Source organism: Chryseobacterium bernardetii, assembly GCF_003815975.1.
Classification (GTDB): Bacteria; Bacteroidota; Bacteroidia; order Flavobacteriales; family Weeksellaceae; genus Chryseobacterium; species Chryseobacterium bernardetii.
This window is the reverse complement of record NZ_CP033932.1, coordinates 1,672,475-1,772,500: the sequence shown is the minus strand read 5'-3', so window position 1 is coordinate 1,772,500 and position 100,026 is coordinate 1,672,475. Positions and strand designations below refer to the sequence as shown.

The following is a 100,026-nucleotide window of genomic DNA, read 5'->3' as shown; positions in this document are numbered from 1 at the left end:
TTTCGCTCGCCACTACTTACGGAATCTCTTCGATTTCTTTTCCTCCGGGTACTTAGATGTTTCAGTTCTCCGGGTTTGCTCCTCTTACGAGGTAATACATCTTCAATGTATTGGGTTGCCCCATTCGGACATCTGCGGATCTATTCGTGTGTGCCAATCCCCGCAGCTTTTCGCAGCTTACCACGTCCTTCGTCGCCTCTGAAAGCCTAGGCATCCGCCATACGCCCTTAACGATTTCTTTCCTATTTTTGGTTACTCAAGCGCTTTATGCGCTCGGTTTTCTCTTTGTGATGTCTTTACCGTTAATGTCAATGATCTTAAATCTATTTCTGATTTAATTCGCAAATATTGTTTTTGGCTCTATTTGCTTTTTTAAAACTAAACCATCTATGATGGTGGAGAATAAGGGAGTCGAACCCTTGACCTCCTGCGTGCAAGGCAGGCGCTCTAGCCAGCTGAGCTAATTCCCCCTCTAGTAGTGATGTACTTTGTATAATGTAAAATGTAGAATGTATCAGATTTAATCTCTTACATTGTACAAGCTACTTTGTACTTTTTACATCCCTTATAATTAGTAGTCTCGGGCAGGCTCGAACTGCCGACCTCTACATTATCAGTGTAGCGCTCTAACCAGCTGAGCTACGAGACTGTCTTTATGTTAGACCTTGAGAGCTAAGAATATAGAATAAAGACCTTTTCAACTTCTGTCTTTCATCTTTGTTCTTTTCTCTTGCCTCTTCCCTTTACTAATTTCTAGTGGGTGTTGTATTTTTATATATCAACCAAACAAAAAACTAAAGCTTTACTTTGAAGTAAGTACTTTGTATCTTACGATACTAATTTTTTTATCGTCTAACGACGCTCTAAAATGAGATGTTCCAGCCGCACCTTCCGGTACGGCTACCTTGTTACGACTTAGCCCTAGTTACCTGTTTTACCCTAGGCAGCTCCTGTTACGGTCACCGACTTCAGGTACCCCAGACTTCCATGGCTTGACGGGCGGTGTGTACAAGGCCCGGGAACGTATTCACCGCGCCATGGCTGATGCGCGATTACTAGCGATTCCAGCTTCATAGAGTCGAGTTGCAGACTCCAATCCGAACTGAGACCGGCTTTCGAGATTTGCATCACATCGCTGTGTAGCTGCCCTCTGTACCGGCCATTGTATTACGTGTGTGGCCCAAGGCGTAAGGGCCGTGATGATTTGACGTCATCCCCACCTTCCTCTCTACTTGCGTAGGCAGTCTCACTAGAGTCCCCAACTTAATGATGGCAACTAGTGACAGGGGTTGCGCTCGTTGCAGGACTTAACCTAACACCTCACGGCACGAGCTGACGACAACCATGCAGCACCTTGAAAAATGTCCGAAGAAAAGTCTATTTCTAAACCTGTCATTTCCCATTTAAGCCTTGGTAAGGTTCCTCGCGTATCATCGAATTAAACCACATAATCCACCGCTTGTGCGGGCCCCCGTCAATTCCTTTGAGTTTCAAACTTGCGTTCGTACTCCCCAGGTGGCTAACTTATCACTTTCGCTTAGTCTCTGAATCCGAAAACCCAAAAACGAGTTAGCATCGTTTACGGCGTGGACTACCAGGGTATCTAATCCTGTTCGCTCCCCACGCTTTCGTCCATCAGCGTCAGTTGTTGCTTAGTAACCTGCCTTCGCAATTGGTGTTCTAAGTAATATCTATGCATTTCACCGCTACACTACTTATTCCAGCTACTTCAACAACACTCAAGACTTGCAGTATCAATGGCAGTTTCACAGTTAAGCTGTGAGATTTCACCACTGACTTACACATCAGCCTACGGACCCTTTAAACCCAATAAATCCGGATAACGCTTGCACCCTCCGTATTACCGCGGCTGCTGGCACGGAGTTAGCCGGTGCTTATTCGTATAGTACCTTCAGCTAGATACACGTATCTAGGTTTATCCCTATACAAAAGAAGTTTACAACCCATAGGGCCGTCGTCCTTCACGCGGGATGGCTGGATCAGGCTCTCACCCATTGTCCAATATTCCTCACTGCTGCCTCCCGTAGGAGTCTGGTCCGTGTCTCAGTACCAGTGTGGGGGATCACCCTCTCAGGCCCCCTAAAGATCGTAGACTTGGTGAGCCGTTACCTCACCAACTATCTAATCTTGCGCGTGCCCATCTCTATCCACCGGAGTTTTCAATATCAAGTGATGCCACTCAATATATTATGGGGTATTAATCTTCCTTTCGAAAGGCTATCCCCCAGATAAAGGCAGGTTGCACACGTGTTCCGCACCCGTGCGCCGCTCTCAAGTCTCCGAAGAGACTCTACCGCTCGGCTTGCATGTGTTAGGCCTCCCGCTAGCGTTCATCCTGAGCCAGGATCAAACTCTCCATTGTATGTTTGTCTGACTCACTCAAAGTTTTTTAACGCTTTAGTTTTTCCTTACTTGGTTGTTATATTGTATGTCAATGATCTTTTTATCTTCCGCTTTTTAACGAAACAATCTTTCTGTCAGTGTCGCTCCGTATTTGCGAGTGCAAAAGTAAAACCTTATTTTGTAATGACCAAATGTTTTGAAAGAAAATTTTAAAGTTTTTTAAGTAACCTTAATCCTTCCCAAACCCTCAATCTATCTACTCCTGCGCTCCGAATTATTTCGGACTGCAAAGATACAAACTCTTTTTTAACTCGCAACTCTTTTTGCAAAAAGTTTGAAAGTTTTTTTTCGCCCGATATCTTAGTAGAATATAATGTTTATGCTTAGCTAAAAGCTCTTCTGCGCTTGTACTGATACTCTCGTTTTCAGTGGGGCAAAGATAACAACTTCTTACAACGCAAAACAAGTTTATTTAACATAAAATTCATACTGACTATTCATTTTACCCCTAATACGCTGATACCATGGATGAAAATTTTAAACATTTGTTTGGAGAATATGATTGGAGAATTAGAGAATGTTTTGTCGGAGGTAAATGGATGTTATTATATATGAGTAATGAGTAATGGAAGGTATACATTAAATATAATACATGATGAATTTTTCAAAATCGTATTTGAAGTAAGTTTGGGCTAAAGCTAGTGGAAATATCTTATTTAGGTAAAACGGGCTTCCTTCGACTAAGCTCAGGATTATAGCCCGTTTCTATTGATCGACTTCTATTTGTTGGAGAATAATGAGAGGAGTATATTGTAAGCAATGCATTGTTGAGATCCTTACAGGATGACAAAGATTACGCAAAGTAGAATATAATAATATAAATGTTTATTATAGAGGATTAGAGTATGGAAGGTAATTATTAAGATGCTTAAGCTTAAGGATAAGCTTTTTATTTTCTCGCAGGTGACACCGATTTTCGCAGATGATTGGGAATATTGCAACAATATAAACCATCCCGTCAAAAATTTTTTGAATTTTTGACACCCCTCCAGAGGAGGGGAATGATGGAAGCCATCCCTTATCCATAATAGTCAAAATCTTTAATTAATGACAATCTATTATTTATTATCATTTATAAAATGGTCCTCTACCCTAGCCCCGATAGAAACGGTTACCCCGAAGCAGGGAGTTGGAAAGCTGAAGGACTTGAGCGTGGGGATGTAGAGGCGCGAGGAGTATGAGTGGATAGCGGGAAATAGCTCCTGGAAAAATTGGAACGTTTGAGTGTTCAAGAGTGAAAGGGTTAGGTTCTGAAAATGAAAAGGAGAAGCTTGAGTAAGGCTGACTTATAAAAAGAATAAAAAAATTCCGTAAGAATCCTTTACAACAGGGCTCTTACGGAATAATGATAAAAACCGAAGCTTATATTTTTAGTTCAGAACATAAGAGGTTCCGTCTCTTCCGTCTTTTAATTCGATTCCTTCAGCAAGCAGTTTATCTCTGATCTGATCTGAAAGTTCGAAATTTTTAGATTTTCTGGCCTGATTTCTAAGTTCAATTAAAACTTTTAAGGTCTGATCCAGTTTTTCATTATTATTCTCCTCTACAGTCTGTAATCCCAGGACGTCAAAGATAAAGGCATTCAGTGCTGACTTTAAATCTTCAAGATCTGCTGTTGAAATTGTTTCTTTGCCATCATTTAAAGCAAAAATGTATTTTACGGCTTCAAATAAGTGAGCAATCAGTATTGGAGAGTTGAAATCATCTGTTAAGGCATCATAACATTTTTTCTTCCAATCTGTAAGACTGAATTCTGACTGCTTAGTATCATCCGGAGTAATGGAGTTCAATACTTTCACAGCTTCCATCAATCTGATAAATCCTTTTTCGCTGGCAATCATCGCATCATTGGAAATGTCTAGAACACTTCTGTAATGTGCCTGCAGGAAGCAGAAACGTACAATTGACGGGTGGAAAGGTTTTTCAAAGAAGTCATTTTCTCCTGTTACCAACTGCATCGGAAGGATATAGTTCCCTGTAGATTTACTCATACGCTGGGAATTCATCGTCAACATGTTCGCATGCATCCAGTAATGTACCGGTGCTGCTCCATTGCAAGCTTTTCCCTGAGCGATTTCACATTCGTGGTGAGGGAATTTCAAGTCCATTCCACCTCCGTGAATATCGAAAGTTTCACCCAGATATTTTGTACTCATTGCAGTACATTCAAGGTGCCATCCCGGAAAACCTTCTCCCCATGGAGAGTTCCATCTCATGATGTGAGCCGGAGATGCTTTTTTCCAAAGGGCAAAATCCTGTGGATTCTTCTTCTCCCCTTGTCCGTCAAGATCACGGGTATTGGCAAAAAGTTCTTCTATATTGCGTTTTGAAAGTTCACCGTAGTTCAGCCCTCTTTTATTGTACTCCAATACATCAAAATATACAGAACCATTGCTTTCATAGGCAAAGCCTGTATCTATTAATTTCTGAGTAAGCTCAATCTGTTCTACAATATGGCCAGTTGCAGTAGGTTCAATATTAGGCGGAAGCAAATTAAACATATCAAGAACTTTGTGGAAATCTACTGTATACTTCTGTACGATTTCCATTGGTTCCAGCTTCTCTAATCTGGTTTGCTTTACGAATCTGTCATTATTTACATCTCCGTCATCAGTAAGGTGGCCTGCATCTGTAATGTTTCTTACATATCTTACTTTATAGCCTAAATGCATCAGGGTACGGTAGATAAAATCAAAAGACAGGAAGGTTCTTACATTCCCCAAATGGACATTGCTGTAGACTGTGGGTCCGCAGACATACATTCCTACATTTCCTTCTAAGATGGGTTTGAATATTTCTTTTTCCGCTGTAAGCGAGTTATATATTTTTAGTTGCATTTATTTTTTATTAAAAGATTCAATAGTTTTAAGATTCAAAAATTAGTTAAAATAAAAATCTGTCACAACAAATAATTGTTGTGATAAAAATTTTATGTGAAACTTTTTTAAATTTTATCATTATTAAATCGCTTTTAAATGATGCTGCAAATGATCTATATAATCCTTAATGACAAACTCCAGGGTAAACCTTTGAAGTTCTGTTTTGGTAGTATCGCAAGTTCTTTGCAGTGCTTCATCTGGAATATTTTCTACAACATGAACAATCTGATAGTTCAATGCTTTCCAAAGATCAATTAATTCGGAAACCGGAACATTCTGATAGTTCTGAGCCTTTACCCAAATGTTCTGATCGTAAACAATATTCTCGTTCTCTTTATATTGGGTAACTACAAATCTACGGATATTTGTAAAAGCACTGTCACAAAGATGGCCAATTATTTCTTTTTTTGACCATTTTTCGGGTGTATTCTTGTAATTCCATTCGTCTTCAGAAATTGCCTGAAATCTCTGAATCTCTGAATCTATAATATTTTTAAGGATCTGGTAGTTCATATTAATCTAGTTTTGCATGGCTTCCTACATAATGCAGGAATTCCTGTCTTGTGATAGGATTCGTTCTGAAAATTCCGCTTAATTCTGCTGTAATGGTAGAGCTTGCTGTATCTTTAATTCCTCTGCAGTTTACACAAAGGTGTTTTGCATCTATGATACAAGCTACATCTTTTGTTCCCAGAGCTTCTTTGAGAGCGTCTACAATCTGCATTGTAAGTCTTTCCTGAACCTGTGGTCTTTTCGCGTAGTAATCTACAATTCTGTTAATCTTTGAAAGACCTATTACTTCTCCGTTTGAGATATAAGCAACATGAGCTCTTCCTATAATTGGCAAGAAGTGATGTTCACAAAAAGAATATACGGTAATATCTTTTTCTACCAGCATCTGGCGGTATTTATATTTATTGGAAAATGTAGAGATCCCAGGTTTGTTTTCAGGAAGAAGTCCCCCGAAAATTTCGTTCACATACATTTTGGCAACACGCTTTGGTGAGTCTTTCAGAGAATCATCAGTCATATCCAGACCTAATGTTTCCATAATCTCTCCAAAAAGCTCAGTAATTTTTTCAATTTTTTCCTGTGGCGATTTATCAAAAGCATCTTCCCTTATAGGCGTATGTTCTTTTCCAGTGAAAATATCATCGTCGTTATCAGTAAAATCAACCATTTTTATTTAATTTGCAGCAAAAATACGGATAATATTGTTTCATTTATTATCTTTTATAACCTACTCTGATTAAAACTATATGATTATTGTCGAAGAAGTACAGAACAAAGACCACAAAAGGGAATTCCTGGAATTCCCCGCACAACTTTATCAACACGACAAAAATTATATCCGCCCATTAGACAAACATATTGAGGAAATTTTTGATCCTGAAAAGAACAAGTTTTTCAAGAATGGAGAATGTAAAAGGTTTTTATTTAAAAAAGACAATAAAACGGTTGGAAAAGTTGCTGTTTTTATCAACAATTGCTATGAACAAAAGCAGCCTACCGGCGGTTTTGGTTTTTTCGACTGTATTAATCATCAGGAAACGGCTGATTTTATTTTTAACCATTGTAAAAAATGGCTCCAGGAAAGAGGAATGGAAGCTATGGACGGGCCTATTAATTTCGGAGAAAGGGATAAATTCTGGGGGCTTTTGATTGAGGGTTTCATTGAGCCTTTGTATGGAATGAATTATAACTTCCCCTATTACAAAGAACTTTTTGAAAACTATGGGTTCAAAATCTATTTTGAACAACTTTGTTTTACCAGACCGGTATTTGCAGAAGTTTCGCGCGTTTTCACCATTGCCCATGAGAAGAACAGAAGAAATCCAGCTATCTCTGCCCAACCCATGAAAAAGAATAACCTTCCTAAGTTTGCCAAAGACTTTACAGAGATTTATAATAAAGCATGGGCTGCCCACGGTGAAGGAAAACAACTGGAAGAGACCAAAGTTCTGAAAATGTTCAATACCATGAAGCCTATTATGAATGAACATATCTCATGGTTTGTGTATGAAAATGATAAGCCTATTGCGATGTGGATCAATCTTCCTGACCTCAACCAATGGTTTAAATACCTCAACGGAAAGTTTGGAGTTTGGGAAAAACTTAAGTTTTTATTCTTAAAAAGATTCAAGAAGAATGAAAAAATGGTAGGTCTGGTATTCGGTGTAGTTCCTGAATGGCAGAGGAAGGGGATTGATGGATATATGATCTGGGAAGGCACACAACATTTGAGAAAACATACTGATTTTACAATTACCGAACTTCAGTGGATTGGTGATTTTAATCCGAAAATGATTAAGATTGCGGAGACGCTTGATACTACTGTAACGAGGAAGCTGGCTACATACCGATATTTGTTTGACCGGAATAAGGAGTTTGAGAGACATGCTGTTCTTTAGTAAGAAGATAGGAGCTGGAAGATGGGAGATATTGAAGTGTGATGATTGACTAAAGTTTTAGTTTACTTTTTTGGGTGTTATAGATGATTTGACACAAAGTTCTTATTTCTTACTGCTCTATTTTTGAGGCGGCGAAGGTGGAATCAACTTTATTGATTCTTTCTAAGCGGATATGTAACCTACGGCTTTTTATCTGTCTATTTTATTTTCTTGTATTTCTGAAAAAAATAAAAACCCTGCCGTTTAAGACAGGGGTTCTTCATTTTTGGTACTTTTATTAGAATAGCTCACCGGCTACTTTTTTAATATTATCACTTTTTCCCATCGAGTAAAAGTGTAAAACAGGAACTCCGAAGTCCAGAAGTTCTCTGCATTGTGCTATTGCCCATTCTATTCCGATCTGCTTAACAGCTTCATTATTTTTGGCATTCTCCACTTCATTGATAAGCTCTTCCGGAAGGTCTATTTTAAATACCTGAGGTAGGATTTTCAGGTGTTTCTTGGTAGCAATTGGCTTAATTCCCGGAATGATTGGAACGGTAATTCCCATCTCTCTTGCTTTCTGAACGAATTCAATATACTTTTTATTGTCAAAAAACATTTGAGTCACAATATAATCTGCTCCGGCATCTACTTTTTGCTTCAGCCATTTCAGGTCATAATTCATAGAAGGAGCTTCCATATGCTTCTCCGGATAACCCGCTACTCCGATGCAGAATTTATTGAGTTCATCACAAACCTGCTCTTCATTGTGAAGATATTTTCCTCTTCCCAGGTCATTAATTTGATTAACAAGATCCATAGCGCTTGCATGACCACCCTGGGTGGGCTCGAAATACTGGTGCCCTTTCATTGCATCTCCTCTCAATGCCATTACGTTATCAATACCAAGGTACATACAGTCTACCAAAAGATATTCTGTTTCTTCTTTGGTAAAACCACCACATAATAAATGTGGAACGGTATCTACATTGTATTTATGCTGAATGGCTGCACAAATCCCAAGGGTTCCGGGACGCATTCTTGTAATACGGCGCTCCATCAGCCCATTTCCTTTATCGATATAGATATATTCTTCTCTTGAAGTGGTAACATCAATGAAGGGTGGTTTGAATTCCATTAACGGATCTATATTCGTGTACAAGTCTTCAATACCAATTCCTTTTTGTGGCGGAACAACTTCTAGAGAGAATAGAGTTTTTCCATTTGCGTTTTTAATGTGCTCTGTTATCTTCATATCAATTTTAATCTGCTAAATTTGGTGACAACCATTTTTGTGCTTCCTGGATGCTACAACTTCTTCTGTCAGCATAATCCCTAAGCTGGTCTTCTGTAATTTTTCCTAATCCGAAATACTTGGCATACGGGCTCCCGAAATAATATCCTGAAACAGATGCTGTAGGGAACATGGCTAAACTTTCGGTAAGGAAAACGCCTGTATTTTCTTCTACTTTTAAAAGGTCCCATATGGTTTTCTTTTCCAAGTGATCAGGGCAAGCCGGATATCCCGGAGCGGGACGGATGCCTTTATATTTTTCTGCAATCAGATCTTCGTTGCTTAATTCTTCCTGAACGGCATATCCCCAATATTCTGTTCTTACTTTTTTATGTAAAAATTCGGCATAAGCTTCTGCAAAGCGATCTGCAAGAGCTTTTACCATAATAGCATTGTAATCGTCATTGGCTTTCTCATATTCTTCCGCCAGTTCATCAGTTCCGAAGCCTGTGGTCACACAGAATACTCCCATGTAGTCTGTCTTTCCAGAACTTTGTGGTGCAATAAAATCGCTTAACGCCAGATAATCTTTTCCTTTTGATCTTTGAGCCTGCTGTCTTAGGGTTAAAAACTTAGCCAGCTCGTTGTTATTTTCATCAAAAATCAGGATATCATCGGTTTCATTAGAGTTTGCTTTGAAAATTCCAAAGATTGCTTTTGCTGTTAACAGCTTTTCGTCCAGAATTCTATTGAGAATAACCTGTGCATCTTTGAAGAGTTCTTTTGCCTGTACTCCTACCACCTCATCTTCTAAGATATTCGGATATTTCCCGTGAAGATCCCAGCTTCTGAAGAATGGCGACCAGTCTATAAATGGCAATAGCTCTCTCAAGTCCTGATTTTCAATGATGGTGATCCCTAAGTTATTCGGAGTGAAGATTTCTTCGTTTTCCCAATCTATTCTGAAGCGATTTTCTCTTGCTTCTTCAATAGAAACATAATCTTTATCAACCTGCCTGTTCAGGAACTTCTCTCTGAAATCTGAATAATCATTCTTCAGTTCGGAAACATATTCTTTATTTCTGTCCCCTAACAATGAGCTTACCACATTTACCGCTCTTGAGGCATCATTAACGTGAACCACTGCATTTTTATATTTTAAATCGATTTTCACTGCGGTATGTGCTTTTGAGGTAGTTGCACCACCAATCAGTAAAGGAAAATCTAAATTTTGTCTTTCCAGTTCTGATGCAATGTATACCATCTCATCCAAACTCGGAGTAATCAGCCCGCTTAATCCGATTACGTCTACTTTTTCTTCAATGGCAGTCTGGATAATCTTTTCTGCCGGAACCATTACACCAAGATCAACAATTTCGTAGTTGTTACAGCCCAGTACTACGCTCACAATATTTTTTCCAATGTCGTGAACATCACCTTTTACTGTTGCCATCAGAATTTTCCCGTTGGCAGGTTTTGAACCGTCTTTTTCTGCTTCAATGAAAGGTTGCAGATAGGCTACAGCTTTTTTCATTACCCTTGCTGACTTTACGACCTGTGGCAGGAACATTTTTCCGCTTCCAAATAAGTCACCTACTACCCCCATTCCTGTCATCAGATTAATTTCAATAACATGAAGTGGTCTTTCTGCCAATAGTCTTGCTTCTTCTACATCTTCTTCAATGAAACGGTCTATCCCTTTTACCAAAGCATGGGTAATCCTTTCCTGTAACGGATTGTTCCTCCATTCAAGGTCTTCAGTTTTTTCTTTTTTGACTGATTTGTGTTTCTCAGAATAATCCAGAAGTCTTTCTGTAGCATCTTCTCTCCTGTCAAGGATTACATCTTCTACAAGTTCTAATAATTCTTTGTTGATTTCATCATAAACTTCCAGCATCGCAGGATTTACAATACCGATATTCATTCCGGCCTGGATGGCATGGTAAAGGAAAACCGAGTGCATGGCTTCTCTTACGGTGTCATTTCCACGGAAGGAGAAGGAAACATTGCTTACTCCTCCACTTACAGATGCATAAGGCAGGTTTTGTCTTACCCAGCGTGTAGCTTCGATAAAATCTATCGCATTTCTTCTGTGCTCATCCATTCCTGTTGCTACCGGGAAGATATTTAAATCGAAAATGATATCTTCTGCAGGGAATCCGATCTGATTCACCAGGATATCATAGGATCTTTTTGAGATTTCAATTCTTCGTTCAAGATTGTCTGCCTGCCCAACCTCATCAAATGCCATTACAATGACTGCGGCACCATATCTTTTGATGGCTTTGGCATGTTTGATAAATTCTTCTTCGCCTTCTTTTAAGCTGATAGAGTTTACCACGCATTTCCCTTGTGCCACCTGGAGACCCGCTTCCAGAATTTCCCATTTGGAAGAGTCTACCATGATTGGAATTCTTGCAATATCCGGTTCTGATGCAATTAGGTTCAGAAATTTAATCATTGATGCTTTTCCATCAATCAAACCATCATCAAAGTTAACATCCAGAATCTGGGCACCTCCTTCTACCTGATGGCGAGCAATATCTAATGCTTCAGAGAATTTTTCCTCTTTAATTAGTCTTAAAAATTTTTTGGACCCGGCAACATTGGTTCTTTCACCAACGTTGATGAAATTACTTTCCGGCGTTATGATAAGAGGCTCGAGGCCTGATAATCTTAAATATTTCATTTTATTCTTCTAAAATATAGTAGGCATTATTGGCATTCTGCCTTAATAAATCCCTGTGCTTGCCTAAGGCAGTGAACAGTGGGAACCTTTTGTATGCCAAGCCATGTTCTTTAGCAAATTCTTCTATCTCTTCGGTGATTTCATTGTAATACATATAACTGTAATTAGGAAAAAGGTGATGAGCTACATGGAAATTAAAATTTCCTAACACATTTCTTACCAACCAGTTATTCTCTTTCAAATCGTTAGTTACTTCCAGCTGATGACGAAGCCAGCTAAATGGAAGCCCATTGTCTTTGTTCAATCTTGGAAAGGCATTATCAGGAAGCGGATGCAGGGGCAATAACACAAACAGTGCAAAAATGCTTGCTGCAATAACCTGTAAAAACCAAGCTCCTAAAGCCAAACCAACTGATACTTTAAAGAACACAACAGGGATCACAATCTGATAAAAAAAATAAAACAGCTTATAACTCACCATCTTTACTTTTTCAATAACGGGTATTTTTCCCTGGGTCTTCAAAATCACCCTTTCCTTGTCAAAGAAGTCCCTGAAGTCTCTTATGAACATCCAATTGAACAAATACAACGGATATACTAAAAAGAAAAACCTGTGCTGATACTTCTGTATTCCTTTTGCCTTAATCCAAGGCACTATTAACAGCAAACCACTCTGCTCAATATCGGTATCCCAGCCATCCACATTCGGATAGGCATGGTGACTTGCGATATGTCTTTTCTTCCAGATATAGGAATTGGCTCCTATGAAATCAAAAATATGCAATACCACACCATTCAGTCTTTTGCTTTTAAAGATGTTGTTGTGGGCTGCTTCATGGATCAGATTTAAATAAATTAAAACCAAAGAAATTCCCATTAAAATAAAACTCAGGATATAGATCCAATGTTTGTCTGCATTAAAGACTGCAAAGAAATATAAACCTAAATAGATCAATGGGAGAATTACCGCTTTGATCTGAATATAAACATCCCTGTTTTCAGAAATAGCTTCTACCCGCTGGTTTACTTTCTTTCTCAGTTCATTAAACAATCTGGCATCATCTGAATCTTTTAAGTAACTCGGCTTTTCCATTACATTAAATTTTGTGGTTTATTTAAAGATAATATTTATAACCCAGCCTTCATTCTTGATTTTAATTAAAAAAATCTATCTAATCAGACAAATTCCTTCAATTTTCTTGGTTCATATTTTTCTACCAGCTCTGCAATGGCTTTAATGTGTTCCGGTGTAGTACCGCAACAGCCACCGATAATATTAATCAATCCTTTTTCTGCATATTCTTTGATCTGTCTGGCCATATCTTCCGGCGTTTCATCATATTTTCCGAAAGCGTTCGGTAAACCGGCGTTCGGATAAGCTGAAACATAGAATTCTGAATTATGAGCCAGTGTTTCCAGATAAGGAGTTAACTGGTTTGCTCCTAAAGCGCAGTTAAAGCCAACACTTAATAAATTCAGATGGGAAACAGAGATCAAAAAGGCTTCTGCAGTCTGCCCGCTCAGTGTTCTTCCGGAAGCATCTGTAATGGTTCCTGAAACCATGATCGGGATTTTAATACCTCTTTCTTCCTGAAGTTCATCAATGGCAAACAGAGCTGCTTTCGCATTCAGTGTATCAAATATGGTTTCTACCAATAAGATATCTGAGCCTCCGTCTAATAAGGCTTCACATTGCTGCTTGTAAGCAACTCTCAGTTCTTCAAAAGTAATGGCTCTGTATCCAGGGTCATTTACATCAGGGCTTAAGCTTGCAGTTCTGTTGGTTGGGCCAATTGACCCTGCTACAAATCTAGGTTTATCCGCATTTTTTGCTGTGTATTCATCACAGGCTTTTCTGGCAATTCTTGCGGACTCATAGTTCAGCTCATACACCAGTTCTTCCATGTGATAATCTGCCATCGCAATGGTAGTTCCGGAGAATGTATTGGTTTCAATGATATCGGCCCCTGCTTCCAGGTATTTTTTATGTACTTCTTCAATTGCTTGGGGCTGTGTTAAAGAAAGCAAATCATTGTTTCCTTTTACCGGATATTCCCAGTCTTTGAAACGTTCGCCACGGTAATCTTCTTCTTCGAATTTATAACGCTGAAGCATGGTTCCCATAGCGCCATCCAGGACCAGGATGCGTTCTTTTAAGGCTTTGTTTAGTGATTCTATATTTGTCATCTCTTTTATAGTTGTTGAGTGAGACTGATATGGTTTGGGACTGATAGGAAGTTGATAATACTTCCTTCTATCTTGATTAAACCGCCTCGTTGGAGCTCTTCGTGATTAATCTAAGGCTTGTTTTAAGTCTGCAATAATGTCGTCTACGTTTTCCAAGCCTACTGAACAACGAACTAAACCTGCTGTAATTCCTACTTCGTTTCTTTCTTCGTCTGACAGTTTGGAATGCGTTGTAGATGCCGGATGGGTAACAATCGTTCTTGTATCCCCTAAGTTTGCCGAGAGTGAACACATTTTAATCTTATCCAAGAAACTTCTTCCGCCTTCTATTCCGCCTTTTATTTCAAAGGCAACGATATTTCCTCCAAGCTTCATCTGCTTTTTGGCTACCTCATAGTTCGGATGGGACTTCAGGAACGGATATTTTACCAGTTCCACATTAGGGTGGTTTTCTAAAAACTCTGCTACTTTCAGAGCATTCTCGCAGTGCTTTTCAACACGTATAGCCAATGTCTCCAGACTTTTCGATAATACCCATGCATTAAAAGGAGACAACGCCGGCCCTGTATTTCTTGCGAAAAGATAGATTTCTCTGATCAGGTCTTCTTTTCCTACTGCAATTCCGCCTAATACTCTTCCCTGCCCGTCAATCAACTTCGTTGCAGAATGTACAACAACATCCGCACCATATTTGATCGGTTGCTGAAGATAAGGTGTTGCAAAACAGTTATCTACAATAAAGATCAGGTTATGCTTTTTAGCAATCTGTCCGAAAAACTCCAGATCCAGAATTTCAATAGCCGGATTGGTAGGGGTTTCAAGATATAGGATCTTTGTATTCGGTTTTATATATTGCTCTACGTTCTCTGCATCTTCTGCTTTGAAATAGGTAGTTTCAATATTCCACTTTGGGAAATATTTTGTGAATAACGTGTGAGTAGATCCAAAAACCGACTGGCAGCTTACGATATGGTCTCCTGCACTTAGCAGAGCGGCAAATGTAGAATAAATGGCAGCCATTCCTGTTGCAAAGGCATATCCAGCTTCTGCACCTTCCATTTTTGCGATCTTCTCAGTAAACTCAGATACATTTGGGTTTGAGAAACGGCTGTACAGGTTTTTAGGTTTTTCTTCAGCAAAGCTTGCTCTCATATCTTCAGCATCCTGAAAAATAAAACTGGATGTAAGATATAACGGTGTGGAATGTTCATCAAACTGAGATCTCTCAGTCTGGGTTCTTATTGCTGATGTTTCGAAATTTTCCATATAGTTTTAATTTGTCAATTTACCAATGTATCAATCTAACAGTATAACAATGAGATTTCTCGCTTTGTTCAGAATAACAATTAAGAACATTAGCAAACTATTACATTGTTAGATTGTTACATTCATTTTATTTAGTTTCACTTAGTCTTAAAATATCACCGAATACTCCTCTTGCAGTTACCTGGGCTCCGGCTCCGGCCCCCATGATCACGATTGGGTTTTCACCGTAACTTTCTGTGTAGATCTCAAAGATAGAGTCTGAACCTTTCAACTGTCCTAAAGCCGAACTTCCCGGTACAGAAACCAGTTTTACATCAAGCTGTCCTTTTTCTTCCTGTAAATTTCCGTGGAGATCTCCTACGTAACGTAATACATGGCCAGGTTCCTGGCTTTCTTTGATCTTCTGGTATTCCTCATCAAGCTCATCTAATCTTGAAAGGAATTCTGATTTTGAAACTGATAATAAATTTTCCGGAACCAGATTCTGAATATTAATATCTTCAAATTCGTTGATTAGGTCTAATTCTCTTGCCAGAATCAATAGCTTTCTGGCTACATCATTTCCTGACAGATCTTCTCTCGGATCCGGTTCTGTATACCCTTTTTCCAGAGCTTCATTGATAATTGTGGAAAACTTATCGTCTCTTAAGGAAAAATTGTTGAAAACATAACTCAAGGTTCCGGAGAACACTCCTTTGATTCTTGTGATATTTTCTCCTGAAAGGTGCAATAATTTGATGGTATCAATTAACGGAAGACCGGCTCCAACATTGGTTTCATATAAATATCGTCTGTTATTTTTGCTCAACGTATATCTTAGTTTTCTATATTCTTCGATGGGAAGAGTGTTGAAAATTTTGTTAGAAGAAACCAGATCAAATCCGTTTTCTGCTAATGCATGATAGTTTTTCACAAAATCTTTGCTTGCCGTGTTATCTACAACAATGAGGTTTTCCAATTGATTTTCATTGGAGAAGTTGATTAACTCCTCAACATTGGATGGCTTATCTGCTGTTAAAACTTCATCTGTCCAATGATTATCAAACCCTTTTTTATTGAATGCTATTTTCTTTGAATTGGCTACAGCAACTACTTTAAGGTCTATTTTTTTACGTCTCTTAATTTCTTCTGAAGATTCAAGAACCTGCTCAATTAATGTTTTACCAACATTTCCATGACCGATAATGGCCAGATGAACGGTCTTCGGCTTTTTGAAGATCTCAGATTCTATGATGTTTTTTGTTTTTTCATCCTGCGAAGAAGTGACTACGATGTTTACCCTGTTCTCACCGGCCACCTGGTTTAAAAGCAATGGGAAAACATTGTTTCTCGCCAGCTCTGCAAAGATTTTATTGGAATCTTCTGCTACAAAACCAATCACAGAAACATTGTTAATACTGTATATTTGGGATACTTTTCCTGATTTTCTTTCTGCTTCAAATTCATCAATAAGACAAGCTACCGCTTTTTCAGCATCATTTTCGTGAACCAAGATAGAAATTCCGTTTTCTATAGCTTGCTGGGAGATTACCCCCACACTGATACGGGCTAAAGTAAGCGCTTTAAAAATTCGTCCGTCAATTCCGATTTCCCCTAAGAAATCTTCTCCTTCAAATTTGACAATTGATCTGTTCTTCAAAAATTTTATTTCGTTAGCATTTTTCATTTCTATATAAAATGTTTTTTATGATATTATTTAATTGTTGATATTCCATTAGGAAGGCATCATGCCCGTGTATAGATTGGATCTCGTGATAAGAGATATTCTCCTTTTTCTTTTTCAGCTTTTCAAAACACATCCGGATTTCAGAAGCCGGGAAGAATAAATCTGTATCTACGGAGATCATGTGCATTCGTGCTTCTATCCTCTCCAGATCTGTTTCATCGGCATTAATATTCATCAGCAGGTGATTCATCAGCCTGTACGCATTTAAACTAAATCTTTCGTTTAATGCATTGCCGTGATAAATCAGCCAGTCTTCAGATTTCAGGCGCTGTTTTTCCTGGCTGTACTTATTTTGAAATCTTTCATTGAGTGATTCCGGAGTTCTATAACACAGCATAGCGTGGATTCTTGCTTTTTGTAATGGTTCATCTTTATGATTCAACAAAAATTTCTGAACCAGGCATTGCGCGTGTAACCAATCATGGGTTCTGTAATCGCAGGCAATAGGAATAAAAATTTCTGCCAGTTTGGGTTGTTTTGCCAGCATTTCCCATCCAATTCCGCCCCCCAGAGAACCTCCAATAATGGCGTATAGATTTGTAATATGTAAAGCTTCCAATCCTTTCAGAAATATATTGGCAATATCTGAAGGGGTGAAGTCTTCATAGTCTTCAATTAAAAAATGATCATAACCGTTTCCGGGAATGTTGAAACATAGAACCGTATATTTATTGGTATCAACAATCTGATTTTCGCCTACCAATTGCTTCCACCAGCCTTTTTCTCCGGACACCGTTGAGTTTCCGGTAAGGGCGTGGTTGATCAGGATGACAGGAGCTGTAAACAGGTCTTTCCCGAAAAGCTCATAACTTAACGGGATATTGTATTCCTTTTGGGAATTTGTTTGATACGAAAGATTAATATAGTTTAGTTCTGCTTTCAATTCTATTATATTTTAATACAATTGAAAATGCCATAAGAAATGGCTGAAAAGAACTTCAGTAAGTTATCTGTCCAAAATAATTTTGGTAGAACGTAGCACCTTCTTTGCTTGCACAAAGGGTTGCTAAGGTTTCATAGGGTCTAATCCCTCAACCTTTCTTGATAACATTTTCAATATTTGAATGAACGAATGGTGCAAAGGTAGTTCTTTTCTTTTAAAATCAAAAAAAAATTAATTTAATATTTAAAAAAGCCCTTAAACACAAGTATTTCAAGACTATATTAATTATTCTTCAGATAAAAGGAATTGGAATTATTTTCCAAAAAAACTAACTTCGTATTGAAAAATGATGCTATATGATCGCCGAAAAAGAAAGATTACAAGATACCAAATGGAAAAACTGGGGACCTTATGTAAGCAACCGGCAATGGGGAAATGTACGGGAAGATTACAGCCCAAACGGAAATGCATGGAACTATACCAATCATAATAATGCGGAAAGCTATGCCTACCGTTGGGGAGAGGAAGGTATTGCAGGAATTTCGGATGTAAAGCAGCTCTTCTGCTTTGCTCTTTCGTTCTGGAATAAAAAGGACAAAATTGTTAAAGAGCGTTTCTTTGGGTTGAGCAATCCGCAGGGAAACCATGGTGAAGATATTAAAGAAATTTTCTATTATCTGGATAATACACCTACTCATAGTTATATGAAAATGGTGTACAAATATCCGATTAATGAATTCCCGTATGACGAGCTTGTTGCAGAAAATGGCAGACGGAGCAAACAGGAGCCTGAATATGAGATTTTTGATACCGGAATTTTTGATAATGATGCTTATTTTGATATTTTCATTGAATACTGTAAAGCAGATCACAATGATATCCTGGTAAGAGTAACTGTTTGTAACCGAAGCCAGCAGGAAGCTCCGATTGTGGTAGCCCCCACAGCATGGTTCCGAAACAACTGGAAATGGGGATACAATACCTATAAAGCGGATATGTATGCTTCCCATGACGGAAGTATTAATATTGAACACGACAGCATTTCTATCAAGAAGTTTTATTCAAGAAAAGATAACACACAAAGGGTATTCTGTGAAAATGAAACCAACACACCAAAGTTGTATGGAGCTCCCCAGGCGGAAGGCACCTATTTTAAAGATGGCATCAATAATTATATTATTTACGGCAGTAATACTGTAAATCCTGAAAAAAGAGGTACAAAAGCTTCTTTCTTGATTGATGAAGTAATTGGTGCCGGACAATCTGAGACGTTTGAATTCAGGCTTTGTCCAGAGGCAATTGCTGAACCTTTTCAGAGTTTTGATGAAATCTTTACTCTGAGAAAGGCCGAAGCAGAAGAGTTTTACAATGATGTTCAAAACGACACAACCAATGAAGATGAGAGGAATGTTCAAAGACAGGCTTTTGCAGGACTTCTTTGGAATAAGCAGTTTTATCATTATAATATAGGAAAATGGCTGAAAGGAGATCCGAACTTTGAAGCTCCGAGGAACTTTAATGATTATGTAAGAAATACGGAATGGAACCACCTTCACAATAAAGATATTATTTCCATGCCTGATAAGTGGGAATATCCCTGGTACGCCACCTGGGACCTTGCTTTTCACTGTGTACCTTTATCTATTATTGATGCTGAATTTGCCAAGGGACAGCTTTTACTTCTGACTAAAGAATGGTATATGCATCCTAACGGACAGCTACCGGCATATGAATGGAATATGAGTGATGTGAATCCTCCTGTGCATGCATGGTCTTGCTTCAGAGTTTTTAAAATTGATGAAAAGAGCAACGGCAAACCTGATTTATTATTCCTTGAAAAAGTCTTCCAAAAGCTGCTCCTTAATTTTACCTGGTGGGTAAACCGAAAGGATAAAAACGGAAAGAATATTTTCGGAGGAGGTTTTCTTGGTTTGGATAATATCGGAGCTTTTGACCGAAATATGGTTTTAGAAGATGGCCAGCACCTAGAGCAGGCAGACGGAACAAGCTGGATGGCTATGTATGCGCTGAACATGATGCGGATTGCTATGGAACTGGCCCAGTATTACCAGGTATATGAAGACATGGCCATTAAATTCTTTGAACACTATCTGTATATTGCGGAAGCCATGGAAAACCTGGGTGAAGGAACAAAAGGCCTATGGAATGAGGAAGATGGATTTTTCTATGATGTTCTTCAGCTTGGAAACGGAAACAGTGTTTCCTTACGCTTGAGAAGTATTGTTGGGCTAATTCCATTATTTGCCGTGGAAATTGTAGATCACCGCCTTCTGGAAAAAATGCCGAATTTCCAAACCAGAATGGACTGGATCTTAAAGAATAAACCTGAACTTACCAAGCTTGTTTCCCATTGGGATGAAGAAGGCCAGGGAAGGAAACACCTGATGAGTATTCTCCGTAAAAACAGACTGACTAAGGTTTTAACGAGAATGCTTGATGAAAAGGAATTTTTAAGCGCTTACGGCATCCGTGCGATGTCTAAAGTATATGAGGAAAATCCGTTTGTATTTTCTGTTCACGGTACTGAAAATGTTGTGTACTACACTCCTGCAGAAAGTGACAGCAGAATGTTTGGAGGAAACAGTAACTGGCGCGGCCCTATCTGGTTTCCTATCAATTTCCTGATCGTGGAAAGTTTACAGCGTTTCCATTATTATTACGGAAACAGCCTGAAGGTAGAACTTCCTACCGGAAGCGGTGAGAATAAAAACCTGGATGAAGTGGCCCAGAATATCAGCAAAAGGCTTTGCTCTATCTTCTTAAAGGATGAACATGGGCAACGGGCGTTCAATGGCGGGAATCCAAAGTTCAATTATGATGAACACTTCAGAGATTATATTACTTTCTTTGAATACTTCCACGGTGACAACGGACGTGGCGTAGGAGCTTCACATCAGACGGGATGGACAGCTACTGTGGCAAAACTGATAAAACCAAGACTTACCTTTTAATAAGCAATGAATATGGATCATGGGTAATAAAAAAAACCGGATGTTGCATCCGGTTTTTGTTGTATTTTAATATTTCTGCCATATAGGTATGGCTTTTAAGCCTTATCTATAGTTTTAAATTTTATCTCCGTTAACAAATACTTCATATCCTATTTCCACATTAGGTTCTAATGTTTTTGATACGGAACAGTATTTTTCAAAAGATAGTTCTGCTGCTTTCAAAGCTTTCTTAGGATCAATTTCTCCTTCTAAAAGGAATTTTACTTTGATAGATTTAAAAGGTTTTGCATCATCTACCTGAACTCTTTCTCCTTCCACTTCTGCCTGAAAGCTTTTTATTTCCTGACGCTGCTTCTTCAAAATAGAAACTACGTCTATCCCGCTGCATCCGGCTACTGCCATCAACACACTTTCCATTGGAGAAACTCCTTTAGCTCCCGGCTGTGAAGTATTGTCTAAAAGGATGGAATTACCCTGTCCGTTTGTACATTCAAATAAAAAATCGTCGTTGATTCTATTAAGTGTTATTTTCATTATTGCTTATTGCTTATTGCTTATTGCTTATTGCTTATTGCTTATTGCTTATTGCTTATTGCTTATTGCTTATTGCTTATTGCTTATTGCTTATTGCTTATTGCTTATTGCTTATTGCAAAATTATAAAATTCCTCTGGCTTTTATCTCCAGATATTTATTGATAACATCAATATTCAAATTCTCAGGAAGTGTATATACGGTATAAATTCCATATTTTCGGAGTTCCTGGATAATCAGTTTCTTTTCAAACTCAAATTTCTCAGCCACAATTTCATCATAGATTTCCTGCATATTTTCTGGATTTTTATGAATTAATGTCTGTAATTCTGAATTTTTGAAAAATACGACTACCAATAAATGATTCTTAGCTATTCCACGAAGATATTTCAGCTGCCGGTTAAGCCCATCCAGTGTTTCAAAATTGGTAAATAGCAGGATTAAACTTCTTTGGTTGATAGAATATTTTACGTCCTGGTACAATCGGTTGAAATCACTTTCAAAAAAGTCTGTTTTAATATTATAAAGGGCTTCTGATATTTTCTTAAGCTGCCCGGACTTGTTCTCAGCAGCAATTTTGTTTTCAGCCTTTTTGGAGAAGGTCATCATCCCCGCCCTATCTCCTTTTCTTAAGATAATATGAGACAATGCCATGGTTGCATTAATGGAATAATCCAAAAGGCTTAATCCTTGAAATGGCATCTTCATAGTTCGTCCTTTATCAATCAGCATAAAAATACGCTGTGATTTTTCATCCTGGAATTGGTTTACCATCAATCGATTAGCCTTAGAAGTTGCTTTCCAGTTAATCGTTCTGATATCGTCTCCTGGTACATATTCTTTAATCTGTTCAAATTCCATCGTATGCCCCAGCTTTCTTACCTTTTTGATTCCGCCTAACAAAAATTCACTCTGCAAAGCCATCAGCTCATATTTTCTGAGGTGAATAAAAGACGGATAAGACGGTAACGTGGCATCTTTCTGAAAACTGAATCTTTTTGCAATAAACCCTAAAGGTGATGAAGCATAAATATTCAGGCTTCCGAAATGATACTCCCCTCTTTCCTTAGGCTCTAAACTATACTGGAAGAAAGTATTGGTTCCTGCATTAATAGATTTTTGAATTAAAAAATCTCTTTTCTGAAACTGAAACGGTATCTCATCAATGATCTTCGTGGTGATCTTAAAGCTGTAGTTATTTTTAATATCAACCTTTATAAAGTTTTCATCACCATTAGATAATTTTTCTGGTAATATCCTTTGTGCCTGTACCGCATTTTTCTGATTAAAGATCAACAAATAATCCACCATCGCAGCAAGAAAACAAAGCAACAGGGCAATGTGGCCCATCCACATCAACACCGGAAAGAAAAATGCCAGCACATACAGTATCCCTACTCCAATGAGCGTAAAGAAGAAACGGGTATTGATGTATAAGTTTTTCATCGTTTAAGGTTGTAGGTTGCAGATTATAGGTTTTAGGTAAGCGCTCATTAGCTTATGTGATTCATTATTATTGTAGTGAGTTAATTAAGCCATTCAACATTTTACATATTTCTATAATCCTTTCATTTAGTTTTAAATAGTTCTCTTCGTTTAAAAATTTGAGATTTTTTGAAATAATTCATTGTGTTTCCACTTCTGCACAACTGCCTCTTGATATTTTTAAAAATTGTAGATAATCCGGTTTACTTCTTCTTGAGTTTCCTCAGCAATATTGGATGGTATAGCAACGGCGGCTCTTCTAATTTGTGATATTATCCGTAGATTTCATCCTTAGGAAACGTTTCTGTAGTTCTGTAAATTTCAATAACAAAATCAATAGACTTCTGCCAAACTAAAAGCTCTTTAAAATTTGCCATGTATAACTTCAATTAAACTTTATACTCTATCTACTGCCACCTTCTACCTATTATCTGCCACCTATCTCGGAATTTCTATTCCCTCCAAAATCTGACGGATAATTTCATCTGCTGTAAGACCTTCCATCTCTCTTTCCGGAGAAACGATCACTCTGTGTCTTAAAACAGCATAACTTGCATCTTTAATATCTTCAGGAGTTACAAAATCTCTTCCTCTTAATGCTGCAAAAGCCTTGGAAGCAGTAAGAAGTGCCAGTGAAGCTCTTGGTGAGGCTCCCAAATACAGGAATTGGTTTTCTCTCGTATTGATGATAATCTTAGCGATATATTCCATCAGCTGAGATTCCACGATAATTTCCTTTACCAATTGCTGATAGCCTTTCAGTTGGTCTGCCGTAATAACACGGCTCACCCCTTCTGTTTTATCTTCTTTTTTACTTTCGTGCTGATTTTTAATGATCGCGATTTCCTGCTCAAGATTTGGATACCCTACATTAATTTTGAACAGGAAACGGTCTAGCTGTGCCTCCGGAAGTCTATATGTACCTTCATGTTCTATCGGGTTTTGAGTAGCTACCACCAGGAATGGTTCTTCCATTATGTAACGGGTACCGTCCATTGTGATCTGCCTTTCCTCCATGACTTCAAATAATGCTGCCTGAGTTTTGGCTGGTGACCTGTTGATCTCATCAATCAAAATAAAGTTAGAAAAGACAGGTCCTTTTTTAAATTCAAATTCAGAGTTTTTCACACTGAAAACTGAAGTCCCCAGGATATCTGAAGGCATCAGGTCCGGTGTAAACTGAATTCTGCTGAAGCCTACATCAATAGTTTTAGCTAATAGCTTTGCTGTAATTGTCTTCGCAACTCCGGGAACACCTTCAATAAGAACGTGTCCGTTTGAAAGTAATGCTGCCAGAAGATGTTCTATCATATTCTCCTGGCCTACGATTACTTTTCCTATTTCTGCTTTCACCTTATCCAGACTTGCCCGAAGCTCTATCATGTCAATTCTGGACTGGAACTGATCTTCATTTTTATTTAGATTGATAGAAGGCTGGTTTTCTATGTTTGGGTTATCAAGATTTTCCATAATAAAATTTAATTTACCAATGTAATAATTCTCATGCATCAGGAGTAGTCTTTATTATCACTGGTATACTGTTATATTATTTAAGTATTTCGTCTAGTAATTTATTAATTTTTGCCAGATCTTCCTTCATTACACTGGCATAAGGATCCTGCGCTCTTTTGATAAGGCTGATCGCCTCATTAATCATTTCAATTGGTTTTCCTGTTTTCAGCTGTAACTTTTTGGCAAATTCCTCATCAATATTTTGGGTATCAATCAGAAGGTCTATTCTTACTCTATTCAGAAAATATTGGGCCTTCTTAGCCATCATATCATGAAAATCGCCTTCCTGAAGATAAAGATTTCCAATGCTTTTCACAAAATCCAAAGAGGTATTTCTCAAAGGCTCTATTATGGGGACAATTCTCTGCTTTCTTTTGGCATTAAAGAAGATAAAAAGAATGAGTCCGCCCAGGAATATCCACCACGCATATTTAAGTGCCGGATTTCCCAATATAAATCTCATGAAAAATCGTGAGGCTTTGGTATTATTCTCCACAAACCAAACGGTTTCACGGTCCGGAAGATAAGAAAATATATCCTGTGCATATTTTACATTACCAGGCTTCAGCAAATAATAGTTGGTAAGGAAAAGTGGTTCACTATGAACATAAAAATTCCCTTTTCCGAATTTTATTCTGATAAAATTAGCCTGGTCCGTATTTTTCTTTTCTACTGTTTTACCCAGAACTTCCACCCCCGGCTTAATAAATGAAAAACCTCTTCCTGATGGAAATTTATCCAGCTGGATGAAGTCATTTTTATATTTTGTATCTGTAAGCTTCAGTACGTTCTCTTCTTCAAAAGAGATTTCTGAATCATAAAATCCGATACTGTCTGAAACTTCCTTAGGCATACGGCTTATCACCAGCATGGCATCCGAACCATTTGAAACCTGATCCATCACTTTTTTCCACGATTCCGTATCAATATCAGTTTCAATAATAACAATATTATGAGTTTCTTTTTGATGCTGATTATAATATTCGTAAGGTGCCTGGTTGATCTTCTTCAGATTATTTTTAAAAAGATCTTTAGCTTCATTATCAAAAACAAAAAGGCCAAACGGTGACTTCTGGTTGACATCAAAGTTTTTACGCCAGTCTGTTGTCTCTTTTTTATTCACTTCAAGCAAAGCCAGAATAACCATCACAACGATGAAGATCACAGCATATATTCTGAAAGTCTTATTCATGGTTAATGGATTTATGGTTTAAATGCCTGATACTGATTTTTAAATTTCTGGTAACTCTGCTCATCAATATTGAACTCCCCGTACCATACATAATCGAAGATATAGGACAGATCGAAGAATTCACTTTTAAGTTGGGGTACTTTTAACTCTGCCACATAGTCTTTATTGGTCTTTTCCGGATTCCAGTTGATAAGCTTTTTATCACTTAATTTTTTAAGAATGAATAAGAACTGATAGCGGACGGCAGAACGATAATCTCCTGAATGTTCAAATTTTGCAATACTTTCCGGAAAATTGATTTCATGGATATTTTCATGGAGTTCTTCTACATTCAGATTGATCTTCTTATTCTTTTTGCCGAAAATAAAATTCCCGTCTTTTCCCAGAATATATTTAATGATAAAATATAAAAGAAAGCCTACCAGGATGATAGCAAAAAGCCGAACAAGTGCTACCGTTACTTTAGAGGATTTTTCAAAAACCGTTTGCCCAAAAATACTTCTGAAAATACGGTCTACTTTTCTCATTAGTTTCTGCCAGAAAGATTCTCTTGGTTTTGATACGGTATAATCAAATTCATTGCCTTTGTATCTTGACGGAATATTCTTCTTAAATTCTTTAGGATACACTGTATTTTCTGAAACCGGGTTATTTGCCAGCACAGAATCTGCCCGCAGCATATTATGATAATGCCCGGTGGTATACAGTGAATCTGCCGTATAATCATCCTGAGCTTTCACAATGCTTAGGGAAAAAACTAATAATATGAAAAAAAGAATCCTATTCATTAATTCCGATAGTATCTATTTCTTCTAATTCTACTTTCTGATGAAGATCTGTTCTGCTGTCATAATACATCAGCCCGGCATTCACATACAACAGATTGGAAAGGAAGAATGAAAGCAGCATTGATATTCCGTAAAAAACAAAAAATGCAATTCCAAAAACGCCTGTAAAAGGATTTTGCTCAAAATTTCCATCCGGTGTGCTAGTAAGTACTGAGCCATAGAAAAAGATCATCGGAATATAGGTAAATACGGAACTGATCATCGTCATTATAATAAACATCACAAAAGCTGCTCCCCAGTATTTCCAGTAAGGAGATTTCTCGCTCCCGTTAGGATAAGAAAACTGCGAACGGATAGAATAGCTTAAACTTTCCATAAACCCTCTGCCTGAATTAAAATAATCGTACATCAGAAATGTAATCACATTAAACAATGTAGGATAAACAATCATAACAAGAAAAATCCCGATCAGTACAAAGACCAGAAGATAGGAAAAACCTACTATAAATAATGATAAAGGAATTACAATAAATGTCATCCCAAGGCATAACTTAACAATTTTTCCAATATTCTTTTTAAAGTCGCCTAAAATCTCATCTGTCTTTATATTCTTTGCCCCGTTAGCAATTCTTTTCAGATAAAAGACAGGATAAAGATAATTAATGACCGCCAGGATCATAAAAAGCAGAAATGTGAGAACACCTACTCCAATCAGCATTCCTGCGTTCTCCGAGAAATACCGTTCAAAATAATAGGTATCTCCTCCCAGATTGGATCCAAAAATCTGTGAAAAAAGTTCCTTATATCCGAAAATAAAAACTGTAACCATTAAAATCAACAGCAAGCCATTAATCAGAATATAGTTCTTAAAATAATTCTTTCCGTATAGTTTGAAAAAGTTGAAACTGTCACTTATGAAAGTTCCGAAGTCCCGTTTCTTATAAAATTGTATCATTGAGGTGTTTATTAGTTTTTTTATTAACTATAGAAGGATACACAAAATAGTAAAATCCTATCACTGCCAGAGATCCTAAAATAATAATAAGGTTCAGGATCACAGGCATCTTTAAAGCATGTCTTGTAACATATCCTTCAATAATTCCGGCGCAAATGGTAAAAGGAACCGTACTTAAAAATATTTTAAAAGAATCTTTAAATCCTTTTTTAAAAGAATTAAACCTCGAGAAGGTTCTTGGAAATAAAATAGATGCTCCCAAAATTAAACCACACATTGCTTCCACTACCATCGCAAATATTTCAAAGACTCCGTGGAGCCAGATTCCTCTTGCACTGTCTTTTAACGCACCATAATCGTAGAAAAAGTACTGGAATGATCCCAACATTACGCTGTTGGAAAGCAGCGCAAATAAAGTTCCTACCCCACCGGCAATTCCGTAAATATATAGCTTAGCCCCAACCTGGATGTTATTGAAAATAATCCCAATGGTTGTTCCCCAGGTTGTCCCACTCTGGTAAACTCCAACTGCATTATTCTTTTTAATGTTTTCGATGGTTTCATTCACATAGCTTTCTCCAAGAATGATATTCACAAAATCTTTATCATACATCGCAGAAAGTACCCCTATAGAAGTGAATAGAGCAAAAAACAGAAAAGCATACAGTAAATATCTCCGATACTGATAGACCAGCAACGGGACTTCTGTTTTAAAGAAATACACCAATCTGTTCTCCTCTACTCTCTTGGTTTTATAAATCTTTTGAAAGATCTGTGAAGACAGGTGATTCAGATAAACGGTAGTATTGCTTTTAGGATAGTAGGTCTGAGCAAAAGAAAGATCATTGATCAGGTTTATATATAACGAAGACAGGTCATCAGGATTTTTTTTTATTTTCCCATCAATAACCTGTTCTATTCCCAACCATTTTTCTTTATTTTGTTTAATGAAATAAACTTCTCTCATAATTGTAAAGGCTAAAATAATAAAAAATATGTCTCAGATCGCGATAAATACTTCACAAAATGTAAATATTAACTTCAATACAGCAAGTGTTGGAGAAAGAATGCTTGCATTTATCATTGATCTTCTGATAAGGGTTGCCTATATTGTCATTATCCTGTATTTGTTTTTCAACGTCCTGGACCTGGGATATTTGCTTAATGGCCTGGATAGCTGGTCTGTAATGGCCGTTTATATCATCCTTTCCTTTCCTACTTACATCTATCCTTTAGTTTTAGAAAGTTTAATGGAAGGACAGACACCGGGAAAAAAACTCATGAAAATCAGAGTGGTAAAGATTGATGGATATCAGGCCGGCTTTGGAGATTATATGATCCGTTGGGTATTCAGGCTTATAGATGTATCCTTTGCGGGAGTAGTAGGCTTAATTTCAATGATCGTTTCCAAAAATAATCAGCGCTTGGGAGATATCGCCTCCGGAACAGCTGTGATTTCTTTAAAAAACAACATCAATATTTCTCATACTATTCTTGAGAACATCAACGAAGATTATGTTCCTTCATTTCCTCAGGTGATTGCTTTGAGTGATAATGATATGAGAATCATTAAGGATAATTATACTAAAGCTGTGAAAGCAGACGACCGCCAGATCATCAGTAAACTTTCCGATAAGATCAAAAGCATTCTGAAACTGGAAATAGATCCTACCAAAATGACGGAAAAACAGTTTATCAATGTTATTATTAAAGACTATAACTATTATACCGGAAAGGATAATTAATACAATGGTCAATAGTCAGTTTTGTTCCGCAAGTGAATGATGAATTGTAGAACTGCTTTATTATTGCTTTAATTTTGTACCTTTAATACAATAAACCCTATATCATGAAATTTGAAAACAACAGATCCGGAAACGGCGGAGTTCTTACCCTGAACAATGAAGTAAAAGAAGTAGGAAGATTAACCTATACTATTTTCCCGGAAGAGCAAAAACTGATTATTTCTTTTGTCCTTGTACATCCTGAGTTTGAAGGAAGAGGAATGGGAAAATACTTAGTGGAAGAAGCCATCAAATTTGCAAGGGAAAATAACTGGAATGTTTATCCTCACTGCTCTTATGCCAGAGCTGTCATGATGAGAATGAATGATGTGGACGATATTTTCTTAAAGAGCTAAAACATCCTTCACCAGGATTTCTTCAATATTATCCGGATAATCTACTTTCAGATGATACTCTGAAGCTACCCATTCCATAATCTCCTGAAAGTCTAGAATTTTGGAATTTGGAATCCCCATCTTATCAAGAGCACAGGCGTTACATTCCTGTTCATACTGGTTATGGATAGGGATTACAAATAGTTTTTTATCCATGAAAAGCGCTTCAGCAGGAGTTTCGAAGCCTGCATTGCACAAAATACCTTCACAGTTTTCAAAATATTTAAGATACTGGGTTTCATCAATAGGAAATACTTCTACGTTTTTCACTTTAACCCGAACTTTACTGTATTTTGAAAAAACTTTCCATTCTACCGGAATTTTTCTTAGAACTTTAATAATATTTTCATCTGCAAAACTCGGAAGATAAACAAGATAATAACCTTGCTTGTAAGGGGTAAGGTTTCTGATCTTTTTCCGTATGACCGGCTTTTTAATCTGTGGATGATAATTTTCAAAATGAAAGCCAATCTTTCTTTCACTGGGAACATAATATTTTAAAATCATTTCTCCCAGGAAATCTTTCTTTTCAGGCTTAGGTGTTTCCGGAAAACTCATGGATGCCTGATGGCTCAGTTCAATCAGTGGCAGTTTCTTTAATTTTGAAGCCCAGCCTGTCAAAGGCTCATAATCGTTAATAATTAAGTCATATTGAGAAAGCTCTAAATTTCTTATCGTTCTTGCCGCATCAATAAATTTATTCTCAGAAAACGTTTTCCGATAGGATAAGCCTCCTGTTTTGTTATAAAGAAGGGAAATACCTCTATATTGAAAATCAATGGCAAAATCAGCCTTTAATTGCGACTGGTGTCCACTAATGAGCGTGTCTACCGAAGCATATTTTTTGAGTATCGGGATAATCTCCTGAGCTCTGGCCATATGACCGTTTCCGGTACCCTGAAATGCATACAGTATTTTCATTAAGTAAAATTGGTTACGATTTTTAAAAGCTCAGAATTATCCATTTCCTGAATTTCCTCTGCCTCGTCATCTTTCAGTAAATGTTTGTGATCGTCATAGTAAAAGATCTTCCATTCCTTATCATGATATTCCAATGCAGACAGATTTTCAATCCAGTCACCGGAATTCAGGTAAGTACAGGATCCTTTTTTATTAACAACCTCCCGAATCTGCGGCTGATGAATGTGTCCGCAAACCACATAGTCATATTGATTATCAATGGCCAGTTCAGAAGCCGTGAGCTCAAAGTCACCAATGTACTTTACCGCTTTTTTTACATTATTTTTAATCTTTTTTGAAAACGAATATTTCTCTCTACCCATTTTCTCCAAAAACCAATTCACTACATTATTGATAATAATTAAAAGGTCGTACCCCTTGCCGCCAAGTTTGGCGATCCACTTGGAATGCTGGACTGATGCATCGAAAACATCTCCGTGAAAAATCCAGGTTTTTTTCTGGTCAATCGTCAGACAGATTTTATTACAGACTTTAAGTTTTCCCAATTCAAAATCGGTAAACTTACGGAACATTTCATCATGGTTTCCCGTAATATAATAAACATCTGTATTCTTGGTAGCAAATGAAAGGATCTTTCTGATCACTTTCAAATGAGGTTTAGGGAAGTAAGACTTTTTGAATTGCCAGATATCAATGATATCACCATTCAAAACCAAAGTTTTAGGCTGGATAGAATTGAGGTATCTCAGCAATTCCTTAGCCTTACATCCATAAGTTCCCAAATGAACATCCGATATGACAACTAGCTCAACGTTTCTTTTCATCCGTATATTTTTCAGCTTTTTAATTTGCCGGACGGAACGCCTGTGATTTCAAATAAAAAATACATTAAGGCGCTTCATAGTTTTTTACAAAGAAACTAATTGAAAGTTAACTGTATATGAATGCTATATTATTTTTTATAAAGAATTCATCAACTCTTCAGTGATTTCCATATTGTGATAAACGTTTTGTACATCATCGTCATCCTCAAAACGCTCAAGCATTTTCATATTTGCTTTAAACTGCTCTTCATTTACCTCTTTTGTATTGTTTGGAATTCTTTGTAATTCTGCACTCTTTGCTTCAATACCAAGTTCATCCAATTTATGAGATAAAGATCCGAAATCCTCAAAAGCAGTTGTAATCATTACTTCTTCTTCATCTTTTTCCACATCTTCGGCTCCGCCATCAATCATTTCCATTTCGAAGTCATCCCACTCCATTTTTACTTGAGCCAGATCAATTGTAAAGATTCCTTTTCTATCGAAGATAAATGCAAGCTCACCATTTTTACCCAGGTTTCCGTCAAACTTGTTGAAAATAGCTCTTACGTTAGCTACAGTTCTTGTAGTATTGTTTGTAGTACATTCTACAAAGAAAGCAACACCTCCCTGTCCATATCCTTCATAAGTAATTTCTTCGTAGTTTTCTGCATCTGCGCCACTGGCTTTTTTAATGGCTCTTTCAACATTATCCTTAGGCATGTTTGCCCCCTTAGCGTTTTGGATACATCTTCTCAGTGCCGGGTTAGATTCAGGATCTGCTCCACCTGCTTTTACTGCTAATGCAATATCCTTACCTATTTTAGAGAAAGTTTTGGCCATTTTATCCCATCTGGCCATTTTAGAAGCTTTTCTATATTCAAATGCTCTTCCCATTTTTAATTTTTAATTTTCAGCAAAATTACTCAAAAGTCCACAAAAAAAAAATACCTCCAAAAAATTGGAGGTATTCATTATTTAGAAAAATTAATTATTTTTTCTTTTTAGCAGCAGCTTTTTTCTTAGCTGGAGCTTTTTTAGCTTTTTTCACTACAGTCTTCTTCTCTACTACTTCTAGATCAGATTTCTTAAGTGCATCCCAAGCAGCACCGTTTACAGCTTCTACAACTACTTTTCTGTCAACCATTCTTTCAGCATCAGAAGCTTTTGCAGGAACTTGAGCATCTCTAGAACCTACACCAGTAGATTTCAATTGAGTTCCGCTAACACCTCTAGACTCAAGAGCAGCAACTACAGCAGCAGCTCTTTCTCTTGAAAGTTTTAAGTTGTAAGCAGCAGCACCTTTAGCATCTGTGTGACCTGTTACTAAGAACGTTCCGTCGTTAGATTGCTTAATGATAGTAGCAGCTTGATCTAATTTACCATTAGATTCTGGTCTGATAGTCGCTTTGTTGAAGTTGAACAAGATATCTTTAAGAGCTCCTGTAGCTTCTTTAGCGATTACGTCTTTTGGTTTAGGACATCCGTTGTATTCTGGAAGACCTGGAACAGTAGGACAAGCATCATCTTTATCAAGGATACCGTCACCGTCTGTATCTGGCCAAGGACAACCTTTGTTTTCAGCAGGACCTGCTACAGTAGGACAAGCATCATCTTTATCGATTACACCGTCACCGTCTGTATCTGGCCAAGGACAACCGTTGTTTTCAACTGGACCAGCTACATCTGGACATTGATCGTCTTTATCTGGAACTCCGTCACCGTCAGTATCAGGACATCCTTGGAATTCTGGTAAACCTGGAGTATCTGGACAAAGATCGTCTTTATCTAGGATACCATCTTTATCTCTATCTCTGTTTCCGAATCTGAATAAGATGGAAGCAGAAGCTTGCCAGAAGTTAGCAACAGTAGATTTATCACCTGGAGTAGATACATAATCTCCTTGAATACCTAGACCGAAGTTTTTAGTTACCCAGAAGTTAGCACCAGCACCTGTAGCTACAGTAAAGTGATTAGCTTTACCATTCTCGTTACCATTATCTCCGTTTGAAACATTATAGTCTAATACATTACCATTAGCATCAAGACCATTTTTAGGGAATGATTGTCCTGTATAGTCATGTCTTAGATAGTTAGCACCAACTCTTAAATATGGATCGAACCAAGATTCTTCGTTCCATAAAAGACCTGCACCGTGAGCCTGGAAACCTAGACCTGTCATTAGGAAAAATTCTTTCCCCATGTTGAATCTTTTGTTTTCAACATTTCCAACAGAAGTCTGCCAGTCAATAACCAAACCTTTACCTACGTTTCTAGCAACTGTTAACTTAGATAATGGAGGTGTAATAGAATAGCTGTTCATATTGAACAGGTTCTTTGTTAAATTTTTCGCAGAGAACGTGTTACCGAATGTAGATCTTGCTGCTACGTGGTTTTCAGCGTGAGCACCAACTCCGATTAACCACGGATTGTTGGTAGTCTGTGCGAAAACAGTAGAGGCAACGGTAAGCGCCAATGCTGAAATTCCTAATTTTAGATTTTTCATAGAATTAAATGATTAAATAATTGATAATGCAAAATAAATATAATTTTTCTTTATATACAAAGTTTTTCAAATGATTTTTAACTTTTCTTTAATATTCTGTCCAGGTTCCGCTTATTTTCTCTATCTTTAATGGCCTCTCTTTTATCGAAAAGCTTTTTCCCTCTACCCAGCGCTATCAGCACTTTTGCTTTACCCCTGTCAGTGATATATAATTTTAAAGGTATAATCGTATTCCCTGCATCTTTTAACTTTTTTTCAAGTTTTTGCAATTCTTTTTTGTGCAAGAGCAATTTCCGTTCCCTTTTTGTTTTATGGTTGTAAAAAGTTCCCAATTTGTACTCATCAATCATCATGTTGATGATGTACAATTCCCCATCAATAAACTGACAGAAGGATTCTGTAATAGATGCTTTGGAAGAACGTAAAGATTTTATTTCTGTACCCGTTAAAACCATTCCGGCTTCATATTCTTCAAGAATTTCATATTCAAAACGGGCTCTTCTGTTTAATATATTAACTGTTTTCTCAATCTTCATCATTTTAAAATTTCGTTAATGAAATATATAAAAAATACCATACATTTAAAAACTTGACTATTATATTATTACAAAATACCCAAATTCTTTTTGTATTTTTGCGCCAAATTTACAAAACTATATGTTAACAGTATCTAACTTATCTTTACAATTCGGGAAAAGAGTTCTTTTTGACGAGGTAAATATTATGTTTACCAAAGGAAACTGCTACGGAATCATCGGAGCAAACGGGGCGGGAAAGTCTACATTCCTTAAAATATTAACAGGAAAGCAGGATCCTACAACAGGCCACGTATCTCTGGAACCAGGGAAGAGAATGTCAGTTTTAGAGCAGGATCACTTTGCTTATGATCAGTATACTGTTCTTGAAGCTGTATTAAGAGGTAATAAAAAATTATTTGAGATAAAGGAGGAAATGGATGCGTTATACGCAAAAGAAGATTTCTCCGATGAAGACGGAATTAAAGCGGGTGAACTAGGCGTAATTTACGACGAAATGGGTGGATGGACTGCAGAATCTGATGCACAGACCATGCTTTCTAACGTGGGAATTACTGAAGATATGCACTGGCAGCTGATGAGTGAACTTGAGAACAAAGACAAAGTAAAGGTCCTTTTGGCTCAGGCACTTTTCGGTAATCCTGATGTATTGATTCTGGATGAGCCTACCAACGACCTTGACATTGATACCATCTCATGGTTAGAGGACTTCCTTGCTGACTATGAAAACACTGTAATTGTAGTATCTCACGACCGTCACTTCTTAGATACGGTTTGTACCCACATTGGTGACTTAGATTATTCTAAACTTAACCTTTATACAGGTAACTATTCTTTCTGGTATCAGGCATCTCAATTAGCAACAAAACAAAGAGCCCAGGCTAACAAAAAGGCTGAAGAGAAGAAAAAAGAACTTCAGGATTTCATTGCAAGATTCAGCTCTAACGTGGCAAAAGCTAAACAGGCTACCGCAAGAAAGAAGATGATCGACAAACTGAATATCGATGATATTAAGCCTACTTCAAGAAGATATCCTGCAATTATTTTCGAAATGGAAAGAGAGGCAGGAGACCAGATTCTTGATGTAAAAGGTCTTGAAAAAACAAAAGACGGAGAATTATTATTCTCTAATATCGACTTAAACCTTAAAAAGGGGGATAAAGTGGCTGTACTTTCTAAGAACTCTTTAGCGATCACAGAGTTTTTCGAAATTTTGGCTGGAAATGTTGAAGCAGACAAAGGAACCGTTGCCTGGGGGGTAACTACAAACCAGTCTCACATGCCTTTAGACAACACTAAGTTCTTCCAGGAAGATTTAAGCCTTGTTGATTGGTTGAGACAATTTACCAAAAACGATGAGGAACGTCATGAAGAATTCGTAAGAGGATTCCTAGGAAGAATGCTATTCTCTGGTGATGAAGCTTTGAAATCTTGCAAAGTGCTTTCGGGAGGTGAAAAAATGAGATGTATGTTCAGTAGAATGATGCTTCAGAAAGCTAATGTTCTTTTATTAGATGAACCAACCAACCATTTAGACCTTGAAAGTATCACAACATTGAACAACTCACTGTCTAATTTTAAAGGAAATCTTTTATTGGCATCTCATGACCACGAAATGTTGTCAACTGTCTGTAACAGAATCATCGAATTGACTCCTAATGGAATCATCGACAGAGAAATGACTTATGATGAGTATCTTGCTGATAAAAAAGTAAAAGAATTAAGAGAAAAAATGTATTCTTAATCTTGATACATCAAATGAATATAAAAATACCTCAAAGCTTTGCTTTGAGGTATTTTTGTTTAAACAATAAATAAAATAATTATTTTGTAAGTTTTGTTGTTGGAATAGCAACAGTTCCCGGATCTTTCCATAACCCATCTTTTTCTGCTCTCTTTTTAATAGACTGAGCTCTTTTTTCACTGTCCGGATGAGAGTTGAACATTTTTTCAAAACCGGATTGTGTACTTCCTTGTGACAATAAAGCTAATTTTTTGAAAGCGGTATAAGCACCTACTACATCATATTTGTTAGCCTTCATAAAATCATAAGAATAAGTATCTGCTTCAGATTCTTGCTTTTTGCTGTGAGAAGCATCTAAAAAAGCATTAGCCATCTTTCCGATCTGGCTGTCATTAAGAGTAGCTACTGCACCAGAGGCCGATGAAGCGGCATCCAACGCTGCGGCTTTTAAGTAAGCAGATTTCATGGCATCTTTTGTATCCTGATTTTTAACATGTCCTATCTCATGACCAATTACAGCCAATAATTCATTATCTGTCATAATATCCATCAGAGAAGAAAATACCCGGACACTTCCGTCTGCACAAGCAAAGGCATTGATATCTTTTACTTTATAAACTTTGTAGTTCAGGTTCAGGCCGTCCTGAGATTTGTGTTTTCCAAACAGCTTATTCAGCCTAACTGTATAAGGATCTTTCGGTCCTGCTACAGGGTTGTTTTTATCCATCCAGTCTACGGATTCTTTAGATAATTTGATGGCATCTTCGTTCGTAAATGTTAAAGCTTTCGCTCCATTTGAAACGATCCCGGCTGCTTTTCCAAGATTAATTTTCTGTGCATCCATCGAATTCATTGCCCCTAAAAATATTAGGCAAACAATAATTTTTTTCATAGTCATTTAAATTTGGAGCACGAAGGTAATCAATTTTTAACAATTATTAAGTCAAAACTTCATTCTCTATCCCACCAAAATGCTATTTTTTTTCCTTATTTTTGTGAACATGAGTCAAAAATGGATTTACAAGCCCGAACCCGATGAGGAAGTTGTGGACGGACTAAGTTCGTCACTTGGTTTTGGTACTTTTGAATCTAAACTTCTCGTTCTAAGAGGAATTGACAATTATCAGAAGGCGAGAGAATTTTTCAAACCAAACCTTAACGATATACACAGCCCATTTTTAATGGCAGATATGCAAAAAGCTGTAGAGCGTATTGCCACTGCAATTGAAAATGGCGAAAAAATATTGGTATATGGCGACTATGATGTGGATGGAACTACAGCTGTTGCCCTAATGTACCTTTACCTCAGCAAAATTGTTGAAAAAAAATACCTGGATTACTATATCCCGGACAGAAATTCTGAAGGATATGGGATTTCTACCGAAGGAATTGATTTTGCGAAAGAGAATGGTTTTTCATTAATCATTGCTTTAGACTGTGGAATCAAGGCTCTTGATATGATTAATTATGCTTCCAGCCTTGGGATAGACTTTATTATCTGTGATCACCACCTTCCCGGTGAAGAGATTCCTAATGCTGCAGCTGTACTTGATCCTAAGAGAAGTGACTGCCGTTATCCATTCAAGGAACTTTCAGGATGCGGTGTAGGTTTTAAACTGTGCCAGGGACTTAATACCATTTATAAACTTCCGGATGCCGAGCTATTTGAGCTGACGGATCTTTTGGCTATATCCATCGCAGCCGATATTGTTTCAATGACCGGCGAAAACAGGGTTCTTGCAAAAATGGGACTGAAAACCCTAAGAAAAACAAGAAATCTTGGATTAAGATTATTAATTCCGGAAGATAAACTGTCTCATTTTGAAATTTCAAATATTGTTTTTGAAATCGCACCTAAAATAAATGCTGCGGGAAGAATTTCCCATGGAAAAGCTGCTGTAGAGCTTATGGTTTCTGAAAACCTGAAACATGCCCACCAAATCGTAGATGACATCATGAATCTTAATGATGAAAGACGCGAACTGGATATGAATTCTACCCTATCAGCTTTAAACCAGATCATAGAATCTCAGCAGGAAACAAAGCATACTACCATTGTTTATCATCCTGAGTGGAATAAAGGAGTGATCGGAATTGTGGCTTCCAGACTTATTGAAACCTATTATAAGCCTACCCTGGTATTTACAGATGGAAATAATGGGGAAATGGTAGCTTCTGCAAGATCTGTTTCGGATTTTGATGTTCATGAGGCCCTTGATATGTGTTCTGAATATTTCCTTAAATTCGGGGGACATCATGCTGCTGCCGGGCTTTCAATGGAAAAAGAAAAATTTGAAGCTTTCAAAGTTAAATTTGAGAAAGTTGTTTCTGAAAAGATCCAGGAGCACCAAAAGGAGCCTTCTATTACGATTGATTCTGAAATTAAGATTGATGACATCAACAGGGAGTTTATTAATTTTCACAGAAAACTGGCGCCATTCGGACCTCAGAACATGAAGCCTATCTTTACTCTGTCTAACCAAAAACTTTCAGGTTATGTAAAAACAATGGGTAAAGATAACAATCATCTTAAGTTTTATATCAAGCAGGAATCTACAGGCAGAAATATAGAATGTGTAGGCTTTAAACTGGGACAGTTTGTAGAGGATTTTAAAAATAAAAATTTTGATCTTGCTTTTACGCTGGAAGAAAATCACTGGAAAGGCAATGTGACTCATTATCTCAATATAAAGGATGTAAAGTTCAGGGATTAGATATTAGTTATTAATTCTGCTATTATATCTTATACCCTTTATCTCACTAATATGAAAAAAATTGGTCTATTCTTTGGATCTTTTAATCCGATCCATATCGGACATCTTATTTTAGCTAATTATATTCTGGAAAATTCGGATATGGATGAACTGTGGTTTGTAGTGAGTCCACAAAACCCATTTAAGGATAAAAAATCTTTGCTGAAGGATCATAACCGGCTGGATATGGTACAGCTGGCAGTGAAGAATTATCCTAATATGCGTGCTTCCAATGTAGAATTTTCTCTTCCTAAGCCAAGCTATACTATTGATACGCTTACTTACCTTCATGAGAAATACCCGGACTATTCTTTCAGCCTGATTATGGGTGAAGATAATCTGGACAGCCTTCACAAATGGAAAAATTCTGATGCCCTGATCAATAATCATCACATCATTGTTTATCCAAGGGTATTTGAGGGAGGAAAGAAAGAATCTGAGTATCTTCAGCACGAAAATATCTCTCTGATAAAGGCTCCAGTGATAGAGCTTTCTGCCACTGAAATCCGTAATATGATCAAGGATGGTAAGAATGTGAGGCCTATGCTGCCGCCTGAAGTTTTTGAATATTTGGACGGAAGTAATTTTTATAAGTAATTTTGCATAACCAAAAATCAGAGGTTAAAAAATTGAAAAATGAAAATTTCTTAACTTTTAACACTCTACTTATCATACAATAAATGGACTTCATCGAAAAATTTTTCTCAAAATATTCACAGGAAAAACTCATCAAATGGTTTAAACAGATCTGTCTGGCTGAGGCCATTTCATGTATTTTACTATATGGTGTGGCGATGATCTGGATTCGGTATGATGAGAACCTGTACTCTATTATTTTCATCAGCGTTATTGGTAGTTTACACGGATTGTTTTTTACACTCTATCTTTTGCTATGTCTTCCAGCAAGAAAAATTTACAATTGGGATGATGAAGATTTTGTGTTCGCTTTATTAGCAGCGTTTTTCCCCTTTGCTACAGTATGGGTAGATAAAAAGCTGGCCAGATTCGACAGGGAATAAAATTATTTTTCATAAAATTTCATGTTTTGCTGTAACAAATTTCTTGTTACAGTTGTCTAATTATACAGAAAGGTCAAGCAATCAATTTTTAAACCTAAATTTTTACAAACTGTAAATCAGTAAGTTATATTAATTTAAAAATATTTTTTAGTACTTTGTATTGCATGATACTAAATTTATTATATATCTTTGTAATGTTAAATAACAAACCATACAAGCTATTAATTAAAAAATAATAATCATGAAAACTCAAATTCTCATTGCAGCACTATTCTTCAGCGGACTGATTACCGCTCAACAGAAAAAAGATAGTTTGAAAATAAATGCTATTGAGTCAGTCAATATTAAGAAACAGGTTTTCAAAAAACAGGGGGACCGTCTTGTTTACGATGTAGCAGCCTCCCCTATTGCAAAAGGGACTAATACTTTTAGTCTTTTAAAACAGACTCCTATGATTTCCAGTATTGATGGAAAGACATTGAAAATTCTTGGGAAGTCTGATGCTATTATTTACATCAATAATAAAAAAAGCAATATGGATGCAGAGGCATTAATTGAAATGCTGAAGTCTACTCCATCTGAAGATATTCAGAAAATTGAAGTGATCACTGTTCCCGGAAGTGAGTTTCAGGTTGAATCTAAGGAAGGGGTTATCAATATTGTAATGAAGAAGAACAAAAACAATGGCTACAATGGGACTTTGAAAATGCAGAACGAGCAGGCTTATTACAACAACCCTAATGCGGGAGGATCTTTCAATTTCAGACAGGGAAAATGGTCGGGAAATTCTAACTTCAGAATGGGAAGCTGGACAGAAAGACAAAGATATACGCTTTCCAACGGGGATCCTACCTTCAGAAATGAATCTTATGGTTCTAATGATGATCCTAATAAAAACTTCGGTGGCGGATTCAATATTGACTATGAGATTAACAAAAAACAGAGTCTGGGGCTTTCTTATAATATGAGATATAATAAGAGTTTCAATTCTATTCTGGATATGACGAACTGGCAAAACGGGAAACTAATGGATAGAACCGTTAATCATGAAGATGCCCAGACCCGAAATCACTCTTTCAATTTAAATTATGAAATTAAGACAGATTCTATAGGCAGCAAACTTACCTCCAATGTTTCTTACCTGTGGTTCAACAGAGACAAGGTAAGCTTTAATGAGAGCATCCCTTTAGGTATTGATCCTTCAGGTGAAGAGTATAAAAAAAGATATTCTGCTTTACAGCAGTCTGTACCACAAATCATCAACAATTATGCTGCTAATATAGATTTCCTGAAAAAAACGGCTAAAGGAGCAACATGGTTAATGGGGGTAAGTTATAATTATACCAATACGGATAATGATACCAGACAGGACAAATTAACAGGCGGGGAGTTTGTAATGGATCCCAAACAAACCAATCATTTCATTTATAAGGAAAATATTTTAGGAATTTATCTTAATTATGAGAGAAAGCTTACTGAAAAGTTATCCGGAAAGATAGGAGCCCGTTATGAAATGACAAGAAGTACCGGAGATATCCTTGGAAAAACAGGGTTCGAAAGAAACTATAATAACCTGCTTCCTTATCTGAACTTAAACTATGCTATCAATTCAGACCACAATTTAAGTTATACTTTCTCCAGCAGAATCAGAAGACCAAGATTCTGGGAACTTAATCCTTCAAGAACTTATTTCACTCCAACCAATTACACACAGAATAATCCATTTGTACTGGCGGCTAAATTTTATAACCAGGAGCTGAACTATATGTATAAAAATGCATTCTATGCCAATCTGAGCTATACTATGGTAAACGACGCGGCAGCTTCTGACCTGCTTCCTTTACAAGGGATTTTAACAGCCCCACAAAGGGATGAAAACGGTAATATCATATACGATCCGGCAGGTAATATGCTTATGGAAAAAACAAGATTCCTGAGATACATCAGAACAAATTATGGAAAAAACAGAGAAATCAGTTTAACACTTGGGATGAACAAGTCCTGGTTTAAAGATATCTGGACAACCAATTATTCTGTAAACCTTGGGTATATTACTTACACTGGTGGAGTATGGCAGGACCCGACTTCTCAATTAGGCCCATACGAAAGTGAAGAGCTGGAACCTTATATTGTGGATGTTAAGAACTACAATATGTCTGCAACCATCAATAATATCATCCGTCTTTCTTCTAAAAAAGACTGGTTTTTAGGAGTTAACTACTATTTCGGAAGCAAAGTGGCTATGGAAGGAGGAACAATAGGAGTAAGACAAAGCTTTGATATCAGTGTGAAGAAAATTATTGGTGACTGGACCATACTTGCGGAAGGTAACGACTTATTTAACCAAAGTTTCTACAGAGTTAATGGTGTACAGCCTAATGGAAAATACAACAATATAACCAACTTCAACTATCCACGATTAATAAGTATTGGGGTAACCTACAATTTCGGAAATCAGAAACTGAAAAAAGCAAGGGAAATGAAATCAGCGAATGATGCTGTAAAATCAAGAACCTAATCTATAAAAACTTATCTCTCTTAACCACTCTTTAAAAAAACAAACATGAAACGTATACTTTTGTCAATAGCTGTCATATTCGGAACTTGTGCTTTTGCTCAGGAAAAGAAATCTGACTCGACAAAGACTAAAAATATAGAAGGTGTTACCATCACCAAACAGGTATTCAAAAAACAAAGTGACCGTCTGGTATACGATGTTGCATCTTCTCCTATAGCGAAAGGAAATACCACTTTCGATATTCTGAAACAAACTCCTTTATTGTCTTCAACAGATGATAAAACATTAAAGATTGCAGGAAAGAACAATGTATTAATCTACATCAACGGAAGAAAATCCAATATGGATGCAGAATCTTTGGCTCAGTTCCTGAAAAACACTCCGGCGGAAAACATCCAGAAAATTGAAGTAATTACGGTTCCGGGAAGTGAATACCAAGTGGAATCTTCGGATGGAATTATCAACATTGTTTTAAAGAAAAAAATGAGTGATGGTCTCAACGGAAATATGAGATTCTCCAATACCCAGGGTAAATACAATGGCAGCCAGGCAAGTTTTTCAGCTAATTACAGAAAAGATAAACTGGGAATAAGCGCCAGTCTCAGTGGAGGCGAAAATATTGAAGCGCAAACCTACACTCTGAAAAACAGCAGTATTGGCGCATCTAATGAATCAACCGGTGATATTGATGATCCCAACAAAAACATTGGCGGTTATCTGAATATAGATTATCAGTTAAATGATAAGAGCAATTTAGCTTTATCCTGGAATACATGGGCAAATAAAAGTTATAATTCAACCGTAGGCCTGTTCAACACCATTATTAATAAAGATGGAACCAGCTATACATGGTCTAAAAATAAGGAGGATTCAAGAAGTTATAATAACTCAATCAATTTAAATTATGAATTAAAAACTGATTCTTTAGGCAGTAAACTGAACGTAAATGCAGCTTATCTGAATTATAAAAGATTTCAGTTCACCGATAATATGACTTATAAATCCAATATAAACAGGGATGTATTGGGAAAGAGTACACAACTATTGCAGGATCTGCCGCAAATTATCAACAATTTTTCCGGAATGGCAGATTATATCCAGAAATTTAAGAATGATCTGACCATTTCTGTTGGTGGAAATTATAATAAGACCAAAACAGATAACGATACTAAAAACACAACTTATTTTGTTGATCCTGAAAAGCCAACAAAATCGGCACCCAATCATTTTATTTATGACGAAAATATTTATGGTTTCTATTTGACTGCTGAAAAGAAGTTTTCAGAAAAATTCTCCGGAAAAGTAGGAGCCCGATATGAGATTACCAACAGTTTAGGAACATCAGACAATCCACCTACAGAAGCTCTTAAGAGGATTGAAAGAAACTACAATAATTTCCTTCCTTATCTAAGCTTTAACTATGCTATTAATGATAAAAACAATCTCTCTTATTCATTTTCAAGCAGAATGAGAAGACCAAGTTTCTGGGAGATCAACCCGGTAGTGAATAAACTTACCGATGACAATTATACTCAGAATAATCCTTTTGTAAAGGCATCCTCTACCTACAATCAGGAATTAATGTATATGTATAAGAATTCCTATTTCGTAGTTTTAAATCATTCTTACATTAAAGATGCCATTACCCAGGTTCCGTTACAGGGGTATCCTGAAAAACCGAATGGTGATATAGGTAAAAATCTTGCCTTAAGATATATCAGAACAAATTTTGGAGATAAACAGGAAATGTCTGCAATGGTGGGAATCCAAAAATCATTCTTCAAACAGCACTGGACTACTAATTTCAGTATTGGAGTTCAGCATAACAGAAATAACGGGAGCCTTGATATGGATCCTACTACAGGAGACCGATTCAAAAATGAACTTGGACAATATGTTACCTATGTTAATGATACGAATTCTACCAGTGTTCTAATCCAGACCAACAATACCATCCGTCTTGATAAGGCTAAAACATGGTTTCTTGGGGTTAACTTTTTCTACATAGACAAACAGCAGATAGAACTGGGGATGTTACGAGGTTTATCAAGTCTGGACCTCAGCATCAAGAAAAACTGGAACGACTGGACATTTGCTCTGAATGTAAATGATGTTTTAAGAACCAATATTGTAGAAATTGATGACTATCAAAGTAACGGAAACTACAATTACATCCACCAGAATCAATACAAAAGAACCTTTACAGTGAGCCTTACTTACAATTTCGGGAACAAAAAACTGAAAAAAGTGAGAGACATTGAAGGCGCTTCTGATTCTATCAAGAGCAGGACAAGATAAAAACTATCTTTCTTCATATTCAATCAAATTATTTTGTACACAAACCTGTTGATTCTTCAGCAGGTTTTTTATCTTTAATTATATGAAAAAGAGTTTAATATCTATCATCAGTCTTATTTTCTTACTATTCACAGCCTGTAAAGAGAATAAGATCAGCCTCGGAAACAATATCAGCTTTAATAAAGAGGAAAATCTTCATTATGGGAACAATCCGCAACAAGTGATAGACCTTTATATGCCCGATAAAACACCATCTGAGGAAAAAGAAATTTTCATTATTATTCATGGCGGTGGCTGGCGCGGCGGAAATAAATCTCAACTTACTTTCTTCACGCTTTCTCTGATGCAAAGGTTTCCGGATCATGTTTTTGTCAACATGAATTACAGGCTGGCCTCTGTTGTACAGTATGCCATTCCCAACCAGACAGATGATATTAAAAGCGTCATTACCTATCTGAAGAAGAGGCTAAACTATCAGCCTAAGCTTATTCTTATGGGAAACAGTGCCGGCGCCCATTTATCTATGCTTTATGCTTATCATTTTGATGCTGATAAAAACGTAAAGGCAGTTATCAATATTGTAGGTCCTGCTGACCTTTCAGATAAAAGCTTCAAAAGTTATGAAGAATATTCTTTTGTAAAAAAGCACCTGGTTGATGCTAAAATACTTCCTGCAAAGACCTCAGCTATTAATTTTGCCAGCCCTGTTCATTGGATTAATACAGCCTCTTCCCCTACACTTTCTTACTATGGAAAAACAGACCGTGTGGTTCCTTTAAGCCAAAGTAAGATTCTGGATTCTGTTTTGAGTAAAAATAATGTTATTCATGAGTCTTATGAATTCAATGGCGGTCATCTGGACTGGGATAAGCAACCTAACAATGTCCTACTTATTGATAGAATTGAAGCTTTTCTTAAAAAGGCAGATAAAAAATAACACGTTCTGATTCAAAACGTGTTATTCCTTTATTTTAAATTTGATTTATTCTGATTTTACAACATCTGTTCTTTCTGAAACTCCATTGGAATTGAAGGCTTCAATCTGAAAATAATAAGCATCTGTTCTGTCTGCTCCTGTAAAGAAATACTCATTCTTTCCGTATACCATAATACTTCCATACATTTTATCAGGAGATTTTCCCCAATAGATTACATAGCCGTCTGCTTCGGGATTCTGCTGCCATTTCATCCAGATACTTCTTCTTTCTCCATATTTTTTAGGATCAGCCCTTAAAGGAACAAAGTTTTCTACCTTGGCTGGCTGTTTTCCAGATCCCTTTCCAAATACCCTGAAACCGCTTAATGCAAATTTTCCGGTAGGCATCTTCAGATTTTCCATTTTAAGGAAACGGGCTTTTGCAGGGTGCTCAAGTTCAACATAATCGTGAGGAACATCTTTAGTATTCTTACTTTTGTCCACAATTACATTCCATTTCTTCCCATCATTAGAACCATAGATTTTATATTGGTGCATCTTTCCTATTGTTTTTCCCATAAATTCAGCATCCTGATCTGCATAATTGATCTGAATAGCATTGATGGTGGAAACTTCACCAAGATCAGTCTGGAACCATTCTCCTGAATTTCCTGTTTTAGCACTCCAATAGGTCTTGATATCTTCATCTACAGCATAATTAGGCTGATAGCTGCCTAAAGTAGATGAAACCTGAACCGGTTTATTATAATTCAATAGCATCCATCCTGCAAAAAGACCTTTTGTAAAATCTTTTCCCTGGGCATATTGCGGAAGGTAGGTAGGATAATCACCATAGGCCGTATTACAATACATCACATCATCTTTATCAAAACCTGCCGGCCATATTCCCAGTCTTCTTTCAAAATTATTTTTGGTAGAAATAAAGATGGTGGAAACGTGCCACCAGTTTTTATAATTATCTTCAAAGGTAGCTCCGTGGCCTGCGCCCCTTGCAAAACCTCCCGGTTTATAAGAGAATGGATTATGCTGCTGGTATTCGAAGCCTTCCAGAGGATTTTTGCTTACATATACCCCATCGGAATATCCACTGAATTCTGTTGCCGGAGCGCCATACTGCATATAGTACTTCCCATTGTGTTTTGTCATCCATGCACCTTCCACAAAGGGCTGAAGAAAAACATTATCATTATACTCCCCGAAACGTTCCCAACCATGGTCCTCAGGCTTCAGTTTAATAATAGGTTTTACAAAACCTTCGGACTGGAGATTCTTCACCTTCACTTCTGTTCCCAGCAACGGCCACTCATTACTTGAACCCCAATACAGGTATAATTTATTTTTGTCTTCATCATAATGGAAGGCAGGATCCCACGCTCCTACTTTTAAAGTATCCACTGCAATTTTCCAGTCATCTTTAGTAGGATTTGTGCTTTTCCAGATCGGAAAATCCTGTTCCCAGGTGGAGCCATATACATAGAGTGTGTCTTTCATAGCCCATACAGCCGGGGCATTAAGGTCGTGAATGTATTTATTATCCCTCAGGAATTTTCTTTTAACAAACTTCCAGTCCAGCATATCATCACTATACCAGTATCCTTCCTGATTGGTAGAAAAAAGAAACAGCTTATTCTTAAAATTAACAATTACAGGATCGGCTGTAGCACGGTGTTTTCCCTGTTTTGAAAAAACTTCAAAAGGAGTATAACCGTAATCAATATTAATAGGATTACAAAAAGTTTTCTGCTGAGCTCCTACAATGATCCCAAGGAAAATAGTTAATGACAGAAGATATTGTCTCATTTTTAGATTTTATAGATTGAAGCAAAGTTAGTTAACTTTTTTTAGTTTTCTCCAAATAAAGCCATCCAAAAGGTAATGAGTAAGCTGGGGAACAACTAATAACGGAACTAAAAATTGAAGCAGGTTTTCAGAAATAGCCAGGTCCAGTGAAAAGTGTTCTTTTCAAACTAAAGTTTCCACAGAAATTCTAAAAAGGTAAAACCTAAGATGATTCCTACAAATAAAAACCTTTGCTGTCCAATAACAAATCTTCTGACTCTGTTTCCAAAGTCAGAAGAATATGTAAACCTTTATTTGATAATGGGTTCAATTATTTTTTTGGAAGAAAAACTTCTGCAAGCATACATCTTGCGCTTCCTCCTCCGTTTACTTCAATCGTATGCAGATCGGAATAAATAATTTCACAATATTTTTCAATGGCAGCTACCTGTTCCTGATTTAATGACTGATAAGCTGTCTGGCTCATCACAAGGAATTTTTCTCCGTCCTTATTCTGAACCTGAAGCATATTTCCTGCAAACTGCTGCATTTGCTCTTCCGAAATTTCAACAATTTCCTTTCCTGAATTCTTGATGGTTTCAATAACCTTTTCTCTTTCCAGCTCATCATCAATACAATCAAGGCAGATCACTACAAACTTATCTGCCACGCACATCATTACATTGGTATGATAAATGGGAAGTCTTTCTGTACCTACCGTCTGATAAGAATGGAAAACCACTGGCGTAAAGCCATATTTTGCACAGAATTCTCTGAATAAGTTTTCATCTAATCTTAAAGAAACTGAACCATAGGCAATTTTGTTATCGTGATCAAAGATCATGCTCCCTGTTCCTTCCAGGAAATGACCCTGGGTTTCAGGAAATGACCAGTCGTCAATTTCAGTAATTTCAAATCCCTGGTCTTTGATGCTTTCAAGAATATCATCTCTTCTTTCTACTCTTCTGTTGGAAGCGAACATAGGGTATAAAACCACTTTTCCGTCTCTGTGGAAACTTACCCAGTTATTGGGAAAAATGGAATCCGGTGTATGAGGGTCTAATGTATCTTTTATGGTAATTACATTAATTCCTTTTCCTCTCAGCTTTCCAACAAAGGTATTGAACTCTGCAAGTGCTTTTGACTGGATATCGGATCCCGTCTGTTCTACCTGAAAATAATTGTTTTTCGCAGTTTCTGCGTTGTAACCGAATGCAATCGGCTCTATCATTAATACTGTATCTGTAGTTTGCATTTTTTTTGAATTAAAAATTAAAAGATGATTTTTTCTCTCTCTTAAACTCTCCTACTCCACAACTTAATTAGTCTCTTACAAGCGGCATTGTAGAACATCTCAGTAGTCCACCCATTTTAGAGATTTCCCTGTAAGGAATTTCTTCTACAGTCATTCCCCATTCGTTTCTTAAGTGGTTATTCATTCTCGTAAATGCTTTGTCTGAAACTACAACATCCGGAGAAATAGAGAAAATGTTCGGGAACATTTCAAACATTTCTTCATCATTGATGTGGAAGCAGTTTTCTTCTCCGAAAATATCGATGATAAGACGATAATCGCTTTCATCTACGAATCCGTTTTTGTAGATGATGCATTTGTCTTCTCCTACTGGATTGAAAGTGCAGTCAAGATGTAAAATTCCTTCAAAAGGTACTTTATCGTTTTTCTTCAGTTCAAGATCTATGATTCTTTTCTTCGGAAAATATTCTTTTAGAATTTCAATGGCATACTCGTTAGTTCTTGCCGTCTTATAGTTTCTGTAATCTTCGCTGAAGCAGGTTCCGATAAAAAGGAAGTCATTCCATACAATAACATCTCCACCTTCAATATGTGCTGTTTCCGGCAGATTAATAATTTTTCTCCAGGCTACTTTTTCAAAAACACTTTTGTATGCTTCCTGCTCATCTGCTCTGTCTGCAATTACGTTGGAAATAATCATCTTATCATCAATTACAAAAGCTACGTCTCTTGAAAAGACCTGATTATAATCTTTAATGATACTTGGGCGAAGTACTTCAACATCATACTTTTTCAACACCGCTTCAAAAGCGTTCATTTCATTGATAATATCCTCTTCTTTAGGATAAATATTGTGTTCGATTGAGTAATATGACTTGGCGTCATAACTTTCCTCTAGCGTGGGAACCGGTCCCAATGAATTAGGCTGGCCCAAAACTACTGATCTCAGCCTCCCCGTTTCGTTTTTAATGTTTAGTCTCATAAAGATTTATGCAATACTACAAATATAAGTAAAGGTCTCTACCTATAAAACTTTTGCCTTATTTTCTCTATGAAATTTGGGACTCTCAATAAACACTATGCAGCAAATTTCTCCTTCTATTAAGCCAACTACAGGGGTTGGTATATAAAAATATCTACAACCTACTATATTTCATCTATATAAGAACAAAAAAACAGATATTATTTAATTTTAATTTCATATATTAGTGATATAATTTTCGCGAAATTATATTGTTTAAAACTTAACTATTAACATCAAAAATCAAAATCATGAACAAAAACAATCCAGTGCTTAAAAATGCACAGAAACTAGGAAGAGAACAACAAAAAACAGTAGTGGGTGGAATAGGAATCTCAACAGGCAAAAGATGTTGTGAGTGGGATCCTTCAGGAAAATGCATTATCTATACTTGTGATAGATGTGTATGCCCATAAAAATAATATAGCCTGCTTTTTCGAGCAGGCTTTATTTTGCTCAATATCAATATATTTCACTCATCAATTATTCATTGGTTTTTATTATTTTTTTAAATAAATCCATATATTAGTGATATAATTTTGCAAGATTATAAAAAAATTAAAATTTAACTATTAACATCAAAACAACAAAATCATGAACAAAAACAATCCAGTGCTTAAAAATGCACAGAAACTAGGAAGAGAGCAACAAAAATCAGTAACCGGAGGTATTATAAGGGAAAGATACTGCTGTGAGTGGAATGAGGATGGCAGCTGCAGAATCTGGACCTGTGGTAACTGTGTTTGCCCATAAAAAATATAAACCTGCTTTTTTAAGCAGGTTATTTTTACCTTGTCCTATTTTCTTCTTCTGTTTTCCGGATTTCTTTGAGCTGATAATCTGAACTTCCAAAATTATAACTCAGAGAAAAAATCAATCTGCTGCTGTCCCACCAATGTGTAAACCGATTATCCATAATCTGTTTATGCCTGAACTCTAAGCGTTGCTCATAAGAATCAAAAATATTATTGAAACCGATTTTTGTATTAAGCCTATTATCCAGCCATGATTTCTGGATTGAAATATCTACATTATACCTCGGTTTAATGATGTAAAGGCTATTTCCTGTTCTGGATTCATAATTGGCAAAAACATTCACCGTATAACCTTTCGGAAGGGAAAATACCTGATTTAATCTCAGTTCATAATTATAGACATTCAGTGCAAAGACCTCATCCAGATAGGGCATAAATTCATAATTATAATATCCTGTTATTTGGCTGGTCACGCTCCACCATTTCGTAATTTTTACCGGAAAGCTTGTTTCAAATATTGCAAAATTCCGATAAGGCAAATTTGTCCCAAGGTATTCCAAAACATTTGTTTCCGGATTATACAGTGGATAACGGGCCATTACATCTTTTTCTTTTCCAATAACAAAGCTTGTTATCCAGTTTTTATAACGATAGGTTGCTTTAATCTGGCTTGTAAATGAAGGCTGCAGATAAGGATTCCCTATCCGATAGTTCAACGGACTGAAATAGTACCGGAAAGGATTAAGCTGAGAAAAAGCTGGTCTTGTTATCTTTCTGCTGTAAGACAGGGAAAATTCACTGGATTTATTGAATGTGTAATTAAGACTTAAGGAAGGTAACCACTCAAGGTAATTTCTTTTGACAATGGAATCAGTACTCATTGCATTTGATATACTATTTGTACTTTCAAGTCTTACTCCTGCATTGATCTGAAAATTTCCAAATTTTTGCCTGTAGCTTACATAACCTGCCCATATTTTTTCTTTATACGAAAATATATTGCTCCGTATGGGATCATAACTAAACTGATTACCTGCGGATAGTGTATCATACCTGATATTATTACGTGTATATGAACTGCTGTATTTAATCCCGGCGCCCAAATCTGCATTTCCTAATTTCCGGGAAGCATCAGCCTGAGCAATATAGATATTAATTTTATTCAAAAGATCTGACTTCCAATAAGACAAAATACCAGTTGTAGATGCTTCTTTATTGATAAAATCATCAACCTGACTGTTTTTAACGGAAAGGTAATTCCCAATAAAATCAATCTTAAATTGTTTATTCTGAAAGGAATAATCAGCTGTTATTCCATAGTTTTCCTGATTATAATCTATAGGATTTTCACTGGCTGTATTAAAGATAGTTTGAGATTCATCATTATCAACAGTATAAAGTGATCCGTTCCGGATGCGGTCATTTTTCCTTGAATTACCCCTTAAACTAAAGCCAAGCCTATTTTTTTCATTTAACGTAAAGTCTGCTCCTGCCTGAATACTGTAAACTTTTCCCTGATCTTTCTGATAGGTATTGGTTCGCATAATATTCGTGTTGGCCAAATGCTGTAAAGCCTCATACCGGTACGTTGAAATTCCATCGTTAATTCCTCCCTGTATGCTGTAAGTGGCTTTTCCTGTATGATAAGAAATATTGAAAGCATTTTCCCGGTAGCTGAATTTATTCACATACACATTTCCATTGTAATTACCTTTCCAGCCCAGATTAACATTCTTTTTTAACCTGATATCAATAATCCCTTTAAATTCTGCATCATATTTAGAAGAAGGGTTGGCATTAACCTCTATAGATTCTACCATTTCAGGAGATAAAGACCTTAAATATGCCTGTAATTCCTGACTGCTCATTACAATCTGCTTCCCGTTAATAAAAATGGCCGGAGAAATTCTTCCGCCAATAAAAATTCCGTCTTCCTGCTCTACAGAGACTCCCGGAGTTTTTCTAAGGACATCAAGAAGATGAGTCGCGGTTTTAAAGTCTTTATTTCCGGCAACTGTGAGTACCAGATTCCCGTCATTGAGCTTCATCCTGCGTGAAGTGGATTGAATAACAACTTCCGAAATAGTTGTAGTGGAACTTTTATTATCCGGCAGAGAATCTGAAACATTCATTTTTGAGATTTCCTGTGCCTTCCCCAAAATAGATAATAATAGTAGCAACAATAAGAACCATAATTTGATAATCATAATTTTTAATTTTATGAATCAAAAGTATTGGCATGGTAGAAAAATCAGGTTTTGGAATTAAAATTCCGCAGTACGAAATTATAAATTTGAACTCTGAAACGTAGGTTCAGTAAGGGTTTGTGACTGTTTGTACAAAAGAGGTGTTGTATTTTTGATTTTTTTGAATGTTGAAAAGAAAGTAGATTTAGAGTTAAACCCCACCTCATATCCTATCTCTTCAATTTTCAAATAAGAACCATTTTCTATTTTTTCACAGGCTTCATTAATCCGATATTCATTAATGTAGGTTGAAAAGCTTTTACCCAAATTATCGTTCAGCAGCTGAGAAAGCTGATGAGCAGAAATATTCATTCGGGAAGCAAGATCATTCAGTTTCAGATTAGGATTTTTATAAAGTTCTTCTGTGGTCATCAATCTTTTTAACCTGGAAACAAAATTATCTGCCTGCTCTTCTGAAATCTTTTTATTGGAGTACCTCCCAGCTTCTTTTGCCGGGAGCTGCTGATATTTTTTATTGAATAAAATCAAAAAATTAGCATACAGCACAAATGAAAATACAAGGCTTCCTCCTGCACAATATATTTGCACCCAACCCGTTGAAATCAGCTGATACGTGAGGAAGATAATCACATTACTGATAAGAACCGGAAGAACAAATTTGTTTGGGATTTTATGATTATGCTTTGAAAAGGTATAGTATTGGTACACCGTAAGAAATATAAATACAGACCAAACAGTATAAATAAAGGTTCCGAAATAATGTTCCCAGGTAACAGGAAAAACCAAATACAGTAAACCAACAGTTCCTAAAATAACAGTCAGTATCCCAAACCATTTCTGGCAATTCTTCCAATCAAACTGCTCTTGCTGAAAAGAAGATCTCACATAATAATAGAGTGCCGGTCCGGTAAAAAATAAGGCTGACAATCCCAGATGCGGGATAATCCTTGGCAGATCCGGATAAAAGTAAATGCAGACAGCAATTCCTACTCTTGTGCTCAGCATCAGCAAAAGGAGCCCAAGAAAAAAATCCGGGAGATATTTCAGTTTTTTTACAGACAGCAGATAAATCCCCAGCAGAAGTCCGTTGAATGCTCCTACTGCACTGAAGAAGAATAACATCTGTTGTCCAAAAGTCATGATCGTTTAGTTATTTATTTAATAGTATTGTGCTGCCAATAATTTCATACAAGCAAAATTAATAAATTATTGAATTCAATTTCAGCAACATACATGTTTTTCTAAGAAATATTACAGATCAGTATTTCTTTTCCATCTGCATATTCTTTTCCCCATTCACATAAGTTTTTCAGAATTGGTACAAGATCTTTCCCTTTGTTTGTCAATATATATTCAATTCCGGCAGGAATGGTGCCGGGGATTTCTTTTTTGATGATAATTTTATGGATTTCCAGTTCCTTTAGCTGTCTCCCTAAAACCTGCTCAGAAATATTAGGCAATTCTTTCTTTAGAAGATGAAACCTGTTATTTCCCTCTGATATCGAATAAATAATCTGCGACTTCCAACGTCCACTGATGATACTTACTGCCGAATTCAGTTCACAAATTCCGAACAAAAACTGTTCGTTTGCTGCATTGGTTGAAGTTTCTTTTCTCATAATTATCACTCACAATTTTGTTCGTTATTGTAATCCACAGGCAACTTGCAGAAATTTACATTAAAATTACAAAATTATGAGTATAAAAAATATTCTGCTGGTTATTGGTCTTGTACTAGGCCTGCAACTCTTCAAAGCGCAGGAACAATGGATCCTGAAATCGGAATTTATGTCAAAACCGGATACTGTACTTATTTTCAAACCTGAAACCTATAACAAGACAGAGAAGTATCCATTAGTCTATTTATTACACGGATACAGTGAAAATTATCGTCAATGGTCACAAACAGCAAGCCTTCATAGGTTTTCTGATCAATATAAAATGATTATTGTCTGCCCGGACGGGTTTACCACGTGGTACATCAACAGTCCTTATGATAAAGGAGCAAGAGCTGAAGATTTCTTTTTTAAGGAGCTGGTACCCAAGGTTCATAAAAATTTCAATATTGACAAAAAGAATATTTTCATCAGCGGATTGAGTATGGGAGGATATGGTGCTATCCGATATTTTTTACTTCATCAGGATTATTTTAATACTGCAGGAAGTACTAGTGGTGCTTTTTCCCTGGATCCTGATATTATGAGGAATGCGAGCTTGCAATTCTTTAATACAGAAAGGATTACTGATGACCTGAACAAAATACTTGGTTCGCCGGACGAATGGAAGCAGTATAATATTTCAACACTGTTAAAAACCTATAATAAAGGAAATCCTTTTTTAATAGACTGTGGTTTGGAAGATATACTTTATCCATCTACCATTGAAATCAGGAATATTGCTGACAGCCTGAAAATTCCCATTACATTCATTTCTCAGCCGGGAAATCATAATACAAAATATTGGAGAAATTCTATTGAGCAGCATCTTGTTTTTTTCAGGCAGCATTTTAAATAAAAAAATCCCAAAGCAAGCTTTGGGATTCTGATATGGTAAAAGCAAATATTATCTGCTTGCAATATCGATATAGTTTCTTTGCTGAGCACCTTGGTAAACCTGTCTTGGTCTTCCGATTGGGTCTCCTTTCAATCTCATTTCTTTCCATTGAGAGATCCATCCTGGTAGTCTTCCTAATGCAAACATTACAGTGAACATTTCTGTAGGAATTCCTAATGCTCTGTAAATGATACCTGAATAGAAGTCTACGTTTGGATATAGTTTTCTTTCTACGAAGTATTCGTCTTCAAGTGCTACTCTTTCTAACTGCATTGCAATATCAAGAGCTTTATCCTGGATACCTAATGCTTTAAGGATATCATCAGCAGCTTTCTTGATAATCTTCGCTCTTGGGTCGAAGTTTTTGTAAACTCTGTGTCCGAATCCCATTAGACGGAAGTTATCGTTTTTATCTTTCGCTTTAGCAACATATTTAGATACATCACCACCATCTTTCTCGATAAGCTCAAGCATTTCGATTACAGCCTGGTTAGCACCACCGTGAAGTGGTCCCCAAAGTGCAGATACCCCAGCAGAGATAGAAGCGAAAAGACCTGTGTGAGCAGAACCTACCATTCTTACTGTAGAAGTAGAACAGTTTTGCTCGTGATCTGCGTGAAGGATTAGTAATTTATCTAATGCATTTACAACTACCGGATCGATTTCGAAGTCAGCGTTTGGTAATCTGAATGCCATTTTGTAGAAGTTTTCTACGTAGTTTAGGTTGTTATCACCGTGGTTTAATGGTAAACCTTGAGTCTTTCTGTAAGTCCATGCACAAAGGTGAGAGAACTTAGCGATCATAAGCTCTGCAGCATGATCCATTTCTTCTTTAGAGTTTACGTTAACGGCTTTCGGGTTGAAAGCTGTTAAAGCGGAAGTTAAAGAAGATAAAACTCCCATAGGGTGAGCAGAGCGAGGGAAAACGTCGATGATTTTTTTCATCTCGTCTGCAATAAAGTTATATTTTTTAATGTTGTTTTCGAAAGAAGCAAATTGGTCCTGAGTAGGTAATTCTCCATGTAATAAAAGATACATTACTTCAGTGAAGTTAGATTTTTCAGCAATCTGCTCAATTGGATAACCTCTGTAGAATAACTCTCCTTTATCTCCGTCTAAGTAAGTGATGTCGCTAATAGTAGCTCCTGTATTTTTGTAACCTAAATCCAGAGTGATTAAACCTGTCTGGTCTCTTAATTTTGAAATATCAATCCCTCTGTCTCCGATAGTACTATCCACAATTGGATATTCATATGAATTACCTGCGTAATTCAATATTACTTTGTTGTCTGACATTATTTATTTATTTTTTTTAAATATACCACTTTCCATAAAATACGGCAAACAAAAATTATCGCTTGCCGTTATTTATAAATTCGATTATCTTTTAATTTTGAAAGCTTCCAAACCTGGGAAAATTGCAGTTTCACCAAGAGCTTCTTCAATTCTTAATAATTGGTTGTATTTCGCCATTCTGTCTGATCTTGAAGCTGAACCTGTTTTGATCTGTCCGCAGTTCATTGCTACAGCTAAATCAGCAATGGTAGAATCTTCAGTTTCTCCTGATCTGTGAGACATTACTGAAGTGAACTTGTTGTTCTGAGCCATCTGTACTGCTGCCATTGTTTCAGAAAGAGAACCGATCTGGTTTACTTTTACAAGGATTGAGTTGGCAATTCCTTCTTTTACTCCTCTTGATAATCTGTCTACATTAGTTACAAATAAGTCATCACCTACTAACTGTACTCTGTCACCGATTTTATCTGTTAACATTTTCCATCCTTCCCAGTCATCTTCCTGCATACCGTCTTCAATAGAAATGATTGGATATTTGTTAGCCAATTCAGCAAGATAAGAAACCTGCTCTTCTCTTGATCTGTGAGCTCCTTTATCTCCTTCGAATTTTCTGTAGTCGTAAGTTCCGTCTTTGTAGAATTCTGAAGCAGCACAGTCTAGTGCCAGCATAATATCGTCACCTGGCTTATAACCTGCCTTTTCGATCGCCTGAAGTAAGGTATCCAAAGCATCTTCAGTCCCGTTGAAAGTAGGAGCAAAACCTCCTTCATCTCCTACTGCTGTAGAAAGACCTCTTCCTTTAAGGATTGATTTCAGGTTGTGGAAAATTTCAGTTCCTTTTCTCAATGCATGAGAGAAAGAGTCTGCTTTTACCGGCATAATCATGAATTCCTGGAATGCGATAGGCGCATCTGAGTGAGAACCACCGTTGATGACATTCATCATTGGAACAGGAAGTGTGTTGGCATTTACACCACCAACATATTTATAAAGAGGCATTCCCAATTCTGCAGCAGCAGCTCTTGCCACCGCCAGAGAAACACCAAGAATAGCATTAGCACCAAGATTTCCTTTGTTAGCCGTTCCGTCAAGATCAATCATAATCTGATCGATATAATTTTGTTCGAAAACCGGCTGCCCAACCAAATTCTCTGCAATTACTTCTTTTACATTTTCAACAGCTTTCAGGACTCCTTTCCCCTGATATTCTGAACCACCATCACGTAATTCTACCGCTTCGTGTTCTCCTGTAGATGCTCCTGAAGGAACTGCTGCACGGCCCATTGCCCCGCTTTCCGTAAATACATCTACTTCAATGGTAGGATTTCCTCTGGAATCTAAAATCTGTCTTGCTTCTATGTAAGAAATTGCACTCATTTTTTAATTTTTTTAGTTTAGACAAATTTAATCAAAATTTAACTTTTAGGGGTATTTCACCGTTTTTTTTTGAGATAATTCCAAGTTAAATTTTAGTTAATTTATATTATGATAAACTCTTGTTTTAATGCAACAGAAACCCTTTTTCGACATCAAATCAAAAAAGGGTTTTATTTTTAAAGTATAATATTACTATTCAATCTTTTTTTCAGTAGGAGGATCTATAAAAACAGCCGGCTTTTCGGAATCTAATCCCCAATTAAGACCTAAAAAGGAAATAAGATTATCTTTCTCTCCATAATTTTTACCAAATGCAGCATTAATGTATATTTTATCCGAAACTTTATAGGCTAGCACACCATTGGACCGGAATGTATTTTCAATATCGTTGATGCGATAAATATATTCCCATGAGATGGAAAACCTTTTATAGGTTAATTCTGCTTTGCCTCCAAAATCATAATTCCTGGTCTTAAAAAACTGTTGATTGTCATCCATCATCGTTCTGTCATCAAGATACCGAACTATTCCATAGAAATTAAGCTTCTTTTCTTCCTCTGGTTTCTTTTTATTTGTGAAATCGATTCCGCTATTCAGCGTTAACCAGAATCCTAACTTTCCAAAATGATTGCTAGAAAATTTATTATCAGAAAAAAAAGTACTGTATCCACCGGCAAAATCTACAGCAAGTAATGGAGAGGCTTCTAAAAGGCTTCTGTAATAATCGACATTTTTGAGCCCATTTTCACCTTCTTCATACTTTTTTAATAGCTTGCTTAAGCTGCCTTCTAACAAATCTTCACAATCTGAATCACTTAAACCTTCATCAATACATTTTTGTTCAGCTTCTAATTCTTTGTCGCTTAAATATTTACTAACCAACTTTAATTGAGCTTTTTTCGCAGAATCTTCTTTTATTATTTTTTTGATATTATCCTGGGTTCTAATCTTAATTAAAGTTCCTCTTACACTTATGGCAAAGGCAGGATTCTTGATATTATCTCCTGAATTTAAAGTCAGGTCTCTTACAAACCCTAACGAAAAGGAAGCTCTGTTCAGTTCATTAAAAATATTCTGTTTATATATCTTTTCCTTATCTTCTTTTAATCCTGCATATTTGAGTGAATTCATGTTTTTAGAACGTAACAGCCAATATGGGGTAATTTCAAATGCATAGGTATCCGGAATTCCTTCATTTTTCTTAAATGAATTGACCAGGCTTAAAGCAATTGCTTTTTTTGACTTTGGAGTTTCTAACTCAGAAGGAGAAATTCCCAACAGAATAATAGATGCAGGATTTGAAATAGCAAGTTCTTTAAGCTCTACATCAATTTTCTTTACTTCGGTCTCTTTATTTTGTGATTTATATCCATGTATGGCTATAAAAGTTAACACCATTAAAACTATCTTTTTCATGATCTTTATTTTACAGTTATCACTTTTACGCTGATAATTCTTTTCATTGAACTCAGATCATCTTTTGTATTATTTTCAAAAGGCTTCACTCTATTCTCCTGGCCAAGCAAGGTATATGTGATGGTAGCATGCTGCATAGCATTATCTAAAAGGTCTGTATGGACGCCACTAAAATCAAATATATGACGAACTCTCAGTTTTTCACCCTTTACAACATTTATATGTATTACATCATCAGATCCATCGTAGAGATCATTGGTTGTGGCTAGATATCTTACATTAGTATTTACCTGAGCTTCAGTAGAAATAGTGATTACTAAAACATAATTTGTATCAGCTTCAGCCGGTTTAAAAGTTTTAATTGATTTTTTTATTAAAGTTTTCATGGCTATCAGTTTTATTATTCAAAGTTCTTTCTAAAAAAGACACCTGTCAATTACACAAAAGGGTGATTATAATTTTACTTCAAAGGTAAGATTCGTTCCTGAACTTGCAGAGAGTATGTGGCAATCTCCTTCTGTTTCATTCATTCTTCGTTTCATATTACGAAGTCCGTTTCCTGGTGGCTGGTTATCAGGAATGCCTATACCGTTATCTTCAATGGTCATTAAGAATTTATTCCTGTTTTGGAAAAATGACAACTTTAAAGCGGTTGCCCCACTATGCTTATATACATTATTAACAGCTTCTTTTAAGCATAAAAACAGGTTACGTCTCAACTCTGTAGAAATAGGAGTATCAGAAACAATATCTTCACATTCTGAATGAAATACTATCTTCGTTTTCTTTAAGAAGCTTCCGGCGTACAATATAGCATACTCAATAAAGCTGCCTAATGTATCATTTCCTGAATTCAGGCTCCAAAGCATTTCCCGCATGGAAATATTCATTTCTTCTGAGGTTTTCAGTAATTCTTCAATATCATTCTGAAGCTCATTGTCCTCAATTTTATATTTCAGGAACTCAGCCTGAAGTTTCAGTGCTGAAATACCGGCACCAAGATCATCGTGCATATCATGGGAAATTCGCTCTCTTTCCTTTTTAATAGACCTTTGCTGTTCAAGTTCTTTTTGAAGAAGCTGGTTTTGATGCTCTGCTTCTTTGAGACGTTGCTGCTGAATAAAAAAGATCTGCTTTTTATTGTACAAAATAATAACCAAAACAATAAATACAACAAATATTATGAGCAAAATTGCTGCAATAATATAGGTTAATCTGATTGTATCGGGTAACTGCTTCATAATTCCATCGATTTTCTAAATTTATTTAGAGCAATATAGAACATCGTATACATCAAAATATTCACACCATACTGTATATTCTTTAGAACCTGTAAAAAAGCAGGATCATTATCTTTAAAAAAATACATTGGAATGGATCTGAAAATAAAAAAAATGCTCCAAAAAAGCAGTCCGGATGATACCCAAAAGTGAGGATCATCAGTAATTTTGACAGCATCAAAGTTTTTAATCCTGTTATAGAGCCAAACCAAAGCATTAATAATAAAATAGAAGCAGACTAATATTCCCAGTTCATTGGCATAATCTCCACCATAAAACTTTACAAACAATAGAATGTAAGTAAGGATTGCGATAACTAAAACGAAAGAAACTATTCTTAGCTGTCTGGAAAATATCCGGCTATAGTATATATAAAAGAATATAATCATGAAAATACTATAATAATTGAACAGATAAGCAAAATCAAACTCTCTGATATAAATTTTATAATGCCCATACAACTCCAATCCAAGAGAAACCAATAGAAAAACAGCAAAATAGTTTTGACTGGAAAGTCCTTTCTTTCCAGCTAAAACTATTGACTTTACAGTGACTGTAAAAAGTACTGTTAAATATAATATCTGAAATAACATTTTTACGGATATAATGAGCCCATATCATAATAATTATTATTCCCCTTAAAAACTAATGTCATTTGGTCTAAATGTGATTCAAAATGCGCCCTGTATTGAGCTTCCTTAATTGTACCAAGTCTCTCTTCAGCTACTAATTTCTTTACATCACTAATCGTGCTAAGATTTACAATAAATTTATTACAAGACTCCTTATGTAAAGTATCTATTAAATCCACAATATGATAACTGATAGAAAGAGTATTGGTTTTACCTCTAAAATATGCATCCATGATGAGCCTGCCATGTTCTTTATATGTTATCTTAAGATCCTCAAAATCTTTGTTTGAAATTTTAAGATCTTTCAATGAGAGCTGTTGATTAGCATTGATGATAAGATAATTATGTTCTCCAATCGTTGTCTTGTCTTGTGTTTGTAAAGAAGCAATCATATATATCATACCTGCCTCGGAATATGGGGTAACTTGTAATCTGGGATTGTTGGGTGATATTTCCACAAAAGTAAAGGTTAAATAAGTTGCCTTATTTTCTTCCATAAGTTCCCGAATATTATCCAATAATGAATAACTTACTTCATAAATGCCTTCTTTATTGAAATTAAGATCGTGACTCCTCATAAAAGGCAGCATATCCTTTTTAGCTTTATTAATAAAACTTTCTGCCAGGGCAGCTGCAATTCCAATAAGTTCCTGACCTTCAAGCAGGTTCTCAAATTTGTTTCCAATAGGACCTTCTGCATAAGTCATCGTACCATTGACAATTTCTTGATTTGTTTCGGTAAAATTCTCCATGATTTCTTAGTTTTTAAAATGGTTAAATTTATTAATAGCCTCCACTTTATTGCTGACGTGGAGTTTTCTGTAAATATTTCCAACATGCTTTTTCACAGTATCCATACTGATACACTTTTGATCTGCAATTTCTTTGTATAGGAAACCTTGCGAGAGAAGCTCAAGAATTTCTTGTTCTCGTTTGGTCAGTTCATCAAAACCTTTGATCTCCGGAAGTTTCTTTTCAAAGTGCTGAAGGACTCTCCTAGCAATAGAAAAACTCATAGGAGCACCACCGCTATACACGTCCCGGATAGAAGAGAGTATTTTATCCATACTTTCACCCTTAACAAGATATCCCATGGCGCCTGCTTTTAAAGAATTAAAGATCTTTTCATCATCTTCAAAACTGGTGCACATGATGAAATGGGTTTCGGGCATTTCTTTTTTAAGCTTTTCAATGATTTCAATACCCAGCATATCCTGGAGCTGGATATCCATCATGACAACATTGGGCGAAAGGTCAGGTAAGTTTTTCAAAGCATCATTGCCATCGAAGAATTGGCCAACAACTTTCATATCCTTTTGATAATTGATCACTTTCTTCAACGCATTGTTGTAGTTTTTTTCGTCTTCTACTATGGCAATGGAAATGCTCATGTCTTTATTATTTGAAACAAATTTCAACAGAAAACAAATTGTAGTCAATTACACTTTTGTGTAATCTTGGGAGTGAGTTTACAGTTATGGTTAGTTTTTAGTCTTATTAAAATTAATTATTTTTCCATTTCAAAACTATATTTTTTTAATAAATTTTGACAAATCAACCTGTCATTGTACTGACAATGATTTTGTTACTAAAAACTGAATATCATTTTATATTATTAAAAGAAACAGACAAAATTATTTGTCCAAAAAGTGAAAAAATCATCATATTGTAAGGCATGATTTTTGCAAAATTAAAGGGTAAAAATCATATTCAATATCAAATAATATAATCATGAAAAAAAGTCTTTTAGCACTTAGCGCTGTCCTTGCATTAATGGTAATCAGCTGCAAAAAAAGTGAAAGCGGAAATAAGAGTATCATTAAAACAGATAGCTCAGAAACAGTAGTTACAGATAACAATGGAAAAATTGATTCTGTAACCCAGAGTTCATCAACAGTGGATGTGAATGGTAAAAAATTTGAAAAAACAGATTTTGTTTACAAGGCTACAGATGGCACATTGGTAAAAGTAGTTTTTAAAAATGATCCGAAAGAAAGTACGGTAGCTATTACCAGCAATAAAAAGACGTTTACCCTTCCTAAATCGGAGACCAAAGGAGACGAAACTATCTATAAGAAAGATGATATGACTGCAAGAGTAAAAGGAGACAGCCTTCATTTGGAACAGGGTAATAATATTATTGAACTCAAAAGAACCAAAATATAAATTAAAACCGTTCCAACAGGGACGGTTTTTTTACACTTTTATATAAACAAAAAAACCATCCGAAATTCGGATGGTTTTCTATTTATATCTGAATGAATATTATTCCTCAGTTTTTTCTTCAGTAGCATCAGCTTTAGCTTCTTCTACTTTCTCTTCTACTGCAGGAGCTTCAGCAACTACTGCTTCAGCTTTTTTAGGTGCAGCAGATGATCTTCTGCTTCTTCTTGTAGCTTTTTTCTCCTCTGCATTCGGGTTGTAAAGCTCGTTGAAATCTACTAATTCGATAAGTGCAGTATCAGCAGCATCACCTGGTCTGAATCCTGTTTTGATGATTCTTGTATAACCACCGTTTCTTTCAGCGATTTTAGGAGCTACAGTTCTGAATAATTCAGCAACCGCAAATTTATTTTGAAGGTAAGAGAATACTACTCTTCTGTTGTGTGTAGTATCTTCTTTTGCTTTTGTTAATAGAGGCTCAACATATACTCTTAAAGCTTTAGCTTTAGCTACAGTAGTGTTGATTCTTTTATGCTCAATTAGAGAACAAGCCATATTAGAAAGTAAAGCACTTCTGTGAGAAGCTGTTCTTCCTAAGTGATTGAATTTTTTACCGTGTCTCATTATTAATTATTTATCAGCGTCTAACTTATATTTTGCAACGTCGAAACCGAAGTTAAGACCTTTTGAATGCACTAATTCTTCTAGTTCTGTCAAAGATTTTTTACCAAAATTTCTGAATTTCATCAAATCAGACTTACTGTAAGAAACCAATTCTCCAAGAGTTTCTACTTCAGCTGCTTTAAGACAGTTAAGGGCTCTTACAGAAAGATCCATATCTGCTAATTTAGACTTAAGTAATTGTCTTGTATGAAGAGTTTCCTCATCATATTGGATAGATGCTTTTACAGCTTCAGTTTCAAGAGTGATTCTCTCATCAGAGAATAGCATGAAGTGATAAATTAATATCTTAGAAGCTTCTGTTAAAGCATTCTGAGGGCTGATAGACCCATCAGTTTCTATATCTAATACAAGTTTTTCGTAGTCTGTTTTTTGCTCTACACGATAATTTTCAATGCTGTATTGTACTTTCTTGATCGGCGTGAAAATAGAGTCAATAGCAATAGTACCAACAGGTGCATTGTTCGACTTATTTTGTTCTGAAGGAACATATCCTCTACCTTTTTCAATATTGAAAGTAATTTCGAAAGTTACATCAGTATTTAGGTTACAAATCACTAAATCCGGGTTTAATACCTCGAATCCGTTGATCGATTTTCCTAAATCACCAGCAGTAATAATCGTTTGACCTGAAACTTTAGCAACAACCTGCTCATTAGCCTGGCCTTCTGCTGAAGCTTTTAATCTTACCTGCTTTAGGTTAAGAATAATTTCGGTAACGTCTTCGATTACTCCTGGAATAGTTGAAAATTCGTGCTCTACACCTTCTATTTTGATAGATGAAATAGCGTATCCTTCCAGAGAAGAAAGCAACACTCTTCTCAAAGCATTACCGATTGTAAGCCCGAAACCTGGTTCTAAAGGTCTGAATTCAAATTGACCTTTAAATTCATCAGAGTTAAGTAAAATTACTTTATCGGGTTTTATGAATTGTAAAATTGCCATATTATTGGGTTGAGCAAAAATTTGATTAAAAAATTATTTAGAGTAAAGTTCGACGATAAGCTGTTCCTTGATGTCTTCCGGAATTTGGATTCTCTCAGGAGCAGAAATGAAGGTACCTTCTTTCTTCTCATCGTTGAATTGTAACCACTCATAGTTTGACTTAGAAGCCAATGCATTGGTAACAACTTCAAGAGACTTAGACTTTTCTCTTACAGCGATTACATCACCAGCTTTTACCAAGTAAGAAGGGATATTAAGGATTTCTCCGTTCACAGTGATGTGTCTGTGAGAAACTAATTGTCTAGCTCCAGATCTAGTTTTAGCAAAACCTAATCTGTAAACTACGTTATCCAATCTTGATTCACAAAGTTGTAATAGAACTTCCCCTGTTACACCTTTACTTCTGTGTGCTTTTTCAAATAAGTTAGCAAACTGTCTTTCTAAGATACCGTAAGTATATTTAGCTTTTTGTTTTTCAGCTAACTGAACTGCGTATTCTGATTTTTTAGCACCTCTTCTTTTGTTAGGACCGTGTTGTCCTGGCGGTTGGTTCTTTCTTTTTTCGAAGTTTTTATCATCTCCGTAGATTGCAGCACCAAACTTTCTAGCAATCTTAGTTTTAGGTCCAATATATCTTGCCATAATGGGTAAATTCTAAAAATTAAACTCTTCTTCTTTTTGGTGGTCTACATCCGTTGTGTGGCATAGGAGTCACGTCAACGATTTCTGAAACTTCAATTCCTGAATTGTGGATAGATCTGATAGCAGATTCTCTACCTGCACCTGGACCTTTCACAAACACCTTTACTCTTCTTAAACCAGCTTCGTGAGCTACAGCAGAGCAATTTTCAGCTGCCATCTGAGCAGCAAATGGAGTATTCTTTTTAGAACCTCTGAATCCCATTTTACCGGCAGAAGCCCAAGAGATAACCTCTCCGTTTTTATTTGTTAAAGAAATGATGATGTTATTGAAAGAAGCCTGAATATGAGCTTCACCAATAGCTTCAACTTTTACTTTTCTTTTCTTAACTACTTTAGTTTGTTTTGCCATAATTCCTAACGATTATTTACTAGCTTTTTTCTTGTTAGCAACAGTTTTTCTCTTCCCTTTACGTGTTCTAGAGTTGTTTTTCGTTCTCTGGCCTCTTAAAGGTAATCCAAGTCTGTGACGTATTCCTCGTTGGCATCCTATGTCCATCAATCTCTTGATGTTCAATTGCACTTCAGATCTCAATTCTCCTTCTACTTTTACGTTTTCAGAGATATATGTTCTGATTGCAGCCAATTCATCGTCATTCCATTCGTTGACTTTCTTGTCTTCGCTGATACCGGCAGCTTTAAGGATTTCAGAAGAAGTACTTCTTCCTACTCCATAGATGTAAGTTAAACCGATAACACCTCTTTTGTTTTTTGGTAAATCAATACCTGCAATTCTCGCCATAATTTAATGTTAACCTTGTCTTTGTTTAAATTTTGGGTTCTTCTTGTTGATTACGAACAGTACACCTTTTCTGCGTACGATTTTGCAATCAGCGCTTCTTTTTTTAATTGATGCTCTTACTTTCATTTTGATAGTATTTATTTTTTACAAATGCCAAATGGAATGAGAATTCCATTTGGCTAATTGTTTAATATCTAAATGTGATCCTCCCTTTTGTTAAATCATAGGGAGACATTTCTAGTTTTACCTTATCTCCAGGTAAAAGTTTAATATAATGCATTCTCATTTTGCCAGAGATATGAGCAATAAGGATATGCCCATTTTCCAGCTCTACACGGAACATGGCGTTTGAAAGTGCTTCCACGATCACGCCATCTTGTTCAATATGTTTTTGTTTTGCCATAAATTAATATCCAGTCGTTCTTGATAATTTAGACTGCATTAAGCCATCATAGTGATGGTTCAGCAGATATGTATTAATCTGTTGAACTGTATCTAAAATTACACCCACCATAATTAATAGTGACGTTCCCCCGAAAAATAGGGCAAACGCATCTGTCTGAACAAAGCTTCCATGCACAATTGCTGGAAGGACTGCAAAGATAGATAAAAAAATTGCACCTGGCAAGGTAATTTTTGATAAAATATCATCTAAATAATCAGCGGTCTCTTTTCCGGGTCTTACTTTCGGTACTAAACCTCCATTTCTCTTCAAGTCATCAGCCATCTGGTTTACCGGAATAGTAATCGCAGTATAGAAAAATGAGAAGATAATAATTAATAGCGCAAACAATACGTTGTACTGCCAGCTAAAAACATTCTTGAAACCTGCAAGAAAAGTGTTAGACTCATCGAATTTTGTTAATAATCCTGGTACGAACATCAATGCCTGGGCAAAGATAATCGGCATTACACCAGCAGCATTTACTTTCAATGGGATCCATTGTCTTGCTCCCTGCATAAGATTTCTGTTTACACCTCCTCTTGCTTGAGCTCTGCTTACATACTGAATCGGAATTTTTCTAACAGCTACCGATAGGATCACTGCTAAAAGAACTACCAACATCCAGAATAATACTTCAATAAGGATCATGATAGATCCCATTCCTCCTTTTCCGTTCTGCACGGCCATCTCCTGTACGAATGCCTCAGGTAATCTTGAAAGAATCCCCACCATAATAAGGATAGAGATACCATTTCCGATTCCTTTATCGGTAATCTTTTCACCTAGCCACATTGCAAATACTGAACCGGCAACCAAAATAACAATACTTGGTAACCAGAACATGATTGAATTGGGCTCTACATAGTATGCAGACTGGAACTGAGCATACGGTAAGAATAATTGAGTAATAGAAGTTAAGTAAGAAGGTGCCTGTACCAGACAAACCCCGATCGTTAACCATCTTGTAATTTGGTTCAATGTATTTCTACCTGACTCTCCATCTTTCTGAAGCTTCTGAAGATAAGGAATAGCCATCCCCATCAACTGAACAATAATAGAAGCAGAAATATAAGGCATAATTCCTAACGCCATTACGGAAGCGTGGCTGAATGCTCCCCCCGTAAACGACGAAAGCAAGCCAAGGAGACCTGCTCCTTGCTTGTTACCGCCTTGATTTTTATAATGCTCTAAGAGATCTCCCACCTCTGCAAGATTAATTGCGGGAAGTGAGATATAAGATGCGAATCTATACACAAGGATAATACCTAAAGTAAAGAGAATTTTATCTCTAAGTTCTTTAAGACTCCAAATATTTTTAAGTGTTTGTATAAATTCTTTCATTAGTAAGTATTATAAGGTAATTGCTTTTCCACCTGCCTTCGCAATAAGCTCTTCAGCAGATTTAGTGAATTTGTCAGCAGAGATTGAAACCGCAGATTTCAATTCTCCTCTACCCATAATTTTCACTAATTCGTTTTTAGAAACTAAACCGTTTTCTACTAGAACTTCTTTCGTGATATCTCCAGTGATGGATTTGTTCTCGATTAAAGTTTGGATCGTATCAAGGTTTACTCCTCTAAACTCTTTTCTGTTTACGTTTTTGAATCCGAATTTAGGTAATCTTCTTTGTAAAGGCATTTGTCCACCTTCGAAACCGATTTTCTGAGAATAACCAGCTCTAGACTTCTGACCTTTGTGTCCTTTTGTTGAAGTACCTCCTTTTCCACTACCTTGACCTCTACCAATTCTCTTTGAGTTGAAAGTAGATCCTGCAGCAGGTTGTATGTTATTTAAATTCATTTTAATTTCTCTTTTATAAAATTATTTTTGAACTTCAAGTAAGTGGTTTACTGCAGCGATCATTCCTAAGATAGAAGGAGTAGCTTCGTGCTCTACAACTTGGTGAAGTTTTTTTAATCCTAATGCTTCAAGCGTTCTCTTTTGGGTTTTTGTTCTACCAATAGCGCTTCTTACTTGCTTTACTTTAATTGTTGCCATTGTTTTAATTATTAACCGTTAAACACTTTACTTAGAGAAACTCCTCTCATTCTAGCAATCTCTTCAGGTCTTCTGATATCCAATAACGCTTTGAAAGTAGCTTTCACCACGTTGTGAGGGTTAGAAGATCCTTTAGATTTTGAAAGGATATCGTGAATACCAGCTGATTCCAATACTGCTCTTACCGCACCTCCGGCGATAAGCCCTGTACCGTGAGAAGCAGGTCTTAAGAAGATATCTGCACCACCGTATCTAGCAGTAGTTTGGTGAGGAATAGTATGGTTCATTACCGGAACTTTCACAAGGTTTTTCTTAGCGTCTTCAACTGCTTTAGCAATTGCAGAAGCAACCTCTTTAGATTTTCCTAAACCGAAACCGATTATACCATCTTCGTTACCTACAACTACGATAGCAGAAAATCCGAAAGCTCTACCTCCTTTTGTTACTTTTGTTACTCTGTTAACAGCTACGAGACGATCTTTTAATTCTAATCCTCCCGGTTTTACTCTTTCTATATTATCTAGTCCTAACATATTTTCCGAAATTTAATGATTAGAATTTAAGTCCTCCTTCTCTCGCACCATCAGCCAGAGCTTTTACTCTACCGTGGTATACGAAACCGTTTCTGTCAAATACAATATTTTCGATTCCTGCAGCGATAGCTTTAGCAGCAATAGCTTTACCAACAGCTGTAGAAACTTCTGTCTTAGTTCCTTTAGCGTCTACACCTTTCTCTCTAGAAGAAGCAGATACTAAAGTTTTACCGTTTTTATCGTCGATTAACTGAGCGTAAATTTCCTTATTACTTTTATATACAGATAATCTTGGCAATTCAGAAGAACCAGAGATTTTTCCTCTTACTCTTCTTTTGATTCTTATTCTTTTTTCTAATTTACTTAATGCCATAATACTTATAATTTATTAAGCAGATTTACCAGCTTTACGTCTAACAATTTCTCCTACGAATCTTACACCTTTTCCTTTGTATGGCTCAGGCTTTCTGAAAGAACGGATCTTTGCAGTAACCATTCCTAGAAGTTGCTTGTCATGAGACGTTAAAGTAATAATTGGGTTTTTACCTTTTTCAGTCAATGTATCAACTTTTACTTCACTTGGAAGTTCTAATACGATACCGTGAGAGAATCCTAAAGCTAACTCAAGCTTTTGACCTGCGTGAGATGCTCTGTATCCTACCCCTACTAGTTCTAATTGTTTTGTGAATCCTTCTGAAACACCAACAATCATGTTGTTAATTAACGCTCTGTATAAACCGTGAAGCGCTTTGTGTTGCTTAGAATCAGATGGTCTGTTTACATTAAGCTCACCATCTTTTTGTTCTAAAGTAATTCCTGCAGTAAGCTCCTGAGAAAGTTCTCCTTTAGCTCCTTTTACAGTTACTACACCGTTATTTTCAGTGACTGTAACTCCTGCTGGAATTGTTATAATTGCTTTACCAATTCTTGACATTTTCCTCTGATTAAAAATTAATAAACATAGCAGATTACTTCACCGCCTACTTTCTCTTCTCTAGCTTTCTTATCAGTCATTACTCCTTTAGAAGTAGAGATGATAGCTATACCCAAACCGTTAAGTACTCTTGGAAGCTCAGCTGAACCTTTGTACTGTCTCAAACCTGGTCTTGAAGCTCTCTGAATAGACTTAATAGCAGGTTTGTTAGTTTGCTTATCGTACTTTAAAGCGATTTTGATCGAACCTTGAACAGCGCTATCTTCAAACTTGTAGTTTAAGATATACCCTTGATCAAATAAGATCTTAGTAATCTCCTTTTTGATTTTCGATGCAGGAATTTCCACCACTTTGTGGCCTGCGCTTTGTGCGTTCCTTACTCTTGTTAGGAAATCTGAAATTGGATCTGTTACCATTTTTCTTTTATAAATTATTGGTTAAAGAACAATCAGTTTTGCAAAGACTTGAAGAGTAAAATATCAGACTTCAGAAATCTTCAGTCTGATATTTTTATCTTTAGTATCTGAACAACTTAATTGTCCCGATTTTTAATTAGTAATTATTACCAACTAGCTTTTCTTACACCTGGGATAAGACCGTTGTTAGCCATTTCTCTGAAAGTTACTCTGGAAATACCAAACGTTCTCATATATCCTCTTGGTCTACCTGTTAGTTTACATCTGTTGTGTAATCTTACAGGAGAAGCATTTTTAGGCAATTTTTGAAGACCTTCGTAATCACCAGCTTCTTTAAGAGCTTGTCTTTTAGCAGCGTATTTAGCAACTAGTGCTTCTCTTTTGCGCTCACGCGCTTTCATTGATTCTTTAGCCATTTCTTAGTTCTTTTTAAATGGTAAACCGAAGTGAGTTAATAATGCTTTAGCTTCTTTATCTGTTTTCGCAGTAGTTACGAAAGTGATGTCCATCCCTTGGATTTTTTTCACTTTGTCAATTACGATTTCAGGGAAGATAATCTGCTCAGTAATACCTAAGTTGTAGTTACCTCTACCATCGAAACCATCAGCTTTGATTCCAGAGAAATCTCTGATACGAGGCAAAGCAGAAGAAGTAAGTCTGTCTAAGAATTCATACATCTGATTTCCTCTTAGGGTAACTTTTGCACCTACTGGCATACCTTTTCTCAATTTGAAAGCAGCTTCGTCTTTTTTAGAGATTGTACCAACAGCCTTTTGACCTGTGATATTTGTAAGTTCTTCTACAGCATAATCAATGATTTTTTTGTCTGCAGTAGCATCACCTAAACCTTGTGATACAACGATTTTCTCTAATTTAGGTACTTGCATTACTGACTTATACCCGAATTCTTCCATCATTGCAGGAACAATTGTCTCTTTATATGCTTTTTTGGGTCTTGCTATATATTCCATGTGTTATTTAAAATTATAAAGTTTCACCCGTTTTTTTGTTGATTCTTACTTTCTTATCTCCTTCGATTTTGTAACCTACTTTGATAGCTTTTCCGTCTTTACCTACTAAAGCTACGTTTGAGATATGAATAGAAGCTTCTCTTTCAACGATTCCTCCTTGAGGATTTGAAGCTGAAGGCTTAACGTGCTTTTTGATGATGTTAAGTCCTGCAACAACTACTCTAGGGTCTCTTCCTTCTTTCTTGATCACTTCAATAACTTCACCAGTCTTACCTTTGATATCTTTCTTACCAGTAGTAATGATTACGTTATCTCCTCTTTTTATTTTTAACTTTGACATTTCTTTAAAAAATTTTAAAAATTAAAGTACTTCAGGAGCTAATGAAATGATTTTCATATATTCTTTGTCTCTCAACTCACGAGCAACCGGTCCGAAAACACGTGTTCCTCTCATTTCTCCCGCTGCGTTTAGTAATACACAAGCATTATCGTCGAATTTGATGTATGAACCATCTTTTCTTCTTACTGCTTTTTTAGTTCTTACTACTACAGCTTTAGATACCTGACCTTTTTTTGCGTTTCCTGATGGCGTAGAATCTTTGATCGTAACAACGATTTTATCACCAACTGAAGCATATCTTCTTCTGGTTCCTCCCAGAACTCTGATAACTAGTACTTCTTTTGCACCTGTGTTATCAGCAACTTTTAATCTTGATTCTGTTTGTAACATTATTACTTAGCTTTTTCAATGATTCTTACTAATCTCCATCTCTTGTTCTTGCTCAAAGGTCTAGTTTCTTGGATCAAAACTGTATCTCCCTCGTTGCATTCGTTGTTCTCGTCGTGTGCAGTATATTTTTTCGTTTTTAATACGAATTTACCGTACATCGGGTGCTTCATTCTCATCGTTTCACTAACAACAATGGTCTTTTCCATTTTATTGCTGGAAACCACTCCGATTCTTTCTTTTCTTAAATTTCTATCCATTGTAAAATGAAATTATTGTTTGTTAGTTAACTCAGTGTTTAGTCTTGCGATTGTTTTTCTCAAATCTCTGATTTGAATCGGGTTTTCAATTGGGCTGATTGCATGAGCCAATTTCAATTTAGAATATTGAGCTTTTGCTTCAGTTAATTGAGCTTGAATATCACCCGCGCTTAAATTTTTAATATCAGCTTTTTTCATTGTATTCAAAGATTATAGAGGTTTAACAAAATCGTTAGCAACTACGAATTTAGTAACTACTGGTAATTTCTGTGCAGCAAGTCTAAGAGCTTCTTTCGCTACTTCGTAAGGAACTCCACCTACTTCGAACATAATTTTACCTGGTTTTACTACAGCTACCCAGTATTCAACAGCACCTTTACCTTTACCCATACGTACTTCCGCTGGTTTCTTAGTAATTGGCTTATCCGGGAAGATTTTGATCCATAACTGACCTTCTCTCTTCATATATCTTGTCGCAGCGATACGAGCCGCTTCAATTTGTCTTGCAGTGATCCAAGCACCTTCTGTTGCTTTGATCCCAAAAGTTCCGTATGCAAGTTGACTACCTCTCTGGGCATTCCCCTTCATCTTCATCTTGTGAACTCTACGGAATTTGGTTCTTTTTGGTTGTAACATAATTTCTAAATTTTAGATTTTAGATTTTAGATTTTAGATTTTTCTTATTTTAAAAAAGTAACGGTAATTTAAAATTCAAAACTTCTAATCTAAAATTTTAATTATTATTGTTATTGTTGTTGTTTTTTCTAGGTCTTCTGTTGTCTCTGTCTCCTCCTCTGTTTCCTCTTTCAGACTGACCACCTTTTTTCTGTTGTCCCACTAGTGGAGAAAGTTCTCTTTTACCGTAAACTTCACCTTTCATGATCCAAACTTTTACCCCTAGTCTACCATAAGTAGTGTGAGCCTCTGCCCAGTGGTAATCGATATCAGCTCTGAAAGTTGACAATGGAATTCTTCCTTCTTTGAAAGATTCTGATCTTGCCATTTCAGCTCCGTTCAATCTACCAGAGATCTGAACTTTGATACCTTCAGCACCCATTCTCATAGTACTTGCCATTGCCATTTTAACAGCTCTTCTGTAAGAAATTCTGTTTTCAATTTGCTTAGAAATACTATCAGCAACTAGTACAGCATCTAATTCAGGTCTTTTGATTTCGAAGATGTTGATTTGAATATCCTTACCAGTTAATTTCTTCAACTCTTCTTTTAATTTATCAACTTCCTGACCTCCTTTACCTATGATAAGTCCCGGTCTAGCAGTAGTGATTGTAACTGTTACTAATTTAAGTGTTCTTTCAATATAGATTTTTGAAATACCACCTTTAGATAATCTAGCCTCAAGGTATCTTCTGATTTTGTAGTCTTCAGCGATTCTGTCTCCATAATCGTTTCCACCAAACCAGTTAGAATCCCATCCTCTGATGATACCTAATCTATTACCAATTGGATTTGTCTTCTGTCCCATACCTTGATTAATTTTCTTTATTACCTAAGATTAATGTAACGTGGTTAGATCTTTTTCTGATTCTATACCCTCTACCTTGTGGAGCTGGTCTTAGTCTCTTCAATTGTCTTGCGCTATCCACGAAGATTTCTTTAACGATAAGGTTAGCTTCTTCAATATCCGCACCTTCGTTTTTCACCTGCCAGTTAGCCATAGCAGAAAGAAGTAATTTCTCTAATTTGTTAGATGCATCCTTCTTAGAATATTTTAAGATATAAAGAGCTTTATCTACCTGCTCTCCTCTAATGATATCAGCAACTAATCTCATTTTTCTTGGAGAAGACGGGCAATTATTTAATGAAGCTTTTACAACGTCTTTGTTAGCTTCTTTTCTTGCGATTGAACTATCTTGTTTTCTTGATCCCATGATTATCTGCTTCCTTTGTTTTTGTTACCACCATGACCTCTGAAAGATCTTGTTGGAGAAAATTCGCCTAACTTGTGACCAACCATGTTTTCTGTAACATATACAGGGATAAAAGATTTCCCGTTGTGTACAGCAATAGTTTGTCCTACGAAGTCCGGAGAGATCATAGATGCTCTAGACCAAGTTTTGATAACTGTCTTCTTACCAGACTCTATATTTGCCTGAACCTTCTTATCTAAAGTATGATGAATGAACGGTCCTTTTTTAAGTGATCTTGCCATAATTATTTTCTTTTAGATACGATGTAACGGTTAGACACTTTGTTTTTCTTTCTAGTTTTGTAACCTTTAGCTGGTTTACCGTTTCTAGATCTTGGGTGACCTCCTGAAGAACGTCCTTCACCACCACCCATTGGGTGATCTACTGGGTTCATTACAACCGCTCTTGTTCTTGGTCTTCTACCTAACCATCTGCTTCTACCAGCTTTACCTGATACAGTTAATTGGTGATCCGAGTTGGAAACTGATCCAATCATTGCCATACATTCAGTAAGGATCATTCTTGATTCTCCTGAAGGTAATTTGATGATCGCATATTTACCATCTCTGGAAGTTAATTGAGCTGAAGAACCAGCACTTCTTGCTAAAATAGCACCTTGACCAGGCTTCATTTCAACACAAGAAATAACAGTACCTAAAGGAATGTTTTTCAACTTCATTGCGTTACCTACATTAGGCTCTACGCTGTCACCAGAAATTACTTTCTGATCAACTTTGATACCGTTTGGAGCGATGATATATCTCTTTTCTCCGTCTGCGTACTCTAATAAAGCGATAAATGCAGTTCTGTTTGGATCGTATTCTACAGATTTTACAGTGGCTTCAACGTTTGCTTTGTTTCTTTTGAAGTCAATAATTCTGTATTTCTTTTTGTGTCCACCTCCGGTGTAACGCATGGTCATTTTACCTGTATTGTTACGTCCACCTGACTTTTTAATACCAACTACTAGAGATTTCTCTGGCTTGTTAGTAGTAATTTCCTCAAAATTGTTTACAATTCTGAATCTCTGTCCCGGGGTGATAGGTTTTAATTTTCTAACAGACATTACTATTATTTATAATTAATAATTAATTTACAGCAAAAATATCGATAACCTCACCTTCAGCAAGTTTGATTACCGCTTTTTTCAATTTGTTTGTCTTTCCTACTTGAAGACCTTTTTTAGTGTATTTTGAAGAAACCTTCGGAGCATAAATCATTGTGTTAACGTCTGCTACTTTTACACCGTAAGCTGCTTCAACAGCCTTTTTGATCTCGATCTTATTCGCCTTAGGGTTAACTAAGAAAGAATAAGTACCTCTTAAATCTGTAAGGTAGTTAGCCTTTTCTGAAATAACTGGTTTAATAATAACTGACATGACTTATTTCTTTAAATTTTCCTGGAATTTTTCAACTGCACCTTCGAAGAAAATAATCTCACCAGCGTTAACTAAATCGTAAGAACTGATCTCGTTGAAGTTCATTACTTTAGCTTTAGGCAAGTTTCTTGAAGATAAATACACATTCTTGTTAGCTTCAGGAAGAACGAATAAAGATTTTTTACCGTTAAGTTCCAATGCATTTAATACATTGATGAAATCTTTAGTCTTAGGAGCTGCAAAGCTCATATCTTCTAAAACTTTGATGCTGTTGTCTCTCATTTTCTGAGATAAAACAGATTTTTTAGCTAATCTCTTAAGAGCTTTGTTCAATTTGAATCTGTAGTCTCTTGGTTTTGGTCCGAATACTCTACCTCCACCTCTGAATACTGGAGATTTGATATCCCCGTATCTAGCAGATCCTGATCCTTTTTGCTTCTTAAGCTTTTTAGTAGAAGCAGTAATTTCGCTTCTTTCTTTTGCTTTATGAGTCCCTTGTCTTTGTGCAGCAAGGTACTGTTTAACTTCTAAGTAAACCGCGTGCTGATTTGGCTCAATTCCGAATACTGTTTCGTCTAGAGTTACTTTTCTTCCGGTCTCTTTTCCTGATGTATTTAATACTACTAGTTCCATTTTCTGATAATTACATAAGAATTTTTAGCTCCCGGAACAGCACCTTTTACTACTAAAAGATTTTGTTCTTGATCAACTTTTAACACTTGAAGGTTTTGAACAGTTACCTGCTTACCTCCCATTCTTCCAGCCATTCTCATCCCTTTGAATACTCTTGAAGGGTCAGATCCAGCACCGATAGAACCTGGAGCTCTAAGTCTGTTGTGCTGACCATGAGTTGCCTGCATTACACCTCCAAATCCGTGTCTTTTAACAACACCTTGGAAACCTTTACCTTTTGAAGTTCCTGTTACGTCTACATATTCACCTTCGATGAATAGTTGAACATTTACTTCCTCTCCTACTTTAGCATCTGTGAATCCGTCATGGAATTCAACTAATTTAGCTTTAGGAGCAGAACCAGCCTTTTTAAAATGGCCAGCTAACGCTTTACCAACGTTCTTCTCACTCTTGTCATCGAAACCTAACTGCACAGCTGTATAACCGTCGTTTTCTAAGGTTCTGACCTGTAAAATCGAGCATGGACCAGCTTGAATAACTGTACAAGGAATGTTTTTCCCTTCTTCGTTAAACAAAGATGTCATACCGATTTTTTTACCAATAATACCTGACATTGTTTATATTATAATAAAATTTATCCTTTATTTTCTTTCATTTTCCGGAAGTCTGAAGTGATTTCTACTTTTGATATAGGCACACTACGCTCCTAAAATGAGTGTGCAAATTTATGAATAATTTTATAACCGACAAATTTTTTAAGTAAAATATTTTGATTTTTAATCATTTAGCGATTCGAGAGAAAAAACTATCCGAAATTTTGAAAATACTCTTTGAAGTTCAAAAGAAAATCATTAACATATTTTTTTCCAATATCCGATTTCCTTACAACAAGATAATGCTTTCTTTTCAAACCGTTACTTCCGATCTTTTTAAACTTCAGTTCATCAGATAATCTGAAAGACTTTAATGCCCATTTCGGCATACAGGTAATTCCTATGTTGGCCTGCACCATTTCTAAAGTTACTTCCGTTAGGGGAACTGCAGAGATTTTCACCGGCATTATTTCGTTCGGATTTAGAAAACGCTCATACACAGAGACTGTTTTTAACGGAAAAGAATGAATAATTAAATGAACATCCACAAAATCATCCGCAGTAAGATACTCTGAATTATTCAGAAGATTTTCCTGATGCATGATGGCAAGAATTTCATCTTCAAAGATTTCAACGCTTACTAATTCTTTATTACCAGAAGGTTTTGAAGTAACAACGGCAATATCAATCTCATTAGATATCACTTTCTCAACAGGCTTATGAGTTGCTTCCAATACCAGATCCACCTCAATTTCAGGATACAGCATTTTCATTTTCTGAATAAATAACGGCAACCCCTGATAAAATGAATAGCATTCTGTACTGATTTTTATTGTACCCGCCGCTCCGGCCCTTATCTGCTGAATCGTATTCAGACCATTTTCAATACTATCTATTACCGTACATGCAGTTTTATAAAGCACATCCCCCTCTTCAGTTAATTCCCATTTGTTCCGTGTCCTGTAAAATACCTTAAAACCAAGCTGGATCTCAAGATCTTTAAGCTGATGACTTAATGCAGACTGCGTCAAAAATAGTTTTTCAGAAGACCCGGCAATGCTTCCCTCTTCTGCAATTGTTTTAATAAGCTTTAAAAACTTGATTTCCATGGTGCAAAGTTAACAATATAACGAAAAAATAATATCTGAAAATATTTCATATAAAACTGCACAGCATTCAATTTCAATCTTAGGCTAAAAAGAAGACTAAGCATAGTTTTGCATCATAAACAATTTAAAATCATGCAAGAACAAATTGAATTCTACCAGAAAAAATTAATGTACGAAATGGATCCTTCAGACTTATATGAAATATTTCAAAACAGCACTGACTATATAGCAGTAGACACCCGAAGACCAAATGGCTATAATAAAGAACATATCCCATCCGCCATCAATCTTCCTCATCGGGAAATGACAGAAGAGAGCACACAGCATCTTGACAAATCAAAAATATACGTATGCTATTGTGACGGCATCGGCTGTAATGCCTCTACAAAAGGAGCTTTAAAAATGACAAAATTGGGATTTAAGGTCCTTGAATTAATAGGTGGTATTGAATGGTGGAAGTTTGATGGCTACGCTACAGAAGGAACTACCCCTACCAAGGGTTCTACATTCGTATGTGCCTGCTAAGAAATATGAGAATAAGATTTGCCGAAGAAAGAGACCTCACCTCTATTATTGAATTATGTAAAGCCCACACCCAATATGAAAGAAGTTACTTTAAGGAAGAAAACAAGAAAGAACTGCTTTCTAAATATATTCTTAATCGGGATTCTAATATAAAATGCCTCATTGCTGAATCCGATACTGAAATAATAGGATATGCAACATTCTTTAAACAATTTTCAACATGGGATGCCGGCTATTATATGTATGTTGACTGCTTATTCCTGAAAGAAAACGCAAGAGGAAACGGAACAGGAAAACAAATAATGGAACTAATAAGAGCCTTTTCAAAAGAAGAGGACTGCTCAATAATCCAATGGCAAACCCCAAACTTTAATACAGGGGCCATTAAATTCTACTCACGGCTTGGAGCAGAAAGGAAAAACAAAGAAAGATTTTTCTGGAAGGTATAGAAACAATTCATTTTTAATATAAATAGGGACTTTCTGAAACCAGGCTGTCTCTATTTTAATGTTAACAAATAAAGTCTATTTTACAATGACCGTAACCCCTCTTTCCTCCAAAGCTGACGTATCTTCCTTACTGATACCATCATCTGTAATCAGATAATCCACTTCATCCAGTGAGGCAATTTTACCGAAACCTTTCTTGTTCAATTTAGAAGAATCTGCCAGAACTACCGTTTTATCTGCACATTCAATCATAACCTGATTAAGATGCGCTTCTGCAGCATTAGAAGTACTGATCCCAAACTCCAGGTCAATTCCGTCTACTCCCAGGAAAAGCTTGTTGCATGAAAATTGTTTAAGAATCCCTTCTGAAATAGATCCTACAATTGAAGTTGAGCTTTTTCTCACCTCTCCTCCCAGTTGGATGACATTAATATTGGGATTATTACAAAGTTCAATAGCTACTCTTAGTGAAGATGTAAGCACCGTAAGTGGGCCAAAGTTCATCAGCATCCTTGCAAGATAGTGCATTGTGGTTCCTGATGCCAATATGATACAGTCATTTTCGTGAATCAAAGATAGTGCAGCCCTGGCAATTGCCTGTTTTGCTTCTACATTAATATTCTCTTTTTCTCCTACATTTTTTTCATAAGCATATCTTACCTGCTTACTTGCCCCTCCATGATTTCTAAAAAGAAGTCCCAGACTTTCGAGATGATTCAGATCCTTTCGTATCGTAACCGAAGAAACATTCAGTTTTTCACAAAGATCCTGAACAAGAACATGCCCTTTATCATCCAGTTCCTTTAAGATTTCATCATGTCTTGGTATTAGCTTCTCCATTTTATTCGTTTCATCAAAATTACCGTTTTTTTTTGACATCTTAAAATTTCATTTATTTTCTTTTTGCTTTCATTTTTAATTTATATATTTGAAAACGAAACATAAACGAAACATTTATGAAACGAAACGAAGAACTCAGTAAATTAACCAGTGTAAAAGAATGGGACTTTATAGTCATAGGAGGGGGAGCCAGTGGTTTAGGTTCAGCATTAGACGCGGTAAGCAGAGGATTCAAAACTTTATTGCTTGAATCTCATGACTTTGCGAAAGCAACATCCAGCAGAAGTACCAAACTGGTACACGGTGGAGTAAGATATTTAGCGCAGGGAGACGTAGGCTTAGTGAAAGAAGCATTAAAAGAAAGAGGGCTTTTAGCCAAAAATGCAGCACATATTGTGAAAAACCAATCTTTCATTATTCCTAATTATACCTGGTGGGGCGGAATCTATTATAAAATAGGTTTATCTGTTTACGATTTCCTTGCCGGAAAATTAAGTTTGGGAAAAACGAAATACATCAGCAAATCAAAGACTATTGAAAAACTTCCTACGATTGAACAAAATCACTTAGCCAGTGGGGTTGTTTACCAGGACGGACAGTTTGATGATGCGAGGCTTGCTGTTAATTTAACTCAAACCATTATTGAAAAAGGGGGAAGTGCAGTAAACTATGTAAAGGTTGTAAATCTTCTGAAAGACGATAAAGATAAAGTAATTGGAGTAGTTGCTGAAGATCAGTTCTCCAAGCAGCAATATCAGATCTACGCAAAAGTAGTCATCAATGCTACTGGTGTTTTCACGAATGACATCCTTAATATGAACAATCCTAAGCATGGTAAACTTGTGGTACCAAGCCAGGGAATCCACCTTGTACTGGATAAATCATTTCTGAAAAGCGATGATGCTATTATGATCCCGAAAACTTCTGACGGAAGGGTCTTATTTGTAGTACCATGGCATGACAGAGCTTTGGTGGGAACTACAGATACTCTTTTAGAAAGCGAAAGCTTCGAACCCCGTGCTCTGGAAGAAGAAATCAGTTTTGTTTTAAATACAGCAAGACAGTATCTTTCTAAAAAGCCAACACGTGAAGATGTAAAATCGGTTTTTGCCGGACTTCGTCCTCTTGCCGCTCCAAAAGACGGAAGCAAAAACACAAAAGAAGTTTCCCGAAGCCACAAGGTTATTGCTTCTGACACAGGATTGATTTCCATCATTGGCGGAAAATGGACCACTTACCGTAAAATGGCTGAAGATACTATTGATAAAGCCATGCAGGTACATAATCTGGGTAATAGTACTTCTAAAACAGAACACATGTCTATTCATGGAAATGTAAAACCTGAGCAGGTAGACAGAACCAACCATTTATATGTATACGGATCTGATATCCCTGCAATAAAAGCTTTACAGGAAAGCAACCCACGTTTTAAACAAAAAATACATCCAGATCATCCTTTTACTGTAGCAGAAGTAGTATGGGCTGTAAGAAATGAAATGGCTGAAACAATTGAAGATGTCCTGGCCAGAAGAGCCCGCTTGTTATTCCTGGATGCAAGGGCTGCCATAGACAGTGCACATAATGTAGCGAGAATTATTGCTGAAGAAAAAGGATATTCTGAAGAATGGGCACAGCAACAGGAAAGAGAATTCATTGAATTGGCAAAAGGATATTTATTAACTCCTTATTCACCTAAAGTTATCAACCTAAATTAGCACTATATACATGAATGAAAAGCTTATCCTCGCTCTAGACCAGGGGACAACTTCCTCCAGAGCGATTCTCTTCAACCATAGTGGAGAAATCAAATATGTATCTCAGAAAGATTTCAGACAGATATTCCCTACTCCGGGATGGGTAGAACACGATCCGAATGAAATCTGGTCTTCTCAGATCTCCGTAGCAGCAGAAGTGATAGCGAAAGCAGGAATCTCCGGACTGGAAGTTGCCGCTATCGGAATTACCAATCAACGTGAAACTACAATTGTATGGGATAAAGAAACCGGAGAACCGATCTACAATGCAATTGTATGGCAGGACCGCAGAACTTCAAAATACTGTGACAAACTGAAAGAACAGGGACATGCAGAAACCATCAAAGAAAAAACAGGTCTTGTTCTGGATGCTTATTTTTCAGCAACCAAATTAAAGTGGATCCTTGATAATGTAGAAGGAGCAAGACAAAAAGCTGAAGAAGGAAAATTGTGTTTCGGAACTGTTGACACATGGCTTGTGTGGAAACTTACCCGCGGAAAAATGTTCATCACAGACGTTTCCAATGCCAGCAGAACCATGCTTCTGAATATTCACACTCTGGAATGGGATAATGATTTATTAGCGCTATTTGATATTCCTAAAAATATTCTCCCGGAAGTAAAACAGAGCAGTGAAATATATGGTGAGACGGCTACTACCCTATTCTCTACCAAAATTCCGATCGCAGGTATTGCCGGAGACCAGCAGGCCGCCCTGTTCGGACAGATGTGTACCACTCCGGGAATGGTAAAAAATACTTACGGAACAGGATGCTTCCTGCTAATGAATACAGGAACGGAAGCTGTTTCTTCTAAAAACAATCTTCTTACCACTGTAGCGTGGAAAATTAACGGAGAGGTTAACTATGCACTGGAAGGAAGTGTATTTGTAGGAGGTGCAGCTATTCAATGGCTTAGAGACGGTCTTAAACTTATTCATTCTTCTGAACAGGTGAACGAACTGGCTGCTTCTGTAGAAGATAATGGTGGTGTTTATTTCGTTCCTGCATTAACCGGCCTTGGTGCTCCTTACTGGGATCAGTATGCACGCGGAACGATTGTAGGGATCACCCGTGGAACTACTGATGCCCATATCGCCAGAGCCACCCTGGAAGGAATTGCATTTCAGGTATACGAGATTGTAAAAGCAATGGAAGCAGATTCCGGAAGAGCCAGCCTTGAATTAAGAGTAGACGGAGGTGCTTCTGCAAGTGATCTTCTGATGCAGATTCAGTCTGATCTTTTCGGATTCAAAATTACAAGACCCAAAACATTGGAAACTACCGCTCTTGGAGCAGCCTACCTTGCAGGGCTTGCAGTAGGATATTGGAAAAGTATAGACGAAATCCAGGAACAATGGATTGTAGACAAGGACTTCCACCCTCAACTGGACAGAGAAAAGGTAAATAAAATGACCCATTTCTGGAAGAAAGCTGTAAAAAGCGCTCAAAGCTGGATTGAAGATTAACTCACTTATCAAAAAAACTTATATGACCCCATTTATTGCAGAAGTTATCGGCACGATGCTTCTTATATTGTTAGGCAACGGTGTTGTAGCCAATGTTGTCTTAAAAGATACGAAAGGAAATAATTCCGGATGGATTGTTATTACTACCGCCTGGGCGCTGGCCGTTTTTGTGGGAGTAACCGTTGCAGGGCCAATAAGTGGGGCCCACCTGAACCCGGCAGTAACCATTGGTCTTGCTGTTGCAGGAAAATTCTCATGGGACCTTGTTCCGTCTTATATCGCGGCACAAATGATCGGAGGAATGCTGGGTGCATTTTTAGTATGGCTTTTTCATAAAGATCATTTTGCTATTACGGAGGACGAAGGTGCGAAACTGGCATGCTTCAGTACTGGTCCGGCGATCAGAAAAACATCTTCCAATCTTATAAGTGAGATCATCGGCACATTTGTACTGGTATTCTGCGTATTTTATTTTGCTGGTCCCAGCATTTCCTTACAGGCAGATCCGGCAGCTAAAGTAGGCCTTGGTTCCATCGGAGCGATCCCTGTTACGTTTGTCGTTTGGGCTATCGGTTTATCTTTGGGTGGAACTACAGGATATGCTATTAACCCGGCGAGAGATCTTGCTCCAAGAATCATGCATTCCATTTTACCTGTAAAAGGAAGCAGTGATTGGGGATATGCGTGGATTCCTATAGTAGGTCCGATTACAGGAGCAATTCTTGCAGCAGTATTATATGGATTTTTAAAATAAGACAAATGATGAGAAAAATCTTAAAGGGAATCTTCGTTCTTGCTTTAGGCACAGGAAGGTTATTTTCACAGGAAAGCGGTGAAACCAAGGAAACCAAAGAAGGAAGGCTTGATTTTACAGCCAACATTCAGAACAATCACTTATGGAGAGGACTAATTATTACGGATAAACCTGTAGTGATGGGGAATCTTTCTTACGCCCTGGATGCGGAGAAAAAATGGAAGGTAGGAATCTGGGGTGCCTCTGCATTAGCCGATGATAAGGACAACACTCATTATAAAGAGATCAATTATTATGTTCAATATTCTAACGGGCGTTTTTATATCGGGTTATGGGACCTTTATAATTCCAGAAACATCAATACTGCGGTGGCTGCTGATGATATTTTCAGCTACTCACAGAGAAGAACAGCACACATTATTGATTTAAGAACCAATTATACTTTCGGGCCTTCATTCCCGATTAATATTGAAGCAGACATTATGCTTTATGGTGGTGCTAATGCAGGGGAAGTAATTCTGGAACCTGACGGAAGCTATAAAAAGAACAGATACTCCACTTATGTTCAGGCCAGCTACCCTGTTATCAGCGGACAAAAAGTAAATCTTGATGCTTTTGTAGGAGCAGGATTTTCCTTAAATGGGAATACATTTTTGTATGGAAATGGAAAAAACAATTTTGATATTGTGAATGTAGGAGTAAAAGCAGGAAAGATCCTTAAAATTACAGAACATTACAACTTACCTGTTTCTATGATGGCCATGTGGAATCCTTCTAATAAATATGCAAGAATTCAGCTGGCTGCAACTGTTTTTTAATTTAATTTTCACTGAGATGATATAAAAGCCACTCCTTTTGGAGTGGCTTTTTGTTGGATTGTGTTGGTATAGAATTTAGAATAGATAAAAATCACCGGGGTTTTACGGTATATAGATTGAACATATATTTTTAAATTTGAGGAAAAATAATATGAAAAAGATTTTCAGTTTAATGATTTTATGCATCAGTATTTTCACTCTTGCACAAACAAAATTACCCTTTACCGGACACAGAAGCTTTGATCTTCTGAAAGGATACAGCGGTACTGGCACTCCCCATTATTATCTTAATATACAAAAGAACGGTAATGTTCTTTTTGGGTATGTTCAGGTTAACCAGGCTAATGGAAAAGAAACCAACGAAGAAATCAATGCTGGCCAATATGCTCCGAATAAAGTCATGAAGGTTCAGTTCAAAAATTATAAAGAAACCTTCTTTGTGAAATTCGGTACAGATAAAATCTATCTTACAGATGAAAAAGGGAATATTCTAAATCTTGAAGGCTGTTGTTCTGCAAGGGAAAGTATAGATAAAGAAACCTGCACCTGTGAAAGTGAACTCTATGAATAAAATTGATTACAAATACAGCCACTCCTTTTGAGGTGGTTTTTATTGTAATGTGTTAAAAATCCAATGAATTTTTAACACCCTCAACGAACAGGAATGGGTATATGAATTGTTGGGATTTTCAGGAAACGAAGTCCGAGATGATGGAATTTACCGGTAATAAAGAATCGCCGGGATTTTACGGTTTATGGTTTGTATAAATATCTTTATTTTTGAGGGATCAATTATGCACACCAAAGTATGAAAATATTCAATATTTTATGGGTCTTACTTTTTATTGTTTCCTGCAGTAAAAAAGAGAACCATCCTTATACATTTTATTACTGGAAAACGAATCTGAAACTGGATCAGCAAGAAAAGAAAGTTTTAGATCAGGCAACAGTTCCTTATTTATATACAAGATTTTTTGATGTTGATAAATCAGACGGAAAATTTCTACCCGTAGCTGTTATTACAAAAGACCAGAGTTTTCAGACGGACAAACAGATCGTACCTACTGTTTTCATTACTAATCAAACTATGCTGGGTATTTCTCAGGAAGAAATTAAGTTTCTGGCAGAGCATATTCATCATTTGGTTCAGAAAAAAGCAGAAGAATATCATTTAAATATCAATAACGAAATTCAGATTGACTGCGACTGGACTGCCGGCACACGCGATGATTATTTTCAATTTCTGAAAGAATTGAAGAGAGTTTCTGGAAAGGAAGTTACCTGTACTTTACGCCTTCACCAGGTTAAAGATAAAAAACTGACCGGGATTCCTCCGGTGAAAAAAGTGTATCTAATGTGCTACTCCACTTCTTCTCCACTGGAAAAATCGGATAAAAACTCTATTCTTGATGTGAATATTCTTAAAAGCTATCTTTCTAAAATGGAAGACTATCCTATCAAAAAAGTTGAAGTGGCCCTTCCTATTTATTCGTGGGGAATCATTACGAATCATCTGGGCAAACATAAACTCATCAATGCTTTATCTGAAAAGGACCTCAAAAATCCTAATTTCAAAAAGATTTCAGAATATGAAGCAGAAGTATTGAAAGACGGTTTCTACTTTGGAAGTTACCTGAATAAAGGTTTCAAAATAAAAGTGGAAGAAATATCGGAAGCACAATTAACTGATGTAATTGTTTTCCTTCAGAAAAAAATCCCGCATTTTAATATTATTTATTATCAATTAGATAGTAAATTTGTGTTAGATCAGAAATTTTAAATCTACCATAGATTAAGACAGAGAATAAAAGTTCAACTTCATATGCTATTTTCTGTCCGCACCATTAATTACAAAACAACGCTATAAAAATTAAAAAAACACTACAAACCCTATGAAAAAGTATATTCTTTCACTTGCGGTTGTATCTCTTTTCTACACCAACTCCAACGCCTGTTCATGGTCGGATCCGGATTACGAATACTTCAACCTCTTTACGCAGAGTATTATTAAGGATAAATCTTATCTTCCTTTTCTTCATACTTATTCTTCAAGATTCTTTGGTAATTATAATCCATCTATGATCCCTGATGATAATATTGAGACCTGGAAGAAATATTTCAACAATCAGCTTAATTATGCCGAGACACAAAACCTGGTATACAAGGTAAGCATGAATGATCTGAATGCTCTTAAAAACGGAACTCCTACCAACCCGCTCTTACAAAAGCTGGGAACAGGATTTTATCAGAAATACAAAGAGGGAATTGATTATTTAATTGAGGCTAAATATCTGGAGCCTTACATGAGCATCAACTATATTGAAAGTGAAAACTCTTTTTATTATAACAGAGATGAGAACAGGAAAAATGCCACCTCTCTTGATTACAATAAAACAATTGCGGCCCTCACCTCTTTGTATAATGCAGCCAGAAATCCTGAGATCAGGCAACGTTACGGATACCAACTTGTTCGCCTGAACCATTATACCAGAAACTATGACTCTGCCCTGCAGGCTTTCAAAACTTATATTGAACCTGTGAAACTAAAAGGTACGGTATATTATATGGCTCTGGACCAACTGGCAGGAGCTCAAAGGGGGCTGGAAATGAATAGTGATGCCAACTGGAATTTCTTCCAGGTATTTATGAACAGTAAAGACCGTAAGGAATCTGCTTTTGTTTCTATGAAACTTTCAGACACGGCTTCTTTCAGTAATATTATGAAAAGAGCCAATACAAATGAGGAAAAAAATATGGCTTATTTCCTTTTAGGATATGAAGATTTCAACAACCCCATTCCTATTATGGAAAAGATGTTTGACATTAACCCGGATTCTGAAATCCTGAAAGTAATGGCAGTAAGAAGCATTAATGAACTGGAAAGAAGCTACCTTCCTATATATTATTACACGTCTGATGCTTATGGCAGAATATCTGTATACAGGGGCAATACTGAAAACCATACTTCAAAAGATGCTGCTTCTGATAAAACAACAACGGAAGTAAAAGAGGTTAAAGAAGAGAAAATATCTTTCTGGCAGAAAATTGTAAGGTTCTTTAAAAATCTTTTTGGGGGTTATAAATCTGATACCACCACCGCTGGAAATAAGGCTGAACAGAGTGATGATGAATTATTGAATAATCCTAACAGAATTCCTTTTTATACTACAGGATACAGCGGATATGATGATAACACGAAAGATTACCTTGACGATCTTGAAAAATTTACTTCAAAGGCTAAAGAAAAATCTAAAGATGAGTACTGGCAGATTGCTGATGCCTACCTTAAGCTTTTAAAGAAAGATTATAAGGAAAGTACCGAAATACTGAATGATATCAAAACAACCAACCCTGAATACCTGGAGGAAATCAAAAGGATGAAGGTCTTGAATGATATTGTTTCCCAACCTAAAGTGGATGCTGCTTTTGAAGACCACCTGATGAAAGATTATGCTGAGTATTTTGTAGAGAAAGAAGTGAAAAAAGATACCGCTAATGTTAACAGTGATTACGATTATTACGGTGATGCACCTTCTACCGCTGACTTCTTAAAAGATGTAATGGCCAACCGTTACTTTCTTCAGGGGGAAGACGGAAAATCATTCCTTATGAATAACCAACTATCTGATCTCCAATACAACCCGAACTCCAGCCTGGTAAAAAGTGTTGAAGAGTTTTACAGAAAGCCTAACAAGACTCAGTTTGAACAACAGATCATTGCTAAAAATATGGACAGTGTAGGAAATATTGAGGCTTTCTTTAATACCATCTATGGTGACAGGGCTATGAGACTTGCTGATTTTGAAAAGGCCAAAGCATATTACGAAAAGGCTCAGAAGTTTGGTGGAATCCCAAGGGAGAATTATGACTGGACTGAAAAAGAAGGACAAAAAATCACCTCAAAACAGTATGCTTCTTCTGAATATAATGGTTTTAATAATATTTCAAGTCTTGTTTTCGGACATAATGTTTGGGAAAGTTATCAAAGCAGCCCTTCCGAATCTATGAAGTCTGAAGGATATACTGATTTTCCTTTCATCAAAGACAATATGAATAAGCTTGAACTGACGGATGTTTTGATCCAGCTTAAGAAAATAGGGAATGGAAAAGATGAGAAAGCAGCAAGAGCGAACCAGCTTATCGGGAACCTGTTATACAATACTTCCATTTTAGGCTATTACAGACACCTGTTCGTTATGGATATTGATAACAGCAATGGAGGTAAATATTACTTCTGGAACACTGATAAAGGAAATCCTTATAAGTACTACTATAAAAACTTCCTTGATACTTCTTATATTGAACCTGATAATTTTGATTTAGCCATTAACTATTACCAAAAGGCCCTTAAGTTTTCAAACAATAAAGAAGAAAAAGCCAGGATTTTATTCCAGATGGCAAGTGCAGAACAGGGTAAATACTACCAGTATGAAGCTAATGCTCAAAAAGATTTCGACTATTCTGATCCGAAATGGTCTGAAAAAGAAGATGCCCGCCAAAAGGAAATGGACAATCTGAAAAATCAAAAATACAGAACGTATTTCGCTCAACTTAAGGCACAGTATTCGGATGCTGAAACTACAAAAAGTCTTATGGGAAGCTGTAGTTATTTTAGTTATTTCATGAGATAGCAGACATCAACAGACAAATAGTTACTTCAAATAAAAAAGGAATCATTGCGATTCCTTTTTTTGTTGCTATTTTGCAGCATCATATTTTATATTCTATCATCTATCCTGATCCCTTGACCATAAATTGATTAATGGAATATCTATTTTCACTCCTACACTGAATACAGTAGCATCGAATGTTTTATTGTTAATAAGTCGTCCATCATCTGTATACACCGTTTTTAACGGAAGAAGCTTTACACTTCCAAATAATACAAAAGGACTATTTCTTATACCATAAATAAGACTCACCGAAGGGCTAAAAACTTCAGAAAAATGAACATCTTTCGGATAATCTTCTGTAGAAGATACCAAATAATGGTTCACTATATTTCCTAAATCAATAATATCAACGGTAAAACCAAAATTATCTGTCTTCGGTCCATTTGAGGACCATGTAAAAGCCACTCCAATTGGTGCAACAATTTCACCGGTAAACTGTTTCTTCAAAGAAGTATTTCCATTGGTTAGCAACCCAGAGAAGCTCCCTCCTACATAAGCGTTCAAATCAATAGAATGTGCCATTCTTCTTTTAAGTTTATAGGAAGTTGGAGGCAATGCATGAGAGTCAATAACATTTGCCAATTCATGTTCGTCTTTTGCGGATAAAACATCTCCGAAAAATGAGGTGAGCTTAAAGAGCTGATCCTGGTACTTCAGTTTTAATTGATCTACTGTTTTACTATATTTTGGCTGCTGAAGGTAAGATGTACCGATACTTTTTAAAAGAGCCATAATTTTTTCTTTACCGTCTTTATCATTTTTCAATAAGTACAATATATTGAGCAAATGTATAGCATTTATCTTATCAATTTTTGCGTTAACCGCAACTCGAGTAATCAATAAATCAAACTGATCATCAAGCTCATTTAATAAAATATAGTTATCACTTTTAACATCTGAAATATATTTAAAGAAGGGTTGCAATTTAGAAATTTGATGAAATTTAATAATATCATTCTCCTTCCTCTTATCTTCATATTGTAATATCAGTTCAAGATTATTGTTATCAAATTTTTGACTTATTTCCAAAATTGGATTTTTGTTTATATCATAAAATTTAATATTTTCACTATTTATCTGAACTATTTTTTCATTCAAATTAAACGAAAAAGCCAATATAGATTTATTAGGATCTTGATTAATCCTATCAATAATATTTAGTACTTTTTGAGCGGCGGCTACAAAGTTTTTGATTTGGATTTGTTCATATACTCCAATACCATCTTTTAAGATCTCTATTTGTTCTGAAAGTTTAATAGATGAATTTCCATTTACTAAATATTGATTAGCATCCATATTACTAATAATCTGCTCTGTAATTCTCCAGACACTATAAAAATTATAATTGGACCTTTCCTCTTTCTCTTTATTACCATCTAAAATAGCTTGTGAATCTTTATTTATTTTATCAAACTGGCTGAGAGTAATCAGAAGGTTACCCATCCATTTAGCAAGTTGGTTTTTATGATTCTCATCATTCTTATAATTTGAAAATTTAATATGTTTTAGTTCAGATCCATATTTAAGTTCTATTAACTCTAGCAGGACATCCCATTGATCCATTCTTAAACTGTTGATTTCTTCAAAGGAAAGCAGCCTATAGGTACTTTTATTATCTATTATATCTACCACAAAAAGTTCATTGGTTAATATATATAGCATTGATATTGACTGATTAAGATATTTTTTTATTTCATCTCCGTTATCCTTGTACTTAGGATTCATATAAAAATACCGTACAATATCTCTATAATTATATCTTTCAGAAATCAACCTGTTTAAATCAGCACCAAAACTAATACTTGTTAATAGTTCCTTCCTACTATTAACATCTTTGACTAAGAACTCCTCTACCCACTTACTTTCAGCTATATTCACAGGCATCTTTATAAAATCTGAAGAAATTGCGTAGCGCCATGAACTACTGAAATTAGGAGTTTTATAGTCTTCAAGTCCTGCAAGAAGCTTAGCAGTTTCCGGAAATGCTTCAAAAACAAGTGGATTATTGAGTCTCTCCCTCACCTGATCCATAAACCAGATCAAAGTTTCCTGCTTTGCTCTGTTGGCTAGAAAAATAGCCATTGCTTCGATCATTTGGGATTCTGATGGCATATTGAAACTCTGACTGGAAGTTCTCTGCTGGGCAGCCTGAACAATTGAATTTATATTGATTTGATTTTGGGAAGCTTCTAAATTATTATTTAAAGGGACTACAAGGTCTACATCTTTTCTTTTGTTAACATATGCATTTGCATATTGTCTTACACTTTCTTTATATAATTCATTATCTTTTACTAAATCCTCTATCTTTTTACGATTACCATTTAATTTTTCTTCCAACTTCGATAAATTAACTTCTTTAAACAGCTTAAATGAATCATTCTGGACTTCTTCCGGTTTTTTATTATTCAATAGGTTTTCAAAAATTTTAGCTTTAGGACTGAATCTCTGATTAAATTGTATACTATCTTTATTTACAAGGAGGGTCTTGATGAGTTCCAATTCTTCCTTCTCCTTATCTAATTCGTCCCCTCTTAATGCTAAAGATTTAAAGCTTTTTTCAAAGCTGTTAATCTTCTCTGTTTTGTTACTGTCAATGTATTTTTTATCAAACAGTCCTAAATTGAATAGTCTGATGATATCACTTCTTGTCAGCTCTTTTAATGTGTTTCTATTAACAAGAAAATTTCCTATATAACTTGCTTTAGAGGAATCATTAGTTACTTTATATTTTTTTGCTAATGTATCAACTTTAGCCTGTCCTAAATTAGCTACCAGACTGGCATATATATCATTAATTTGATCAGATGTCAGATTATTAGAATTAATAACCTTACTTAGGTAATAGAGATTATAGAGCTTTAATTCTTTGTCTTGCTGTGCGGAAACAATTGAATTTAGTCCCAATATCAATATGAGGGCTAAAAGGTTAAATTTTAGTTTCATGGTGTTTGGTTTTTCAGTTTTAGTTTAACATAAATTTAACAATTTTAATTTAATTATACTATAGAAGGGTTTTAAACATAAAAAGAGAATGAAAAATCATTCTTTTTTTTTTTGTTGCTCTTTCTTTTGAAGCCACTCTTCATGTTTCTTTTTAAAAAATTCATGTTTATAATCCTGATTCCTCTGTGCAGCATCTATGGAATGGGAAGTATGGATGTCCGAATCTTTCTTGGCAAACTGAGCTAAATTTTCGTAATAATGATGAAGCTGATCCAGCTCCACTTCTGTAAGATCTTCAATATCCACAATCCTGTTACTGGCTTTTTCATGAGCAGCAATTATTTCATTTAACTTAATCTGTATAGCTTTCGAATCTTTATTCTGCGCTTTTTGAATGAGGAAAACCATGAGGAAAGTGATGATCGTAGTTCCGGTATTGATAACCAACTGCCACGTTTCTGAATAATCAAAAAAAGGCCCTGTAACCGCCCAGGCTAAAACTACAAATGTTGCTCCGATAAAAGCATACTGACTTCCTGTAAATTTTACGGCCCAGTTTGAAAATTTTTCAAAGAGATTATTATTCTTGTGATCCATAGGTCATATTATTTTATATTAAATGTATAAAATTAACCTGAACAAGTGAAAGGAATATTGAAATAAAGATAGAAGGGTACATAACAAAAAAAAACATTAAGACGGCTGACCCCATCTTAATGTTTACAAAATTAATTTGATATGAATAAATTAAAAAGTTAATACAAATTTGAGAAAGGAATCTATCGTAATTCCTCCTTTCTAAACCGGTATTAATATCGTTATTTCTTACTCTGAACCGGAGTGGCTTCTTGAGATCAGATTTTCTCTGCACATATAAAAATCTCTTCCAATATTCTTTAGCAAGAACATTCTTATTGTATTTCATTAACCAACTTTTTTGAATCTTTTCGGTTGGTTCTAGAAGAAATAATTGGCTCCAAACTGATACCTTATTCCATCAATTCTGAAACCAAAGTTGTTCGCCGGATCTGTTGTATCATTACGGATATCTTTATCCAGCAGGTTGTACACCCCAAATGTAAAACGAACTTGTTTGTTTAGCCTATATACCGTTCCTAAATCTAATAAGAAGTAAGACGGAATTGGATATTCCTGCGCTTTTCCCCTGTTAACCCCCGGCTGACTTTCACTTCTGTAGTTTCCTCTTGACCAGAATTCAAAACTGTCATTGGCTTTCCATGATAGGTTTACATTGGCCATATGTTTAGGAATTCTTGCATACGGTTTATTATACAATGCCGGAATTTCATCAGATTTAATCTTCGTATCTGTATAGGTATAGTTGGCTTTCAATACGATATCCTTTGATACATTTACTCCAAGATTGGCCTCAAGCCCCATGCTGTTTGCTTTACCAAGATTTTCTCTTGTTGAGATGAAGTCATAAATATGATTGTATAGGGCTTCAAACTGTTTACATTCTTCACTGTTGTTACATTTTCTAACTTCAACAAGTTTGTTTTTAAAGTCTGTATTAAATCCTGTTACGCTTAGGTTAATCACTTTCTTATTATCTTCAAACATCACTGTTAACTCCTGGTTAAAGCTTTTTTCCGGTTTAAGGTCTTTGTTTCCAATGATTACCCCGTCCTGGGTTCCGCCACCGGTTACCTGTCCCCATCCCGGGTTTACAGCTCTCAGCCCTGGTGCTTTATATCCCCACGAAGCCCCTCCTTTAAAAGTAAAGTTATGGGTAGCACTCCATACTAAATATCCTCTTGGTGTAAAGTTGGATCCATAGTTCTCATCATTATCCAAACGGGCTCCCGTAACCAGATGTAGTTTATCAACTATCTTCCAGTTTCCTTCTGCAAAAGCTGACCAGTTCCAACGGGTAAGTTTTGTTACTACTTCCCCATTTTCCGACTTCATCTTGTTTCCCAGATCATTCAGTTTTTCATACCTGTATTCTGCTCCAAAACTGATTACATGATCTTTAATATTGAAATTGTTAAGGCTATACGCTGAAAGAGTTTCGTATCTCATATCCCTGTTGGGGTTGTTGGTATTATCATACTGGATATAAGAATTGGTATGAAAATTTGAATAATCTCCTTTATGGCTTAGTGCCAATACATTCCTCTCGTAGTTATTGCGTGAACTCTTTGCTTTTGGTCCTAACGAATAACCCGGATTCTGGTTTCTTTCCTGACGGTTATAATCGTAACTTAACTTAAAGGTATTTTTTGTATTGGGAGTAAGACTGAACTCTGTACCAAAAGCTTTGATCACCCTTTCGGTAAATCCACCTACAAATTTATCTTCATTTCTGTCTGAATAACTTCCAGTAACTTTCATCTGAAGCAGGTTTTTCACTAAAGAACCTGCAGCATAACCGTCAATCTGGTAGGTATTCCCTGATTCTTTATGTACCTGCTGTATTAAACTTGTTCCAACGGATCCTCTCCAACCTTCACTCAGTTTCTTAGTGATGATATTGATTACTCCGCCCATTGCATCAGAGCCGTATAAGGAAGACATTGGTCCTTTTACCACTTCGATTCTTTCAATCGTTTCCAGTGGCGGCATCCAACCCTGCTCAATACCAGGACCGTCAGAGTTAGGCCTTGTTTCTCTTGTATTGATTCTTTTACCATCTATTAAAACTAATGTCTGGCCAGATTCAGCTCCTCTTATTGAGAAATCACTTGTACTTCCTCCTCCAGTAACGAAAACTCCCGGAACATCTTGTAAGGCATCCGTAATATCCCTGTAAGCTCTTTTTTTAAGGTCTGCCTGAGAAATCACTGAAATAGTTGCCGGAGTGTCTTTGATCTTCTGAGCATACCCTGAACCCGTTATTACTACTTCATTAATCTGGTTACTTTTTAACGTGTCCTTTGTTTTCTGACCGCTTGCCAAAGCTGATCCTAAAACAAGTAAGGAAAAAGATACTGTTCTAAACATCAATAATTTTTTTGCAAAATTATTATTTTTAATAATTCTAAATAAATAAACCAAGGTGAGATATGTCAGGTTGGGAATGTCCTGTAATGTGGGATCGATAATAGCAAAATAGTTATGATAAAAATATACTAATACTGTTTTCCGGCTATTGAATATAAACTCCCGGTACTGCATAATGTTTATCGATAATAAAAAGCAGATTTGTATGGGAAAAAACTTTCATTTAACAGCCCTTTCCAACCAAGTTAAATGAGAAAAAATAAAAAATCCGTCCCTAAAAAGGAACGGATTGTATAATCATTGCAAAGTATGCAGTTATCACACTTTAATTTCAACGTCTACACCTGAAGGAAGTTCTAATTTCATTAGAGCATCAACAGTCTTAGAAGAAGAAGAGTAGATATCCATTAGTCTCTTGTGAGCTGATAATTGGAACTGCTCTCTTGCTTTCTTATTTACGTGCGGAGATCTCAACACTGTGAAGATTCTCTTATTCGTTGGCAATGGAATTGGACCGTTTACAACAGCACCAGTAGCCTTTACCGTTTTTACGATTTTCTCAGCAGACTTGTCTACCAAGTTGTAATCGTAAGATTTTAGTTTTATTCTGATTCTTTGTGACATTTCTTTAGTTTAAAAATTAACCTTTTGCTTTAGCTATGATTTCTTCAGCAACGTTTTGTGGAGTTGGTGCGTATTTCTCTAATTCCATAGAAGAAGTAGCTCTTCCTGATGAAAGTGTTCTTAGAGTAGTTACGTATCCAAACATTTCAGAAAGTGGAACAGAACCTTTGATTACAACAGCTCCGTTTTTCTCTTCCTGGCCACTGATAGTACCTCTTCTCTTGTTAAGGTCACCAATGATGTTACCCATATATTCTTCCGGAGTTACAACTTCCAGTTTCATAATAGGCTCCATAATTACCGGTTTAGCAGCTTTACCAGCTTCTTTAAATCCTAGCTTAGCAGCCATTTCGAAAGAAAGAGCGTCAGAATCCACTGCGTGGAAAGATCCATCTTTAAGAGTAACTTTAATACCTTCAACTTCGAAACCAGCCAATGGACCGTTCTTCATTGCAGCTTTAAATCCTTTTTCAATAGCAGGAACGAATTCTCTAGGAACGTTACCACCTTTGATCTCATTGATGAATTCTAAACCAACTTTACCTTCGTCTGCAGGTCCTAGTTCAAATACAATGTCAGCAAATTTACCTTTACCACCAGATTGTTTTTTGTAAACTTCTCTGTGTTGAGCAACTTTTGTTAAGTTTTCTTTGTACTCTACCTGAGGTTGTCCTTGGTTTACTTCAACCTTGAATTCTCTCTTCATACGGTCTACAATGATATCTAAGTGAAGCTCACCCATACCAGAGATGATCGTTTGTCCAGAAGCCTCGTCAGTTCTTACAGTAAACGTTGGATCTTCTTCAGCCAATTTAGCCAGAGCGTTACCCATTTTATCCTGGTCAGCTTTAGTTTTAGGCTCAACAGCGATACCGATTACCGGATCAGGGAAAACCATCGATTCAAGAACGATTGGGTTTTTCTCATCACACATCGTATCACCAGTTTTGATAGACTTGAATCCTACTGCTGCACCAATATCACCAGCTTCAATATATTCTACCGGGTTTTGCTTGTTAGCGTGCATCTGATAGATTCTTGAGATTCTTTCTTTATCTCCTGAACGAGAGTTCAAGATGTAAGAACCTGCATCCAGTCTTCCAGAGTAAGCTCTGAAGAATGCCAGTCTTCCCACGAACGGGTCAGTAGCAATCTTAAATGCCAGAGCTGCGAAAGGCTCATCTACAGATGGCTTTCTTGTAATTTCAGCGTCTGTTCTTGGATCAGTACCTTTGATATCATCTTTATCCAATGGAGAAGGCAAGTATTTACATACTGCATCCAGCATAAACTGTACTCCTTTATTTTTGAATGAAGAACCACAAGTCATTGGGATAATAGATAAATCGATAGTAGCAGCTCTCAATGCAGCATTGATTTCTTCTTCTGTAATTGAATCCGGATCTTCAAAGAATTTCTCCATCAAAGTTTCGTCATATTCAGAAACAGCTTCTACTAATTTCTCTCTATATTCAAGAACTTCATCTTTCATATCTTCAGGAATTGGCACTACTTCGAAAGTAGCTCCTTGTCCTGCTTCATCCCAGATGATCGCTCTGTTTTTAATTAAGTCAACAACACCTTTGAAATCTTCTTCAGCACCGATTGGTAAAACGATTGGAACTGCGTTAGATCCTAACATTTCTTTAACCTGGTTTACCACGTTAAGGAAGTCAGCACCTTGTCTGTCCATTTTGTTTACGAATCCCATTCTCGCTACTTTGTAGTTGTCAGCAAGTCTCCAGTTTGTTTCAGACTGAGGCTCTACTCCATCTACTGCAGAGAATAAGAATACCAATCCATCTAACACTCTTAAAGATCTGTTTACTTCTACTGTGAAGTCAACGTGTCCCGGTGTATCGATGATGTTGAAGTGGTAAGGCTTAGTTTCTGGTAAAGCTTTTCCTTGGTCAGTTGGAAAGTTCCAAGAACAAGTAGTTGCAGCTGAAGTAATAGTAATACCTCTTTCTGCTTCCTGCTCCATCCAGTCCATTGTAGAAGCACCATCGTGAACCTCTCCAATTTTGTGGTTTACACCTGTATAGAATAAAATCCTTTCTGTAGTGGTAGTTTTACCCGCATCAATGTGAGCAGCAATACCAATATTTCTTGTAAATTTAAGATCTCTACCCATTTCAGATTAGAATTTAAAGTGTGAAAACGCTTTGTTAGCTTCCGCCATTTTGTGAGTATCAGTTTTCTTTTTGAAAGCTGCACCTTCTTCTCTTGAAGCAGCTACAACTTCATTAGCTAATTTCAAAGCCATAGACTTATCATTTCTCTTTTTAGAGTAGCTAATTAACCATTTCATTGCCATAGAAATTTTTCTATCAGCTCTGATTGGCATAGGAATCTGGAAGTTAGCTCCACCTACTCTTCTAGAACGTACTTCTACGTGAGGCATAACGTTTGTTAATGCATCTTTCCAGATTTCAAGTGCAGTTTTTTCAGTTTCTCCTTTTTTAGTTTCTACGATATCTAATGCATCATAGAAAATTTTGAATGCGATAGACTTCTTACCGTCTAGCATTAAGTTGTTTACGAATCTCGTTACCAATTGATCATTAAACTTCGGATCTGGTAACAACGGTCTTTTTTTCGCTTTTGTCTTTCTCATTGCTTCTGTACCTTATTTAATGATTATTTTTTCTTTCCTTTTGCAGGTGCTGCAGCAGCTTGTCCTGGTTTAGGTCTCTTAGCTCCGTACTTAGATCTTCTCTGTGTTCTTCCATTTACACCAGCTGTGTCTAATGCACCTCTTACGATGTGGTAACGTACTCCCGGTAGGTCTTTCACCCTTCCGCCTCTAACCAATACTATCGAGTGCTCTTGAAGATTATGTCCTTCGCCCGGGATATAGGCGTTAACTTCTTTACCGTTAGAAAGTCTTACCCTTGCTACTTTTCTAAGTGCAGAGTTAGGTTTCTTAGGTGTAGTAGTATATACTCTCGTACATACTCCACGTCTTTGTGGACAAGAATCAAGGGCAGCCGATTTGCTCTTCTTGGCAAGCGTGGCTCTTCCTTTTCTTACTAATTGTTGAATAGTAGGCATTTAATTGCTTTTTATTTTAGGCTGCAAAAATAGTAATATTTTTTTAATTGACAAGCAGTTATGAAATTTTATTTTATAAGAATTTTTCTTCATTTATTTCAAAAACAAACTAAAACCTCCATTACTTTTATATTGTTGAATCATTTTTATGTATCAGGGCTGGTATCAAAAAAACAAGATTTTATTTAAAGACATCCTTTATTATTTTCCTCTCATATATTGTTCAGGAGCTCCTAAAGTTCTGCCATAGTATTTGCGATATCAATTTGTTCATAAATTCCTGTGCTGATATCATGAATAATGATCATACAGGAAAAAATTTCTTCACTTTTTTTACTTTTATATTAAATTTAGAACACAAAGCTAGAAAACGCAATCTCCTGAATCATTAACAAATCGTTATCTATTCCTTAAGAAATCAAAAATAAAATAAGCCACATAGCAAAATAAATAATTTTTGAATACAACTGTACTGGATATCTATTCTATTATGGTAACGGTAACATTTTTATTCCAGTTAAATTTTTTGATATTTTGTTTCAGTTCTTCCAGGTTCTTTATATTTATAGAATATATAGAGACTTCCAGCCTGGCTACAGTGATCTTATTTTCAATTTTTAAAGTAGCTGCCTTTTTCCAATAAGCAGGAACGTACCCCTGCAGCCAGCCTTCATATACAACAGCAATATCGTATTGATGATCCAGACAATATTTACTGATAAAGCTTCCAAATTTCTCATCAAACTTTTTTTTATTTTCATTAAAATAAATTGTTTCTACAGACCCAAGACCTGCAATATCCAGCAAATGGATATTGGTATAATAGCTGATGGCTCCAATATCATTGGCCACTACTTTGGAAGTATTATAAAACTGATGCAGAAACTTTGCAGACTGCACCTGTTGCTCATAAATATTCTTCCCTCCCTTACTCATAATAGGATGAGCAGCCCAGCATTTATATATCATAAGAAAAACATTAGCAGCAATCAGCAGGCTCACCAGCTTTTCTTTTTTAATATAATCCATCCAATTAACGAGCAGCCCTTTGCATCTTGGTATCAATACCATACAAAAACTTGTAAGAATGTAAGC

98 protein-coding genes, 2 tRNA genes, 2 rRNA genes, 1 pseudogene and 1 riboswitch (2 of these 104 only partly in view) are annotated in these 100,026 nt (G+C 36.2%); of the genes and pseudogenes, 23 read left to right on the top strand and 80 right to left on the bottom strand.

What is annotated here, in order from left to right; translation table 11 throughout:
- From EG339_RS08190 to folE, 7 genes are all read right to left on the bottom strand, one after another.
- Positions 1-241 (bottom strand): 23S ribosomal RNA (locus EG339_RS08190) (it extends 2,514 nt beyond the left edge of the window).
- Between the two features lie 152 nt (positions 242-393).
- Positions 394-470, bottom strand: a tRNA-Ala gene (locus tag EG339_RS08185).
- A gap of 105 nt (positions 471-575) precedes the next feature.
- Positions 576-649: transfer RNA gene (locus EG339_RS08180), tRNA-Ile, on the bottom strand.
- Positions 650-866: 217 nt separating this feature from the next.
- Positions 867-2,383 (bottom strand): 16S ribosomal RNA (locus EG339_RS08175).
- Together the 16S and 23S rRNA genes with 2 tRNA genes alongside form the textbook arrangement of a ribosomal RNA operon.
- A 1,411-nt stretch (positions 2,384-3,794) precedes the next feature.
- Entirely contained in the window at positions 3,795-5,261 is a 1,467-nt protein-coding gene (cysS, locus tag EG339_RS08170) for a cysteine--tRNA ligase (RefSeq protein ID WP_123869763.1), read from the bottom strand.
- 123 nt (positions 5,262-5,384) lie between these two features.
- Positions 5,385-5,816 carry a DinB family protein gene (locus EG339_RS08165; RefSeq protein WP_123869762.1) on the bottom strand — a complete coding sequence of 144 codons (432 nt, stop codon included), beginning with the start codon at positions 5,814-5,816 and terminating at the stop codon, positions 5,385-5,387.
- A gap of 1 nt (position 5,817) precedes the next feature.
- A complete protein-coding gene (gene folE, locus EG339_RS08160) occupies positions 5,818-6,483 on the bottom strand; it encodes a GTP cyclohydrolase I FolE (protein ID WP_065395967.1) in 666 nt (221 codons plus the stop codon).
- A gap of 79 nt (positions 6,484-6,562) precedes the next feature.
- Between folE and EG339_RS08155 the strand changes: the two genes are divergently transcribed.
- Entirely contained in the window at positions 6,563-7,714 is a 1,152-nt protein-coding gene (locus EG339_RS08155) for a hypothetical protein (protein ID WP_123869761.1), read from the top strand.
- Positions 7,715-7,991: 277 nt separating this feature from the next.
- On the opposite strand, the gene metF is transcribed toward EG339_RS08155, so the two are convergent.
- The 7 genes from metF to EG339_RS24750 form a co-directional block, all read right to left on the bottom strand.
- Positions 7,992-8,951, bottom strand: a complete 960-nt coding sequence (gene metF / locus EG339_RS08150) for a methylenetetrahydrofolate reductase [NAD(P)H] (RefSeq protein ID WP_123869760.1) — start codon at positions 8,949-8,951, stop codon at positions 7,992-7,994.
- A gap of 7 nt (positions 8,952-8,958) precedes the next feature.
- Complete coding sequence (gene metH, locus EG339_RS08145; protein ID WP_123869759.1) at positions 8,959-11,619, bottom strand: methionine synthase; 2,661 nt, start codon at positions 11,617-11,619, stop codon at positions 8,959-8,961.
- Between the two features lies 1 nt (position 11,620).
- Positions 11,621-12,712: a fatty acid desaturase family protein gene (locus EG339_RS08140; protein ID WP_123869758.1), complete on the bottom strand. Its 1,092-nt coding sequence runs from the start codon at positions 12,710-12,712 to the stop codon at positions 11,621-11,623.
- A gap of 83 nt (positions 12,713-12,795) precedes the next feature.
- The gene (locus EG339_RS08135; protein ID WP_123869757.1) at positions 12,796-13,806 is read right to left on the bottom strand and encodes a homocysteine S-methyltransferase family protein; all 1,011 of its coding nucleotides are present in this window, start codon (positions 13,804-13,806) and stop codon (positions 12,796-12,798) included.
- A gap of 105 nt (positions 13,807-13,911) precedes the next feature.
- Complete coding sequence (locus tag EG339_RS08130) at positions 13,912-15,072, bottom strand: O-succinylhomoserine sulfhydrylase (protein WP_123869756.1); 1,161 nt, start codon at positions 15,070-15,072, stop codon at positions 13,912-13,914.
- Between the two features lie 127 nt (positions 15,073-15,199).
- Positions 15,200-16,738, bottom strand: coding sequence for an ACT domain-containing protein (locus EG339_RS24755; RefSeq protein ID WP_123869755.1), 1,539 nt, complete (start codon positions 16,736-16,738; stop codon positions 15,200-15,202).
- The gene (locus EG339_RS24750) at positions 16,725-17,681 is read right to left on the bottom strand and encodes an alpha/beta fold hydrolase (protein WP_123869754.1); all 957 of its coding nucleotides are present in this window, start codon (positions 17,679-17,681) and stop codon (positions 16,725-16,727) included. The genes EG339_RS24755 and EG339_RS24750 overlap by 14 nt, the downstream gene beginning before the upstream one ends.
- Before the next feature lie 60 nt (positions 17,682-17,741).
- Positions 17,742-17,849, bottom strand: a riboswitch (SAM riboswitch).
- 188 nt (positions 17,850-18,037) lie between these two features.
- Between EG339_RS24750 and EG339_RS08115 the strand changes: the two genes are divergently transcribed.
- Positions 18,038-20,653, top strand: coding sequence for an MGH1-like glycoside hydrolase domain-containing protein (locus EG339_RS08115; RefSeq protein ID WP_123869753.1), 2,616 nt, complete (start codon positions 18,038-18,040; stop codon positions 20,651-20,653).
- A gap of 114 nt (positions 20,654-20,767) precedes the next feature.
- Here the strand turns inward: EG339_RS08115 and EG339_RS08110 are convergent, their stop codons facing one another.
- The 8 genes and pseudogenes from EG339_RS08110 to EG339_RS08070 all read right to left on the bottom strand — a co-directional run bounded on the left by EG339_RS08110 (position 20,768) and on the right by EG339_RS08070 (position 28,085).
- Positions 20,768-21,187, bottom strand: coding sequence for an OsmC family protein (locus EG339_RS08110; protein ID WP_123869752.1), 420 nt, complete (start codon positions 21,185-21,187; stop codon positions 20,768-20,770).
- Positions 21,188-21,309: 122 nt separating this feature from the next.
- Positions 21,310-22,632, bottom strand: coding sequence for a DUF58 domain-containing protein (locus tag EG339_RS08100; protein ID WP_123869750.1), 1,323 nt, complete (start codon positions 22,630-22,632; stop codon positions 21,310-21,312).
- Between the two features lie 178 nt (positions 22,633-22,810).
- A pseudogene (locus tag EG339_RS08095) lies at positions 22,811-23,048 on the bottom strand (four helix bundle protein).
- Between the two features lie 61 nt (positions 23,049-23,109).
- On the bottom strand, positions 23,110-24,141 hold the full coding sequence (locus tag EG339_RS08090) for an AAA family ATPase (protein ID WP_185147671.1): 1,032 nt from the start codon (positions 24,139-24,141) through the stop codon (positions 23,110-23,112).
- Between the two features lie 76 nt (positions 24,142-24,217).
- A complete protein-coding gene (locus EG339_RS08085; protein ID WP_123869749.1) occupies positions 24,218-25,375 on the bottom strand; it encodes a hypothetical protein in 1,158 nt (385 codons plus the stop codon).
- A gap of 11 nt (positions 25,376-25,386) precedes the next feature.
- Entirely contained in the window at positions 25,387-26,163 is a 777-nt protein-coding gene (locus tag EG339_RS08080) for a DUF4129 domain-containing protein (protein ID WP_123869748.1), read from the bottom strand.
- Complete coding sequence (locus EG339_RS08075; RefSeq protein ID WP_123869747.1) at positions 26,156-27,118, bottom strand: DUF4013 domain-containing protein; 963 nt, start codon at positions 27,116-27,118, stop codon at positions 26,156-26,158. Before EG339_RS08075 ends, EG339_RS08080 begins: the two co-directional genes overlap by 8 nt.
- The gene (locus EG339_RS08070) at positions 27,102-28,085 is read right to left on the bottom strand and encodes a stage II sporulation protein M (RefSeq protein ID WP_123869746.1); all 984 of its coding nucleotides are present in this window, start codon (positions 28,083-28,085) and stop codon (positions 27,102-27,104) included. Before EG339_RS08070 ends, EG339_RS08075 begins: the two co-directional genes overlap by 17 nt.
- A 28-nt stretch (positions 28,086-28,113) precedes the next feature.
- Here EG339_RS08070 and EG339_RS08065 point away from each other — a divergent pair, with 28 nt between their 5' ends.
- Both EG339_RS08065 and EG339_RS08060 read left to right on the top strand, forming a co-directional pair.
- Complete coding sequence (locus EG339_RS08065) at positions 28,114-28,863, top strand: RDD family protein (RefSeq protein ID WP_123869745.1); 750 nt, start codon at positions 28,114-28,116, stop codon at positions 28,861-28,863.
- A 104-nt stretch (positions 28,864-28,967) separates the two neighbouring features.
- Positions 28,968-29,258, top strand: coding sequence for a GNAT family N-acetyltransferase (locus tag EG339_RS08060; RefSeq protein ID WP_123869744.1), 291 nt, complete (start codon positions 28,968-28,970; stop codon positions 29,256-29,258).
- Here the strand turns inward: EG339_RS08060 and EG339_RS08055 are convergent.
- The 5 genes from EG339_RS08055 to smpB form a co-directional block, all read right to left on the bottom strand.
- Entirely contained in the window at positions 29,247-30,218 is a 972-nt protein-coding gene (locus tag EG339_RS08055; protein WP_123869743.1) for a glycosyltransferase family protein, read from the bottom strand. The two genes, EG339_RS08060 and EG339_RS08055, sit on opposite strands and share 12 nt — an antisense overlap.
- A complete protein-coding gene (locus tag EG339_RS08050; RefSeq protein ID WP_123869742.1) occupies positions 30,218-31,042 on the bottom strand; it encodes a UDP-2,3-diacylglucosamine diphosphatase in 825 nt (274 codons plus the stop codon). The genes EG339_RS08055 and EG339_RS08050 overlap by 1 nt, the downstream gene beginning before the upstream one ends.
- A gap of 135 nt (positions 31,043-31,177) precedes the next feature.
- Positions 31,178-31,918 (bottom strand): YebC/PmpR family DNA-binding transcriptional regulator, encoded by a 741-nt coding sequence (locus tag EG339_RS08045; protein ID WP_123869741.1) that lies wholly within the window; start codon positions 31,916-31,918, stop codon positions 31,178-31,180.
- 94 nt (positions 31,919-32,012) lie between these two features.
- Positions 32,013-33,527, bottom strand: coding sequence for an OmpA family protein (locus EG339_RS08040; protein WP_123869740.1), 1,515 nt, complete (start codon positions 33,525-33,527; stop codon positions 32,013-32,015).
- Between the two features lie 77 nt (positions 33,528-33,604).
- Positions 33,605-34,063, bottom strand: coding sequence for an SsrA-binding protein SmpB (smpB, locus tag EG339_RS08035; RefSeq protein WP_041462062.1), 459 nt, complete (start codon positions 34,061-34,063; stop codon positions 33,605-33,607).
- Positions 34,064-34,184: 121 nt separating this feature from the next.
- Between smpB and EG339_RS08030 the strand changes: the two genes are divergently transcribed.
- On the top strand, positions 34,185-35,807 hold the full coding sequence (locus EG339_RS08030) for an ABC-F family ATP-binding cassette domain-containing protein (protein ID WP_123869739.1): 1,623 nt from the start codon (positions 34,185-34,187) through the stop codon (positions 35,805-35,807).
- A 79-nt stretch (positions 35,808-35,886) separates the two neighbouring features.
- Here the strand turns inward: EG339_RS08030 and EG339_RS08025 are convergent, their stop codons facing one another.
- A complete protein-coding gene (locus tag EG339_RS08025) occupies positions 35,887-36,699 on the bottom strand; it encodes a M48 family metallopeptidase (RefSeq protein ID WP_123869738.1) in 813 nt (270 codons plus the stop codon).
- A 109-nt stretch (positions 36,700-36,808) separates the two neighbouring features.
- Here EG339_RS08025 and recJ point away from each other — a divergent pair, with 109 nt between their 5' ends.
- The 6 genes from recJ to EG339_RS07995 all read left to right on the top strand — a co-directional run bounded on the left by recJ (position 36,809) and on the right by EG339_RS07995 (position 45,332).
- A complete protein-coding gene (gene recJ, locus EG339_RS08020) occupies positions 36,809-38,521 on the top strand; it encodes a single-stranded-DNA-specific exonuclease RecJ (protein ID WP_123869737.1) in 1,713 nt (570 codons plus the stop codon).
- 51 nt (positions 38,522-38,572) lie between these two features.
- A complete protein-coding gene (gene nadD, locus EG339_RS08015; RefSeq protein ID WP_123869736.1) occupies positions 38,573-39,157 on the top strand; it encodes a nicotinate (nicotinamide) nucleotide adenylyltransferase in 585 nt (194 codons plus the stop codon).
- 83 nt (positions 39,158-39,240) lie between these two features.
- Positions 39,241-39,579 (top strand): DUF3817 domain-containing protein, encoded by a 339-nt coding sequence (locus tag EG339_RS08010; RefSeq protein WP_123869735.1) that lies wholly within the window; start codon positions 39,241-39,243, stop codon positions 39,577-39,579.
- Positions 39,580-39,820: 241 nt separating this feature from the next.
- Positions 39,821-42,097, top strand: a complete 2,277-nt coding sequence (locus EG339_RS08005) for an outer membrane beta-barrel family protein (RefSeq protein ID WP_123869734.1) — start codon at positions 39,821-39,823, stop codon at positions 42,095-42,097.
- 45 nt (positions 42,098-42,142) lie between these two features.
- Entirely contained in the window at positions 42,143-44,395 is a 2,253-nt protein-coding gene (locus tag EG339_RS08000) for a TonB-dependent receptor domain-containing protein (RefSeq protein ID WP_123869733.1), read from the top strand.
- 82 nt (positions 44,396-44,477) lie between these two features.
- Positions 44,478-45,332 (top strand): alpha/beta hydrolase, encoded by an 855-nt coding sequence (locus EG339_RS07995; protein ID WP_123869732.1) that lies wholly within the window; start codon positions 44,478-44,480, stop codon positions 45,330-45,332.
- 45 nt (positions 45,333-45,377) lie between these two features.
- Here EG339_RS07995 and EG339_RS07990 read toward each other — a convergent pair whose 3' ends face one another.
- The 3 genes from EG339_RS07990 to EG339_RS07970 form a co-directional block, all read right to left on the bottom strand.
- Positions 45,378-47,132, bottom strand: a complete 1,755-nt coding sequence (locus EG339_RS07990; protein ID WP_123869731.1) for a discoidin domain-containing protein — start codon at positions 47,130-47,132, stop codon at positions 45,378-45,380.
- 310 nt (positions 47,133-47,442) lie between these two features.
- The gene (gene ctlX, locus EG339_RS07975; protein WP_123869730.1) at positions 47,443-48,366 is read right to left on the bottom strand and encodes a citrulline utilization hydrolase CtlX; all 924 of its coding nucleotides are present in this window, start codon (positions 48,364-48,366) and stop codon (positions 47,443-47,445) included.
- A 67-nt stretch (positions 48,367-48,433) separates the two neighbouring features.
- Positions 48,434-49,348: a dimethylarginine dimethylaminohydrolase family protein gene (locus EG339_RS07970; RefSeq protein WP_123869729.1), complete on the bottom strand. Its 915-nt coding sequence runs from the start codon at positions 49,346-49,348 to the stop codon at positions 48,434-48,436.
- Positions 49,349-49,638: 290 nt separating this feature from the next.
- On the opposite strand from EG339_RS07970, the gene EG339_RS24195 reads away from it, so the two are divergent.
- Positions 49,639-49,803, top strand: a complete 165-nt coding sequence (locus tag EG339_RS24195) for a hypothetical protein (protein ID WP_164465423.1) — start codon at positions 49,639-49,641, stop codon at positions 49,801-49,803.
- Positions 49,804-50,174: 371 nt separating this feature from the next.
- Here EG339_RS24195 and EG339_RS07965 read toward each other — a convergent pair whose 3' ends face one another.
- The 3 genes from EG339_RS07965 to EG339_RS07955 all read right to left on the bottom strand — a co-directional run bounded on the left by EG339_RS07965 (position 50,175) and on the right by EG339_RS07955 (position 53,968).
- Complete coding sequence (locus EG339_RS07965; RefSeq protein ID WP_123869728.1) at positions 50,175-52,349, bottom strand: TonB-dependent receptor domain-containing protein; 2,175 nt, start codon at positions 52,347-52,349, stop codon at positions 50,175-50,177.
- Positions 52,350-52,427: 78 nt separating this feature from the next.
- On the bottom strand, positions 52,428-53,489 hold the full coding sequence (locus EG339_RS07960) for a helix-turn-helix domain-containing protein (protein WP_123869727.1): 1,062 nt from the start codon (positions 53,487-53,489) through the stop codon (positions 52,428-52,430).
- A 101-nt stretch (positions 53,490-53,590) separates the two neighbouring features.
- Positions 53,591-53,968, bottom strand: coding sequence for a winged helix-turn-helix transcriptional regulator (locus EG339_RS07955; protein ID WP_123869726.1), 378 nt, complete (start codon positions 53,966-53,968; stop codon positions 53,591-53,593).
- 76 nt (positions 53,969-54,044) lie between these two features.
- Here EG339_RS07955 and EG339_RS07950 point away from each other — a divergent pair, with 76 nt between their 5' ends.
- Positions 54,045-54,863 carry an alpha/beta hydrolase gene (locus tag EG339_RS07950; RefSeq protein WP_123869725.1) on the top strand — a complete coding sequence of 273 codons (819 nt, stop codon included), beginning with the start codon at positions 54,045-54,047 and terminating at the stop codon, positions 54,861-54,863.
- 48 nt (positions 54,864-54,911) lie between these two features.
- Here EG339_RS07950 and EG339_RS07945 read toward each other — a convergent pair whose 3' ends face one another.
- From EG339_RS07945 to EG339_RS07910, 8 genes are all read right to left on the bottom strand, one after another.
- Positions 54,912-56,198 (bottom strand): citrate synthase, encoded by a 1,287-nt coding sequence (locus EG339_RS07945; RefSeq protein WP_123869724.1) that lies wholly within the window; start codon positions 56,196-56,198, stop codon positions 54,912-54,914.
- 84 nt (positions 56,199-56,282) lie between these two features.
- Entirely contained in the window at positions 56,283-57,575 is a 1,293-nt protein-coding gene (gene eno, locus EG339_RS07940; RefSeq protein WP_123869723.1) for a phosphopyruvate hydratase, read from the bottom strand.
- Between the two features lie 192 nt (positions 57,576-57,767).
- Positions 57,768-58,991: a hypothetical protein gene (locus tag EG339_RS07935; RefSeq protein ID WP_123869722.1), complete on the bottom strand. Its 1,224-nt coding sequence runs from the start codon at positions 58,989-58,991 to the stop codon at positions 57,768-57,770.
- Between the two features lie 5 nt (positions 58,992-58,996).
- Entirely contained in the window at positions 58,997-59,377 is a 381-nt protein-coding gene (locus tag EG339_RS07930; RefSeq protein WP_123869721.1) for a hypothetical protein, read from the bottom strand.
- A 66-nt stretch (positions 59,378-59,443) separates the two neighbouring features.
- Positions 59,444-60,232, bottom strand: a complete 789-nt coding sequence (locus EG339_RS07925; RefSeq protein WP_123869720.1) for a sensor histidine kinase — start codon at positions 60,230-60,232, stop codon at positions 59,444-59,446.
- The gene (locus EG339_RS07920; protein ID WP_123869719.1) at positions 60,229-60,864 is read right to left on the bottom strand and encodes a hypothetical protein; all 636 of its coding nucleotides are present in this window, start codon (positions 60,862-60,864) and stop codon (positions 60,229-60,231) included. Before EG339_RS07920 ends, EG339_RS07925 begins: the two co-directional genes overlap by 4 nt.
- 2 nt (positions 60,865-60,866) lie before the next feature.
- On the bottom strand, positions 60,867-61,655 hold the full coding sequence (locus tag EG339_RS07915; protein ID WP_123869718.1) for a hypothetical protein: 789 nt from the start codon (positions 61,653-61,655) through the stop codon (positions 60,867-60,869).
- A gap of 6 nt (positions 61,656-61,661) precedes the next feature.
- Complete coding sequence (locus EG339_RS07910) at positions 61,662-62,294, bottom strand: response regulator transcription factor (protein ID WP_123869717.1); 633 nt, start codon at positions 62,292-62,294, stop codon at positions 61,662-61,664.
- 340 nt (positions 62,295-62,634) lie between these two features.
- Between EG339_RS07910 and EG339_RS07905 the strand changes: the two genes are divergently transcribed.
- Complete coding sequence (locus EG339_RS07905; RefSeq protein WP_123869716.1) at positions 62,635-63,069, top strand: hypothetical protein; 435 nt, start codon at positions 62,635-62,637, stop codon at positions 63,067-63,069.
- Positions 63,070-63,168: 99 nt separating this feature from the next.
- On the opposite strand, the gene rplQ is transcribed toward EG339_RS07905, so the two are convergent.
- From rplQ to EG339_RS07760, 29 genes are all read right to left on the bottom strand, one after another.
- Entirely contained in the window at positions 63,169-63,690 is a 522-nt protein-coding gene (rplQ, locus tag EG339_RS07900; protein ID WP_123869715.1) for a 50S ribosomal protein L17, read from the bottom strand.
- A 6-nt stretch (positions 63,691-63,696) separates the two neighbouring features.
- On the bottom strand, positions 63,697-64,692 hold the full coding sequence (locus EG339_RS07895; protein ID WP_066695982.1) for a DNA-directed RNA polymerase subunit alpha: 996 nt from the start codon (positions 64,690-64,692) through the stop codon (positions 63,697-63,699).
- A gap of 33 nt (positions 64,693-64,725) precedes the next feature.
- Positions 64,726-65,334 carry a 30S ribosomal protein S4 gene (gene rpsD, locus EG339_RS07890; protein WP_123869714.1) on the bottom strand — a complete coding sequence of 203 codons (609 nt, stop codon included), beginning with the start codon at positions 65,332-65,334 and terminating at the stop codon, positions 64,726-64,728.
- A 19-nt stretch (positions 65,335-65,353) separates the two neighbouring features.
- Positions 65,354-65,743: a 30S ribosomal protein S11 gene (gene rpsK, locus EG339_RS07885; protein WP_034694697.1), complete on the bottom strand. Its 390-nt coding sequence runs from the start codon at positions 65,741-65,743 to the stop codon at positions 65,354-65,356.
- Between the two features lie 12 nt (positions 65,744-65,755).
- Positions 65,756-66,133, bottom strand: coding sequence for a 30S ribosomal protein S13 (gene rpsM / locus EG339_RS07880; protein WP_002983260.1), 378 nt, complete (start codon positions 66,131-66,133; stop codon positions 65,756-65,758).
- Between the two features lie 9 nt (positions 66,134-66,142).
- Positions 66,143-66,259, bottom strand: coding sequence for a 50S ribosomal protein L36 (gene rpmJ / locus EG339_RS07875; RefSeq protein WP_007839480.1), 117 nt, complete (start codon positions 66,257-66,259; stop codon positions 66,143-66,145).
- A 61-nt stretch (positions 66,260-66,320) separates the two neighbouring features.
- Positions 66,321-66,536: a translation initiation factor IF-1 gene (gene infA / locus EG339_RS07870; RefSeq protein ID WP_002983257.1), complete on the bottom strand. Its 216-nt coding sequence runs from the start codon at positions 66,534-66,536 to the stop codon at positions 66,321-66,323.
- 3 nt (positions 66,537-66,539) lie between these two features.
- Positions 66,540-67,919: a preprotein translocase subunit SecY gene (gene secY / locus EG339_RS07865; RefSeq protein WP_002983253.1), complete on the bottom strand. Its 1,380-nt coding sequence runs from the start codon at positions 67,917-67,919 to the stop codon at positions 66,540-66,542.
- Positions 67,920-67,928: 9 nt separating this feature from the next.
- Positions 67,929-68,378, bottom strand: a complete 450-nt coding sequence (rplO, locus tag EG339_RS07860) for a 50S ribosomal protein L15 (protein WP_123869713.1) — start codon at positions 68,376-68,378, stop codon at positions 67,929-67,931.
- Between the two features lie 21 nt (positions 68,379-68,399).
- Complete coding sequence (gene rpmD / locus EG339_RS07855; RefSeq protein WP_002983247.1) at positions 68,400-68,576, bottom strand: 50S ribosomal protein L30; 177 nt, start codon at positions 68,574-68,576, stop codon at positions 68,400-68,402.
- 11 nt (positions 68,577-68,587) lie between these two features.
- Complete coding sequence (rpsE, locus tag EG339_RS07850) at positions 68,588-69,109, bottom strand: 30S ribosomal protein S5 (protein ID WP_123869712.1); 522 nt, start codon at positions 69,107-69,109, stop codon at positions 68,588-68,590.
- 19 nt (positions 69,110-69,128) lie between these two features.
- A complete protein-coding gene (gene rplR, locus EG339_RS07845; RefSeq protein WP_066695967.1) occupies positions 69,129-69,482 on the bottom strand; it encodes a 50S ribosomal protein L18 in 354 nt (117 codons plus the stop codon).
- 15 nt (positions 69,483-69,497) lie between these two features.
- Positions 69,498-70,043, bottom strand: coding sequence for a 50S ribosomal protein L6 (gene rplF, locus EG339_RS07840; protein ID WP_123869711.1), 546 nt, complete (start codon positions 70,041-70,043; stop codon positions 69,498-69,500).
- Between the two features lie 17 nt (positions 70,044-70,060).
- Positions 70,061-70,459 carry a 30S ribosomal protein S8 gene (rpsH, locus tag EG339_RS07835; RefSeq protein ID WP_062700843.1) on the bottom strand — a complete coding sequence of 133 codons (399 nt, stop codon included), beginning with the start codon at positions 70,457-70,459 and terminating at the stop codon, positions 70,061-70,063.
- A gap of 146 nt (positions 70,460-70,605) precedes the next feature.
- Entirely contained in the window at positions 70,606-70,875 is a 270-nt protein-coding gene (gene rpsN / locus EG339_RS07830; protein WP_002983233.1) for a 30S ribosomal protein S14, read from the bottom strand.
- Between the two features lie 3 nt (positions 70,876-70,878).
- Positions 70,879-71,430, bottom strand: coding sequence for a 50S ribosomal protein L5 (gene rplE, locus EG339_RS07825; RefSeq protein ID WP_065400324.1), 552 nt, complete (start codon positions 71,428-71,430; stop codon positions 70,879-70,881).
- A gap of 13 nt (positions 71,431-71,443) precedes the next feature.
- Positions 71,444-71,770, bottom strand: a complete 327-nt coding sequence (gene rplX, locus EG339_RS07820) for a 50S ribosomal protein L24 (RefSeq protein WP_002983229.1) — start codon at positions 71,768-71,770, stop codon at positions 71,444-71,446.
- Between the two features lie 21 nt (positions 71,771-71,791).
- Positions 71,792-72,160, bottom strand: coding sequence for a 50S ribosomal protein L14 (gene rplN, locus EG339_RS07815; protein ID WP_002983226.1), 369 nt, complete (start codon positions 72,158-72,160; stop codon positions 71,792-71,794).
- 2 nt (positions 72,161-72,162) lie between these two features.
- Complete coding sequence (gene rpsQ / locus EG339_RS07810) at positions 72,163-72,417, bottom strand: 30S ribosomal protein S17 (RefSeq protein ID WP_027381310.1); 255 nt, start codon at positions 72,415-72,417, stop codon at positions 72,163-72,165.
- Between the two features lie 12 nt (positions 72,418-72,429).
- On the bottom strand, positions 72,430-72,615 hold the full coding sequence (gene rpmC, locus EG339_RS07805) for a 50S ribosomal protein L29 (protein ID WP_027381309.1): 186 nt from the start codon (positions 72,613-72,615) through the stop codon (positions 72,430-72,432).
- 12 nt (positions 72,616-72,627) lie between these two features.
- Positions 72,628-73,053 (bottom strand): 50S ribosomal protein L16, encoded by a 426-nt coding sequence (rplP, locus tag EG339_RS07800; RefSeq protein ID WP_047096817.1) that lies wholly within the window; start codon positions 73,051-73,053, stop codon positions 72,628-72,630.
- Between the two features lie 97 nt (positions 73,054-73,150).
- On the bottom strand, positions 73,151-73,900 hold the full coding sequence (gene rpsC / locus EG339_RS07795) for a 30S ribosomal protein S3 (protein WP_002983216.1): 750 nt from the start codon (positions 73,898-73,900) through the stop codon (positions 73,151-73,153).
- 7 nt (positions 73,901-73,907) lie between these two features.
- Positions 73,908-74,306, bottom strand: a complete 399-nt coding sequence (gene rplV / locus EG339_RS07790; protein WP_002983214.1) for a 50S ribosomal protein L22 — start codon at positions 74,304-74,306, stop codon at positions 73,908-73,910.
- Positions 74,307-74,308: 2 nt separating this feature from the next.
- A complete protein-coding gene (gene rpsS, locus EG339_RS07785) occupies positions 74,309-74,587 on the bottom strand; it encodes a 30S ribosomal protein S19 (protein WP_002983209.1) in 279 nt (92 codons plus the stop codon).
- Positions 74,588-74,589: 2 nt separating this feature from the next.
- Complete coding sequence (gene rplB, locus EG339_RS07780) at positions 74,590-75,411, bottom strand: 50S ribosomal protein L2 (RefSeq protein WP_123869710.1); 822 nt, start codon at positions 75,409-75,411, stop codon at positions 74,590-74,592.
- A 22-nt stretch (positions 75,412-75,433) separates the two neighbouring features.
- Positions 75,434-75,724: a 50S ribosomal protein L23 gene (gene rplW / locus EG339_RS07775; protein ID WP_045491154.1), complete on the bottom strand. Its 291-nt coding sequence runs from the start codon at positions 75,722-75,724 to the stop codon at positions 75,434-75,436.
- A 3-nt stretch (positions 75,725-75,727) separates the two neighbouring features.
- Positions 75,728-76,357, bottom strand: coding sequence for a 50S ribosomal protein L4 (gene rplD / locus EG339_RS07770; protein ID WP_002983197.1), 630 nt, complete (start codon positions 76,355-76,357; stop codon positions 75,728-75,730).
- Positions 76,348-76,971, bottom strand: a complete 624-nt coding sequence (gene rplC, locus EG339_RS07765) for a 50S ribosomal protein L3 (RefSeq protein WP_068940275.1) — start codon at positions 76,969-76,971, stop codon at positions 76,348-76,350. The genes rplD and rplC overlap by 10 nt, the downstream gene beginning before the upstream one ends.
- Before the next feature lie 191 nt (positions 76,972-77,162).
- A complete protein-coding gene (locus EG339_RS07760) occupies positions 77,163-78,059 on the bottom strand; it encodes a LysR family transcriptional regulator (protein ID WP_123869709.1) in 897 nt (298 codons plus the stop codon).
- Between the two features lie 132 nt (positions 78,060-78,191).
- On the opposite strand from EG339_RS07760, the gene EG339_RS07755 reads away from it, so the two are divergent.
- Together EG339_RS07755 and EG339_RS07750 are read left to right on the top strand one after the other, a co-directional pair.
- Positions 78,192-78,584 carry a rhodanese-like domain-containing protein gene (locus EG339_RS07755; protein ID WP_123869708.1) on the top strand — a complete coding sequence of 131 codons (393 nt, stop codon included), beginning with the start codon at positions 78,192-78,194 and terminating at the stop codon, positions 78,582-78,584.
- Positions 78,585-78,589: 5 nt separating this feature from the next.
- Complete coding sequence (locus tag EG339_RS07750; protein WP_123869707.1) at positions 78,590-79,033, top strand: GNAT family N-acetyltransferase; 444 nt, start codon at positions 78,590-78,592, stop codon at positions 79,031-79,033.
- A 75-nt stretch (positions 79,034-79,108) separates the two neighbouring features.
- On the opposite strand, the gene EG339_RS07745 is transcribed toward EG339_RS07750, so the two are convergent.
- Positions 79,109-79,873, bottom strand: a complete 765-nt coding sequence (locus EG339_RS07745) for a DeoR/GlpR family DNA-binding transcription regulator (RefSeq protein ID WP_123872635.1) — start codon at positions 79,871-79,873, stop codon at positions 79,109-79,111.
- Positions 79,874-79,989: 116 nt separating this feature from the next.
- Between EG339_RS07745 and EG339_RS07740 the strand changes: the two genes are divergently transcribed.
- The 7 genes from EG339_RS07740 to EG339_RS07710 all read left to right on the top strand — a co-directional run bounded on the left by EG339_RS07740 (position 79,990) and on the right by EG339_RS07710 (position 89,298).
- Complete coding sequence (locus tag EG339_RS07740) at positions 79,990-81,588, top strand: glycerol-3-phosphate dehydrogenase/oxidase (protein WP_123869706.1); 1,599 nt, start codon at positions 79,990-79,992, stop codon at positions 81,586-81,588.
- Between the two features lie 10 nt (positions 81,589-81,598).
- Positions 81,599-83,095 carry a glycerol kinase GlpK gene (gene glpK, locus EG339_RS07735; RefSeq protein ID WP_123869705.1) on the top strand — a complete coding sequence of 499 codons (1,497 nt, stop codon included), beginning with the start codon at positions 81,599-81,601 and terminating at the stop codon, positions 83,093-83,095.
- Between the two features lie 22 nt (positions 83,096-83,117).
- Positions 83,118-83,849, top strand: a complete 732-nt coding sequence (locus tag EG339_RS07730) for an MIP/aquaporin family protein (RefSeq protein WP_123869704.1) — start codon at positions 83,118-83,120, stop codon at positions 83,847-83,849.
- Positions 83,850-83,854: 5 nt separating this feature from the next.
- The gene (locus tag EG339_RS07725) at positions 83,855-84,667 is read left to right on the top strand and encodes a hypothetical protein (RefSeq protein ID WP_123869703.1); all 813 of its coding nucleotides are present in this window, start codon (positions 83,855-83,857) and stop codon (positions 84,665-84,667) included.
- 151 nt (positions 84,668-84,818) lie between these two features.
- Complete coding sequence (locus tag EG339_RS07720; protein WP_123869702.1) at positions 84,819-85,238, top strand: hypothetical protein; 420 nt, start codon at positions 84,819-84,821, stop codon at positions 85,236-85,238.
- A gap of 237 nt (positions 85,239-85,475) precedes the next feature.
- Positions 85,476-86,447 carry a hypothetical protein gene (locus EG339_RS07715; RefSeq protein WP_123869701.1) on the top strand — a complete coding sequence of 324 codons (972 nt, stop codon included), beginning with the start codon at positions 85,476-85,478 and terminating at the stop codon, positions 86,445-86,447.
- Positions 86,448-86,559: 112 nt separating this feature from the next.
- Positions 86,560-89,298 carry a hypothetical protein gene (locus tag EG339_RS07710; RefSeq protein WP_123869700.1) on the top strand — a complete coding sequence of 913 codons (2,739 nt, stop codon included), beginning with the start codon at positions 86,560-86,562 and terminating at the stop codon, positions 89,296-89,298.
- Positions 89,299-89,394: 96 nt separating this feature from the next.
- Here the strand turns inward: EG339_RS07710 and EG339_RS07705 are convergent, their stop codons facing one another.
- The 8 genes from EG339_RS07705 to EG339_RS07670 form a co-directional block, all read right to left on the bottom strand.
- Positions 89,395-92,286, bottom strand: coding sequence for a hypothetical protein (locus EG339_RS07705; protein ID WP_123869699.1), 2,892 nt, complete (start codon positions 92,284-92,286; stop codon positions 89,395-89,397).
- A 96-nt stretch (positions 92,287-92,382) separates the two neighbouring features.
- Positions 92,383-92,883, bottom strand: coding sequence for a low affinity iron permease family protein (locus EG339_RS07700; protein ID WP_123869698.1), 501 nt, complete (start codon positions 92,881-92,883; stop codon positions 92,383-92,385).
- Positions 92,884-93,243: 360 nt separating this feature from the next.
- A complete protein-coding gene (locus tag EG339_RS07695; RefSeq protein ID WP_123869697.1) occupies positions 93,244-95,253 on the bottom strand; it encodes a TonB-dependent receptor domain-containing protein in 2,010 nt (669 codons plus the stop codon).
- 318 nt (positions 95,254-95,571) lie between these two features.
- A complete protein-coding gene (rpsJ, locus tag EG339_RS07690; protein ID WP_002661363.1) occupies positions 95,572-95,877 on the bottom strand; it encodes a 30S ribosomal protein S10 in 306 nt (101 codons plus the stop codon).
- 16 nt (positions 95,878-95,893) lie between these two features.
- A complete protein-coding gene (gene fusA / locus EG339_RS07685) occupies positions 95,894-98,011 on the bottom strand; it encodes an elongation factor G (RefSeq protein ID WP_123869696.1) in 2,118 nt (705 codons plus the stop codon).
- A 6-nt stretch (positions 98,012-98,017) separates the two neighbouring features.
- On the bottom strand, positions 98,018-98,494 hold the full coding sequence (gene rpsG / locus EG339_RS07680; RefSeq protein WP_027371737.1) for a 30S ribosomal protein S7: 477 nt from the start codon (positions 98,492-98,494) through the stop codon (positions 98,018-98,020).
- 23 nt (positions 98,495-98,517) lie between these two features.
- On the bottom strand, positions 98,518-98,931 hold the full coding sequence (gene rpsL, locus EG339_RS07675; RefSeq protein WP_002983146.1) for a 30S ribosomal protein S12: 414 nt from the start codon (positions 98,929-98,931) through the stop codon (positions 98,518-98,520).
- A 480-nt stretch (positions 98,932-99,411) separates the two neighbouring features.
- On the bottom strand, positions 99,412-100,026 hold the 3' end of the coding sequence (locus tag EG339_RS07670) for a hypothetical protein (RefSeq protein ID WP_123869695.1). The gene runs 828 nt beyond the window's last position; only the last 615 of its 1,443 coding nucleotides appear in the window; the start codon falls outside the window, past its right edge — the gene reads right to left on this strand; its stop codon occupies positions 99,412-99,414.

Bases quoted from the DNA above. Each gene is read 5' to 3' on its own strand.
- EG339_RS24755 (WP_123869755.1), bottom strand. From the start codon at position 16,738: ATGAAAAATGCTAACGAAATAAAATTTTTGAAGAACAGATCAATTGTC.
- rplF (WP_123869711.1), bottom strand. From the start codon at position 70,043: ATGTCAAGAATTGGTAAAGCAATTATAACAATTCCAGCAGGAGTTACA.
- EG339_RS07930 (WP_123869721.1), bottom strand. From the start codon at position 59,377: ATGAAAACTTTAATAAAAAAATCAATTAAAACTTTTAAACCGGCTGAA.
- EG339_RS08065 (WP_123869745.1), top strand. From the start codon at position 28,114: ATGTCTCAGATCGCGATAAATACTTCACAAAATGTAAATATTAACTTC.
- fusA (WP_123869696.1), bottom strand. From the start codon at position 98,011: ATGGGTAGAGATCTTAAATTTACAAGAAATATTGGTATTGCTGCTCAC.
- EG339_RS07695 (WP_123869697.1), bottom strand. From the start codon at position 95,253: ATGTTTAGAACAGTATCTTTTTCCTTACTTGTTTTAGGATCAGCTTTG.
- EG339_RS07700 (WP_123869698.1), bottom strand. From the start codon at position 92,883: ATGGATCACAAGAATAATAATCTCTTTGAAAAATTTTCAAACTGGGCC.
- rplO (WP_123869713.1), bottom strand. From the start codon at position 68,378: ATGAATTTAAATAACATACAACCTGCTGCAGGATCTACTTTCAACTCA.
- EG339_RS08010 (WP_123869735.1), top strand. From the start codon at position 39,241: ATGGACTTCATCGAAAAATTTTTCTCAAAATATTCACAGGAAAAACTC.
- rpmC (WP_027381309.1), bottom strand. From the start codon at position 72,615: ATGAAAAAAGCTGATATTAAAAATTTAAGCGCGGGTGATATTCAAGCT.
- EG339_RS07730 (WP_123869704.1), top strand. From the start codon at position 83,118: ATGACCCCATTTATTGCAGAAGTTATCGGCACGATGCTTCTTATATTG.
- metH (WP_123869759.1), bottom strand. From the start codon at position 11,619: ATGAAATATTTAAGATTATCAGGCCTCGAGCCTCTTATCATAACGCCG.
- rplQ (WP_123869715.1), bottom strand. From the start codon at position 63,690: ATGAGACACGGTAAAAAATTCAATCACTTAGGAAGAACAGCTTCTCAC.
- rpsK (WP_034694697.1), bottom strand. From the start codon at position 65,743: ATGGCAAAACAAACTAAAGTAGTTAAGAAAAGAAAAGTAAAAGTTGAA.
- cysS (WP_123869763.1), bottom strand. From the start codon at position 5,261: ATGCAACTAAAAATATATAACTCGCTTACAGCGGAAAAAGAAATATTC.
- EG339_RS07920 (WP_123869719.1), bottom strand. From the start codon at position 60,864: ATGTTATTTCAGATATTATATTTAACAGTACTTTTTACAGTCACTGTA.
- rpmJ (WP_007839480.1), bottom strand. From the start codon at position 66,259: ATGAAAGTAAGAGCATCAATTAAAAAAAGAAGCGCTGATTGCAAAATC.
- glpK (WP_123869705.1), top strand. From the start codon at position 81,599: ATGAATGAAAAGCTTATCCTCGCTCTAGACCAGGGGACAACTTCCTCC.
- EG339_RS08130 (WP_123869756.1), bottom strand. From the start codon at position 15,072: ATGGAAAATTTCGAAACATCAGCAATAAGAACCCAGACTGAGAGATCT.
- smpB (WP_041462062.1), bottom strand. From the start codon at position 34,063: ATGAAGATTGAGAAAACAGTTAATATATTAAACAGAAGAGCCCGTTTT.
- rplW (WP_045491154.1), bottom strand. From the start codon at position 75,724: ATGTCAGTTATTATTAAACCAGTTATTTCAGAAAAGGCTAACTACCTT.
- EG339_RS08100 (WP_123869750.1), bottom strand. From the start codon at position 22,632: ATGAAAAACTTATACATCAATACCCGTTTCTTCTTTACGCTCATTGGA.
- rpsN (WP_002983233.1), bottom strand. From the start codon at position 70,875: ATGGCTAAAGAATCAATGAAAGCGCGTGAGCGCAAAAGAGAAGCACTA.
- EG339_RS08000 (WP_123869733.1), top strand. From the start codon at position 42,143: ATGAAACGTATACTTTTGTCAATAGCTGTCATATTCGGAACTTGTGCT.
- EG339_RS07950 (WP_123869725.1), top strand. From the start codon at position 54,045: ATGAGTATAAAAAATATTCTGCTGGTTATTGGTCTTGTACTAGGCCTG.
- EG339_RS08070 (WP_123869746.1), bottom strand. From the start codon at position 28,085: ATGAGAGAAGTTTATTTCATTAAACAAAATAAAGAAAAATGGTTGGGA.
- EG339_RS07925 (WP_123869720.1), bottom strand. From the start codon at position 60,232: ATGAAGCAGTTACCCGATACAATCAGATTAACCTATATTATTGCAGCA.
- EG339_RS08140 (WP_123869758.1), bottom strand. From the start codon at position 12,712: ATGGAAAAGCCGAGTTACTTAAAAGATTCAGATGATGCCAGATTGTTT.
- eno (WP_123869723.1), bottom strand. From the start codon at position 57,575: ATGAGTGCAATTTCTTACATAGAAGCAAGACAGATTTTAGATTCCAGA.
- EG339_RS08110 (WP_123869752.1), bottom strand. From the start codon at position 21,187: ATGAAAATAACACTTAATAGAATCAACGACGATTTTTTATTTGAATGT.
- EG339_RS08165 (WP_123869762.1), bottom strand. From the start codon at position 5,816: ATGAACTACCAGATCCTTAAAAATATTATAGATTCAGAGATTCAGAGA.
- EG339_RS08085 (WP_123869749.1), bottom strand. From the start codon at position 25,375: ATGAATAAGACTTTCAGAATATATGCTGTGATCTTCATCGTTGTGATG.
- ctlX (WP_123869730.1), bottom strand. From the start codon at position 48,366: ATGCAAACTACAGATACAGTATTAATGATAGAGCCGATTGCATTCGGT.
- EG339_RS07750 (WP_123869707.1), top strand. From the start codon at position 78,590: ATGAGAATAAGATTTGCCGAAGAAAGAGACCTCACCTCTATTATTGAA.
- EG339_RS07935 (WP_123869722.1), bottom strand. From the start codon at position 58,991: ATGAAAAAGATAGTTTTAATGGTGTTAACTTTTATAGCCATACATGGA.
- EG339_RS07895 (WP_066695982.1), bottom strand. From the start codon at position 64,692: ATGGCAATTTTACAATTCATAAAACCCGATAAAGTAATTTTACTTAAC.
- EG339_RS07915 (WP_123869718.1), bottom strand. From the start codon at position 61,655: ATGGAGAATTTTACCGAAACAAATCAAGAAATTGTCAATGGTACGATG.
- EG339_RS07725 (WP_123869703.1), top strand. From the start codon at position 83,855: ATGATGAGAAAAATCTTAAAGGGAATCTTCGTTCTTGCTTTAGGCACA.
- rplP (WP_047096817.1), bottom strand. From the start codon at position 73,053: ATGTTACAACCAAAAAGAACCAAATTCCGTAGAGTTCACAAGATGAAG.
- rplN (WP_002983226.1), bottom strand. From the start codon at position 72,160: ATGTTACAAACAGAATCAAGATTAAAAGTTGCTGATAACACAGGTGCA.
- EG339_RS07960 (WP_123869727.1), bottom strand. From the start codon at position 53,489: ATGACTTTTGGACAACAGATGTTATTCTTCTTCAGTGCAGTAGGAGCA.
- EG339_RS07710 (WP_123869700.1), top strand. From the start codon at position 86,560: ATGAAAAAGTATATTCTTTCACTTGCGGTTGTATCTCTTTTCTACACC.
- rplD (WP_002983197.1), bottom strand. From the start codon at position 76,357: ATGGAACTAGTAGTATTAAATACATCAGGAAAAGAGACCGGAAGAAAA.
- EG339_RS07720 (WP_123869702.1), top strand. From the start codon at position 84,819: ATGAAAAAGATTTTCAGTTTAATGATTTTATGCATCAGTATTTTCACT.
- EG339_RS08090 (WP_185147671.1), bottom strand. From the start codon at position 24,141: ATGGAAAATCTTGATAACCCAAACATAGAAAACCAGCCTTCTATCAAT.
- EG339_RS08005 (WP_123869734.1), top strand. From the start codon at position 39,821: ATGAAAACTCAAATTCTCATTGCAGCACTATTCTTCAGCGGACTGATT.
- rpsD (WP_123869714.1), bottom strand. From the start codon at position 65,334: ATGGCAAGATATATTGGACCTAAAACTAAGATTGCTAGAAAGTTTGGT.
- rplE (WP_065400324.1), bottom strand. From the start codon at position 71,430: ATGGAATATATAGCAAGACCCAAAAAAGCATATAAAGAGACAATTGTT.
- rpsM (WP_002983260.1), bottom strand. From the start codon at position 66,133: ATGGCGAGAATTGCAGGTATTGATTTACCAAAAAACAAAAGAGGTGTT.
- EG339_RS07740 (WP_123869706.1), top strand. From the start codon at position 79,990: ATGAAACGAAACGAAGAACTCAGTAAATTAACCAGTGTAAAAGAATGG.
- EG339_RS07970 (WP_123869729.1), bottom strand. From the start codon at position 49,348: ATGAGACTAAACATTAAAAACGAAACGGGGAGGCTGAGATCAGTAGTT.
- recJ (WP_123869737.1), top strand. From the start codon at position 36,809: ATGAGTCAAAAATGGATTTACAAGCCCGAACCCGATGAGGAAGTTGTG.
- EG339_RS08080 (WP_123869748.1), bottom strand. From the start codon at position 26,163: ATGAATAGGATTCTTTTTTTCATATTATTAGTTTTTTCCCTAAGCATT.
- EG339_RS08030 (WP_123869739.1), top strand. From the start codon at position 34,185: ATGTTAACAGTATCTAACTTATCTTTACAATTCGGGAAAAGAGTTCTT.
- rpsH (WP_062700843.1), bottom strand. From the start codon at position 70,459: ATGGTAACAGATCCAATTTCAGATTTCCTAACAAGAGTAAGGAACGCA.
- rpsL (WP_002983146.1), bottom strand. From the start codon at position 98,931: ATGCCTACTATTCAACAATTAGTAAGAAAAGGAAGAGCCACGCTTGCC.
- EG339_RS08075 (WP_123869747.1), bottom strand. From the start codon at position 27,118: ATGATACAATTTTATAAGAAACGGGACTTCGGAACTTTCATAAGTGAC.
- EG339_RS07705 (WP_123869699.1), bottom strand. From the start codon at position 92,286: ATGAAACTAAAATTTAACCTTTTAGCCCTCATATTGATATTGGGACTA.
- EG339_RS08050 (WP_123869742.1), bottom strand. From the start codon at position 31,042: ATGAAAAGAAACGTTGAGCTAGTTGTCATATCGGATGTTCATTTGGGA.
- nadD (WP_123869736.1), top strand. From the start codon at position 38,573: ATGAAAAAAATTGGTCTATTCTTTGGATCTTTTAATCCGATCCATATC.
- EG339_RS07965 (WP_123869728.1), bottom strand. From the start codon at position 52,349: ATGATTATCAAATTATGGTTCTTATTGTTGCTACTATTATTATCTATT.
- metF (WP_123869760.1), bottom strand. From the start codon at position 8,951: ATGAAGATAACAGAGCACATTAAAAACGCAAATGGAAAAACTCTATTC.
- EG339_RS08040 (WP_123869740.1), bottom strand. From the start codon at position 33,527: ATGAAAAATCTAAAATTAGGAATTTCAGCATTGGCGCTTACCGTTGCC.
- secY (WP_002983253.1), bottom strand. From the start codon at position 67,919: ATGAAAGAATTTATACAAACACTTAAAAATATTTGGAGTCTTAAAGAA.
- rplB (WP_123869710.1), bottom strand. From the start codon at position 75,411: ATGTCTGTTAGAAAATTAAAACCTATCACCCCGGGACAGAGATTCAGA.
- EG339_RS08155 (WP_123869761.1), top strand. From the start codon at position 6,563: ATGATTATTGTCGAAGAAGTACAGAACAAAGACCACAAAAGGGAATTC.
- folE (WP_065395967.1), bottom strand. From the start codon at position 6,483: ATGGTTGATTTTACTGATAACGACGATGATATTTTCACTGGAAAAGAA.
- rpmD (WP_002983247.1), bottom strand. From the start codon at position 68,576: ATGGCAACAATTAAAGTAAAGCAAGTAAGAAGCGCTATTGGTAGAACA.
- rplC (WP_068940275.1), bottom strand. From the start codon at position 76,971: ATGTCAGGTATTATTGGTAAAAAAATCGGTATGACATCTTTGTTTAAC.
- EG339_RS07905 (WP_123869716.1), top strand. From the start codon at position 62,635: ATGAAAAAAAGTCTTTTAGCACTTAGCGCTGTCCTTGCATTAATGGTA.
- rplX (WP_002983229.1), bottom strand. From the start codon at position 71,770: ATGTCAAAGTTAAAAATAAAAAGAGGAGATAACGTAATCATTACTACT.
- rpsS (WP_002983209.1), bottom strand. From the start codon at position 74,587: ATGGCAAGATCACTTAAAAAAGGACCGTTCATTCATCATACTTTAGAT.
- EG339_RS07760 (WP_123869709.1), bottom strand. From the start codon at position 78,059: ATGGAAATCAAGTTTTTAAAGCTTATTAAAACAATTGCAGAAGAGGGA.
- EG339_RS08060 (WP_123869744.1), top strand. From the start codon at position 28,968: ATGAAATTTGAAAACAACAGATCCGGAAACGGCGGAGTTCTTACCCTG.
- EG339_RS07990 (WP_123869731.1), bottom strand. From the start codon at position 47,132: ATGAGACAATATCTTCTGTCATTAACTATTTTCCTTGGGATCATTGTA.
- EG339_RS24195 (WP_164465423.1), top strand. From the start codon at position 49,639: ATGAACAAAAACAATCCAGTGCTTAAAAATGCACAGAAACTAGGAAGA.
- rpsE (WP_123869712.1), bottom strand. From the start codon at position 69,109: ATGTTAGGACTAGATAATATAGAAAGAGTAAAACCGGGAGGATTAGAA.
- EG339_RS08025 (WP_123869738.1), bottom strand. From the start codon at position 36,699: ATGAAAAAAATTATTGTTTGCCTAATATTTTTAGGGGCAATGAATTCG.
- rpsG (WP_027371737.1), bottom strand. From the start codon at position 98,494: ATGAGAAAGACAAAAGCGAAAAAAAGACCGTTGTTACCAGATCCGAAG.
- infA (WP_002983257.1), bottom strand. From the start codon at position 66,536: ATGGCAAAACAAAAACATATTGAACAAGATGGCGTGATCGTGGAAGCA.
- EG339_RS08115 (WP_123869753.1), top strand. From the start codon at position 18,038: ATGATCGCCGAAAAAGAAAGATTACAAGATACCAAATGGAAAAACTGG.
- EG339_RS07755 (WP_123869708.1), top strand. From the start codon at position 78,192: ATGCAAGAACAAATTGAATTCTACCAGAAAAAATTAATGTACGAAATG.
- EG339_RS07955 (WP_123869726.1), bottom strand. From the start codon at position 53,968: ATGAGAAAAGAAACTTCAACCAATGCAGCAAACGAACAGTTTTTGTTC.
- EG339_RS07945 (WP_123869724.1), bottom strand. From the start codon at position 56,198: ATGTCAGACAACAAAGTAATATTGAATTACGCAGGTAATTCATATGAA.
- EG339_RS07910 (WP_123869717.1), bottom strand. From the start codon at position 62,294: ATGAGCATTTCCATTGCCATAGTAGAAGACGAAAAAAACTACAACAAT.
- EG339_RS07745 (WP_123872635.1), bottom strand. From the start codon at position 79,873: ATGGAGAAGCTAATACCAAGACATGATGAAATCTTAAAGGAACTGGAT.
- EG339_RS08045 (WP_123869741.1), bottom strand. From the start codon at position 31,918: ATGGGAAGAGCATTTGAATATAGAAAAGCTTCTAAAATGGCCAGATGG.
- rplR (WP_066695967.1), bottom strand. From the start codon at position 69,482: ATGGCATTAAGTAAATTAGAAAAAAGAATAAGAATCAAAAGAAGAGTA.
- rpsJ (WP_002661363.1), bottom strand. From the start codon at position 95,877: ATGTCACAAAGAATCAGAATAAAACTAAAATCTTACGATTACAACTTG.
- EG339_RS07995 (WP_123869732.1), top strand. From the start codon at position 44,478: ATGAAAAAGAGTTTAATATCTATCATCAGTCTTATTTTCTTACTATTC.
- EG339_RS07715 (WP_123869701.1), top strand. From the start codon at position 85,476: ATGAAAATATTCAATATTTTATGGGTCTTACTTTTTATTGTTTCCTGC.
- EG339_RS08055 (WP_123869743.1), bottom strand. From the start codon at position 30,218: ATGAAAATACTGTATGCATTTCAGGGTACCGGAAACGGTCATATGGCC.
- EG339_RS08135 (WP_123869757.1), bottom strand. From the start codon at position 13,806: ATGACAAATATAGAATCACTAAACAAAGCCTTAAAAGAACGCATCCTG.
- rplV (WP_002983214.1), bottom strand. From the start codon at position 74,306: ATGGGATCAAGAAAACAAGATAGTTCAATCGCAAGAAAAGAAGCTAAC.
- rpsQ (WP_027381310.1), bottom strand. From the start codon at position 72,417: ATGGATAGAAATTTAAGAAAAGAAAGAATCGGAGTGGTTTCCAGCAAT.
- rpsC (WP_002983216.1), bottom strand. From the start codon at position 73,900: ATGGGACAGAAGACAAATCCAATTGGTAATAGATTAGGTATCATCAGA.